Raw genomic sequence first — 115,343 nt, 5'->3', positions numbered from 1 at the left:
GCGGCTCGTTCCTCAACCACCAATACCTGATTTCAGCCACCGCGCCGATTTACCCCAACGCTGCCGAGTCTCCGGCCAAATCCCAGATCGCAACCCTGCAGAGCTTCAACCCACAGGACCCGCGCCTCAAGCCACTGGACAAGTCGCCTGGCAGCGCAATGGAGGGGCCACCGCAGTTCGGCCCCAGCGCCATTACCCCGGACAACTACGCCGTCAACACCATGGCCCCGCCCTACTGGCCAACCTGGCTGCGCGACCCGCATAACCCTGATTACTCGAAACCGGATCTGCCCAACGTGCTGGTTCCGCAAAGCCACGAACACATCGGCGACAAACTGTCGAAAAGAAATGTCGACTGGGCATGGTACGCTGGGGCCTGGCAAGTGACGCTGGACGAGTTCAAGGACTCCACGGGAATCCCGAAAATCCCTAACTTTCAATACCATCACCAGCCGTTCAACTACTTCAAGCAACAGGGTCCGCAAAACCCTGAAGAACGCAAAAAACGTTTGCGTGACGGCGGCCTGGGTGACGAGTCGAGCACCAACCGCTTCCTCGCCGATGCCGAAGCCGGCAAGTTGCCCGCGGTAACCTTCTACAAGCCCCAGGGCAACCTGAACATGCACGCCGGTTATGCCGACGTGGCTGCGGGTGACCGGCACATAGACCGGGTGATCAAGGTGCTGCGCAAGAGCCCGCAATGGGACAACATGGTGATCGTCGTGACTGTGGACGAGAACGGCGGATGGTGGGACCACGTCGCACCGCCCAAAGGCGACCGCTTCGGCCCTGGCACGCGTATTCCCGCGCTGGTCATTTCACCCTTCGCCCGCAAAGGCAAGGTGGACCACACGGTATACGACACGGCCTCGATTCTGCGCCTGATTACCCGTGTTCACGGCCTGGAAAAGCTCGACGGGCTGAAGCGCCGCGACGACGCCATGATCGCGCGCGGCCAGGCTCCCATGGGCGACCTGACCAACGCATTGCACTTTCCTGCCTGAGTCCGTCGCTATAGAGCTCAGATACTCGCGTCGGCTGCCTCCAGTGCAGTCGGACGCGACGTCTTGACCGGTGGCAGGGACGCCACATACACCGTGCGGGACGGGAACGCGAAACGCACATCCAGTTCGGCTAAGGCTTCCATGATGTCCAGATTGATCGCCTGCTGCACATCCATATAAACGTTGTAGCTGGGGTCGAGAACTATAAAGACGGTCTCGAACTCCAGTGACGTTTCGCCAAAACCACGGAAATGCGAGCGGTCGAAACGGGCGAGTTTCTGCGCGTTGATGATCGTTTCTACTTTCTTTGGCACTTCCCGTATCTGATCGACAGAGCAGTCATACGTGAGCCTGAATTCGAAGACAATGCGCCGCTCCTGCAAGCGTTTGTAGTTCTGAATGGTGTTGTTGATCATGTCGGCGTTGGCCATCACGATCTGCTCGCCGCCTAGGCTACGGATGCGCGTGGTCTTCAGACCGACATGTTCGACCGTACCGGACAGCGCGCCAACCACAATGAAATCGCCGACTTCGAAAGGCTTGTCCACTGCGATGGAAAGTGAGGCAAACACATCACCCAGAATGTTCTGCACCGCCAGCGCAACCGCAATACCGCCCACCCCGAGGCTGGCGACAAACGCGGTGATGTTGACCCCGACGTTCGACAACATCGCCATGACCACCGTGGCCCACAGCAACACTTTCGCGCCCCACAGGCTCAACGTTGCCAGCGCACTGCCCTGATAGGTGCCGCCAGCGTTGTGACGTACAAAGTAGCGCTGCAGCGCGAGCGCAATTGCCCGGTTCGCCCACAACCCGACCTGCAATGCAGCAACCACGAACCACAGACTGCTGACCCGCCCAAGCCAGCGCTCCGGCAGATCGAGCATGCCCACCCCGATCAGAATCGAAGCCAGCAGTAACAGTGTATTGCTGGTGCCCGACAGCACCTGCACCACGATGTAGCGCATATGCGTGCTGGGCGAATCAGGCCGCGAGCGCATCTTTCGGAGCACAAAACCGATAACCCCCCTGACCAGAATAAAACTCATGGTCGAGGCGAACACAGCGAGTATCCAGTTGGCGAGCGAGATGCCCAAAAATTGCGAGTCTGTGAAAAATCTGATGATGTCCTGTTCCATCCGGCCCCCGGCTCCACTGCTACGAGACGCCTGACCGAAAAGCCCGTGACACCCGCAGCAACTTGAATTGCCCCTTGCCGTAAAACGGTTTCAAGCGACGCGTAAGGGGTTAGGGGGTGTGTAGGAGTGAGGGTTCAGTTTGATTTGGCTGCTGGTAGAGCACTGGAAATCACACCACGCCCTCTCCTGATTGCCCAGTTGGCCAGCATGGAACCATTCTTCTACTCATCGCCAATCATCCCCCGCCGTGGAGGAGGTAGACCAAATGGCCACAAGGCTAGCCATGGCTAAAGATCACATCAACTCAGAGGAAAATACCCATGACCTTTAGCATCAGTGGGGGAGCTGGCCCATCGACGTATTACACCCAGCCACAGCCCTTTGATGAGTTGAAGCTGGAGCCAGAGAAAATTCAGCAAAAAACTGCAAAGCTCAAAGAGGAAGGGTATTTCAGCGTTCGCATGTCGGAGCACACTAAAAGCTATTTGCTCGAGCAAAGCCGTCTCAGTAACCCTGCATGGCGAAACGAAACCGTCGGTAAAGTCGTTGACCTGCGGGCGACCGAGCATGAGCGCTCGGTAACGACAGTAGAAAAAGACATCGCCGCCTCGCTCACGGGAAGAAAACAACAATTACGCCCCTACGAATTTCAACTACGGCGCGCGGACAATCCGCGCTCAGAGCAATGGCATCAAGACAGAGCACCGCTAAAAGTCATTTGCATCTCAGCGATTGAAGGCCGCGGCACAGAGTTCGTTACGTCGCCGGAGTCAAAAGCCGTGTTTACGAACGGGGAATATGCAGAAATGAACTCCCTGAGCGTCGAGGTGGTCGCACAAAAGACCAAAGAAGCCAAGCGAGACCGCTTCTATTTCTTTGCTGGCAAAGGCATTACCGAAGAAAGCGTTCCTAAACTGGTACATCGCTCACCAAGTGAGACCGGCAGGTCCATATTCATGGCGCGATGGAAGTAAGACAGGCCACGCAGGATTAACCGCCGGATTGAAAACATCCGGCGGTTATCTCCGTGCCGGGCAAACTGTTTTTACAGACGCACGAAGTTCTCGCCAGCGCAGGGCGCAGTCGAAACAGGAATAGGCTTTCATTTTTACGGGTAGGCCCCTTTCAGAAAAGGACCTTGAGATAGGTGGTGCCCCCACCAGCCACACCCCGGCACACAATGTTCCCGCTGTGGCTGCTTACTTCCGGATCTGACCAAGTGGCATGCAAGCATGCTCGGTAATCGTTGCCGGCCTTACGGGGTAAGGGTTACGGACTGATGAGGGTGCAACATATCTGCCGTGCGAACACTCAGCACGGGCGGTTAAAACTCCGGGGTGTAGCCAGCATGGCTTCCTCCATAGTCTCATGCCAGTTACCTTCAGCTCGCCTCATAACGCCCCTTCTTAACTGTTATCGTCCATGTATGATTCCTTGAGGTTACCCTGCAGACAAGCGGCAGAGAATGCTAGCTTTCCGATAGTGACCACCACCGCTCAAATAGGGAAACCACTACAGAAGATCAAAACTTAAATACCCTAGGCCCCCTTGGCGTGCTCTAAATTGGTAACCAAGTTATCCATTGTCGATCTCATCACCCGCACCTGCTCAAGAGCCTCCCGGAATGATCTTACCTCAGTCCCTGCCAGAACCCCCACAACACCGGGGATGGCCATTGTCTGGTTATAGCGGCGACCTTCGACATCTCTAAATGAATCAGCAGCTTCCATAATCAAATTCATGGTCGCAGTCTGGACAGACTCGCCTGCGGTAGACATCAAGGACGCAACCTGCGAAGTGATGAAGTCGTAGACCAACTCCCCATACTGGATCGCCTCTTCGGTCGAAGGAATATACCCCTTATGAACGACGCTGTTTCGAAAGGCTTTCCAATCCTTTGTTTTGCCAGTCGCCCCTGCGGGCTTCACCTTCTCAGGCTTCGGCGATACGGACGTCCCATAATGAAGAAGGTGAAGCATGAGGTAGGCGCCATATTGCCGCTCTGATGAATTAACTAAGTCCTGCCATGTCTGCTTCATCGCAGCCTGTGCAATCTGGTTCCTCTGGGCGACTACTCGAATAAAAAACTCAAAAAAACGCTCCTGTGAGGAAGCGAAACGAGTAATTGCCTCGCCGGGATAGCCATCTAATAATGCCCGAGCGCCAAGCTCGAACAGGATCTCGAACTTATGTTGCTGTACTACAGACACCGTCTTATGGCCTCTCGGGCACTCCGTCAGATAGGCTCCTCGGTCATTGACCTCGTGCCAAGCTGTGTGGCAATTCAACGGATGACCGTCCTCCTGAAAACATCCCGCACACATGACCAAGACCTTCATTGACAGCTCTCCCTGTAGTGTTAATTCATCTTGGCTGCTGGATAGAGGCCAATCAACCACAAAAAAAGCACTGCAGGATTTGGCAGGATTTCGCGAATCGTTCAGCTTCCCTGCTGCTGAGCCTAATCGTAAAACTTTGGCCCACGGCGGTAGCGTGAAACAGAAAGGTTTGGATGCAAGGACTTAAGCCGATAGCATATGCAGCACAGCGCACCACTTGATGTACCCAAACGTTATCAAACTTTGAGATTTTTTACTGAGAAGTACTTTTAGAATCAAGGACTTAGAGATAGGTGGTGCCCCCACCAGCCACACCCCGGCACACAATGTTCCCGCTGTGGCTGCTTCCTTCCGGATCTGACCAGGTTCACGGGTAATCGTTGCGGGGGGACCGATGGGGTCACCATAACGACACTCACCAGTTGGCGAGCCGCGCTATTGTACCGGTCTGGCGTGAGTTTACAACCGTTGGTTCGGATAAAAATTTCGAGGGGGCTCAAGCACTTGTGTGCAGGGGCTGAAACGCAAAGCTGCATCGGCCGTTGATGTCACAAATCCTCGAAACACCCTTATTCGATCCTGTACCCTGCCCGCCTCAACAATAATCAGCCAGCAGGTTGCTCATGCAGACTCGATTGGTCGACTACCACGACCTCAACGCCTCTCAACGTCAACAGCTCGGACACCTTGAGGTGACGCAGGAGCAGACACAGTTCTCCGGTGATATTTACACCGCGCTCAATACTCTGCTGGTCAACCCCAGCCCCAATGTTTGCGGCTTTGTGCTGCTGGGCGACGACAAGCCGGTGGGTTTTTTCCTGCTCAAGCGTGGCGACTGTCTGCCGCACTGGGCTCAGGAGGAGCTGGCTGCGACGCTGCATGCGTTGCAAATAGATCATCACGAACAGGGCAAGGGGCTAGGCAAAGCGTGCTTGCAGGCGTTGCCTGCGGCGCTACGCCTGAAGTGGCCAGACATCACGCATTTGATGCTCTCGGTAGATGCAGATAATAGCGCTGCTATCGGGCTTTATTCAGGTCAGGGCTGGGTGGACACCGGAGAGGCTTACCGCGGAAGGATCGGTTTTGAGCGCAGGCTGGTGCTGACACTTTGATACGAAGTTTGAGCACGCGCCTGACATCCAACGATGTCAGGCGCTGTCTGGGTTACTGAGCCTGCAACACCTCGTCGGCCTTGCCACCCGCGTCCTGAATCACCAAGTGGATGAAATGCAGCTTGGCGATTACCGCAGGAGGCAGCACGAACGGATAGAAGTCCGGCTGACCCATACTGCGTGACAGCTCGTTGAGCATGCTGGCCAGTTCGATCCAGGCGTTGACGAACGACAGGAACGCCGGGCCGCCTGGGTGCTGTGGATCATAGAGCACTTCCAGCGGGAATGGCTGGTAGTCCAGCTCCATGTCGCGGGCGCTCATGCCAAAACCCAGGGCGGTGTCGACCGCGTCCATCATATGCAGGTAGTGAGCCCAGGTTTCGGCCCAGTCTTCCCACGGGTGCATGGTGGCGTAAGCACTGACAAAGCTTTCCTGCCAGTTGTCGGGCGCGCCGTTTTTATAGTGGTGATCAAGCGCATCGGCGTAGCTGGCGCGCTCATCGCCGAACAGATTGCGGCAACCGTCCTGCCAGTGGGTATTGGCGATCAGTCGATCCCAGTAATAATGGCCAACTTCATGGCGGAAATGGCCGAGCAAGGTGCGGTAGGGTTCGTGCATCTGCACGCGCATCGCTTCGCGGTGAGCGTCGTCGGCTTCTTCGATGTTAAGGGTAATCAGGCCATTGGCGTGGCCAGTGGTCGGCAGCTTGCCTTCCAGATCGACACCGACAAAGTCAAAGGCCAGGCCGGCTTCTTCATCGACGCTCTTGGGGATGACCTGCAGCCCCAGGGAAATCAGCTGCGCAACCAGACGACGCTTGGCGGTCTCGACCTTGCGCCAGCGCTCACCGTTTTCGGCGATGGACAGGTCGGGAATGGTGCAATTGAGGCTGCACGCAACGCAGAACTCACCGGCGTTGTGCTCCGGAAACAGCCAGTTACAGGCTGCCGGGGTATCGAGGTTGGCGCAACGTCGATACAGACCAGCACCCGGCTCGTCGCTCAGGCGCCAGGTAGGCTCAGGCCCCGCTTCAAGCGTAGCCACGCGCCCCTGCTCCGGCAGGTAACCCAGCGCAGCCGAACAGGCCAGGCATTGGGAATTGGGGAAAAACACCGACTGGCCGCATGTGCACTGCCAGACCTTGCTGTTACGTTTGGATTCGCCGACAAATGGGGCGGTAATGCGTGAACTCAATTGCTCGAAAAAGCGATACATGGCGATCTCCCGTTGGCCTTGCATGGACTAGATCATGCCTAAGCTTCAGGGGTTCAAAATATTATCGAACGGTGGGGACGGATAGCGTCGACGGCGTTTGCGTGGGCGAAAACGGTGCATCGCACGGTAGCTAAGATTATCGTTCCGCACGCTCCAGCGTGGGAATGCAGTGCGTGACGCTCCGCGTCACAGATCTACGCCACGCCATCAAACTCAAGACCGGACGCAGAGTGTCCAGAACGGCATGCGACGCGGAGCGTCGCACGATAATCAAGACATGCCTAAGCAGAGCATCGCACGGTAGTTGAGATTATCGTTCCGCACGCTCCAGCGTGGGAATGCCGTGCGTGACGCTCTGCGTCAAAGATCTACGCCGCACCATCGCACTCAAGACCGGACGCAGAGCGTCCAGAACGGCATGCGAGGCGGAGCGCACGATAATCAAGTGGAGCGTCGGCCTGCCTCAGTCAACCGTCACGCCCAGTTCGGTCAGGCGTTTGAGCAGCGCATCTTCGTCCAGTACGGTCAGCCCCAGCTCGTTGGCCTTGGTCAGTTTCGAGCCTGCACCGGGGCCTGCAACCACGGTGTGGGTCTTGGCCGAGACCGAGCCGGAGACTTTGGCACCAAGGCTTTCGAGTTTTTCCTTGGCGACGTCGCGACTCATGCGTTCCAGCGACCCCGTCAGTACCCAGGTCTGCCCGGCCAGCGGCAAGCCTTCGACGGTTTTTTTCTCGCTGCGCCAGTGCATGCCGAAGTCTTTGAGCTGGGCTTCTATGGCGCGTGCACGCTCGGCATGTGCGCTGTCGTCGAAGAAATCACGGACCGATTTGGCCTGCTTCTCCGGCAGCGTCTGGCGCATGTCCAGCCAATCGGCGCTGATGATGGCCTCCAGCGTGCCGAATCTGTCAGCCAGTTTTTGTGCAGCGCCCGGCCCTACCGACGGGATATGTAATTTGTCGATCAGCCCTTCAAGCGTAGTGCTGGCCGCAAACTCGGCACCCAACTCGCCCTGGTCCTGCAATTTCAGTCCACATTCGCCCAACAGCGCATCAATGACGTTACGGTTGTGCTCGTCTTCGAAGAAGCTGTGAATTTCGTAGGCGACTTCCAGACCGACGTCCGGCAGGTACGTCAGGACTTCCGGCAATGCCTGTTTGACGCGGTCCAGAGACGCCAGCGAACGCGCCAGCACCTTGGCCGTCTCCTCGCCCACATCGGGAATGCCCAGGGCATAGATGAAGCGCGCCAGGGTCGGCTGTCGGCTGTCGGCAATCGCCTTGAACAGCTTGTTGCTGGAAATTTCGGCAAAGCCTTCCAGGTCGATGATTTGTTCGTATTTCAGCTTGTACAGGTCGGCAGGCGAGCCAATGAGTTTTTCATCGACCAGTTGCTCGATGGTCTTGTCTCCCAACCCTTCAATGTCCATCGCACGACGTGACACATAGTGGATGATCGCCTGTTTGAGTTGCGCACCGCAGGCCAGACGCCCGACGCAGCGATACACCGCACCTTCGGTGACGGTTTCCTTGCCCTTGCTGCGCTTGATCAACTGCGTGCGCTCGACATGCGAGCCGCATACCGGACAGGTCTGTGGTACCTGGACCGGCCTTGCGCTTTCAGGACGGCGCTCGACGACAACCTGCACCACCTGCGGAATCACGTCACCGGCACGACGGATGATCACCGTGTCGCCAATCATCAAGCCGAGCCGCGCCACTTCATCCATGTTGTGCAGCGTGGCGTTGGCGACCATGACACCAGCCACCTTGACCGGCTTGAGGCGCGCGACCGGCGTTACCGCACCGGTACGGCCTACCTGAAACTCGACATCCAGCAACTCGGTCAGCTCTTCCATGGCCGGGAATTTATGGGCGATCGCCCAGCGTGGCTCGCGGGCGCGAAAGCCCAGTTCGCGCTGCGCAGCCAGGTTGTTGACCTTGAACACCACACCGTCGATCTCGTAGCTCAGCGTCAGGCGCCGCTCACCGATATCGCGGTAATAGTCCAGACACTCCTCGACGCCATTCGCCAGCTTCAGCTCGCGACTGACCGGCATCCCCCATTTTTTCAACGTTTCAAGCACGCCGATGTGAGTGTCGGCGATTTCCGCCGAAGTCTGCCCCAGGCCATAGCAACAGAATTCCAGCGGACGATTGGCAGTTATTTTCGAGTCCAGTTGGCGCAGGCTGCCCGCCGCTGCATTGCGAGGGTTGGCGAAGGTTTTGCCGCCGATTTCCAGCTGGCTGGCGTTGAGCCGCTCGAAACCTGCCTTGGACATGAACACTTCGCCGCGCACTTCCAGCACATCCGGCCAGCCTTTGCCTTTCAGCTTGAGCGGGATGTTGCGCACGGTGCGTACATTGACGCTGATGTCCTCGCCGGTGGTCCCGTCCCCACGCGTCGCACCGCGTACCAGCGCACCATCGCGATACAGCAGGCTGACTGCCAGACCGTCCAGCTTGGGCTCGCAGCTGTACTGCACCTTGCTGCCCGCACCAAACAGGTCCCCGGCAGGCAAGTCCAGCCCTTCGGTTACCCGCCGGTCAAACTCGAGCATGTCGTTTTCTTCGAAAGCGTTGCCCAGGCTGAGCATCGGCATTTCGTGCCGCACCTGGGTGAACGCCGACAAAGCGGCACTGCCGACCCGTTGCGTCGGCGAATCCGGCGTGACCAGATGCGGGTTTTCTGCCTCAAGGGCCTTGAGTTCGTGAAACAGGCGGTCGTACTCGACATCCGGGATGCTGGGCTCATCCAGCACGTGATAGCGGTAATTGTGCTCATCCAGCTCTGCACGCAGTTCCAGGATTCGGGTTTCGACGGCCTTCATACGGTGTTCTCTCAAAAAGCAAAAGAGCAGCCGAGGCTGCTCAATCTGTTGGCTCTGTTCTGTTCAAGCCCAATCCCCGAAAAAGCGCGCCGGAGCATGCTCTTGATCGGGAAGTGGACAAGGATTCGCTTAACCGCGACGCTGGGTCAACGCACGGCGCTCGAATTCAACGATGCGCTGACGGTAATGCTCGATGGTTTGCGCGGTCATGACGCTGCGCTGATCATCTTTCAGCTCGCCATCCAGTTCGTGGGCCAGCTTGCGGGCTGCGGCAACCATGACGTCGAAGGCCTGCTTGGGATGACGCGGGCCTGGCAAACCAAGGAAGAAGCTCACGGCACGGGTGCTGAAATGGTCGATATCGTCCAGATCGAACACGCCGGGCTTGACCGCATTGGCCATCGAGAACAGCACTTCGCCGTTGCCTGCCATGCTTTCGTGACGGTGGAAAATATCCATCTCGCCAAAACGCAGACCGCTTTCCAGAATGTTCTGCAACAACGCAGGGCCCTTGAAGCCGCCGTCACTGCGCGAAATCACGCTGATGACCAGCACTTCCTCAACCGGAGGCAGGTCCTTGTCCTCAGTGATGCGCTGGGCAGGCTTGTCGTCCGGGAAGTCATCGTCACGCCCGGTGAACAGGCTCGGGCCGTCCAGATCCAGATTCAGGTCACCCTGCTGCGGTTCGTCCTTGCGCTTCTTATCGCTGTTGCCACGCTTGTCACTGTTGCTGCGCTTGCCCTCACGCGGGCTGGCGCTCATCGACGGCAAATCATGCTCATCGAGCTGCGGCTCCTTGTGGGTGTCCAGCACACGGGGCGGCCCGAGCACTTCGGCCGACGTGGTTTCCTCCTCGTCCGGAAGATTGGAGAAGCTTCGATCCAGCCTGAATTTCAATTTACCTTTGCTGCCGCGCATACGGCGCCAGCCATCAAAGAGAATACCGGCAATGACTATTATGCCGATGACGATCAGCCACTCGCGCAGACCGATTTCCATGTAATCCAGTGCCTCTAATGAAGAAATCTGAAAATAAGGGCCTAAACCCCTTTAATACGTGGTGCCAAGTCTATGTTCTGACTGGCAATTTGCCCACGCGAAAATAAAAAGTGGTCACTAAACTAGCACGACCAAAGGCAACTTTACACCGTCTGTTACGCCTCTTCGCCGCCCAAAGTGCCATCTATCACACAACCGTCACATTTTCAGGCGCTTACGCAGCCATTTCGCCGCTGAATCAGGCCCGAACTCAGGCGTCCACCAGCGCCATCGCTTGCTCTACATCCACCGCTACCAGCCGCGAACAGCCTGGTTCATGCATCGTCACACCCATCAATTGGTCAGCCATTTCCATGGCGATCTTGTTGTGGGTGATGTAGATGAACTGAACAGTTTGTGACATTTCTTTCACTAACCGCGCATAGCGACCCACGTTGGCGTCATCCAGCGGCGCATCCACCTCATCAAGCATGCAAAACGGCGCAGGATTGAGTTTGAAAATGGCAAAAACCAGCGCCAGTGCAGTCAAGGCTTTTTCCCCACCCGACAGCAGATGAATGGTGCTGTTCTTCTTGCCGGGAGGGCGCGCCATGATTGTCACCCCTGTATCGAGTAAATCTTCGCCCGTCAGTTCCAAATAAGCGGAGCCACCACCGAAAACTTTTGGGAAAAGTGCCTGAATTCCGCTATTTATCTGATCGAAGGTATCTTTGAAGCGGTTTCGGGTTTCTTTATCGATCTTGCGGATGACGTTTTCCAGCGTGTCGAGTGCTTCCACCAGATCAGCATCCTGCGCATCCAGATAACGCTTGCGTTCGGATTGCTGCTGGTACTCGTCAATGGCGGCGAGGTTGATCGCCCCCAGACGCTGAATACGCCCGGCGATGCTCTCCAGTTGCTGCTCGGCCGCCTGCTCGCTGGCATCAGGGGTCAACGTGGCGAGCACGCCGTGCAGGTCGTAGCCGTCCTCGTGCAATTGGTCCTGCAACGCCGTGCGGCGCACCGTCAGCGACTGCCATTCCAGACGTTGCTGCTCAAGCTGGCCGCGCAGCAGTTGCGACTGCTGTTCGGCCTGGGTCCGGCGCTTTTCGGCTTCACGCAATTCGCGGTCAGCGTCTTCGAGGGCGTTCTTGGCGATGCGCATTTCATCATCGACCACCATGCGCCGCTCCAGCAGCTCTTCAAGCTTGAGGCGCAGCTCTTCAAGCGGTGCCTCGCCCTCCTCCAGATTCAGACTCAGTTGCTCGCGTTTTTCGGTCAGCCTTTCGGACTGCATGCGCAGGCGCTCCAGCGCCTGACGCGTCGAATCGTACTGCGCCTTGAGCGAGCCCAGACGCACCGCCAGTTGATGACTGTGATCCTTGTGCTGCCGAGCATCCTGGCGAATCCTATCCAGACGCTCACGCAGCGCATCACGCTGCGCCTGAAGCACTTCGCGCTGTTCGGTATCCTGCGCCATGCTGTCCAGTGCATCCTGCAATTGCAGGCGCGATTCGCCGAGGTGCTCGTGCTCGACAGCGCGTTGCTCGCCCAGCTCGGCCAGCTCTTCGTCCAGACGAGTACGACGCAGGGTCAACTGCTCGACCTTGACCCTGACCGCCGACAGTTGCGCCTTCAACTCGCTTTGCTGACGGGTTTCGTCCTGCACGCGGCGGCGCAGCTGCTCGCGGGCTTCTTCCTGCTGCGATTGTTGCTCGCGCAGCACCAGCAATTGCTCTTCAAGCGTAGCCAGCGTCGCTTCGCGCTCATCACGCTCCAGGCCCAGGCTTTGTAACTCCTGCCCCCGCGCCAGCACGCCACTCTGCGCCTCGCTGGCACGTCGCACACGTAAAAAGTGCCGCCCGACCCAATAGCCGTCACGGCTGATCAGGCTTTGTCCGGCGCTGAGTTGCGCACGTCGCACCAGCGCTTCGTCCAGATCCTCGACCGGAATCACCTGGCCCAGCCAGGCGGACAGATCAACCGTACTGTCCACTTTCTCCAGCAGGCTGCCAGGCACCCGCACTGTATCGGCACCGGCGCTGAGCAAGCGCAGATCACCCTGCTGGAAGTTCGCCAGATCAAGCGCGTCGAAGTCATCCACCAGCACAGCCTGCAAATCCGCGCCGAGCACGGTCTCCACGGCCAGCTCCCAGCCTGCTTCAACGCTCAGCCCTTCGGCCAGACGCGGGCGCTCGGCCAGTTGCTGATCGCGCAGCCATTCGGCGGTGCCGGTGTCCGGGTCAAGTGCCGCCTGTTGCAGCGCTTCCAGGGAAGCCAAACGCCCGTTGAGACGTTGCAGCTCGCCCTGCGCCTGCTGTTGCGCCTGACTGGCCTGCTGCAGAGCTTCACGCAATTGCTCAACACGCTCGACCGCCTGCTCTTCACCTGCGTGCAGTTCTTCAAGGGTCATGTCACGGGTGGCGAGGTCTTCGCTCAATTCCAGAATGGCCGCATCTTCAGGATCGGCGGCCAGCAACTGACGCTCTTCGGCCAGACGCCGCTGGCGTTCGGCCAGGCGTTCGATGCTTTGTTCAAGTTGCTGAATGCGCGACTGCTGGACCTGCGCCTGGCGCTGTGGCTCGGCGGATTGCTGATTGAAGACGTCCCACTTCTCCTGCCAGCCCTGCATGGCCGCTTCGGCGTCTTCCAGGGCAATGGCCGACTCTTCGGCGGCCGCGCTGGTCATTTCCTGCTCGGGCTCAAGCATCTCCAGCTCTTCGCCCAGGGTGGCAAGCAAGGTGGTGTCGTGGCCGAGATGGGATTCGGTTTCCTGGCGGGCGCGCTCTGCTTCGCGCAGGTCGTCCTGCAATTGACGCAGCCGCTGCTGACCGTGCTGGATGCTCTGCTCGACGCGGGCGATGTCGCCACCGACCGAATAAAAACGGCCCTGCACCAGGTTGAAGCGTTCGGACAGATCATGATGGCCGTCGCGCAGCCTTTCGATGCTGGCATCGGCGCTGCGCTGATCAGCCACCAGCGCTTCAAAACCGATCTCCTGATTGCCGATCACTGCCTCGCGCTGCCCCACCAGATCATTCAGCGCCTGCCAGCGCAGGGCCGACAGTTGCGCCTTCAACTGGCGTTCTTCGGCCTTGTATTCCTGATACTTCTCGGCGGCCTGGGCCTGCCGATGCAGACGCTCCAACTGACGCTCGAGTTCTTCCCGAAGGTCAGTCAGGCGCGCCAGGTTCTCGTGGGTGCGGCGAATACGGTTTTCGGTTTCCCGACGGCGCTCCTTGTATTTGGAGATCCCGGCGGCTTCTTCGATAAAGTTGCGCAGGTCTTCCGGCTTGGCTTCGATCAGCTTGGAGATCATGCCCTGCTCGATGATCGAATAGCTGCGCGGCCCCAGACCGGTGCCAAGGAAGATGTCGGTAATGTCGCGACGGCGGCATTTGGTGCCGTTGAGGTAGTAGCTGTTCTGGCTGTCGCGCGTCACTTTGCGGCGAATGGAGATTTCCGCATACGCCGCGTACTCGCCAACCAGCGTGCCGTCGGAGTTATCGAACACCAGCTCGATGCTGGCCTGGCTGACCGGTTTACGGCTGGTGGAGCCGTTGAAGATGACGTCGGTCATCGACTCGCCGCGCAGGTTCTTGGCCGAGCTTTCGCCCATGACCCAGCGCACGGCGTCGATGATGTTGGATTTGCCACAGCCATTGGGGCCGACAACGGCCGCCATGTTACTGGGGAAGTTCACCGTGGTGGGATCGACGAACGACTTGAACCCTGCCAGCTTGATGCACTTCAGGCGCATGGCGTCAGTCCGCTGCCAGGGCGGCCAGCACCAGCTGGCAGCTGCGCTGACAATAGGCGATCAGCACAGCACGAATTTTCGGCAAATCCCGCGCGATCACCGCGCCAAGCAACTCGTCGAACAGCGCCAGATAGTCGCCCATATCGGCCTTGCGTTGCTCGAGCGCGAGGAAATAGCTGCGGCTCATGGACGGCTGCAGGTTCTCGACCGTTTCTTCGAGGTACGGGTTGCTGGCGAACGGATAGGCCGCGCGCATGACATTGAAGCTCTCTTCGACAAATGCCTTGACGTCCTGCTGCTCGAAGCTGACCTGCAGACGCTGCTGTATCTGCACGAACGGCGCAAGATCATCCTCGGTGCGCCAGCGCTCGACCACTGCATTGGCCAGCAGAATGTACAGCTCGCTCATCAGGCCACACAGGCTGGTCACGTTATGCGCGTTGAGCACAGTGACCTGTGCCCCCCGACGCGGCAGGATCACCACCAAATGGCGGCGCTCCAGAATCAATAATGCTTCGCGCACAGAACCACGGCTGACGTTCAACGCCTGCGTGACTTTCTGTTCCTGAATACGCTCTCCAGGCTTGAGCTCACCGCGAATGATCCGCTCGGCAAGATGATGAGCAATTTGCTCAGCGAGGCTGTCCGGGGCCTTGAACGTCATGACTATCCTTCAAAAAAACCAGTTCTGCATGCAAGCCGCGAAGTGTAGCGCAACCGGTACGGATGGCGCAGGGCCATAGACGCGGAAACTGGCACGAAATACGCAAAACCTTGAATACAACCCAATGGGCGACTCAAGAACCAGTGTGCCTCTGATCGGCAGATTGCTGAAAAACTCAATTTCCTGACTCTTAAGTCAGAAACAAATTGACCCAATAAGCAGAGCTGATAGATTCATCGACATGTCTGATGACAATAAATGTGAGGGCTTTGCGCCGTGATTCAGTTCCTTTTGAACCAAGAGCTAAAAACCGAGCGCAGCCTGAATCCGAACATGACCGTGCTGACCTACCTGCGTGAGCAGGCACACAAGCCCGGTACCAAGGAAGGTTGTGCCAGCGGAGACTGCGGTGCCTGCACCGTCGTGGTTGGCGAGTTGCACAGTGACGCCGATGGCAAGCAAACGTTGCGTTATCGCAGCCTCAATTCGTGCCTGACGTTCATGGCGTCGCTGCACGGCAAGCAATTGATCAGCGTCGAAGACCTCAAGCACCAGGGTCAGTTGCACAGCGTGCAACAGGCCATGGTCGAGTGTCACGGCTCGCAATGCGGCTTCTGTACCCCAGGCTTTGTGATGTCGCTGTTTGCCCTGCAAAAGAACAGCACCGACGCCAACGCGCATCAGGCTCACGAAGCGTTGGCAGGCAATTTGTGCCGCTGCACCGGTTATCGCCCTATTCTGGCCGCCGCAGAGCAGTCTTGCAGCCAGCGCCAGCCGGATCAGTTCGATCAGCGCCAGGCTGAGACGGTCGAGCGCCTGCGGGCAATCACCCCGGCCCAGACCGAAGCACTGAGCGACGGCGAAAAAAACTGCTTCATTCCGCTGACCGTGGCAGACCTGGCCGACCTTTATGGCAGCCATCCGCAGGCCCGTCTGCTGGCGGGCGGCACTGATCTGGCGCTGGAAGTCACCCAATTTCACAAACAGTTGCCGGTGATGATTTACGTCGGACACATCGACGAGATGAAAGGCGTGAAGCGTTTCGACGACCGTCTGGAGATCGGCGCGGCCACTCCGCTGACCGATTGTTATGCAGCACTAAAGGCCGAATACCCGGACTTTGGCGAGTTACTACAACGCTTCGCCTCGTTGCAGATCCGCAATCAGGGCACGCTGGGTGGCAATATCGGCAATGCCTCGCCGATTGGCGACTCCCCGCCCCTGCTGATCGCCCTTGGCGCGCAGATCGTGCTGCGCAAAGGCAACGGCCAACGCACGCTGGCGCTGGAGGATTACTTCATCGACTACAAGGTCACGGCTCGCCAGGAGAGTGAGTTCATCGAAAAGATCATCGTGCCGACCGCCAATCCACTGCAGACCTTTCGTGCCTATAAAGTCTCCAAACGTCTGGATGACGACATCTCGGCAGTCTGTGCGGCGTTCCGCCTGACTATAGAAGACGGCGTGATCCGCGAGGCACGTGTGGCGTATGGCGGCATGGCGGCGATTCCGAAGCGCGCAGCGGCCTGCGAGCGAGCCCTGGTCGGTCAGCTCTGGAGCAGTGAAACCGTTGAGCAGGCCTGCGCCGCACTGAGCGAAGATTTCACGCCGCTGTCGGACTTCCGTGCCAGCAAGGAATATCGCCTGTTGAGCGCGCAGAACCTGCTGCGCAAGTATTTCATCGAAGTGCAGACGCCTGCCGTCGCAACGCGGGTGACTGACTATGTCTGAGCATTCTCCATCCATTACCCAGGCCGAAATGCTCGCCGTGTTTCAGCAGGGCTTGAGCACTGGCGTCGGTCGCAGCGTCAAGCATGACAGCGCCGACAAACATGTGTCCGGCGAAGCGGTGTATATTGATGATCGCCTAGAGTTTCCCAATCAGTTGCATGTGTATGCACGTCTTTCCGACCGTGCCCACGCGCGAATCATCAGCATCGACACCTCGCCCTGCTACGCCTTCGACGGAGTACGCATCGCGATTACCCATCAGGATATTCCGGGGCTGAAGGATATCGGGCCGTTGCTGCCCGGCGATCCGCTGCTGGCCATCGACACGGTGGAGTTTGTCGGTCAACCGGTGCTTGCCGTTGCTGCTCGCGATCTGGACATTGCCCGGCAGGCGGCAATGGCGGCGATTATCGAATATGAGGACCTGGAGCCGGTGCTGGATGTGGTTCAGGCGCTGCGTCAGAAACACTTTGTGCTCGACAGCCACACGCACAAACGTGGCGACTCGGCCGCAGCGCTGGCAGGCGCAACCCACCGTTTGCAGGGCAACCTGCACATTGGCGGCCAGGAACATTTTTACCTGGAAACCCAGATATCCTCGGTGATGCCGACCGAAGACGGCGGCATGATCGTCTATTGCTCGACCCAGAACCCCACGGAAATCCAGAAGCTGGTGGCCGAGGTACTGGGCGTGTCGATGAACCGCATCGTGGTCGACATGCGGCGCATGGGCGGTGGCTTTGGCGGCAAGGAAACCCAAGCGGCCAGCCCGGCCTGCCTGTGCGCCGTGATTGCCCGGCTGACCGGCCAGCCCACCAAGATGCGCCTGCAACGCTTTGAAGACATGCAGATGACCGGCAAGCGCCATCCGTTCTATATCGAGTACGACGTGGGCTTCGACGACGAGGGTCGTTTGCAGGGTATCGAGCTGGATCTGGCAGGCAACTGCGGCTACTCGCCGGACCTGTCTGCGTCGATTGTCGACCGCGCCATGTTTCACGCCGACAACGCCTACTATCTGGGCGAAGCCACGGTCAACGGCCATCGCTGCAAGACTCACACCGCATCCAACACGGCCTACCGTGGCTTTGGCGGCCCGCAAGGTATGGTCGCCATCGAAGAAGTCATGGACTGCATCGCGCGCTTCCTCGGCAAGGACCCGCTGGCGGTGCGCAAGGCCAACTATTACGGCAAGACCGAGCGTAACGTCACGCACTATTACCAGACGGTCGAGCACAACCTGCTGGAAGAGATGACCGCCGACCTCGAGTAGAGCAGCCAGTATGCCGAGCGCCGCGAAGCGATTCGTGCGTTCAATGCCGGCAGCCCGATCCTGAAAAAAGGGCTGGCGCTGACGCCGGTCAAATTCGGCATTTCCTTTACCGCCAGCTTCCTCAATCAGGCAGGCGCGCTGATTCACATCTACACCGACGGCAGCATCCACCTGAACCATGGCGGCACCGAGATGGGCCAGGGTTTGAACACCAAAGTCGCGCAGGTCGTGGCTGAAGTGTTTCAAGTGGACATCGACCGTATTCAGATCACCGCCACCAACACCGACAAGGTGCCGAACACCTCGCCCACCGCCGCCTCAAGCGGCACCGACCTGAACGGCAAGGCCGCGCAGAATGCCGCTGAAACCCTCAAGCAGCGGCTGGTGGAGTTCGCCGCCCGGCGCTATCAGGTGGCAGAAACAGAAGTCGAGTTTCGCAACGGCCATGTGCGGATCGGCGATATTTTCCTGCCCTTCGCCGAGCTGGCGCAATTGGCCTGGATGGGCCAGGTTTCGTTGTCCAGCACCGGCTATTACAAGACGCCGAAGATTTTCTATGACCGCAGCCAGGCGCGTGGCCGACCGTTCTATTACTACGCGTTTGGTGCGGCCTGCGTCGAGGTCATCGTCGACACGCTGACCGGCGAATACAAGATGTTGCGCACCGACATTCTGCACGACGTCGGCGCCTCGCTGAACCCGGCCATCGATATCGGCCAGGTCGAAGGCGGCTACATTCAAGGCGCAGGCTGGCTGACCACCGAGGAACTGGTGTGGAACGACAAGGGCAAGCTGATGACCAGCGGCCCGGCGTCCTACAAGATCCCGGCAGTGGCGGACATGCCGCTCGATCTGCGCATCAAGCTGGTAGAGAACCGCAAGAACCCGGAAGACACGGTGTTTCATTCCAAGGCCGTTGGCGAACCGCCGTTCATGCTCGGCATCGCCGACTGGTGCGCGATCAAAGACGCCGTGGCGAGTCTGGGCGACTACCGCCATCAACCAAACATCGACGCCCCGGCGACGCTGGAAAAAGTGTTGTGGGGCTGTGAGCAGATGCGCCACAAAAGCACTGCGCGTCGCGCATCCGGCGAAGGCGCCGAGCCGATTGCTTCCGCCCCTTCGCGGGTAAGTGAAGCTTCGCCAGGCTCGCCTTCACCTGTTCAGGATGCCCCCGTGGGAGCGAGCTTGCTCGAGAAGGCGCCTGGCCTGGATCACTCTGTCCTGAAGCAGGAGTGTCCGGAACGGCATGCGACGCAGAGCGTCGCACGATAGTCAAAGCTTCAGCACGGAGTTGAGGTTATCGTTCCCTACGCTCCGCGTGGGAATGCAGGTCTCGACGCTCTGCGTCGCAAGAGGACGCGGAGCTTCCAGAACGGCATGCGACGCGGAGCGTCGCACAATAATTGTTCATCCACATAGCCTTAACGCCCGGTCTTTTTCTGACCCATGACGTGCGAGAACACTGCATGCAAATCGTCCGAGGCACTGTCCTGGTCGAGGTTGAGCTTGCCGTCGATGTGGTCCATGTGATGCATCATCAACTCGACGGCGAGCGGCGCATCGCGCGCTTCGATAGCGTCGATCAGCTGAGCGTGTTCGTCATAGGAACAATGTGTGCGGTTGCCGGTTTCGTACTGGGCAATGATCAATGAAGTCTGCGATACCAGGCTGCGCTGGAAGCTGATCAGCGGCGCGTTTCTGGCGGCTACGGCCAGTTGCAGATGGAATTCGCCGGAGAGACGGATGCCTGCACCTCGATCACCACGGGCAAAGCTGTCGCGCTCGTCGCTGACCATCTGACGCAGTTCGGCCAGTTGCTCGGCAGTGGCGTGCGCGACTGCCAGTTCAGTGATTGCCTTCTCGACCATGCGCCGGGCAAAAAATACCTGGCGCGCCTCTTCGACGCTGGGGCTGGCGACCACCGCGCCACGATTGGGGCGTAACAGCACCACACCTTCGTGCCCCAACCGCGATAGAGCGCGACGAATGATGGTGCGGCTGACACCAAAGATCTCGCCCAGCGCCTCTTCACTCAATTTGGTGCCCGGCGCCAGCCGCTGCTCCAGAATGGCATCGAAAATATGCTCGTAAACGACATCGTCCTGAGTAACGCTGCGGCTGGCGCTGGTCGTGCCGCGCGGCTGTTTCTTGAGAGGCAGGGACTGGTCGTTCATGGGCACTCGTGCGCAGATGGATTACGGCGTTGGGACTGGCGCATTGTACACAGGGCAAAACCGGAAACGCGCGCAAAAAAAGGCCCGCAGTGTGGGGCGGGCAAGAGGCACTCAGCTGCCCCGATACGTCGAGTAGCTGTACGGCGAGATTAACAGCGGTACATGAAAGTGTTCCTGACCTGCATCAATGCCAAAGCGCAGCACCACTTCATCGAGAAAGGCCGGTTCATTCAATACCACGTCTCGCGCACGGTAATAATCGCCAGCCTGAAAGTGCAGTTGATAAACCCCGGACTGATAAGTGTCTCCCTGCAACAGGGGCGCATCGCAACGTCCGTCGCTGTTGGTGACAGCGCTGACAACGTGCAGAAGCTGCTGGCCTTCGACCCGATACAATTCAATGCGGATTGCATTGCCTGGGCAACCGTGGGCAGCGTCCAGCACGTGTGTGGTCAATTTCCCCAAAACTTCACTCCTCACATCCGGCGATGGTGAAACAGTGCACCAATGAAGTGCTCTGCATGGTGCGATTGCGACCGATTAAGACACTTTCGCAAAAACCTGTACACAATAAAATCTTCAGTGGATTGCAGCTGACGCCTGTGCTGCTCGCCAATCGTCGAATTACCTGAAAAGAAAGGAAGCAAAGGAAAAATATCAGATTTTTTTCGATTAGCTGACCACTCAGGCAGGTTTCTTGCTTGCTTTATTTGAACCGGCACAAATCGGTAACGAAACCTACAGGGTTACAAGCCGAAAATAAAATTGTATACAATCTGCGCGTTGCAGTGCCTTGTCTGCCATTCGCACCGCACCTGGCTTAACGCACATAACGCACAAAAGGAAGCTTGCAGTGAGCGCTGACTACCCACGCGACCTGATCGGTTACAGCAACAACCCGCCTCATCCACGCTGGCCGGGCAACGCGCGCATTGCCTTGTCATTCGTGCTGAATTACGAGGAAGGTGGCGAGCGCAATATTCTGCATGGCGACAAGGAATCAGAAGCCTTTCTGTCCGAGATGGTTGCCGCGCAGCCACTCCAGGGCCAGCGCAACATGAGCATGGAGTCGCTGTACGAGTACGGCAGCCGCGCAGGTGTCTGGCGCATTCTCAGGCTGTTCAAGCAGTTCGATATTCCCCTGACCATCTTCGCCGTGGCCATGGCTGCGCAGCGTCACCCCGAGGTGATCCGCGCCATGGTCGCCGACGGTCACGAAATCTGCAGCCACGGTTATCGCTGGATCGACTATCAGAACATGGAAGAAGCCGACGAGCGTGAACACATGCGCCAGGCGATTCAGATCCTCACCGAGATCAGTGGCGAACGGCCGCTGGGCTGGTACACCGGGCGCACCGGGCCCAATACGCGGCGACTGGTGATGGAGGAAGGCGGTTTTCTCTATGATTGCGACACCTACGACGACGACCTGCCGTACTGGGAGCCGAACAATCCCACCGGCAAGCCGCATCTGGTCATCCCCTACACGCTGGACACCAACGACATGCGCTTCACCCAGGTGCAGGGCTTCAACAATGGCGAACAATTCTTTCAATACCTCAAGGACGCGTTCGACGTGCTGTATGCCGAAGGCGAAGACGCACCGAAGATGCTTTCCATCGGTCTGCATTGCCGCCTGATCGGTCGCCCTGCCCGGCTGGCCGCGCTCAAGCGTTTCATTGAGTACGTCAAAGGCCATGAGCAGGTGTGGTTCACCCGACGTGTCGATATCGCCAGGCACTGGCACACTGAACATCCGTTTACCGGCAAGGCCGAGCAATGAGCACGTTTAAAACACTGACACCTTCAAGCCTGGGCCGGGACGCATTCATCGCAGCCTTTGCCGATATCTACGAACACTCACCGTGGATCGCGCAGCAGGCCTTCGACGAGGACGCTGGCCCCGAGCTGGATCAGGTCGAGGCCCTGCATGCGCGCATGAGCAAACTATTGCTCGGTGCCACTCACGCGCAACAGCTGGCGCTGATCAATGCCCACCCGGACTTGGCCGGCAAGGCGGCTATCCAGGGTGAGCTGACTCAGGCCAGTACCGATGAGCAGGCAGGCGCCGGTATCCACCACTGCACGCCTGAGGAGTTCCAGCGCTTTACCGAGCTGAACGAGGCTTACAAGGCCCGCTTCGGCTTTCCGTTCATCATGGCGGTCAAGGGCAGCGACAGACACAAAATTCTGGCGGCGTTCGAGCAACGCATCCATCACTCGCCCGAGGCCGAGTTCACTTGCGCCCTGGCCGAGATCAACAAAATCGCACTGTTTCGTCTACAGGCGCTTTGAGCGTCGCCGTTATCAACCTGTTCAGAAGGCAGACAAGAAGCATGAAAGTTTACGCCGCACCGTTCGAGAAGTTCGTGAACCTGGCCGACGCGCGCCTGGGCACCAAAATCCTTTCGGTCACCGATGACTGGTTCGCAGATGCCAACCGGTTGTTCCAGCCGACCCCGGCGGTCTGGAAAGAAGGCGTGTTCGACGACAACGGCAAGTGGATGGACGGCTGGGAGTCGCGCCGCAAGCGTTTCGAAGGATACGACAGCGCAGTGATCCGCCTCGGTGTAGCTGGCACCATCAAGGGTGTAGACATTGATACCTCGTTTTTCACCGGCAACTTTCCGCCTTCCGCTTCGCTGGAAGCGTGCTTTCTGGCCTCTGGCGAACCCGATGAAAACACCGCCTGGACCGAAGTGCTGCCGTCTGTGGAGCTGCAAGGCAACAGCCATCATTACCACGAGATCAGCAACGATCAGGCGTTCAGCCACCTGCGCTTCAATATCTACCCGGACGGCGGCGTAGCGCGCCTGCGGGTCTACGGCGTGCCGCATCGCGACTGGTCGAAAGTCAGCGAGGACGAGCAGATCGATCTGGTGGCGGCACTCAACGGTGGCCGGTCGATTGCATGCTCGGACGAGCACTACGGCAGCATGAGCAACATCCTCAACCCCGGCCGTGGCGTGAACATGGGCGACGGCTGGGAAACCGCCCGCCGTCGCACACCGGGCAACGACTGGGTGATTGTGGCGCTGGGGCACAAGGGCGAAGTCGAGAAAGTCATTGTCGATACCCTGCACTTCAAGGGCAACTACCCGGACAGCTGCTCGATTCAGGGTGCTTTCGTCAAGGGCGATACCGACAGCCAGATCGAAACCCAGAGCCTGTTCTGGCGCGAACTGCTGCCAAGCCAGAAGCTGACCATGCACGCCGAACACGAGTTCGCCGAGCAGATCAACGCCATCGGCCCGATCACCCATATCCGCCTGAACGTATTCCCTGACGGTGGTGTGAGCCGCCTGCGAGTGCTGGGCAAGGTGTTCGGGTAACAACGTGTGAACTCTCGTTCCCACGCTCCGCATCATACACAGGCCTGATTTGGATTCTGGCCGAAGGCTGTAGGAGCGAACTTGTTCGCGAAGGCGTTGTTCCAAACGGTACATCTTCAGGGGATGTACCGGCCCTTTCGCGAACAAGTTCGCTCCCACGCCCTTCGGGCAGAAGCAGGCGAGAACCGTATTCCAGGCGCGCCAAGTGCGATAAACCCTGAAGCCATTGAAGAAGAATCCGCATGCGCAAACTGATAATCGAGCCACTGACCAAGGAAGCTTTTGCGCCATTCGGTGATGTGATCGAAACCGATGGCAGCGATCATTTCATGATCAATAACGGCTCGACCATGCGCTTTCATCGTCTGGCTGAAGTACAGACCGCGCAACCGGATGACAAGGCGATCATCAGCATATTCCGCGCCGAAGCGCTGCCGATGCCGTTGACCATTGGCATGCTGGAGCGTCACCCGCAGGGCAGCCAGGCCTTCATCCCGCTGCTCGGCAACCCCTTTCTGATCGTGGTCGCGCCGGTTGGCGATGTGCCTGAATCAGAGCTGACCCGCGCCTTCGTGTCGAACGGCAGGCAGGGTGTCAATTACCATCGCGGCGTCTGGCACCATCCGGTGCTGACGATCGAAAAGCGGGATGACTTCCTGGTGGTTGATCGCAGTGGCGAAGGCAACAACTGCGACGAGCATTACTTTGCCGAGAGCCAGTTGCTGGTTCTCGATCCCAACCCACTGGAAGGGTAAAAACCGTGCTGGCACATATGATGGAATGGCTGAATCTGGGCGTACGCTGGATTCACATGATTGTGGGCGTGGCCTGGATCGGCGCATCGTTCTACTTTGTCTGGCTGGAGAACAACCTCAACCGCAGCAACCCGCGTGAAGGGTTGTCCGGTGATTTATGGGCGATCCACGGCGGTGGCATTTATCACCTGGAGAAGTACAAGCTCGCGCCGCCGACCATGCCGGAGAATCTGCACTGGTTCAAATGGGAAGCGTATTCAACCTGGCTGTCGGGCGTGGCCCTGTTGTGCGTGGTGTTCTACGCCAATCCGACGTTGTACCTGTTGGCGCCGGGCAGCAGCCTCAGTGGTGCCGAAGGCGTGCACATCGGCCTGGGTTCGTTGTTCGTCGGCTGGTTCATCTACAGTTTTCTGTGCGACTCGCCACTGGGCAAGCGCCCTGCACTGCTGGGCCTGATTCTGTTCCTGCTGCTGGTGGCCGCGGCGTACGGGTTCAGCAAAGTGTTCAGCGGTCGCGGTGCCTATCTGCATGTGGGCGCGATCATGGGCACCATCATGGTCGGCAACGTGTTCCGCATCATCATGCCGGCCCAGCGCGCCTTGGTGGCGGCAATTGCCGAGAACCGCACGCCTGACCCAAGCCTGCCCGCCAAGGGCCTGCTGCGCTCGCGTCACAATAACTACTTCACCCTGCCCGTGCTGTTCATCATGATCAGCAACCACTTTCCGAGCACATACGGCAGTGAGTACAACTGGCTGATTCTGGCGGGCATCGCACTGCTGGCGGTCCTGGTGCGCCACTATTTCAATAAAAGACATGACAGCCATCGATTCGCCTGGACCCTGCCGGTCGCTGCGCTGGGCATGCTCTGCCTGGCGTACGTCACCGGCCCTGCGCAACCTCCCGCGAAAATCGTCTATCAACCGCTGCCCGGCACCGCAGTCGGCGGTCATCGGGCCGACGAGAAACCTCCGGAGCCGGTCACCGCGCCGGTCGAGGCCAAGCCTGCCAGTACCGGCGCGGACTTCGCCAAAGTGCATGAAGTGATTCAGCATCGTTGCACGGTGTGCCATTCGGCCACGCCTACCAGTCAGTTGTTCAGCGTTGCGCCTGCGGGAGTGATGTTCGATACGCCAGAACAGATTCAGCAGCAGGCCCCGCGCATCAAGGCGCAGGCCGTCACCTCGCCGATCATGCCATTGGGCAACATCACCCAGATGACTCAGCAGGAACGCGAACTGGTCGGTGCCTGGGTCGATCAAGGCGCACACACTAACTGAGCCCCTCGCTAACCAAGCGCTCCTGACACGGGGCGCACTCGCCCCACTTTCGCTCCAGACGCCCTGCGCTGGAGCACTTGAGCCAGACGACGCAAGTCAGTATTCTCCGCCGCCGCTGCAAAACCGGACAACCGCTCCTTGTACGCTGACTTTGACCGAACAGCCAACTAGCTGACTGTACGGTCAGGACTCTGTCGACCCGGAAAAATGACTTGAAACCGACACGTTGATGCCGGTTTGGGGATTACTTCAACTTTTTTTCACTGTTTGGCGCAGCTCTTGCTAACAACACAAAGCTGACCAGACAGACAAATTACTGCAACCACAGACAAGGCGTCATTTAGAGAACGCCAGTCTGAAAAAATCACGATCTACTTCAAGGGACTCACCGCATGAACCGTACGTTTTCCAGCGTGTTACTGGCCAGCAGTCTGCTGGCCGCTGCGCCAGCCATGGCCGGGGATATCTTCCAGTGGCAGAGCAATAGCCTGACCTATCTCAATGGACGAGACTTTGCCGTCAACCCGGCAAACCAGCAGACGTTCACCTTTGAACATGCTGACAGCTGGAAGTACGGCGACAACTTCTTCTTCGTCGACAAGATTTTCTACAACGGTAAGGGAGACGCAACGGCTGGCGATAACACCTATTACGGTGAATTCTCGCCCCGCCTGTCGCTGGGCAAGATATTTGGCCAGAAGTTTGAGTTCGGCCCGATCAGCGATGTGCTGATTGCGGCAACTTACGAATTTGGCGAAGGCGATAACGAGTCTTACCTGATCGGCCCGGCGTTCGATTTGAAGATCCCGGGTTTCGACTACTTCCAGCTGAACTTCTACCAGCGCCAGACCGAAGGCAACCGTCCGGGCGATGGCGTATGGCAGATTACCCCGGTGTGGTCCTACACCATCCCCATGGGCAAATCGGATGTGCTGATCGACGGTTTCATGGACTGGGTAGTGGACAACGACAAGACGTCGCGTGGTACTTACCACTCCAACCTGCACTTCAACCCGCAGATCAAATATGACCTGGGCAAGGCACTGAATTACCCTGAGCGTCAGCTGTACGTCGGTATCGAATACGATTACTGGACCAACAAATACGGCATCAAGGACAGCCGCTCGTTCGACACCGACCAGAACACCGCGAGTTTGCTGGTGAAGGTGTTCTTCTAAGCACGATCCGGTTGTGACGCTCGTTCCCGCGCTCAGCGCGGGAACGCATTTCTGAAGCCTCTGCGCCCAACCTTGAGAGGGTGTTGCTGCGCAGATCTGTGACGCGGAGCGTCACGGGATGCATGCCAACGCGGAGCATTGGCACGATATTCAACTCCTGCGCGGCGCCCGCCTCCACTCACTCCCTAGCCGCTTTCCAGACCTTGCCAATCAGCGTCACGACCAACACCAGCACCGCGCCAGCGATAACCCCGGCGACCGCATCGATCAGCGTCGGGACGACCATCGACAGCCCGCCCACCGCACCGGCTGCAGCTTCGGTCACGCCTTCGACCCAATGGTGAGCAAATGGCAGACCGTGAACCAGAATCCCGCCGCCGACCATGAACATGGCCGCAGTACCGACAATCGACAGTACCTTCATCAATACCGGCGCAAGCCAGAGCAAAGCACCACCGATTTTCTGCGCCGCAGAGCTTGCAGTCTTTTTCAGGTACAGGCCCAGGTCGTCAAGTTTGACGATACCTGCCACAAGTCCATAGACACCCACGGTAATCAGCACAGCGACAATAACCAGTACACCGACCTGATCCATGAACGGTCGGGCCGACACTACGCCCAGCGCCAGCACGATGATTTCTGCCGAAAGAATGAAGTCGGTGCGAATCGCGCCTTTGATACGGTCCTTTTCGAACGCCACCATGTCCACTGAAGCATCCGTGGCCGCCTGCTTGCGCTGATCATGCTCTTCGCCGGTTTCGGGATGCAGCCATTTATGGGCGATTTTCTCGAAACCTTCAAAGCATAGGAACGCGCCGCCGATCATTAACAAGGGAAGAATCGCCCAGGGCGCGAAGGCGCTGATCAACAGTGCCGCTGGAACCAGGATTGCCTTGTTGAGCAACGAGCCCTTGGCCACGGCCCAGACAACGGGCAGTTCGCGATCGGCTGAAACTCCGGTGACCTGCTGGGCATTGAGCGCCAGATCATCCCCCAGCACACCCGCGGTTTTCTTGGTGGCCAGTGCCACGTCATCCAGCAGGGTCGCAATATCGTCGAGCAGGGTAAGCAAGCTTCCAGCAGCCAAAATAAAAATCCTTGAGCAAGTAAAAAAAGGAAATAGCACTGATTGAATCATGCGCCAGGGTCAATCGTGTGGCAGTCAACAACTCTGACCTTCATCAGACGTGAACGTTTGACGCTGCGTAGTACAAGCAGGCCACGTCGAGCAACCGGTTAAATGGGTAATTGCGTGGTCGACACCACCTGACGCAGTCCCATGAACGAGCGGATCTGTCTGACACCGGGCAAGTACAGCAGCTGTTCGGCATGCAGGCGGTTGAAACTCTGACTGTCTTTGGTGCGCAGCAGCATGAAGTAATCGAACTCGCCGGTGACCACATGAAACTCCATGCAGCCGGACACCTTCTGCGCGGCTTGTTCAAATTGGGCAAATGAATCCGGGGTCGAGCGGTCGAGCACCACACCGATCAGCACCACCATGCCCGCGTCCAGAACGTCACCATTGAGCAACGCCACCACGCCCTTGATAACGCCCGCCTCCTTCAACCGCTCGACGCGCCGCAAACAAGCAGGCGGACTCAGCTTGACCTTCTCGGCGAGTGCCACGTTGGAAATCGAGGCGTCACGTTGCAGGGTCTTGAGAATGGCGCGGTCAATCCTGTCCATCAGCGGTGCTACATCGCCAGCGAACTTTTTAGTGCGTTCATTTATTGCTTTCATGATGAATTTCACAAAATAAAAGTTTGCATTAGTGGCATGACACTAACGCTGATTTTGCAAATAGACAATTCTTTGCAACCACGATTATTCAGCTATTTCCTATGATAGGAACCACTTCAGGCACACCGTTCAAACGTCGAACTCATTCCTTGCAGGCCTGAATCAACTTATCAACGGAGCCCCTATATGAACCTGAGCAAGTTCAAGCGCTACCCTCTGACCTTCGGCCCCTCGCCCATCACCCCTCTAAAACGCTTGAGCGAGCATCTGGGTGGCAAGGTCGAGTTGTATGCCAAGCGCGAGGATTGCAACAGCGGTCTGGCCTTTGGCGGTAACAAGACCCGCAAACTGGAATACCTGGTGCCGGAAGCCATCGACGGCGGCTACGACACACTGGTGTCGATCGGCGGCATCCAGTCCAACCAGACCCGTCAGGTGGCAGCCGTCGCGGCGCATCTGGGTATGAAATGCGTGCTGGTTCAGGAAAACTGGGTCAACTATTCAGACGCCCTGTACGACCGAGTGGGCAATATCGAGATGTCACGCATCATGGGGGCCGATGTGCGCCTGGACTCGGCAGGCTTCGATATCGGCATTCGGCCGAGCTGGGAAAAGGCCATGTCCGACGTCGAGGAAAGCGGTGGCAAGCCGTTCCCGATTCCTGCGGGCTGCTCGGAACACCCTTATGGCGGCCTGGGATTCGTGCGTTTTGCCGATGAGGTACGCCAGCAGGAAGAAGAACTCGGCTTCAAATTCGACTACATCGTGGTCTGCTCGGTGACCGGCAGCACTCACGCAGGCATGCTCGTCGGCTTCGCGGCCGATGGCCGGGCACAGCGTGTGATCGGTATTGATGCGTCGGCCAAACCGGAAAAGACCCGCGCACAAGTCCTGCGCATCGCTCAGAACACCGCAAAACTGGTGGAACTGGGCCGCGAAATCACCGCCGAAGACGTGGTGCTCGACACCCGCTACGCCTACCCCGAATACGGCCTGCCGAACGAGGGCACCCTTGAAGCCATTCGCCTTTGCGCGCGCCTTGAAGGCGTATTGACCGACCCGGTCTACGAAGGCAAATCCATGCACGGCATGATCGACATGCTGCGCAATGGCGAATTCCCCGAGGGCTCAAAAGTGCTCTACGCACATTTGGGCGGCGTACCGGCGTTGAATGCCTACAGCTTTTTGTTCAAGGACGGTTAAGCCATCCCGAAAGTTGCCTGAATGGCCCGCGAATTCGCGGGCCATTTTGCACCTGCTCAAAAAGCCGACAGACCTGAAACGGAAACTGCATCCACAGGTGTATTCACATGTATTACACTGCACCCTTATGCAATACAAATAACTACGTGTGAGGTGTATATGTCCACAATGTCTCTACGTCTGCCGGACGAAATGGCGGATACCCTTGCACACCTTGCAAAGGCGACCGGGCGCAGCAAGTCATTTTTGGCCCTCGACGCGCTCCGCGAATACCTGACTCGCGAGGCATGGCAGATTGCCGAAATTCAGCGCGCGATTGAAGAAGCCGACGCTGGCGAGTTCGCCAGTACAGAGGACGTAAAAGCTGTCATGGACAAATGGTCTGGCAATGCAGGTTGAGTGGCTTAAAACGGCGCTAAAGAATCTGGATGAGGAGGCAGCGTATATCGCACAGGACAATCCAGCTGCTGCCGCAGTTTTCGTGAAAGCAATTCAATCAAGCGTGACGCAGCTCGCGAGCTTTCCCGCCATGGGCCGGGAAGGACGGATTGCCGGAACCAGAGAATGGCCTCTGCCAGACCTGCCTTACCTGATTCCATATCGCATCCGTAGCGGCCGGCTACAGGTTCTAAGGATTTTCCACACCAGAAGACAATCGCCCCCCGTGTGGTGAACCGCAGACACGTTTACTGTGCACACAGCTTCACTATCAAAGCCGAAAATACTTCTGCAGCGCCTGCGCCAGCAGGCTCACCGCCTCGTCGTTCTGTGACGACGGCGAGCGCAGGAAGACGATTTCGTGCTCGGGAATTTCAGGCAGGTCATCGAGAATCTGCATGGCTTCCGTGACTCCGCTCCGATCAATAAGGCTGATCGCCAGGCCCGCTTCCACACAGGCTTTGATCGCCTGATTGGACGGGCTTTCGAGAACTACACGGATTTTGCGGCCGTTGTCTTTGAGCGACGCCATCATGGCTTCACGATAAGGACATTGCGCTGCGTGAATGGCCAGCGGCAACGGGTCCGCAGATCCCAGTGCGACGCTGGCCGGCCCGACCCAGACCGGCTTGGTAGATACCAGAAACTGCGTATCAGCACTTGGCTGCCCTTTGGGTTGCGCGATCACTGCTGTCTGCAACTTGCCGCGCGCAACCTGCTCGCGCAGGGTGTAGCTGGGTGCGGTTTTCAATTCCAGCACCACATTGGGCCAGGCCGCAGCGAACACCGGCAGGATGTCGCGGATGACATGAACGGCGTACTCATCCGGAACACCCAGCGTGATGCGCCCAGCCAGATGAGTCCCTTGCAGGTCAGCCAGCACGCGGTCATGGGTGGACAGCAATTCCGTCGTCGAGACCAGCAAACGCTTGCCCAGCGCAGTGAGAGACACCGCCTGGTTGTCCCGATTGAGCAAACGCCCGCCCGCTACCGCCTCAAGCCGCTGGATATGCACACTGACTGCCGCGGGGCTTTTGTGAAGTTGCTCGGCAGCCGCAGAAAACTTCCCTATTCGCGCCACGGCATGAAAAGTACGTATCAGTTCGATATCGAGAATTGCGCTCATGATTCATAAATCCCGAACAACTACTGCACTTAATTTTGATTTATTAGATTACGCTGACTTCGTAACCTGTGTCCATGAATCAGCACCTATCGATTTCTCCGAGCGTAACGCGGCCTGCCTGGCATCAGGCCATTCCCCTTATCTTGCTGGAAGCAGCCCTTGTCCTGACCTGAAGCTCGGGTTTCATCGGCGCGCGGTTTTCGCTTGATTACGCACCACCATTGCTGGTGGTGTTCTGGCGTTGTGTGGTGGTCACGTTGATCCTGATGCCTTTCGTCGCCAGGCAACTGAGATCGATACCGCTTGCCACGCTGTTGAAAAATGCGGGCATCGGTCTGCTGGCCATGGCGGGCTACGTGGCAGGCGTTACGCAGGGCATCGCGCTGGGCGTACCTGCGGGACTCGCGGCGCTGTTTGCCGACTTGTTGCCGATGGGCATGGCACTGCTGGCTGCCGCCGTGCTCGGGCAGCGGCTTGTCTGGCAAATCTGGGCGGGGCTGGTGGTCGGTCTGGTCGGCGTGGTGCTGGTCACGTACAGCGCGCTGGCGGTGGGAGATGCGCCATTGTGGGCCTACGGCCTGCCACTGCTGGGCATGTTGTCGCTGGCCATTGCGACGCTGTGGCAGAAGCGTTCGACCCACATGCAGCCCATGGACCTGCTTCCCAACCTGTGGCTGCAATGTTTTATATCGAGCTTCGCGTTCGCCATCATCCAGGGAACACAGGGCAGCCTGGCCCCCATTCCCAGTACCGGGTTTGCGTTGAGCGTGATCTGGACGGTGGGGCTGGCGACGCTTGGCGGCTACGGACTTTACTGGGTGTGTCTGCGCCGCGCATCAGCCACCCGCGTTGCCAGCGTGCTGTACCTCAGCCCACCGGTGACAATGCTCTGGGCCTGGGTGATGTTCAACGAGCCGCTGTCTTGGCAGATGGCGTCAGGCATGGCGGTGTCGGGTGTCGGTGTGTGGATGGTCGTACGGGCGGAAGCGCGGCAGGTCGCCTCGTGACCGAGTCACAAGGCGCCTGATGCAGGGAAGTTAAATCTTGAAACGCGCCACCATGCTCTGCAAATCGCTGCCCAAACGGGCCAGTTCTACAGTCGATGCGGCGCTTTGCTCGGTTGCCGAAGCCGATTGATCAGCAATGTCGCGCACGCTGAGCACGCTGCGGTTGATTTCGTCGGTCACGGCGCTCTGCTGCTCGGCCGCGGCAGAAATCTGCTGGCTCATCTGCTCGATCGTACCGATGGACTGATTGATCTCAACCAGTGCCTGTTCGGCCTGACGAGCCAGCACTACTGTGCCTTCGGTGCGTTGCAGGCTGGCATCCATCAGACCCGATGCGGCACCTGTACCTTTTTGCAACGCCTGAATCAGCGCTTCGATTTCCGTGGTGGAGTTCTGGGTACGCTGAGCCAGCGAACGTACTTCGTCAGCCACCACCGCAAAACCACGGCCCTGCTCACCCGCACGTGCAGCCTCGATGGCCGCGTTGAGCGCCAGCAGGTTGGTTTGTTCGGCAACGGCCTTGATCACGTCAATCACGCTACCGATCTTGCCACTGTCTTCGGTGAGGCGCTGCATGGCTTCGCCCAGCTGTTTCACTTCACCGGCCAATTGGCCGATTTCGCGAGTGGCGTGCTGCACCACACTGCTACCGTGAGCGGCACGTTCGCTGGCCTGTTTGGCCGCCAGCGAAGCGTCTTCGGTATTGCGTGCTACTTCCTGCACGGTCGACGCCATTTCGTTCATGGCGGTGGCAACCTGGTCGACTTCGTTTTTTTGCAACGTAACGCCGGCACTGGTCTGTTCGCTGACAGCAGACAACTGTTCGGCCGCCGTGGCGATCTGCGTCACACCGTTACCGATGCCACCGATCAGGCCGCGCAGAGAAACCGTCATGTGCTGCATGGTGTTCTGCAACAGGCCCAGTTCGTCCTGGCGGGTGGTGCTGCTGTCATGGGTCAGATCGCCGTCGGCAATCCGGCGCGCCGCAATTACGGTGCTGTTCAACGGCACGGTAATCTGACGCGTGATCAGGAACGCAGCAAAGATGCCGACCAGCAGCACGACCAGCGCTACGCTCAGCAATTGCACCACAGCGGTTTGTTGTTCCTTCTTGGCACTGATGACCTGCAACGCCGCCAGATCATCGGCACGGGCAGCGGTCGCTATGGATTGCTGTTGCAGATCGGTACGGACTTGCTCGGTCTGCTGCAGCATGTCCGAAATCGACGACATCAGGACCTTGTATTGTTTCAACGCCACCAACGCGGCATCCACTGCAGCATTTGCCTCGACAGGCAATTGGCTGCGAGCGGCGTCCACTTGTGCGATCAGGGCGTCGGCGGCCTTATAGGTGGCCTGACGGTTGTCGGCATTCGGAACGCTCAGGTAGCGGCGAAACACCAGACGGAAATTGGTCATGCCGTTACGCAGGTCGCCAGCGATCTTGACCTGCCTGATGCCGGTTTCATTCGGCGAACGCAAGGTGTCGTCAATGGTCTTGTTCAGCAAATTCTCAAAGGTCGCGCTGACGTCATCGGAAACCTTGATGATCGGTTTCAACGCCTCGTCGACTTTCTGATTGATGCCGACCAATTGGTCGAACGTCTGCTTCAGACCGCCCACCTGCTCCTTGATCTCGCGCAGCTTGGCCAGGTTGCTCGATATCACGAACACTTGCAGGCCCTGATCGACACTGCGGCTCAAGGTATCCAGCGCGCTGGCGTAATTCTGCACACCTGCGGCGGTAGGGCCGGTCGCATAGGCTTGCGCAGCAATCCGGGCATTCAGAACGTCAGCCTTGATCTCCGCGACCTTGCTGCTTTTACCCATGCGCTCGATCAGCAGGTTGGTGCTGGAGTAGCCGATGACGGTGACGGTCAGTACTCCGAGCAAAATAGCGGCAAAGCCCAGTCCGAGCTTCTTGCTGACTTTCAGATTGTCCAACCATTTTGCGCTCATTACGTGTGTGCCTTTGATTTTTCGGGATGCACGTGAATCGGCGCTGAAAGATTTAACTTGATAGTTAACGTTATCGGAATCACGCACGCGCCAATCGAAGGCACCCTGAAGCCCAAGAATTACGTGGCCGGAGCGCGATGATGAATATTTATTTAAATCGCCTGAGCAGAATTTTTCCGATGATTGGCACCGCGCGAAACCGGAAGATCACGCAATGAAACTGCCTTGATCTTCGCCTGTACGGAGCCATCGGAGATTGGCAACAGCGTCAGACGTTGCGGTCGGTGAAATGAACATCCAGCCGGATGTTTTCCGGCTCGTTGATCGCTGCCAGGTACTCGTCTACGGTGATTTCTCCGACGCAGGCCCGTGCGCCCGGTTGTGGGCGATAGCCACCGGCCATTTTGCCGCTCAGCGCGACGGCAGCACTGCCGGGGATCTCTGGGCCCTTGTCGTTCAGTGCAGTCAATTGCGCACGCATGTGCAGCGGCTGGCCGGTAAGGTCGACGCCATCGACATCGATGTACATCGCGCTCTTTCGATCACCCCAGTGTTCAAAGCGCGCGCCCCAACGGTACAGGCGCTCGGCCCACGACGCAGGATCGCGCAGCAGCCCACAGCGAATCGCCAGCGCCAGCAGCCAGGTCGCGATGCCGCCGGCCTTGAGCGCGGAGCCGGCCTTGAAGCTCAGATGCTGCGCGGCATAACGTGTCGCGAATACATCCAGGTCCGGGACGTCGACATTGGCCACCAGCCGTGTGCCCATGCCGGGCATCCGGCGCAGGGTCAGGTCCATCCAGCCATGGACTTCGTGGACCTTGCCGTTGCGCAGTTGCCTGATCGGCCGCCCGGCATTGGCCAGCACGCCACGCACGGTCGACAGACCGGGCATTTTCGCTGCCGAGGAGATGCCATGCTCTATCGAATCGATGCGCAGAAAACGCTGGCGATGCTGATCGATGATGGCCGCCGAAAGCGTCGGCACCGAGCTGCAACCGCTCAGCACACAGACGCCCGCCTCACGCGCTAAGGCATCCAGAGTGGCGATACCGGAGACGAAGGTCCGGCAATCCGACAGGTCGCAATAATTCACACCCGCCGCGATGCAATGCCGGGCCACGGCATACGACTGCCCCTGAAAAGGCCCCGCCGTGTGGATAAGCAGATCAATGCCCAATTCACCCAGCTCACTGCCCGCGCCGTCCTGCATGATGTCCACGCACCAGCTCTCGCAGAATCTGCCAGCCAGCGTTTGCAGTGCGGCAACCTTTTCCGCCAGCTTGCGCGGGTCGCGACCGGAGATGACCAGTTCGATGTCCGGCATCATCGCCAGATGATTGCAGATAAGGCTGCCGAAGTTGCCGTAGCCGCCGATGACCAATACGCGAAATGCCATTGACTCGTCCCTGAAATGCTGAAGGGTATGACCATGCCTTGCTACTCAGCGATTGCCGCGAGCGATGGCGATGAAATGCGCGTGCATTATTGATCATTGGCCGAATGCCGAGTACAAAACCCTGTGCCTTTTTGATCGTGCAAGGAGCAACGGATGCTGAAACTACACACCGAACGACTTTATCTGCGGACCCTGCTCGCCAGTGACTGGCCGTTGTTTCTGAGGCTGCACTCCGAGCCTCAGACCATGCAGTACGTCTTCGGGGAAATCGAAGAAGCACAAGTTCGCAAAGGCTTTGAGCATCGCCTTCCGGTGTGGACGCCAGAGTCCGATCACTTGCTGTGCCTGGTGGTCGTCGACAAGCAGAGCGGCGTGGAGCTGGGGGTCAGCGGCTTTCGCATCATGTCGCCAGGGCATGCCGAAGTAGGCTGTCTGTTGCTGCCGGAACATCAAGGCAAGGGCTTCGGCACCGAATCCCGCCGGGCAATCATCGACTACGCTGCCGCCATCGGCCTCGATTCACTGGAATCGACCGTGACCGATGGCAACATTGCCTCCTGCAAGGTGCTGGAGAAATGCGGTTTCTCTTTCGAACGCCGCGTCCCGCATGCCTATCAGATCGGCGATCAGTGGTTCGATGACCTGAAATATCACCTGCGACTGAGGTGACAAGCCCGCAGCCAAGCGTTAGCCAGGCTGCGGCAAGCGGCTCAGGCTTTGGGCCGCCCTCCCAGAATCGTCACTCGCTCGCCATAGCGCGAGTGCGGGAAGTAATCCCACACCGCGTGATGCTGGGTGCAGCGGTTATCCCAGAACACCAGCGTGTTGGGCTCCCAGCGCACGCGGCAACTGAGAGAGGGTTCACGGGCGATCAGGTCGAACAGCATGTTCAGCAGCGTGCGGCTCTCTCCTGCGGACAGTTGCACGATATGCGAGGTGAAACCGGAATTGACGAACAGGCTGCGGCGTCCGGTTTCAGGGTGGCGAACCACCACAGGGTGCTCGCTTTTGGGAAGGTTGGCAGGCGGCTGATAGCCCTTCCACGGAATCTCGCCATCGTGAATGGCCGTCAGTTCGCCAAGAAACGCCTGCATCGCAGGCGAGAGCATTTCTATGGCCAGGTGCATGTTGGCAAACAGCGTGTCGCCACCGGTTCCAATGGCGGGCGTCTCTTTGACATACAGCATCGAGCCCATCGACGGCTCCAGGTCAGCGGTGCCATCGGTGTGCCACAGCTCGCCAGCAGCGAAGCGTGACTGGGCGTTGGCGCGCACCACGACCAGCTCCGGGTCATCGCCATCAATGCTTTCTACCGGCAAGGCACGTAACGGTCCAAACAGCCGGCCAAAGGCTTTGTGCTGCTCGACCGTCAGGTGCTGATCACGAAACACCAGCACGTGGTTTTCCAGAAAAGCGCGGCGAATTTCCTTCAGTTGCTCCGCACTGAGTGGCTGCGACAGGTCGACCCCGCCGACTTCGGCACCGATGATGGGTGTCAGGCGGTTGACCGTGATGCTGTGATACGGCGCGCGAGGCGCCCCCGCGATGCCTTCGATGGCCTTGAGTGCCATTTGATCCATGATCCCTCACCCTTGAATGGTTGGCATGGCCGATCACCATGTCCGTGGTTCGTCTACGGGAACGTCAGCCCCGCCTGAAAAACGTGCCGCTAACGCGCTCAGCCCTCCCCTGCTGGCAGGTCTGCGTTGATCATCTCGGCAATCAATTGCGCCCACGGCGCTGCGACAATGCCGTAATGATCAGTGTCCAGAGGCTGCCAGCTCAGCAGGTGCGGCAACAGGTCTTGCCAGGCACGCTGCAGGTCTGCCATTTGCCAGGCGCTGCCCATGCCATATGGATTGGGACGCGTAGCAATGAACAGTCGTGCCTTGGTATCAGGCAGTTGCGCGGGCCGATGATCAGCCATGCTCGCCATGTTGTTCTGGCAGCAGACGATCAGGCTTTGCAGGTAACGTGACGCGTCTTCGCTGGCCTTGCTGGCGGCAGTGTTGGGGGGCCGCCGTGCGGAAAACTCGCGCTGGAAGACTTGCTGAATATGCTCTTCGTCGATCCGCGCCAGCTCGGTCCCGGCATCCGGCGTAGGCGGATCGATCAGGTAAAGCAACGGCTGCTCGCAATCGTCTGCCAGCAGGCTGCACATCGCCTGCGCCACCCACGCGCCGAACGACCAGCCGGCCAGCCGCCATGCTGTGCCGTCGGGGTGATGGGCCTGCAACGCGTCGAGATACAGCTGCGCCCGTTCGGCCAGGCTGATATTCGGCAGCTCGGGCAGGCGCAAGGTCGGGTCGGCAATTACCCACACACCCAGATCAGGGTGCAGCGCCGAGGCCAGCTCGCGATACGCCTGAACATCGCCGCCCACCGGATGGATCAGGTACAGGCGCTCGCGGTCAACCCCCGCATGCCATTGGTCAATCCTAACCGCGTCGGTCCATTGGTCTTCGACTGCAGCCGCACCGCCCTGCGCTGACTGCACCAGCGCCAGTACCTCGCGCAGGCTGACCTTGTGGCTGAACTGTGACAACTGGAATACCACACCCGTCGCGGCCTGCAATTCGTCGATCAGGTCCAGCAAGGTCAGGGAATCAGCCCCCAGCTCGTACAGCGAGTCATCCGGATCCAGAGCGCTTACGCCAAGCCATTTGCACAGGCAGCCATGCAGACGCTCCGGCAGACCGGTTTCTGCCGCAACGGCTGGCGCAGTGTCGACCAGCGTCAAGCCAGCACCGCTATGACGAGCCGGGTAAAACTGGCGTGCGGTGTTCAGATCGGTCGTCGAAATCAACAATTGCGGCAGTTGTGCAGTCATGGCGGCGTCGAATACCTGGCAGCCCTCTTGCGCCGACATGCCGACCGCGAGATGCCGCTGATGCGCTTCATCACCGATGCCGCTGGCAGCGGCCATACCGGTTTCCCTCCAGATATCCCAGTTGATACCCAGGCGCACGCAGCCATTTTCGCCATTCGGGCGGTAATGGGCGAAGCCGTCGAGCACCGCACTGGCGGCGGCGTAATCCAGATGTCCGGCACCGCCGAACAGTGCCGACATCGATGAGCAGTACAGCACAAACCCTGGCGTCATCTGTTCGATCAACGCTTCGACCGCCAGCATGCCGCGGGTCTTGCTCGCCATCGCTTCAGACAACAGGTGAGCATCGCGCTGACGAATCAGGCTGCCCGCTCCGGTCCCGGCAGCATGGATTACCCCGTCGAAGTGTCCATAACGCTCGCGCAGTTGCTCAAGCACCTTGGGCCAGCGTGCCAAATCGGCGATATCCGCCTGAACGCTATCGATACGCGCGGCATAATCGCCCAGCTCCTGCGGACATTCCCCACGGCGCGACAGCAGCACTACCCGCCGCTGGCTTGATTGCAGCAAGTGTTCGCACAACGTACGGCCGATACCGCCTGTACCGCCGAGTACCAGAAACGTGCCGTTTACCGGCAACAGATTCGAAACGACCGTTGGCAGCGCGAGCGAGCTCGGCTGCAACTGTGGCTGCCACAGATAACCGTCACGAATGGCCATGCGCCGTGGCAGCGACGTCGGTTCGGCGAGCAGCGTCGCCAGTTGCCGAGCCTGTGTGCCCCATTGCGCAGTGGGCAGATCCAGCCAGTGACAGCGTATCGGGTACTCCTGCGGGGCCACTTCGGTAATACCTGCCAGCGCCGCCAGCTCCGGACGCATGACCTGACCATTTACCGGGCACGCCTGCCAGGACAGCAGCCAGAGTCGCAAAGCGGTCTTCTGTGCGCGTTGCCCCCAGGCCTGCAAAAACGCGCTGACCGTGTCCAGACACGCCCATTGCGCGGCGGCAAGGCTTTGCTCGTTGACCACCCCGCCAACCGAGAGTGGCAAGGCATGCAGCCAGTCGAGTTCGGTCGCCGCCTGCCCACTCTGATCAAGCTCGGCGATCAGTCGGCTAAACGCTAACGGGTCCAGTGGATCAAGCTCATAAAGGTTCGGGCCAAGCTGCTGATAACCATTACCGGCCTGCACCTCGATGACGTGTCGATAAACGCCCTGCAGGCAGCCAAGCAGTGCGGCATCAACGCGCTCGTGACTGCACACCACCAGCCTGTCGCGACGTTCGCCAATCGGTTGTGTGCCCAGACGACGCACACGCTGCCACTGGCGTTGATAAAACCAGTCCGCCATCAGCTCGCGCTCAGCGGTTTGCGGCGGCTGCTCGACATCGGCAGATGGCTTGAAGCGGAAGGTCTGCAGGTCGAATTTGGCCACCGGCTGACTGCTTTGCAGCACGCTCACGTCAAGCCCGGACAACGTCAGATCCGAATCCTGATGCTGCTCCCAGGCGAACAGCACCTGAAAGACCGGGCTGTAAGCCAGGCTGCGCGGCGGGTTGAGCACTTCCACCACCTGATCGAACGGCAAGTCCTGATGTTCCTGAGCTGCAAGCGCGACCTGGCGCGCCTGTTGCAGCCAGCTTGCCACTGTCGGGCTTGCGGAGCGGGTCATGCGCAAGGCCAGGGTGTTGACGAAGAAACCGATCAAGCCCTCCAGCTCTTGCTGGCTGCGGTTCGCCGAAGGCACACCGATAACCACATCGTCCTGCCCCGACAGGCGCATCAACAACAGCGACCAGGCGGCCAGCAGGTTCATGAACAGCGTGGTGCCTTGTTGCGTTGCCAACGCGCGCAGCCGTGCGGTCAGCGCGCGGTCAAACATCAGCGGCACGAAGCCGCCACGGTAATTCTGGACCGCTGGACGTTTGTGATCGGTAGGCAACTCCAGCAGTACCGGTGCACCGCTCAACGTTTCACGCCAGTAACGTCGCTGCGCTTCCAGCACTTCTCCAGACAACCACTGGCGTTGCCAGACTGCGTAATCCACGTACTGAATCGACAGGGGCGGCAATGGGTCGGCCTGTTTGTGGAGGGCTGCTTCGTACAACACCCCCAGCTCACGCGTCAGCACGCCCATCGACCAACCATCCGAAATGATGTGGTGCTGGGTCAGCAGGAGCACGTGATCGTCTTCGGCCAGCTTCACCAGGCTGACGCGCATCAGCGGCCCGACCGCCAGGTCGAACGGCCTGCTGCCCTCCTCGCCCATCAGCTCAAGCAGACGCGCCTGGGCATCAGGCTCGCCATGCAGGTCGATGATCGGCAATGCAGCAATCCTCTCCGTCGCAGCAACCCGCTGCCGCCCCTAACCCTCGACGGCGATGAACGTGGTACGCAACGCCTCATGGCGGGCCACCAGCCGGTTGAAACTGCTTTGCAGTGCAGCCACCTGCAACGGTCCGCGCAGGCGCAGATTCAACGGCATGTGATAGGCCGCATTGCCACCCTCCATCTGCGCCAGAAACCACAGCCGCTGTTGAGCAGACGACAACGCGTGTGCGCCGCAACGCTCTATGACTGTGATGGGCGGACGAGCGCGACCTGAAGCGCTGCTCAGTTGCTCAGCAAACTGTTGCAGCACGGGGGCGGCAAACAGCGCAGACGGCGACACATCCAGACGCAATGTCTGCCGAACCTTGGCCAGCACGCGCATCACCAGCAGCGAGTGGCCGCCAAGCGCAAAAAAGTGATCCTGACGACCGACCCGCTCCACGCCCAGCACCTCGGCCCAGATCGCCGCGAGTGTCGTTTCCAGCGGGCCCTGAGCCGCCTCGAACGCGTGTTGATCGAACGCATCGGCACCCGGTTCCGGCAATGCACTACGGTCCAGCTTGCCGTTGGCGGTCAGCGGCAGCGCGTCCATGCGCACGAACGCTGCGGGGATCATGTAGTCTGGCAGGCTGAGTTGCAGGTGCTGGCGAAGGCTTTTCGGCGTCAGCCCTGCATCAGCCTGTTCGTGAAAATAGGCAACCAGCCTGGGCACACCGACGCTGTCCTCACGCAGCACCACCAGGTTGTCACGCACGCCGGTAACTTCGGCCAGACGCGCCTCGATTTCACCCAGCTCCAGACGCAGACCACGCAGCTTGGCCTGCGAGTCATTACGCCCAAGAAATTCCAGGTTGCCGTCTGCGCGATAACGCGCCAGGTCGCCGGTGCGGTACAAGCGCTCACCGGCCACGAACGGGCTGTCGACAAAGCGTTCAAGGGTCAATTGCGGCAAGTTCAGATAGCCGCGTGCGACACCTGCGCCGCCGATATACAGCTCCCCCGTAACACCTGGAGCAACCTGTTCGGCAAACGCATCGAGCAGGTAAATCCGCGTATTGGCCAACGCCCGCCCGATGGGCAGCACCGCATCAACGTGGCTGTTGCTATCGAACTCAAAACAGGTGCTGTCGATGCTTGCTTCAGTGACCCCATAGGCCTGAACAATCTGCACGCGCTCGCCACACAGCCTGCGCAGTTGCCGCGCGCTATGGGCAGTCCAGATGTCCGACCCGCAGACCACCGTTCTCATGAAAGACAGGTCGTGCCCCGTCTCCTGGGCCCAGACCAGCAACGGGTTGAGCACCGCAGGCACGAAGTCCGCAAAATCGATGCGCGCCTCGCTCAACAAGCGATACAGCGCGGGCGGGTCCATCAGCGTGTCGCGCGGGCACAGAACAAGCGTGCCGCCAAAGCCCAGTGCGCGAATCAGATCGGCGCTGAACACATCGAAGGAAAACCCGGCCATTTGCAGGTGATTGAGGGGTTTGTGCAGTGCGTATAGCCGCTCCCATGCAGCGCTCACCGCCATCAGCCCGCGATGCTCGACCATCACGCCCTTGGGTGTGCCGGTCGAGCCCGAGGTGTAGATCACATAAGCCAGATGACGCGACGTGAGCCCGACCGCATGCGGGTCCGGATTGTCTACCGGTTGCGCTGCCCACAGCCGGGTATCGGCCAGATCAAGCAGCGGCGCTGATGCTGCACCACCCTCAAGCGCTGCCAACAACGCCGGACGCGCCGCTGCATGGCTCAGTAGCACGCGCGGTGCACTGTCCGCCAGCATGTGTGCCAGACGCGCTTTTGGGTAAGCGGGGTCGAGCGGTACATAAGCGCCGCCCGCCTTGAGTATCGCAAGCACGCCGACCAGCATGTCCAGCGAGCGCTCCAGGCACACACCGACGCGCACATCCGGTCCGACGCCGAGGCTGCGCAGGTAATGGGCCAGACAGTTGGCCTGGGTATTGAGCGTCGCGTAGTCAAGCGCGCCCTGTTCGAAGCGCGCGGCTATGGCGTCGGGATTGCGCCGCACCTGAGCCTCGAACAGGCCGTGTACACACCGGTTTTCGGCAAAGGGTTGCTCTGTATCGGGATGAGCGAAGCCCGTCCCGCGCGAGGAAGATTTGTCGACCATCAGGAACCACCGTCCGTGAGCAGATTATTTTTATGAACGGACAGAGGCACAGAGCGTCCCGCCCGTCAGGCACGGCATAGGAAATGCCGGATGTACCTTGAGACTCAGGGAGAAGGTGCGGCGCGTGCTCTTGCGCTCACGTCATGACCAGACATAGAAGCGCTTGGGGGGATCGCAGAGAAATGACGGGCGAACGCGTCAAGGCGCGACTCGCATACAGAAAGGGGGGTGGCTGGCTCGTTGACGAGACTGATCGCTCTGCCCTTGGAACTGACGTTTGCATACCGCGTGACCAATTGAAACCTCATCTTCCGTTTGAGGGTCAACGACGGGGAACGGCCTGCGCCGGGTGTCAGCGCCAGGGTGGACCCGATCGGCTGCGACTGCGGGGTTGTAGACCCATAGCAATCATTGACGCTGGGGTTTTGGCCCTGAGCGCCCGGGATAATAACCATGATTTTTGGCAGTGAGGCAAACAAAAAGTTACAAACCCCCAAAGTGTCCGTCAAACGGCACTGCTGCGCGAACCAGACATCTGTTTAAAACCCAGCGTGCTGGTTAAGACTTTTCCCGCCTCCGGGTGCAATACTCAACGCTTGAATCAGACGAATCCTGCTTTCATGACCCTTACTTACCGACGACTGACCCCGACCGATGCAGTGGCTTATCGCGCGTTGATGCTTGAGGCATATGATCGCCACCCGGACGCCTTTACCTCTGATGTGAAAGAACGTGAAACGCTGCCTGGCGAATGGTGGGAAAACAGGCTGGATAACAGCAATGCGTCAACCGAAGCAGTGTTTGCCGCCGTCGAAGACAACAAACTGCTGGGCGTAGCCGGGTTGTCCGTTGAAACCCGAAACAAGGCCCGGCACAAGTCAACCTTGTTCGGGATGTACGTGCCTCAGGCTCACAGAAACAGAGGCATTGGCTACCAATTGATGTGCAGCGTGCTCAACCATGCCAGATCCCGTCCTGAGCTTCTGGTCGTACAGCTCACCGTCACGCAGGGTAATGCCGCAGCACAGGAGCTTTATGAGCGCATGGGCTTTGTGACCTTTGGCGTTGAACCACTTGCAGTTGCCGTAGGCAGCCGGTTCGTCTCCAAGGTGCATATGTGGAAGGATTTACGGGAGTAAGTTATCCCCTAGCCATTATCTGCGTTCAGCATCCGAGCGCCTCGGCTGCGTCGGTCAGAGAGTCGACAATAACGTCCCAGTCCTGTTCGGCAGTAAGGTCAGACGTCTGGCCTGGCCCGTGCTCGGACGGGCGTCGGACGAATACCGTCTTGAAGCCATTCGCACGGGCCGCCGCCAGGTCGGAGTTATGCGCAGCCACCATGGCGACTGCTTGCGGGGCCAGGCCCACGGCGTCTGCCGATTTCAGGTAGGTCTGCGGCATTGGTTTGTAAGAACCCGCTATTTGCGCGCCGACAATCACGTCCCACGGCAAGCCAGCGAACTTTGCCAGGTTGAGCATGCCGGCAATATGCCCGTTGGAAAGCGTGCCAATCGAGAACCTGCGTTTGAGCCGCGTGAGGCCGGCGACGGAATCGGGCCATGGATCCAGCCGTTCCCAGGCCTTGTTGAGCTCAATCAGTTCGGTATCCGGAATGCTGCCGAAATCCACCTCGTGCCGTGCCAGCACGGTTTCCAGACTCTCCCGGTTGAGCACGTCAAGTGTCACGAAAGGACGCTCACCCGAGCGAACGCGCTGCATGGAAGGCTGGTAGAGCCCGCGCCATTGATCGGCAAAATCGAGGGGGTCGACGTTCACGCCATGACGCAGCAGAAAGGGCGCGGCGGCGCGTGCCACACCACCTCGCCAATCCACAACAGTGCCGAATACGTCGAACCCGAGAAAACCCACCTGTTCAAATCTGGCCATATTATCGCTCCGGTAATGTGTATCGTCGCTTATAGTTCTACACAAGCAGTCGCTCGGAGGACAGTCGTTTCCGGGCAGACATTGCCCTCGTTGAAGAGGTAATGAGTGATATCGAAACCGGTCGGCGACTGGCCAATCAACGATGGATGGAGAATTCATGAACTACGTGAAGCTTGGAAACACAGGGCTGGATATTTCCAGACTGTGCCTTGGGTGCATGACCTTCGGCGAACCTGATGCCGGAACGCATCCCTGGACACTGGGCGAAGAAGCAAGCAGACCGATCATCAAGCACGCCGTCGAGCAAGGCATCAACTTTTTTGACACCGCCAACAGCTACTCGGCAGGCACCTCGGAAACCATCGTCGGAAAGTTGCTGAAAGAGTTCACGCGCCGCGACGAAACCGTGATCGCCACCAAGGTGTTCTTCCCGGCAAACATGTGGGAAGGCTCGACAAGGCCCAACGAGAAAGGGCTCTCGCGCAAAGCCATCATGTCCAGTATCGATGCGAGCCTGACGCGGCTCGGCACTGATTATGTCGACCTGTACCAGATTCACCGCTGGGACTATGACACGCCCATCGAGGAAACCATGGAAGCCCTGCACGATGTGGTCAAGGCAGGCAAAGCCCGATACATCGGCGCCTCGTCCATGTATGCGTGGCAGTTCGCCAAGGCCCAGCAGGTCGCGGTCGCGCACGGGTGGATCAAGTTTGTGTCCATGCAGAATTATCTGAATCTGGTGTATCGCGAAGAAGAACGCGAGATGATCCCGCTGTGTATCGATCAGGGTGTCGGCCTGATGCCCTAGAGCCCGATGGCGCGTGGCAGGCTGACCCGGCCCCATGGGCAGCAGACCGAGCGGACCAGGACCGACATTTCCGGTCAGTCGTTTTACCAGGCGACGGAAAAGGAAGACGGTCGGGTGATCGACGTTGTGGAACGGGTCGCAGCAGAACGGGGTGTGCCGATGGCGCAGGTCGCACTGGCCTGGGTATTGGCCAAACGGGGGGTTTCAGCGCCGATTGTCGGCGCGTCCAAAGCGTCCCAACTGGACGATGCCATCGCCGCACTGGAGCTGGTGCTCAGCGACGAAGAGATCCAACGCCTTGAGGCACCTTATGTACCGCATCTGGTGACCGGATTCGTCTGATCCGCACAGCAGAAACCCGACGCCGGCGAACGTTACAGCGTCGCCGGTAACCTGATGGACCGCAGTCATCCGATAGAACGGTGACCAGCAACGCTTATATTACGAAGACAACATCACAGCACTCGTAACCGTCACACATTTCTGAAATAACACCTGCCTATCTCGCCGCACGCAAATATCTATTGGGCGACCGACCGGCTGCACGGTATTGTCTGACTATTCGCAATGAATGGCCGTTTGCCAGCGCTTGATTCGACTTTATCCACTTCCCCAGTTCGAGTTCCTTCCATGAAAAATCCGGTTTCTCTGGCTACCCGCATCGGCTTGGGGTTTGCCGCGGTCGTTTCACTGCTCATATTGATCACCGCTGTCGGCATTCAGCGGGTTGGCTTCATCGACAGCACCCTGGAAGACGTTGGAGACAATGCCGCAAAGGTGCAACGCTATGCGATCAACTTTCGTGGCAGCGTGCATAACCGGGCGATCGCCCTGCGCGATGCGGCGCTGGTCAACAATGATCAGGACCTCGCGCTCCATCTGGAAGAGATGACCCGGCTGGAAAAGGACTACATCGATTCGGCTGCACCGATGGATCAACTGTTCTCCAGTCCGACCGTAAGTGCCGAAGAGCGGCAACTGCTGCGTGGCATCAAGGAAATCGAACAGCAGACGCTGGGCTCTACCAAAAGCGTCATTGCATTGCGCCGTACCGGTGACATCGCCGGTGCCCAGGCCCTTTTGCTGAGCCAGACATCGGGCGACTACAGCGAATGGCTGAAGCGCATCAACGCGCTCATCGACCATGAGGAAGCCTCGATCAGGGTTCAGCTGGATAATGTGCAGGCGACCGCCAGCCAGTTCCGTGGCCTGATGCTGCTGGCAACGGCTTTCGCCGTGCTGCTGAGTATCGTGCTGTCGGTTTTCATCATTCGCTTTGTGAAAAAGACGCTTGGCGCGGAGCCTGTAGAGGTTGCGCAGGCCATTCGAAGATTGGCGGCCGGCGATCTGCAGCAAACCATCACCACCGCGCATCCCGACAGCGTCATGGGCGTACTGAAAACCGCGTTGACTCGTCTCTCGGAAACCATCACAGAGGTGAGGACGGCTGCCCAAGAGGTCAGCCAATCATCCACCGTGCTGTCGGCGGCTTCATCTGCCAACAATACCCAGATAATGGTGCAGACCCGTGAAGCCGAACAGGTGGCGACCGCCATCAGCCAGATGGCCGCCACGGTCAATGAAGTCTCGGGCTATGCAGCACAGGCAGCGGACGCTGCACGTTTGGCAGACAGCGAAGTGGCGACCGGTAACCGCCTTGTCGAAGGCACTACCACTGCCATCGAGCAACTGGCGGCCACGCTGACTGAAACAACAAATACTGTGGAGCAGGTGTCCAGGCACAGCGAGCAGATCGAAACGGTGATCGAGGTGATCAACTCGATTGCCTCGCAAACCAACCTGCTGGCGCTCAACGCAGCCATTGAGGCCGCCCGCGCGGGCGAGCATGGCAGAGGTTTTGCGGTCGTGGCCGATGAGGTTCGTTCGCTGGCCAATCGCACCCAGCTGTCGACCCAGGAGATTCAAAACATGATCAGCACGCTGCAGGGTGGTACTGAAACCGCGGCACAAAACATGCGCGACAGCTGTGAACTGGTCAATCGCGCCGTGGAGCAGACACGCAATGCCCAAAGCGCCCTGTCGAGAATCAATCAGGAAGTGAGTGCGATCAATCACATGAACGCGCAGATCGCCAGCGCTTCGGTTCAACAGAGTTCAGTGGCAGAAGACGTTGCGATGAACATCACCAGCATCCACGACTCGACACTCAAATCCGCCAATGGATCGCAGCAGGTGGCTACCGCCAGCGAGGAGCTGGCACAGCTTGCGGATCGCCTGACCCGCAAGGTCGCGTTTTTCAAGGCAGGCTGACGGTGTGAGCAGGTATTCGGCGATGGATGCTGCATCGCCGCATACCTCATTAGCGGCAAATCAGTCTGTGCAAACTGGAGCTACGTATCGCCAGCGCAACGGTGAACATGGACAGCGCGGCACATACCGCACCGATGACGATGGCGGCGGTAAAGCCGGCCCGACCGGACACCACGCCGCCGATGAACGCCCCACCGCCAATCGACAGATTCACCACACAGACCAGTAACGCCTGAACACCCTCCACGCGGTCATTGGAGGCCTCGAAACACCAGATCTGCGTGGTGATGGGGATCATCCCGAAAGCGAACCCCCAGACCAGAATCACCGGCCAGAGCAGCCACGGGTTGCCGACAAACATCAGCAATGCGGTCAACGATCCCAGCATCAGCAGGGTCATGATCAGCACCGAGGACGGCGCGCTTCTGGCTGCCAGGGCTCCCCCGGCCAGATTCCCTGCCACCGCTGCCAGACCGAAGGTGAAGAGCAATGCTCCCAGGGCCTGCCCCTGGATATGCGCGAACTCCTGCACGAAGGGCGCGAGGTAGGTGTAAGCCGCGAAGTGCCCGACGTAGATCAACAGTGCGGCGGCGAACATACGACGAATGCGTTGCTCGCCAGCCAGCGACAGCATCTGACTGATGCCGGCCGAGCGCTCGCCCGGTAACGCCGGTAAAAACGCTGCGATCAACAGCCCTACCGCAACCGTGACCACTGCCGCTGTTTCAAATGCCGCCCGCCAGCCGAAGGCTTCACCGATCAACGTGCCAGCCGGAATACCGGCAACAGTGCCGATCGAGACGCCCGCCAGCACATACGCGGTGGCCTTTACGCCCTCCTTGCCGGGCCTCAAGCGAGGCCCGAGCGAACCGGCAATCGTCCAGAAACCTCCCAGTGCGAAGCCAAGCAGGACCCGGCCGGCAAGCGTCAGCCAGAAGTGCGTCGACAGCGCCACGATCAGGTTGGACGCCAGCAATATCGACAGCAGCCCCAGCAGCAGGCGCTTGCGATCAACATGACTGAACAGGGCAATACAGGAAGGTGCTGAAATGGCCGCGAGGATGCCGGGGACAGCCATCATCAAGCCCGCTTGGCTGATGCTGGTTCCCAGGTCACGAGCAATATCGGGCAGCAGCCCGACAGGGAGAAATTCAGTAGTGACGGTAGCGAATGACCCAAGGGATACACTGCCTACAGCCCACCATGAAGCGGGTTTTATTACGAGGTTTCCAGCAGTTTCAAAACGACTCACAGCGGTTCCAGAATTCGGGGATGTCAGCAGCTGACCCGTCGGGCCAGCGCGTGGATGCGCGTAACCCTAACGTGTAAAGCCTTGACGAAGCCACCTTGCGAGAGAAATTCTGTGTCAACGACCCGCGATAATTTCTGCGAAAACTGGCTATCCGGCCGATGCTCTGCGTCGAGGTTTCGTGGGTGACGCAGAGCGTCACGAAAGGCGTTCCCATGCAGAGCATGGGAACGCTCACACAGGCAGTCGTGACCTACTTGTTGCGGGTCACTCTCCAGACGGTGTTGGCCAGGTCGTCGGCGATGATGAGCGCGCCCTTCGGATCAACCGTCACGCCTACCGGCCGCCCGCGAGTCTTGCCATCAGCACCACGGAAACCCGTTGCGAAGTCCACCGGTTCACCCGCAGGACGTCCATTGCTGAACGGCACAAAGATGACCTTGTAGCCAACCGGATTATCGCGGTTCCAGCTGCCGTGCTCGCCAACGAAGACACCGTCAGCGAACTTGTCACCCATGGCCGGGATGGAGAAATCCACACCCAGAGCGGCAACGTGCGAACCAAGGCTGTAATCCGGCTTGATCACCGCAGCGACCTTGGCCGGATTCTGTGGCTGGGCACGCGTGTCTACGTTCTGGCCCCAATAGCTATACGGCCAGCCATAGAACGCGCCCTCCTTCACCGAGGTCAGGTAATCGGGAACCAGGTCCGGGCCCAACTCGTCACGCTCATTGACCACCGTCCACAACTGCCCGGTACCCGGCTGAATCGTCAACGCGGTCGGGTTACGCAGACCGGTCGCATAAGGCTTGTGGGCACCGGTTGCGGCGTCGATCTGCCAGACCATCGCGCGATCGATTTCGACTTCCATGCCACGCTCGGTCACGTTGCTGTTCGAGCCGATGCCAACGTACAGGGAGCGACCATCAGGGCTGACAGTCAGTGCCTTGGTCCAGTGGTGGTTGATCGCGGAAGGCAGATCGGTAACCTTGACCGGCTCACCGCTGGCCTTGGTCTGACCGTCCTGATAATCGAAGCGAACGAGCGCGTCCTGATTGGCCACGTACAGCTTGCCATCGGCAAACGCCAAGCCATAAGGAGCATTGAGGTTTTCGGCAAAGACTGTCTTCAGCTCGTACTTGCCGTCACCGTCCGCGTCGCGCAGCAAGGTCAGGCGATTGCCGCCTTTGACCTTGGTATTGCCCTGGGCTTTGATGACGCTGGCAATCACATCCTTGGGCTTGAGCTTGGCAGCACTGCCGCCGCGACCTTCGGCGATGAGGATGTCGCCGTTCGGCAACACGAGGGACTGGCGCGGAATGCTCAAGTCGGTGGCAATCGCAGTGATGCTGAACCCCTCGGGTAGGGTCGGCTTTTGATCGCCCCATGCAACGGGCTCGGCAATCTTCATGCTGGGCAACAGGCCACGTTGCGGTTCCGGTAGTTTCGGGTCCGGCCCGCGTGCCTGGGTACTGTCCGCTTCGCCACCACAGGCGCTCAGCAGCAGCGCCATGCTCAATACTGTCAGTGCGTGAGAGTGCTTCATTCTGCACCTCCCGAACGCAGGCTGGTCAGCCCTGTCCATGTCGCAACACCGGCCAGTACGGTCACGATAACCGACAGGATCAAGCCAGACGGCATGACCGCCCAAGCGTCTTTAGCATGCTCGAAAGCATTGACCAGACCCAGCACCCAGGTGACCAGCAACAACAGAAAGTACACCACGGGGCGACCGGCCTTGTGATCCGCACGCACTAGATTGACCAGCGCGAACAGCAACGCCAGCCCGCAGAACAGCAAGCCTCCGGCAATCAGCCAGGCGGCAAAGTTGCTCCACTGAATCTGAAAGGTCTGGTAGTAGGCGATATCGCTCAGCAATCCGCCAAGAAACAGAGGAACGGTTCCTGCAAGCAAGGTCGCGTGTAGCGGGCCTGGCGTATATCGGTAGACGGGATGGGTGGTTACGGTCATGACGGCTCCTTTTCGTTCGGCGACCCTGGATCAATGCTCAGTGCGAATGCACTCGCCTGTCGGGGTCGCGCTGAATGCGCATAGAAAAGGATCATGCTGGCGAAGCGATAGTTCAGCACTTTTCATTTCGAAATATTTTGAAAACGTTACTGGCTTGCAGTGCGCTTGTTTCGCCGGCAACGCTCAGAGCAATAAAGCACCTCATCCCAGCAGCGCGCCCACTTCTTGCGCCAGGTAAACGGCAGCCCGCAGACCACACAGGTTTTGACCGGCAGTTCACTCTTTTTCAAAGTGCCTCTCCGGCATCGAGCCTGGCCAGCAATGCCTCGCCTCGCTCCCACAGCGCCTGCTGTTTGGGTTCAGCCATGCGATCAAGGTTCTTGTAAATAATGCCCATACGCTGGTTGCGCCGCAAAATATCGCCATGGCGCATCAGAAAATGCCAGTAGAGCGCATTGAACGGGCAGGCATCGTCAGTCGTGCTTTCAGCGACCTTGTAAGCGCAGCCACGGCAATAATCAGACATGCGCTTGATGTACTGGCCGCTGGCGCAGTAGGGCTTGGAGCCCAGATAGCCGCCATCGGCGTGCATGACCATGCCCAGCGTATTGGGCAGCTCGACCCAGTCGAAAGCGTCCATGTAAATCGCCAGATACCACTCGCAGATCTGGCTCGGCACGATACCGGCAAGCAGCGCAAAGTTGCCGGTCACCATCAGGCGCTGAATATGATGGGCATAGGCATGCTTGAGGCTCTGGCCGATCGCCTGACTCATGCAGTTCATCTTCGTTTCGCCGGTCCAGTAAAACTCCGGCAGCGGCCTGCTGTTACCGAACAGGTTGCCATCGGCATACTCGGGCATTTTCAGCCAGTAAACGCCACGCACATATTCCCGCCAGCCGATCAATTGGCGAATGAAACCTTCGGCGGCATTCAGCGCCACCCTGCCCGACCAGTACGCGGACTCAACGTCACTGCAGATCTGGCGCAGATCCAGCAGGCCGATGTTCAGCGCAGCGCTGATCCGCGCGTGAAACAGAAACGGCTCATCAGTGGCCATTGCGTCCTGATAATCGCCGAAACCGGCCAGCCCGAAATCGAGAAAGTAGTCCCACAGCGCCTGAGCATCGACATGCGTCACCGGGTAATCGAAATCATCCAGCGAACCGTAATGACTGGCAAAACGTTCAGCTACCAGTGTCAGCACGTCGCGAGTGATCCCGTCTGCCGAGAAGCGCATCGGGTAAGGCGCAGCGACGCCCTTGGGCAGCGCCTTGCGGTTTTCCGCATCAAAATTCCAGGCACCGCCCACCGGTGTGCCATCGCCGTTCAACAGCAACCGGCTCTTGCGCCGCATCTCCCGGTAGAAGAACTCCATGCGCAACTGCTTTTTACCCTGCGCCCACGACAAAAACTCTTCGCGGGAACAGAGAAAGCGCGTATCGGCATACCATTGAATCGGCAACCCGCTGTCCTTGATCGACTGCTCCAGCCGCCAGTCACCGCACTCGGTGACGTGCAACTCATCGGCTTGCAGCAAGGCCTGCCAGCGCCGCAACTCACCCGGCACTGAGCCTGTGTTCTGCGGATCGTCGAGCGTGACGTACTGCACCCGAACGCCGCGCTCACGCAGCGCCTCGGCAAAATGACGCATGGCGCTGAAGATCAGCACGATTTTCTGCGGATGATGCGGCACATGGCTCGCCTCCTCCATCACCTCGACCAGCAGGACCGTATCGCGCTCAAGGTTCAGGTCTTTCAGGGACGCCAGGTCGAAAGACAGTTGATCACCAAGGACGAGGTGGAGATGGGGGGATTCGGTCAATGGAAAAAGCTCCGCATGGCGTCTGCAAGGATCTGAAAAGCTGTGGCGACAGACGATTGGCCTGTACCTCAGGGCCAGCTATCCAATACTCCGAAGCCGCAAAACTTGTACCAATGTAATTTCATGTACAAGATTTTCATAGCGTTTTTCGATGAGTTACCTGTGATGGTTGTCGCAGGTACAGCTGCGGTGGCCGAGTGGTGTCCTGCCAACTGGCAGGCACCTATACGATCAATGCCAGGCCACCGGCCCGAATCAAACCGACTGGTAACCCGCCAGCCCCGCCACCCGTTCAACCCACCGCAAAACACTCGGATACGCCCCCAGCTCCACACCGCCTTCCGGTGCCAGCACCACATACGGATAAACCGCACACTCGGCAATCGTAGGCCGCCCCATTGCCAGCCAGTCATGCTGTTCAAGGTGTTTGTCGAGTAGCCCCAACACAACAGACGATTTCTGCAGGGCCTCGGCCTTGTTCAGCGCAGCGCCGAATTTCTGCACCAGTCGCGCCGCGCAAAGGCTGTGCTGGATCTCGTTGCCGGCGAACGACAGCCATTGGGCGATTTCGGCCTGGCCTTGAGGGTGAGCGGGCCACCACGCCAGGCCGCCATATTCGCCAGCGAGGTAAATCAGAATGGCCTGCGAGTCGCGTAGGACGACCGGGCCATCTTGTAGAACAGGTAATTCGCCCAGAGGATTGAGGTCAGACAGTGGTGGCTTTTTATGCTCGCCGTTCAGAAAGTCCACCGCGACCACTTCAAGCTCGATATGGGCCAGGGCAGCGAACAGGCGGACTTTGTAGCAGTTGCCGGAGGCTTGCAGATCGTACAGTTTCATTGTGTGTCTCCATCGACGAGTTGATTGAATTCCAGAACGTTGCCATCGGGGTCGCGGATGAACAGTGCAATTCGTCGCGGGCCGATGGGGTGCGGCCCTTCAGTGACGACAATCCCCTGCGCGTCGAGCCAGCGCTCGAGCGCCTGCAAGTCATCGACGATAAACGCCGGGTGCGTCATGCCGGGCAGTTTCAGCGGGGCATCCAGCAACACGTTGTGAGCACGGGGCACGCGAACGCCATTGAAGATCAGGTTGATGCGCACGCCGTCCGGGCTGAGCATCTCGTTGGCTTCGTAACGTGGAAAACGCGCACTCTCGACAAAACCAAGCGTCTGATAGAAGGCCAGTGCGCGGTTTTGGTCGCTGACGCGAATACCGATGTGGTCGTATGCGAGAATCCGGGCGGGGTTGGGTTGCAGACTCATGAGGTTGAAACTCCGGTTGGAAGCAGTTTCGCAAGTGTCGGCCACGGCAGCGGTTTCACCTATGCTGCGGACCTGACAAGACCTATGCACTAATCGCACAAATCAGAAGGTGGCAATGGACAGGCTCAAGGCAATGGCCAATTTCGTGCGGATCGTCGACAGCGGCAGTCTGAGTTCGGCGGCGGATGTCACCGGGCAATCGGTTGCGTCGCTGGTCCGCTCGCTGGCCGCTCTGGAAAGTCATCTGGGCGTACGCCTGTTGAACCGCAGCACGCGGCGCATGGCTCTGACCGATGAGGGCGAGGAGTATTTGCGCTGGACCCGGCGCATGCTCGCGGACTTCGATGATATGGAACAGCGCCTTGATGGCCGCGACGGAATCGTACGCGGCCTTCTTCGGGTGACGGCACCTGTCGAGTTCGGACAGCGTTATATCGCCCCGTTGGTAAACGCCTTTCTCAGCGAGCATCAGGACATCAACGTCGAGCTGAACCTCAATGACCAGATCGTGCCTCTGCTCGACGAGCGCCTTGATCTGGCGTTGCGCATCGGCCATCTCCCGGACTCGGCGATGGTCGCGCGCAGGATCGGGGCGACCCGGCTGGTGAGCTGCGCAAGCCCGGGCTACCTGCGCACCGCCCCGCTGCTGGACACCCCGAAATCCCTGCCTGAGCACGCGTGCATTACGCTGGCTTCGCACGGCCGGCAGTGGTACTTCCGGCATCAGGGCAAAGAGTTGATACAGGACATTATCCCCAGACTGGTCTGTAATCAGGTCCGCGCCGCCAGCCTGGCCTGCGTACAGGGTCTGGGCGTGACCCGGCTGATGCATTATCAGGTTGCAGATGAACTGGCTGACGGTCGTCTGATCAGGGTACTCGACAACTTCGAAACGGCAGATCTGCCGATTCAACTGGTTTATCCGCACGCCTTGCAGCTCTCACCCCGGGTCAAGGCATTCGTCGAATGGGCGATGCCACAGCTGGAAAAATGTCTGCCTGATCCCTCTCTTCAAAATCGATAGCGCTGCCAAAAACTCACCTGATGCGCGCGTAGACGCGCACCTGAGCTCGCCGTGCAAATGTGAAAATTTTGTTAACTATTTGTTCGCAGTGTCTTTTTCTGACAGAAACAACCTGCCACAATAATGCGAACAGTTATCAACATTATTATCATCCAGCCACGGACGGCTTCAGGGAGTGTCGGGTTCATGCCGGGCCAGCAATCACAAAGCCGTTTTCTTTTTACCCCTGCCCTGCTGACAATGGGCATCTGGGTTGCAACTTCTCAGGCTGCCTATGGCGCTGAAACGCAAGCCACCGAAGCGTCATCGACGACGACAATGGAGCTGGGCGCGACGCAAATCAGCAGCGACCAACTTGGCTCTACTACCGAAGACAGTCAGTCCTACACCACGGGCCCGATGCAGACAGCGACCAAATTGCCGCTGACCATTCGCGAAACCCCGCAGGCGGTGACCGTCGTCACTCGTCAGCGCATGGACGACCAGGCCATGACCAGCATCAACGACGTGGTGAAATACACCCCAGGTCTGTTTTTGGACCAATCCAGCGGACCGGGCCGGCAAACCTACACCTCTCGCGGTTTCGACATCGACAACATCATGTACGACGGCCTGCCCGCCTCGTACTCGGGCTATACGGCAGGCGTTCAACCCAACCTGGCCATGTTCGATCATGTCGAGGTGATCAGAGGCGCTACAGGCCTGGCGACAGGGTCTGGCAACCCTTCAGCGGCGATCAATATGGTGCGCAAACGTCCTACCGCCGTTCCACAAGTCACCCTCACCGGCACGGTCGGGAGCTGGGACGACTACCGCGGCGTATTCGATGCCTCCGGACCACTGAACGATAGCCGCACGGTACGCGGCCGAATAGTCGGTCCTACCAGGATGCCAACAGTTTCCGCGACAAGGAAAAAAGCGATCACGGCGTTTTCTACGGGGTTGTCGAGGCCGATCTGAACGATGCCACGACCGCCACTCTGGGCTTGTCTCGTCAGGAAGATCAGACCAATTACTTCTGGGGCGGTCTGCCCCTCGGCACTGACGGCCATCACCTGAACCTGCCGCGTTCGACCTATTCCGGCTCGGATTGGGAAAACAAGAAAATCCGCATAGACACCGTGTTCGGTGAGCTGGAGCACCGTTTCGACAACGACTGGAAACTACGCGTAGCAGGCTCGAGCTCGTCGCTGGACGGTCTGTTTTCAGGCACTTACCTGTCGCGCTACAACGGCCCGCTGGAAACGACGGCCTATCAGTCCAAGCCTGAGGAGCAGCAGACTGCGTTCGATGTCTACGCCAGCGGACCGGTCGAAGCGTTTGGGCGCACCCATGAAGTGGTGGTCGGCACCAGCAGGCGCGTGTACGACAAGACCAGCAAGGAATACAGCCCCTACGACACAGGACTGCCGATTGGCGCGCCGAAGCCGGACTTCGTCCGCGATGGCAAGACGCATAGCATCGCCACTCAGGACGCGATTTACCTCACTACACGTCTGAGCCTGGCCGACCCGCTGACCCTGATCCTCGGCGGCCGTCTGGACTGGTACGACTACGACGATCGCTCTGGCGATGAAGACTACAAGGTCACCCGCAATCTGACCCGCTACGCGGGGCTGATCTACAAGCTGGATGAACATCATTCCCTGTACACCAGCTACACCGATGTCTTCCAGCCACAGAGCGCGCAAAGCTTGTCTGGCAAGGTGCTAGACCCCGTCGTGGGCGAAAACTATGAAGTCGGCATCAAGGGCGAATATTTCAACGGCGCCCTCAATGCCAGCCTGGCAGTGTTCCGGATCGACCAGAAAAACCTCAAGACCGAGTCACCGACCCAGGCAGGCTGCGCGGTCCTGACCTGCTACGACGCAGCCGGTCTGGTACGCAGTCAGGGCATCGAGATGGAACTGCAAGGCGCGCTGACCGAGAACTGGCAAGTCGGCGCAGGCTACACCTATGCCCGCACCCACTACCTCAAGGACACCGATCCGGCGAACAAGAACCAGCAATTCAACACCGACACACCTGAGCACCTGTTCAAGGTATCGACCGTCTACCGCCTGCAAGGCGCACTGGAAAAGATGCGCGTCGGCGGCAACGTCTACTGGCAGAGCCGCATGTACAACGACATCGCGCTCACCGATGGAAGCTATCGCCTGGAACAAGGCAGCTACGCCGTTGCTGATCTGATGGCGGGGTATCAAGTGAGCAAGAACCTCGACTTGCAACTGAACGCCAACAACATCTTTGACCGCACCTACTACACGGCGATTGGCGCAAGCTCGGTATGGGGCTCCACCGACGTCTACGGCAACCCGCGCAGCTATGCGTTGACGGCCAAGTACAGCTTCTGAGCCTGAGCCACGCTGCTACCAGGCATGCTCGGTAGCAGCGTGTTTACGCCTCACACACCAAACGCCTTCGCCATACCGCCCACCCCTTTCGCCGTCAGCTTCAGTGCTCTGGAGTCCAGATGGCGGCTTACCCAGCCGCGCGTGAGCATCAGCTCCAGCAGCGCCGCCCCCAGAGCGCCACCAATGTGCGGGGCGCGTTCGCTCCAGTCCAGGCAGGCGTAGGCCAGACGTCTGCGTTGCTGACGTACTGCGTCTACGTCGATGCCCAGCGCATTCAGTGATTCGACACCCCGCTCACTGATCACATAGTCCTTGCCCTGCTCATTTAACCAGCCGGCCTTCAGCAAGGCGTCGTGTAACTTGACGGCGACTTCACCGGCGCAATGGTCGTAACAGGTTCGAGCCAGTCGCAAGGCCGAAGGCGTGTTGGGTTTGAAGGGCACGGCGCTGTGTTGGGTCAGTAACAGCAAGGCTTCCAGCGCTTGCGCCACCTGCGTATTGGTCAGTCGATAGTAACGATGCCGGCCCTGTACGAGCATTTCCACCAGCCCCTGCTCACGCAAACGCGCGAAATGGCCGCTGGCACTCGATGCGCCTATATCGGCCAGCGCCGCCAGCTCGGTCGCGGTTCGTGCGCGCCCGTCCAGTAGCGCGCAAAGCATTCGGGATCGTGCTGGGTCAGCAATGGCACCCGCCACTGCCGCCAGCGAGAGGTCTGCTGCTTCAACATCCATAGTTCAGCCATCCCTGAAGTGTTCTCGTAGGCGGTCATCATACTGCTGCCAAACCACTTGAAGGGATTCACCTATGCATCAATCGAGTTTTTTTGGCAGAAAAGTCGTCGCTGCTACATTTCTGATGGCTGTGTTTGGCTGGGGCATCGGCTTTTACGGTCCGCCGATATTCATGTATGCCGTCATTCAGAGAACCGGCTGGTCGACCGCGCTGTGCTCGGCTGCGGTCACGGTGCATTTTCTGGCAGGTACGTTGGTCGTGGTCAACCTGCCTGCGTTGTACAAAAGGTATGGCCTCCCGTGGATTACGGTTTCAGGGGCGGCAACCCTTGCTGTCGGTGTGTACGGCTGGTCGATCGCCAATCAGCCCTGGCAATTGTTCATCGCCGCGGCGCTGAGCGGATTCGGTTGGGTAACCATGGGCGCGGCAGCGGTCAACGCTACCATCTCGCCATGGTTTGTCAGCAAGCGCCCTGGCGCATTGGCGATGGCCTATAACGGCGCGAGCATCGGCGGTGTAGTCTTTTCATCGGGCTGGGTGTACCTGATCGACCGGTTCGGGTTCAGTCTTGCTGCGGTCGTGGTGGGTGTGCTTTCAACAGGTGTGATCGCGCTCCTCGCTTTCGGTGTGTTCCGCTTCAGGCCTGAACATCTGGGTCAGCACCCCGACGACATTCTCCAGATAACCACTGACCTGCCTCCATTCCTGGACACTGCGCCCTTAACGTTACGGAGTAACCGACCATTCCTCACGCTGGCGGCGGCCATGTCGCTCGGGCTGTTTGCGCAGATCGGCCTGATCAGCCAATTATTCCTGCTGCTGATTGATCACGTCACACAGCAGACCGCAGGTATGGCCATGGGTGTCGCTACCTGCAGCGCTATCTTCGGCAGGTTTCTGTCCAGCAGGCTGTTAGCGCCAGGCACCTGTCGACGCCACGTTGCCTGCCTGAGTTACGCCTGCCAGTGCCTGGGCTGTGTGGTGCTGATGTTTATAGGCACAAGCCCTGCCCTGTTATGTGCCGGCATGATTCTTTTCGGTGTGGGTATCGGCAATGCGACATCACTGCCTCCGCTAATTGCCCAAGCGGAATTTCCCAGGCATCAGGTTGCGCGCGTGGTGACGTTGATCGTCGCCATCGCTCAAGGCTGCTACGCCTTTGCGCCAGCACTCTTCGGTGGTGTCCGGACTTTATTCAACGGGCCTGACAGCGACCTGATAGCGCTGGCACTTGCTGCCAGTATTCAGGCGGCAGCGATACTTGTCCTCATCAGCACGCGGCCACATGGAAAACCGTAGCCAATGCCAAAAACAGAGTGTTCACTCTGCTTTTAAAAAAGAATATTAATTTCCATAAAATAACAAAAAACACTAATTTATTGCCGTAAATATGAATTTTATGGGATTAAATCAAATATAAATCCGTATAGTTGATACCTGAATTTACATACCATCAAATATATAAAATTGCATTCGTGTATTTTACCGCTCAGCAATTTTCTGCTTGTCACGCACGTTTTGAAGAACCTGTCGGCCGCCCCGAGCTGCCGACTTGCCTGTCTGCCTGTTTCATATTTCTATTTGGAGACTCTCCCGATGGCCAGCCCCCTGCTGCCTGTTGTTGCCACTTTACTGATGTCCCTTGCCGCCCTGCCGGTGTCTGCCGCTGACAGGCAGAACCCGCTGCCATCCACGTCGAGCGAGCGCCGCGCAGAGGTCGACGCTCAGCGTGAGCAGATCACCGGTGCCGACGCGGCCGTACAGAAGACGCCCAATGGCGCGCAAACGGTGGTGGATGCGCCGATCGACACTGCTGACGCCCCTGCCGGCAATGAAGACCACTGAGTGACCCACTGACTGCAACCGATCAACCTATGAATGACGTAAGGAATAACTCCGTGTCCATGATCAAACAAGGCCTGGGCCTGAGCCTGTTGGCGCTCGGTATCGCCCAGGCAGGCGGCGTGTTCGCTGTGACGCCGATGACAGGCAATGAAGTCGAAGCGCGCGTAGGCGCAATGCTCGACACCATGACGCAATCGGAAAAAATCAATTTCTCGCGCGTTGACGACGGCCGGATGATTCCGAAGCTGGACAAGTTCAACCTGCAGGGTACGGTCGCCTATGATTCGGCGATGGGCGTGCTGGTCGGCGGCAAGACGTTCGGTGCGCAGTACCCTTCCCCGTCAGCACTCGCAGCCACCTGGAGCATCAACCGGGCCAAGGAATTCGGTCTGGCCATCGGCTACGAAACCCGCATCGCGGGTGGGCAGCAGATGCTGTCACCAGCCATCAACCTGTACCGCACGCCGTTCAACGGCCGGGCGGCTGAGTACATGAGCGGGGAAGATCCGTTTCTCGGCGCAGTACTGGCACCGGCAGTCACCAACGGTATCCAGGTTCAAGGCATCCAGGCGGCCGCCAAGCATTACCTGATGAACGAGCAGGAAGCGAACCGTCATTATCTGGATGTGAAGATTGACGAGCGAGCGATGCAGGAGCTGTATCTGCCTGGCTTCGAGTCACTGGTCAAGAACGCCAATATCGCCTCGATCATGTGCGGCTACAACAAGATCAACGGCGAATATGCGTGTGAAAACCACCACCTCATCACCGACATCCTGAAAGGCCAATGGGGCTTTCAAGGTAACGTCATGAGCGATTTCAACTCGGTTCAGGACGCCTTCAAAGGCGCCTGGGCGGGTACCGATATCGACATGCCCAGCGGGCTCCAGTTTACTGAAGCCAAACTGCTGCCTTACATCTGGAATGGTCAACTGCATCAGAACGTGATCGATGACAAGGTGCGCAGGAACCTGAGAGCGCTGGTCAGCTACGGTTTTGACAAGGGAATCAACAAGGCGCAACCGCTGGAGCATCGTGAGTACGGGCAACTGGCGGCCTTGAACGTGGCCAGAGAGTCGATAGTCCTGCTGCGCAACCAGCCGGTAGACGGAAACAAGCCTCTGCTGCCACTGTCCAGAAACGCAAAGATAGCGGTCATCGGTGATCTGGCCATGCAGCCGCCGACCGCGCCGTTCGGTACGGCTTATTCGGCGCCCGCAAGCTATGTCACTGAACTGAGCGGGCTCAAGCAACTGGCGTCTAACACATCCAACGTGGAATACCTTTCACAGATGAGCCTGAACCCGAGGTCGTCGGTCTGGTATCAGCCCGCTAAAGACCAACAGGCCATCAGCAATACCGGTGTAAAAGCCGAGTATTACGCCAATACCTCGCTGTCCGGCGACCCGGTTGCAACCCGCGTCGAACCCGGCATCAATCTGGACTGGATTACCAACACCAACCAGACCGATAACGGCACCAGCACAGTCAACGGCTATACCCCGTCAGCAGGCTCGTTCTCGGCGCGTTTCACCGGCAAGATCAAACCGACGATCAGCGGCCCTCAGGTGTTCAAGGTACGGGCGGACGGTGCCTATAAACTCTGGATCAATGACGAGCTGGTGCTTGAGGATGAGGGCTCGCAAGTCTCGTTCGACCTGATTCCAGTGGTTCCGCGGACGGTTAAAACCGTGAACCTCAAGGCTGGCAGCGAATACAACGTGCGCCTCGAATACCGCCGGCTCAAGGGCAACTTCACCCCGGTACTGGGCGGCATGAACGGCGTGCAGATGAGCTGGGCAGCGTTGCGTCCACCGAAGAACCTGGGGGATTACGACGCTGTCGTGGTAGCCGCCGGCAATAACTTCGAATACGAGGGTGAGTCGCTTGATCGGCCGTTCGAACTGCCGCAATTCCAGTCCGAGTTGATCAGCTTCATTCAGAAAGCCAACCCCAAAACCATCGTCGTACTGCACGGTGGCGGTGGTATGGATATGCAGCCCTGGGCTGACAAGGTAGCTGCGTCTCTGCACGCATGGTATCCGGGGCAACAGGGTGGTCAGGCACTGGCCGAAATTCTGTATGGCAAGGTCAACCCGTCGGGCAAGCTTCCGATCACCCTGGACAAGAAGGCGCAGGACAACCCCAGCTATGCTTCCTACTCGAACCCGGTGCCGTACTATTTCAGCAGCGCCAACCCTCCAGTTGAAATGACCTACAGCGAAGGCCTGTACCTGGGCTATCGCGGTTACGACAAGAAGCACACCAAACCGCTCTATCCATTCGGTTTCGGGCTTTCCTATACCACGTACGAGTACAGTGATCTGAAACTGTCGAGCAACGTATTGGCTCCGGGCGCGACCATTCAGGCCTCTTTCAAGGTCACCAATACTGGCGACAAGGCAGGGTTTGAAGTGGCTCAGCTTTATGTGCAGCCATCCAGGCCTCAGGTTGATCGCCCGGAGAAAGAGTTGAAGGGCTTTACCAAGGTTTACCTGAAGCCAGGCGAAAGCAAAACCGTCACGATTGCACTGGACTCGCGTTCTTTCGCTTATTACTCACCCGATTCGGTGAGCTGGAACGTCGACCCTGGCAAGTTCAAGGTCCTGGTGGGCAAGGACTCGGAAAACCTGGCACTCGACCGCACGGTAGTAGCGCTTTATCCGGAGCAACTGACCACACGAGATTCAAACCCCCTTCCAGTCCCCCTGCGCAAGGCAGTACAAGTCAAGGCAGAGCAGGCTTACTAAGCAACAGCCATTCTGAGTAGCGTTAATCGGTGGTCGATGCGACCACCGATTACTCTCATGCGATTGATCGTTGATCAGCGCCCTGCCAGTTCCTGCGCCAGTCGTTCGAGAAACCTGGCAAATGCGCTGTCTATCTGCACGTCTGCTGGCGATCGAAGCCACTGAATCTGCATGCCATCCATCATCGCAACTATCTCAAGGCTGATTTGCCTGACATCAATGTCCTGGCGAATTTCACCTGCCTGAGCCAGCACATTCAGATGCGTCTGAAGATGACTGTGCACAATCTGGAAACGCTCACTGAACCAGCGGTGTGCAGGGTGCGTGACCGACAGACTTTCAGTGTTGATGATCATCAGCGCCTGGCTGACGGAGGCGTCTTCGATGCTGAAACTCATGACCTGCTTCAGAAAGGCCATGAACCCCTCCAGCGAAGCGACTTGCCCGGCGTCCTGCAACCTGGCAGCAACGTACTGATCCCGATGTTCAAGAACAGCTTGCAACAACACCAGTTTGGTCGGGAAATGATGCAGCAATCCGACCTGAGAGAGACCTGCAACCTTGGCAATGTTAGACAACGAGGCCCCCGCATAGCCATCCCGGGCGAAGATGGTCATGGCTGCCTGAATGATCTCTGCCTTGCGCACCTCCCCTTTGGGAAGACGTCGCTTCACCGCAGGTTGCTTGACTGTGGCGGGTGTATCAGAACTGTTTGAATTCACGGACATACGAAGGGCACTGTTCGCACAACGAAAGGATAAATCGTAGCATGCGACCGAAAGAAACCCGGAAAAAAGGCCTGAGCACCGATATTGACGCCCTTTAAAGAAACCCGCACGCATGCCGATGCATACCGAAGCCCGACTGAATGTCGATAGCCATAGAGAGACATACCCAAAGTACGGCACCTGACACCCGGACGCTAGGGGCGCTGGCAAGCGTCGACCTCGACAGTGAGATTGCAGTGCGAAAAGCAGCCACGGGCAGATGCCCGACCATGCAGACAATTAACATGTGAGCCGGAGGCGCTCTGAAATACCTGACAAGAGAAGAGCTGGAAGCACAGGTCGTGCACCTGCGCGCAGCACTTGAAGAAGCCGGTATCGACGCCGGGCCGGAAAACGGCGCAGCAGCACTGCCCAGCCGGGAGGCGCGCAAGCGTGCGGCTTTTGACAGCGCGCTGGACTTTGCCATGATCCTCACGGATCCAGACGGCATCATTACCGACTGGAATCCGGGTGCAGAACAGGTGTTAGGCTGGTCCGCTGCACAAATGGTCGGGCAGGATGCGGAGTGTTTCTTCACGCCGGAGGACCGCGCCTGCGGCCGGATCGAACATGAAATGCAACTCGCTCTGAGCGTCGGCCGAGCGTCGGACGAACGCTGGCACCTGCGCAGGGATGGTCAGCTGTTCTGGGCGTCTGGCGAAATGATGCCGCTGTAGGACGAGGAAAATACTCACCTTGGCTTCGTCAAGATCCTGCGCGACCGCACCCGGGAGCATCTGGTGGCACGCGCAACCGAAGAAGCCCAGGAACGTTACCGGTTGGCCGCCAAGGCTACCAATGACGCAATATGGGATTGGGATTTTACCGCCAACCACGTGCTCTGGAATGACGCGCTGGAACAGGCATACGGCCACCCCCTGGCGACACTGGACACCTCCGGTAACTGGTGGATAGCCCAGATCCATCCCGATGACCAGACACGCATTTACCACTCTATCCATGCATTGATTGACGGCAGCGGCACTGCCTGGACCGATGAATACCGTTTTCGCCGATTCGATGGTACTTATGCCAATGTTCTGGACCGTGGTCATGTGATACGCAACAACGAGGGCAAAGCCGTACGCATGATCGGCGCGATGCTCGACATGTCACAGATGCAACAGGCAGAAAACGCGCTGCGCCAGAGCGAAGAGCGCTCCAGAGCCATGCTGGAGACCATCGAAGCAGCGTTCGCCATCATTCAGGTCAAGTTCGATGCAGACGACAGCCCGGTAGACTACCGGTTCATCGAGGTCAATCCTGCCTTTGAACGTCAGGCCGGTGTCGATTTGCGTGGCAAGTGGGTGACCGAGTTTGCTCCAGACCTGGAGCGTTTCTGGTTTGAGGCTTATGGCCATGTCGCCAAAACCGGCGAACCTGCCAATTTCGAGAATTACGCCAAGGCGTTCGAGCGCTGGTTTGAAGTCAGAGCGGTGCGTGTCGGTGAACCGGCTGATCGACAGATTGCAGTCATCTTCAGTGACGTGACGGAAAGACGCAACGCCGAGGAGCGATTGCGCACCAGCGAAGCCGTCGCACGCGCGAACGTCGACCGCGTTCAGCTCGCCCTCGCCGCGGGTGCGATTATCGGTACCTGGCATTGGGACTTGACGGCCGACCGCTTTACCGTCGACGAAGCCTTCGCCAAGGCGTTTGGTCTTGACCCCGCTCTGGGCTTCGATGGTTTGAGTCTGGAACAGGTCATTGCCACTGTTCATCCCGAAGACAAACAAGGCTTGATCGATGCGATCAACGCGGTCATCACCAGTGGGCGTGTTTATGCCCACCAGTATCGGGTCCGCCGTGCCGACGGCCTCTACTACTGGATCGAGGCGAACGGTCGTGTCGACCGTGCCGATGACGGCACTCCACTGAGCTTCCCTGGCGTGCTCATCAACGTCGATGAACGACGTGCTGTGGCGGCCGAGCGCGACCGGGCCACTGCAGCGCTGCGCTCGCTCAACGACACGCTTGAACAGCGCGTGGCAGCACGCACTGCGGAACTGATGCAAGCTGAAGAAAAGCTGCGTCAGTCGCAGAAAATGGAAGCTGTGGGGCAACTGACTGGCGGTCTCGCCCATGATTTCAACAACCTGCTGGCGGGCATTTCCGGTGCTCTGGAATTGATGAACACCCGTATTGCACAAGGGCGCTGGAACGATGTAGACAAATACATCGTCACCGCACAGGGCGCTGCCAAGCGCGCCGCGGCCTTGACGCACAGGCTTCTGGCCTTCTCCCGACGCCAGACACTGGACCCACAGCCGACCGACGTGAACAGGCTGATGAAAGGTATGACAGACCTTATCCAGCGCACGGTCGGCCCCAGCATCGTGGTCGAAACCATTGGCACCATAGGTCTATGGCCAACGCTGGTCGATGCAAGCCAGCTGGAGAACGCGCTGCTGAATCTGTGTATCAACGCCCGCGACGCGATGCCGGACGGCGGGCGCATCACGATCGAGGCCAACAACCAATGGATAGAAGGTGATGTGGCGCGGATGCACGATATGCCTGAGGGTCACTATCTGTCGCTGTGCGTGACCGATACCGGCACAGGCATGACGCCCGATGTCATCGCCAAGGCATTCGACCCCTTCTTCACCACCAAGCCCATTGGTCAGGGCACCGGTCTTGGTCTGTCGATGATTTACGGGTTCGCCAATCAGTCCGGCGGTCGGGTGCGCATTCAGTCGCAGGTGGGCAAAGGAACCTCGATATCCCTGTATCTGCCACGTTACGACGGTACAGCGACCAGAGACGAGAGCGATGTGCACCAGGCGCCGTTCGAGTTTACCCAGTCTGGAGAGACCATTCTGATCGTGGACGACGAACCGACGGTACGCATGCTGCTCACCGACGCGCTCGGGGATCTGGGTTATACCCTGATCGAGGCGGCCGACAGCCTGGCCGGCCTCAAACTGCTGCGCTCGGACGTGCATATCGATCTGCTCATCACCGACGTGGGCTTGCCCGGTGGCATGAACGGGCGACAGATGGCCGACGCGGGACGCGAAGTACGTCCGCATCTGAAAACCCTGTTCATCACCGGTTATGCAGAAAACGCTGCCATTGGTGACGAGCAGCTCGGGCCAGGCATGCGGGTACTGACCAAGCCGTTTGCGATTGATGCTCTGGCTGCCCGAGTCCAGGAATTGATGAGCGCCTGATGCAACCGGCTCGTTGCGATCCTGCTTCGGGCCTTCGACATTGAGCGCTGCGCGAACCCGGTGCTAACATGCGCGACCGCCATGCAGGCAAGGGAATAACCGGGTCATGAGCAGTATCCGCGAGCGCAACAAAGAACTCATCCTGCGCGCTGCCAGCGAAGAATTCGCCGACAAGGGCTTCGCCGCCAGCAAGACCAGCGATATCGCGGCCAAGGCCGGTGTCCCCAAGCCCAACGTCTATTACTACTTCAAATCCAAGGAAAACCTCTATCGCGAGGTGCTGGAAAGCATCATCGAGCCCATCCTGCAAGCGTCGACGCCGTTCAATCCTCAAGGTGTACCGGCCGACGTGCTGAGCAGCTACATCCGTTCGAAGATCCAGATTTCCCGTGACCTGCCCTTCGCCTCAAAAGTGTTCGCCAGCGAGATCATGCACGGCGCCCCGCACCTTACGTCAGAGCAGATCGAACAGCTCAACGGGCAGGCGCGGCACAATATCGAATGCATTCAAGCCTGGATCGACAGCGGGCAGATCGCCCCGCTCGATCCCCATCACCTGATGTTCACCATCTGGGCCGCGACCCAGACCTATGCAGATTTCGACTGGCAGATCGCAACCGTCACCGGCAAGGCGAAACTGGAGGACGCTGATTACGAGGCCGCGACCCGGACCATTCTCAGGCTGGTGCTCAAGGGTTGCGAGCCGGACCGCTGAACCCCACCCCGCTTTGCTGCAGACGCAAAAAACCCGCCGAAGCGGGTGGTTTTGCAACATGACCATTCCGACATCCTGTCAGTAGCCTCCTGGCAATGGTCGATCTTCCCTGATCGCTGCGGCGTTCCTTCGCTGCAGCTGTTGAATTGGATCCTACATTCACTGAGGGTCCGTCGATAGAGCCAATCGCGTCTGTTGCTGTAAGCCTTTCGCCATAGCGATGTACGCCGTTAAAAAGTGTGATCGGCCGCTCATGTTTGGTCAGGATGCGCCGAGATGCTTAAAAGGCTCTGAATCGCGCGTTGCGCGGATCGGAGTCATCAGAAGAAAAAAAATAATGCATGGGATGCCAATCATGAGTATGCGCAGTTTGTCCATCAGTCGCCGTCTGTGGCTGATTCTTGTCGTTTCAGTGCTGATGCTCTTCGTCCTGTCGGCGACGCTGCTCAGGCAGCTGCATAACGACCTGTATCAGGCCAAGGCCGAGAAAACCATGCATGTGGTGCAGACTGCCAGCGGCATCCTCTCGTTTTATCAGGGGCTTGAAGCTGCAGGCGGCATGACACGCGAGGCTGCGCAACAGCAGGCCTTGAAAGAGATAAAGAGCCTGCGTTACAGCCAGAGCGACTACTTCTGGATCAACGACCTGCGCCCGGTGATGATCATGCACCCCACCAACCCCAAACTTGAAGGCCAGGACATATCGACCATCAAGGACCCGGACGGCTTTGCGGTGTTCAACGAAATGGTCACGCTGGTCAAAGCCCAGGGTGCCGGGATGGTGAATTACCGCTGGCCCAAGCCCGGTGCCAGCGAGCCGGTGAAAAAAACTTCTTACGTGCAGCTTTTTCAGCCCTGGGGCTGGATTCTGGGGTCGGGCGTATACGTCGATGACGTAGCGGCAGAGTTCAAGGCACAGCTATGGAACGCCGGCATCTTCATCGCAGGCATCGTGCTGGTCATGGTCCTGCTACTGGTCATGATTGTGCGCAGTATCGTGCGACCGCTGAGAGCGGCGGTCGGTGCAATGGCCAGCATCGCCAGTGGCGAAAGTGACCTGACCCGTACGCTGGAAACCCACGGCAAGGATGAAATCACCGAGCTGGGCGTTCACTTCAACGCCTTTGTCGCCAAGCTGCGCAATGTCGTCGGCCAGTTGCAGAATTCGGCAGTAGCGCTGGGCCAGGCCTCAACGGATCTGGGCAGCAATGCCGGGCAGGCGCAGAAACGCAGCGAGCAGCAGTCCCAACAAATGGACCTGGTTGCCACCGCGATCAACGAAGTGACCTATGGCGTACAAGACGTGGCCAAGAACGCCGAGCAGGCCGCCAACGAAATGCGTGATGCCGAGTCACAGGCGCAGCAGGGTCAGGTCAACATCGATAACAGCCTGCGTCAGATCGGGCACCTGTCCGCCACCATCGGCCAAGCCGTTGAAGTGATGCAGAGTCTGGCCAGCGAGAGCACGCAGATCGGCAGCGTACTGGAAGTCATCAGTTCGATTGCTGAGCAGACCAACCTGCTGGCACTGAACGCCGCCATCGAAGCGGCACGCGCAGGTGAACAGGGTCGTGGCTTTGCCGTAGTGGCTGACGAAGTACGTCTGCTGGCCCAGCGCACCCAGAAGTCGACTGCAGAAATCCAGGCCATGATCGAACGCCTGCAAAAGCATTCCGACGCGGCGGTCAAGGTAATCGGCGACAGCAGCCGTTCCTCGCAACTGACTATCGAGCAGGCCAACCAGGCAGGCCAGAGCCTGACGTCCATCAGTCAGGCGCTACGCAACCTCAATAGCCTGAACACCTCCATTGCCAGCGCTACTCTGCAACAGACGCATGTGGTAGACGACATCAACCAGAACGTGACCCAGGCCGCGCAACTGTCCCAAAGCACTGCACTCGCCGCTGAACAATCGACTTCGGCCAGCCTGCACCTGCGCGACTTGAGCGAAGAACTGAACGGGCTGCTGAAGCAGTTCCGGGTTTAAATCTGCATTGCGATGGGGTGCACGGAACCTAGTGCGCCTCTTGTTGCCTGACACCTGCTTACTAAACCGCTCATTTAGCTGCTTATTTATTGCAGGGGGTCACATGCGCACACTGGAATTGGCAGGCAGAACTGTACCAGTGCTGGGTCAGGGCACCTGGCACATGGGTGAAAAAGGGCACCTGCGCTCGGCAGAAATTGCTGGCCTCTGCCTGGGTATCGAACAGGGCCTGACCCTGATCGACACCGCCGAGATGTACGCCGACGGCGCTGCCGAAGAGATCGTCGGGCAAGCCATCGCCGGGCAACGCGACAAGGTATTCGTGGTCAGCAAGGTCTACCCGCACAATGCCAGCCGCAGCGGTATCCCGGCCGCGTGCGAAGCAAGCCTGCGAAGGATGAACACCGACTACATCGACCTTTATCTGTTGCACTGGCCGGGCCAGTACCCACTGACCGAAACCGTCGAAGCCTTCGAACGCTTGCAGGAAGCGGGTAAAATCGGCGCCTGGGGTGTTTCCAACTTTGACGTCCCGGACATGATCGAGCTGAACAACCCGCGTTGCGCGACCAATCAGGTGCTGTACAACCCGGAACAACGCGGCATCGAGTTCGACCTGATGCTGTGGAGCGCTGATCGCCACCTGCCATTGATGGCGTACTGCCCGATTGGCCAGGCAGGCGATCTGCTCTATCACCCTGCCCTGCACGAAATCGCCAAACGCCACGATGCAACACCGGCGCAGATTTCCCTGGCATGGGTGCTGCGTCAGGACAACATGATCGCCATTCCCAAGGCGACCAACCCGGAGCATATTCGTCTGAACATCGCTGCCGAGCAGATTCGCCTCACCGAGCGCGACCTGGCCGACATTGACCTGGCCTGGCCAGCGCCGACTCGCAAAGTACCGCTGGCAATGGTCTGACCGGTGTCGATGCAGTCGCAGCTGTCGATTGACTGAACGGCCGCCAATGCGGCCGTCTCTTCATGTGACAGATGACACACCTCGCAACAAGCTGTCACAAATATGAAATAACGCCTTGTCATCATGCGGCCTTCGCCTCCCTGCCCGGGCTAGGCCGCACGTGGACAGCCATGAACCACAGTATTGCTCACCATCATCAGGACTCCGACCTTTTCGGTCTGCTCTACGGCTTCCGTTTTCGCCACGCTGAAAGTGGCCAGGAAATCGGCTCAACCTCCGCGCTGGATTACCTGCAAAACCCTCCCGAAGAGAACGACTTCATCTGGCTGCACCTGAACCTGTCGCACGCAGCCTGCGAGCGCTGGATGAAAACCCATCTGGACCTTCCGGAAGAGTTTTTCGAGGCCCTGCACGAAGGTTCGCGCTCTACCCGAATCGAGCACGTCGACGCCACGTTGCTGGCGGTAGTCAACGATGTGGTGTTCGATTTCAACAGGCTCTCGACCGACATCTCGACCTTGTGGGTCTGCGCCCGCCAGCGCTTGCTGATTACCGCCCGGCTGCAGCCACTGCGCTCGGTAGACAAGTTGCGCTCAGCGGTCAAGCGCGGCGAACAGTTCGATTCACCGCTGGAACTGCTCGCTCACCTGCTCAGTGACCAAGGCGAAGTGCTGACCCAGTTTCTGCGCAAGACCAGCGTCAACGTCGACCGCATTGAGGACCAGTTGCTTTCACAGCGACTGAGCAACAATCGCTCCGAACTCGGTGCCATGCGCCGTGTGCTGGTGCGACTGCAACGCCTGCTGGCGCTGGAACCGGGCTCTTTGATGCGCCTGTTGCACAAGCCTCCGCAATGGCTGCGCGAGCAGGATGTCCAGGCGCTGCGCCAGTCCATTGAAGAGTCCTCGCTGGTGATCAACGACCTCACGGCACTGGGCGAGCGCATCAAACTGTTGCAGGAAGAGATTGCCGCCAACCTCAATGAACAGAGCAGCAGAACCCTGTTTACCCTGACCGTGGTAACGGTTCTGGCATTGCCGATCAACATTGTCGCGGGCTTTTTCGGCATGAACGTGGGGGGTGTACCATTGGCGTCCGACCCTGAAGGCTTCTGGATTCTGGTGGCACTGGTCGCGACGTTTACGCTGGTCGCGGGACGCTGGGCATTTCGCAAACGTGGCGATTATTGACCCGGCCTGCCGGTTGTCAGAAATCTGGCGCAAAAGGCCACTGATTACTCGCATGTCGCATCTCTGTCACATTTTGCAATGACCATGTCAATATTCTTTCAATCAGGATTGCGAACATGGCTATAAACGCACTTTCTCCCGATGCGACGGGCCGGGCGGGCCTGTCGGCAACTCACTTCGGGCGCAAACCGGGTCGACTGACCATGGTCATTTTCTTCGCGATACTCATCGCTGGCCTGCTATTTACTGGCTACAGCCTCAAGCAGGATGTCGATGACATGGGCACGTTGGTTACCACCTGGACCCCGTTCGTGCTGCTGGGCGTGGCGTTGCTGATTGCGCTGGGGTTCGAATTCGTCAACGGTTTCCATGACACCGCCAACGCAGTCGCAACCGTAATCTATACCCATTCCCTGCCACCGGGCTTCGCGGTGGTCTGGTCGGGGTTCTTCAACTTTCTCGGTGTGATGCTCTCCAGCGGTGCAGTAGCGTTCGGCATCATCGCACTGCTGCCGGTGGAGCTGATTCTGCAAACCGGCTCATCGGCAGGCTTCGCCATGATCTTCGCCCTGCTGATCGCGGCGATCATCTGGAACCTGGGCACCTGGTGGCTGGGCTTGCCAGCGTCCTCGTCGCATACGCTGATCGGCTCGATCATCGGTGTCGGCATCGCCAACGCCTTGATGCACGGACGGGACGGCACCAGCGGCGTGGACTGGTCTCAGGCGACCAAAATAGGCTACTCGCTGCTGCTGTCTCCATTGGTGGGTTTCGGCTGTGCCGCCTTGCTGTTACTGGCCATGCGCATGTTCATCAAGAACCGCGCGCTGTACAAGGCACCAGAAGGCAATGCACCGCCACCGCTGTGGATTCGCGCCATGCTGATCGTGACCTGCACCGGCGTATCATTTGCTCATGGCTCCAATGACGGGCAGAAAGGCATGGGGCTGATCATGCTGATTCTGGTCGGTACCCTGCCGATGGCCTATGCGCTCAACCGCACCATGCCGGCCGATCAGGCCACTCAGTTCGGTGCGGTGGCAGAAGTCACCCAGCAGGCACTGATGCGCAGTGCTCCCCTGCCTGCCCCGGCTGACTCGCGCCAGACCCTGTCGGATTATCTGGTCAGCAAACAGGCAGGCCCCGACCTGATCCCTGCGCTGGCGGTCATGACCGGCAAGATCGGCAATCAGGTCGCCAGTTACGGCTCGCTCTCGAAGGTGCCTGCGGAAGCGGTAACCAACGTTCGAAACGACATGTACCTGACCTCGGAAACCATTCGGGTGATGGATAAGAACAAGGTAGGCAATTTCGACGCCGATACCCAGACCAAGCTCGATGCGTTCAAAGGGCAGATCGACAGCGCGACGCGTTTTATTCCGACCTGGGTCAAGATTGTGGTCGCTATCGCCTTGGGGCTGGGCACAATGGTCGGCTGGAAACGCATCGTCGTGACGGTAGGTGAGCGCATAGGCAAGACGCACATGACCTACGCACAAGGCGCGTCGGCAGAAGTCGTGGCGATGTTCACCATCGGCGCGGCGGACGTGTACGGGCTGCCAGTATCAACCACCCACGTTCTGTCATCCGGGGTAGCGGGGTCGATGGTCGCCAACGGTTCAGGCCTGCAATTGCGCACCTTACGCAACCTGGCCACCGCCTGGGTGTTGACCCTGCCGGCTGCCATCCTGCTTTCGGGTTCGCTGTACTGGGTGTTCAGCAAACTGTTTTGAGGTCTTCGGCGAGCGGTGCCTGCTGCCATCAAGTCTTGATGCAGGTCGCAAAGAGGACGCGGAGCGTCCAGAAAGGCATGCGACGCGGAGCGCCGCACGATAGTTGCGATCATCGTTCCTCACGCTCCAGCTTAGGAATGCAGGTCGCGACGCGGAGCGTCGCACGATAGTTGCGATGATCGTTCCGCACGCTCCAGCGTGGGAATGCAGGTCGCGACGCGGTGCGCCGCACGATAGTTGCGATGATCGTTCCGCACGCTCCAGCGTAGGAATGCAGGTCGCGACGCGGTGCGCCGCACGATAGTTGCGATGATCGTTCCGCACGCTCCAGCGTGGAAATGCAGGTCGCGACGCGGAGCGCCGTACGATAGTTGCGATGATCGTTCCGCACGCTCCAGCGTAGAAATGCAGGTCTCGACGCGGAGCGTCGCACGATAGTTGCGATTATCGTTCCGCACGCTCCGGCGTGGGAATGCAGGTCGCGACGCGGTGCGCCGCACGATAGTTGCGATGATCGTTCCGCACGCTCCAGCGTGGGAATGCAGGTCGCGACGCTCTGCGTCGCACGATAGGGGTGGCGAGATTATCGTGCCTCGGGACCCGGTGGTTCATCACCCTCTACGCTGGTATCGATACTCACCACCACCGACATGCCCGGCCGTAAATGCTCGAGCATTGGCTGATCGGCATCGACCACGATGCGCACCGGGATGCGCTGGGAAATCTTCACAAAGTTGCCGGTCGCGTTATCGGCAGGCAGCAGGCTGAATTCAGAACCTGCGGCAGGCGAAATTCGTTGTACGTGGCCGTGCATCTCGTGACCGTCGAGCGCATCGACGGTAAAGCTTACCGGCTGGCCAAGGCGCACATGGGCCATCTGGGTTTCTTTCATGTTGGCAACGATCCAGCGCTGCTCGGGTACCAGCGCCATCAATTGTGCACCCGAGTTGACGTAGGCACCCAGGCGCACGCCGATCTGCCCCAACTGCCCGTCACGCGGGGCGACAATGCGGGTGTTGTCCAGGTCGATGCGCGCCAGTTCGATGGCCGCCTGAGCATTGGCCACTGAAGCTTCCAGTGAGCCACGGTTGACGATCACCGTTTGCAGATCCTCGCGGGCGATCTGCAATACCGCCCTGGCTTCAGCGACCGCGGCATTTGCCTGCGCATCGGCAGCACGGGTCACATCAAGCTCGCTTTTCGATACCGAGCCATCGGTCACCAGTGCCTGATTGCGGCGCAGATCGGCAGCACTCTTGCGGCTCTGGGCGATGCTGTTCTGCAGTTCAGCCTGGCGCTGGCCGATGGTCGCTTCGGCACTGCGTCGCTGTTGCAGGTTATTGGCCAGCGAGGCTTTCTGTACCGCCAGTTGCGCAATGGCCTGATCCAGGCGCTGGCGATAAATACGATCATCCAGACGCACCAGCAAGTCGCCGGCCTTGACGAACTGGAAGTCCTGAACCGGCACTTCGTAAACATACCCGCTCAACTGCGGCCCGATCAGCGTGGTCTGGCCCTTTACCTGGGCGTTCTCGGTGCTCTCGATCGGACTTGCGAACGGTGGCAGTTGCCAAGCATATAGCACAACCAGCACCCCGACCAGCGCGACGGCAGCGAAAATCACCGAAGACACGACTCGCTTGCGGGTCGAGCGCGGCTTGCTGGTCACCGGCGACGTCAACGGTGCAGGTGGCGGCGCGCTGCGGGTTGCTTCTGTATCTGAGGTCGTGGATTCGTTCATGAAGATTTAACGCCGGAATTGGATACGGAAGGCGAAGCGGCAGGTGCTACAGGTGCCAACGCCAAAGGTTGAGTGGTCATTTTCAGCCACAGGACCCGGGCTGAAATCCAGATCATGGTCAGTACGGCAATCAGGGCGATCAGCATGAACACATCGTTGTAGGCCAGCACATTGGCTTCTCGGGTCGCAGCCGTAGCCATCGCGCGCATGCCTTGAGTGTTGCGCAGCGACGGGTCGGCAATCACTGAACTGTAACTGGCGCTGTAGCTCTGCAATCGCGCCTGAACCAGCGGGTCGATAAGGGTCAAGTGCTCAACGATGTGACTGGAGTGAAACTTCTCGCGCACGATCTGAAAAGTGCCCAGTGCAGCAGACCCGATCAGGCCGCCAATGTTTTGTGTGATCCCGAACAACACCGAAAAACTCACCATGTTGCGCGGGTTGGCCAGTACACCACTGATCCCCAGCACCAGCGTTGGACCGAGAAAAAACGTACCGCCGAATGCCAGCAGGAACTGACTGAGGTACATGTTCGACTGACGGGTCAGATTGGTCGAATGACTGTCCATCCAGGCACCGACTGCCATCATCGCCAGAGAAATCAGCAATGGCTTGATCAGGTGCGCAGGGTTGATGGTCAGCGCACTGACCGCCAACCCGGCCACACTGCCCAGCAACATCACCATGTAAAGCGTGTGCAGTTGCTGACTGCCCATGTTCAGCGCCTGAAGAAAGCCTACGGCGCCCACTGACTGCTCGGACAGCACCACGCGAAACAGGATAACGGCCAGCCCTAGACGCAGAATCGCCCCGCTGCCGAGCCAGCGCGTGATCAGCAACGGATTGCTTCGGTTATGCTCGATGGCCAGTCCGGCGCAGATCAGCACAATGGAGGCCGCCGACGCCAGACCTATCCACTGCGCTTCCAGCCACCATTCAATGCGCCCCAGCGAGAGAACGGCACAGAGCAGCGCAAAACCGCCAGCCAACAGGCCGAAGGTCAGGAAATCCAGCTTTTCGAACGCCTTGAAACGATCACCCGGTGGCAGCTTGAGCAGCAGTACGCAACCCAGCGAGAGTAGCGCCATACCCAGTTCAAACAGGTACAAACCGCGCCACTGGGCAATCTGCAACAAGTCTTCTGACACCAGCCGGGCCAGCGGCGTCGCCAGCTGGGCAGTGCCAAGCCCGAGCACCAGCGCCTTGAGCCGCCATTTCTGCGGAAACGCCTGAATCATGTAATACAGCCCAAGGGTACTGAGCGCAGCGCCAACCATGCCGTGCGCCGCACGCACGGCGATTGCCGAGTCAATATCGTTGACGAACAGGTGCGCCAGCGTCACCAGTGCATAAAGCACCAGAAACAGTTCGGTGAACGCGCGCAAACCGAACTGCTGACGAAACTTCACCAGCAGCAGGTTCATCGACACATTGGTCATGATGTACGCAGCCGGCAGCCAAGCGATGTCCTGCGACGTAGCACCCAGAGCCCCCTGCAAATAGGGCAGGTTGGCAACCACCAGCGCGTTGCCGAGCCCGCCAGTCAGCGCGACGATCACCCCCACCAGCGCAAATGCCCAGCGCCGCGCATCGGAATGCAGAGGCGTCGAAGGCGAGCCGGGCATGGTTGGACGCTCATGGGCGGCCCACTCGCGCGGGGCATATTTATCAGTCATAGAGAACGGTCATGGAGACTTTCATGGGTGCACCCGAGGAATTCCCTTTTGTGACACTAATGACAGTCATAATACTCATCAGCCAGGCAATGATTCACCCCGGTCAGCCCGGCGCATTAAACTCAGTCTCGCCGCAAACGCTCTAAGGAAGGTCTGAAGTAGCCGGATGTTTTCCGGCTACCGAGTCCTCAGCACTTTTCAAAAAACGATGCATGTCGAAATTTGCTCAATTATCTTCGCTTTTTAGCTCTTTCGGCCGCTGCAAAGCCTTTTGCGGTAACCATTTCCTGCATTACACGCGCACCTCTCCTGCGCTCGCCAACAAATGTCGGCGGGCCATCCACAGGTTTGACAGGGCGAACAACGTCACCATCTGCGCGGTGTTCTTGGCCAAGCCCCGAAAGCGCACTTTTTCATAGCCAAACTGGCGTTTGATGACCCGAAACGGATGCTCGACCTTGGCGCGAACCTGGGCCTTGGCCTTCTCGATTTTGCGGATCGCCTTGTACAAAATACTGCGTTTTCCATGCTTTTTGTAAGTGCTGCGGCGGGCGGCAATCTGCCAAATGACCTTGCGCCCAGCGTGTTCTTCGCGCTTCTCGACCCCGGTGTAACCTGCGTCGGCGCAGACTACGTTTTCCTCGCCGTGCAGCAGTTTGGCAACCTGCGTGACGTCTGCCACATTGGCCGCTGTTACTACCACGCTGTGCACCAGGCCTGACTCGTCGTCGGCGCCGATGTGAGCCTTGGCGCCGAAATAGTACTGGTTACCTTTCTTGGTTTGATGCATCTCAGGATCGCGTTTGCCATCCTTGTTCTTGGTCGAACTGGGCGCGTGAATCAGCGTGGCATCGACGATGGTGCCTTGACGCAACGACAAGCCACGGTCGCCCAGATAACCATTAATTACGCCGAGAATCCCGGTCGCCAACTCGTGCTTTTCCAGCAGACGACGGAAGTTGAGAATGGTGGTTTCGTCTGGAATTCGCTCCAGGCTCAGGCCTGAAAACTGACGCAGGATGGTCGTCTCATACAGCGCTTCTTCCATCGCCGGATCGCTGTAGCCGAACCAGTTCTGCATCAGATGAACACGCAGCATCGCCATCAGTGGGTAGGCGGGCCGGCCACCTTCTCCTTTTGGATAATAGGGCTCAATCAGGGCAATCAAACCTTTCCAGGGCACCACCTGATCCATCTCGATCAGGAACAATTCCTTACGGGTCTGCTTGCGCTTGCCGGCATACTCGGCGTCGGCGAAGGTCATCTGTTTCATCATCGAAAAGCTCGGCGACTGGTGTCCGGAGATTTTGCCAAATTAGGAAGTCTTTTTCAGAGTTTCCCTAAATAGTGGCTTTGTAAAACTTCAGGCTATGCTTAAACGCAGTTTTGCTTTGCACATTTGCGCTGCTAGGATCTTCTGCGACGCTCCAACAAGACTTGAACAAGAAGAAAGCGCAACCGAACAAGGAGTTCAGAATGAGTTCACAGGTTTCATCGGCCCGCCCGGTTCGGCAACCCTCCAGCCGGGATTCGATCGTTGTCGAGGTGCGTAACCACATGGGTCACCTGACCCTCAATCGCCCGGAAGGCCTGAACGCAATCGATCTGGATATGGTCCGCACACTTCGCCAGCAGCTTGACCTCTGGGCTGACGACCCGTCTGTTCATGCAGTGGTTCTGCGCGGCGCAGGTAGCAAAGCATTCTGCGCTGGCGGCGATATCCGTTCACTGTACGAAAGCCATCAGAACGGCCAGGACCTGCACTACACATTCTTTGCCGAAGAGTATGAGCTGGACCTGACCATTCACCGTTACCGCAAACCGATACTGGCCTTGATGGACGGTCTGGTGCTGGGCGGCGGCATGGGCCTTGTCCAGGGCGCTGACCTGCGCGTGGTAACCGAACGCAGCCGGCTAGGCATGCCGGAAGTCGCCATTGGCTACTTTCCGGATGTCGGTGGCAGTTATTTCCTGTCGCGTCTTCCAGGCGAGCTGGGCACCTGGCTGGGCGTGACCGGGTCCCAGATCGGCGCTGCCGATGCCTTGTACTGCGGGCTTGCCAATTGGTCGATGAACAGCGAAATGCTGCCGCGCCTCGACCATATGCTCGACCACCTGAAATGGAAATCGACGCCGCTCAAGGACCTGCAGGGTGCCCTCGCCAAGCTGGCGACCCAGCGCCTGCCCTACCCGCCTCTGGAAACCCTGCGCCCGGCGATTGATCATTTTTTCGGCTTGCCGGATATCCCCAGCATACTCGAGCAGTTGCAAGAGGTGGTCATCGGCGACACCCGCGAGTGGGCGCTGGACACCGTCGGCCGCATGAAGCGTCACTCGCCGCTGGCGATGGCCGTGACCCTGGAAATGCTCCGTCGTGGCCGTCACTTGCCACTACAGGATTGCTTTGCCATGGAACTGCACCTGGACCGCCAATGGTTCGAGCGCGGCGACCTGATTGAGGGCATACGCGCCCTGATAATCGATAAAGACAAGAAGCCGCAATGGAAACACGCCAGCGCGCAGGACGTCAGCAGCGCGCACGTGCAGAGTTTCTTCAGCGGTCTGGAGAATTAAGTCGTGCACGACCTTGAATTGACCGAAGAACAGGTAATGATTCGCGACATGGCGCGCGACTTTGCCCGCAACGAAATCGCCCCGCACGCCCAGGCCTGGGAAAAGGCCGGCTGGATCGATGATGCGCTGGTCGCCAAACTTGGCGAGCTGGGCCTTTTAGGCATGGTGGTGCCGGAGCAATGGGGCGGCACCTACATCGACTACGTCGCCTATGCGCTGGCGGTTGAAGAGATCTCCGCTGCCGACGCAGCTACCGGCACGCTAATGAGCGTACACAGCTCAGTCGGCTGCGGGCCGGTGCTCAATTACGGGACTGATGAGCAGAAACACACCTGGCTGGAAAAGCTCGCCACCGGTCGGGCTATAGGTTGCTTTTGCCTGACCGAACCGCATGCGGGCTCCGAAGCACATAACCTGCGCACTCGTGCCGAGTTGCAAGGTGATGAGTGGGTCATCAACGGTGCCAAACAGTTCGTCAGCAACGGCAAACGCGCACAACTGGCCATTGTGTTTGCCGTGACCGACCCGCAGCTTGGTAAAAAGGGCCTGTCAGCGTTTCTGGTACCCACCGAAAACCCGGGGTTCGTGGTTGACCGCAGCGAACACAAGATGGGCATCAGGGCGTCCGACACCTGCGCCGTCACCTTGAACAACTGCCGAATCCCGGCGGCCAACCTGCTGGGCGAGCGCGGCAAGGGGCTGTCCATTGCCCTCTCCAATCTGGAAGGTGGCCGTATCGGCATCGCGGCGCAGGCCCTGGGCATCGCCCGCGCCGCGTTTGAGGCCGCGCTGGCCTATGCGCGTGAGCGCGTGCAGTTCGACAAGCCGATCATCGAGCACCAGAGCATCGCCAACCTGTTGGCCGATATGCACACCCGCATCAATGCCTCGCGGCTGTTGATTCTGCATGCCGCGCGCCTGCGCAGCGCCGGACAGCCCTGCCTGTCCGAAGCCTCGCAAGCCAAGCTGTTCGCTTCGGAAATGGCCGAGTGGGTGTGTTCCAAAGCAATCCAGATTCATGGCGGCTACGGCTACCTGGAAGACTACCCTGTCGAAAGGTACTACCGCGACGCGCGCATCACCCAGATCTACGAAGGCTCCAGTGAGATCCAGCGTCTGCTGATTGCCCGCGAACTGCGTCACTACCTGGTCTGATAAACGCGACTGCCCCGGCGATGCCTGTCGCCGGGGCATGCTGTCAGCGCGTCATGAATCGCTCCCGCCCAAGCAGTGTCACCAGCAACGCGACCGAGTCGGCGTTTTTAAGCGTGATGTCGATACGCTTGCGAACATCGTCGTAAAACACGTCTCGAGCCTCATCAAGGGTCTTCTTACCCGCTATCCGCAGAATCGTCTGCTTACCATTACCGTCCGTTCGCCTCAAGTCGCGCCACGCGTCTTCATCCAGCTGCCTGAACAGTTTGTCGCGGTCAGTGTGGTAGGACAGGGTCTTCTGCTGTTGATAGGTCAGCTCGTTTCTGATGCGCAGTCGATACTCCGATGCGTCATCCAGCAAATCAACAAACGGTGCCTGAGATTCGAGATAGGCAATGTCGTCAGTCTTGAGCACCAGGTGAGATAACTCATGAATCAGGATCGTGGCGCGATAATGCGGACCATGCTTGAATTCACCCGAGCGAATGACGTTGAGCTTGAAACGGTAGGTAGGCAAACGAAAGAACTGCTCAGTCAGAAAAACCCGCCTTAATGGGTCAGCTTCGAAGATAAACGCACTGGCGGACTCGTTGCCCACCCGGTTAATGCCGACCACGTAACGCTTGGAGTCGATAGGCGACATCGAAGGGCTCATCAACTCCTCGTAAATCTTGGTAACGGCCTTTTTGGTGACTTTATACACATGCTCATCCGGGACCTTCTGAGCAAAAAAATCAGCCAGTATCTTTTCCGTCCGTGGATCTGGCTTTCCGTCCGGCAATCGCCTGGTCAGGTTGGCCAGGCAGTTTTCCAGATAATGCTGAGCCTGAACATATGCATCTTCGATGGCCTGGGCCATTTCTCGATAGGAATGTCGAATCTCGGACATACCTCGAGCATTGATGACTATCAGGTCGTCAACCAGATCATCAATGACGCTGCCTTCAATACGGGTAAGCGCACCACCGCCACCTTTTAGTCCGCCCTGAATATCGAGTTTCCATTGCTGATCGGCATCAAGACTGACCGAGGGGCCAATCTTCTTGCCCGCAATAATGAACCAACCGTCCTCATCGGACTGCAATTCATAGGTCTTACCACCAATGGCTGCATACTTTCTATCGGTGGCCGGATCGCGGTAGACACTTAACAGCTCATCCCTTTGCAGCGTGTCCAAGGCGATCTCATGAGCTTCGAATTCGCGCAGGCGGTCTCTTATCTGCTGCGTCAGTGAGCTCTTGCTCCAGGAAAACCCGGACTCATTGGGCTCATCTTCCAGTTGCAAAAGCGTGTCGGACAGAGCAGCGTCGTCCGGTAACGTGCTGGTCTCGTCAACCGTACGTGATGTGAATGCCGAAGAGTTCTGCCCGGAAGAGATCATTACGCTCAAGGCAGCCATGAACTCCGACAGGGCCTTGCCCCAGTGCTTCCCCCCGGCCGAGATGACCGACAGATTCAATAGCGCCTGCCCCTGGATGATACCAACCAATGCACCCAGACGCCCCGGCATCAGTGCCATGACTTGCTCGGCCCCCAGAGTGAACAGGTACCGGGAAGCAGCGCGGCGCTGTTCGGCATTAGTGACGCTGTGCTGTTGCACTTGTAACTTCAGGGTATCCAGAGCGCCCTCGAACATCAGCAGCAGACAGTTACCGTTATAGGGATCGATTTGCACGGTCACCGGTGCAGGAGTATCAAAGGGCACGTCAAAAGAGGATTCTGCACTGAAAGGTAGATGCGGCTCCACGAAGCCACCTTTGTCATAGACTTTGCGCAAATGGGGATCAACACGATCCAGAATGTACGCTTGAAGATAGGTAGAGGTATGGATGTCCCTCAACAGCGCAGCCTGGTCCGGGTACTCCTTGAAAACAAATTCGTCGTGCAGTGGCGCGTAAAGCACCCACGGTCCCGATTGGCTTTCATGCGGCCCCATCAGATACGTATTGAGTACGAGGGTCGGCTCCCAGCCTTCCTTGGCAGGGAGCAACTGCAGGGGGCTGAATACCATCTTGCAGCCGTTGACGGGAAGGCGTGCAATGGCATCAGGCATATCAAGAACGTTTTCGATAACCGTATAAGCTTGCTCGGACAACTCATTCTTGAGCCTGAGCGCAAACGCTCGCAGTATATCCAGCGAAGGGATCTGATCGACGAACAGTTTGCGTCGCTTGAGGTAATCAGGAGCAGTCGCGGCAAGGATCGGCTCGAGCATGCTCCGGTAACCCGCAGCGATGTCCAGCGACCTCACCAGATCACGAACGTAAGCCGGAGTGAGCGACGCGTTCAGTGGCTTATCGTCCGCTGATGAGAGAAGGATGACCCCGTCCTGCCTGGACAGGAAACGGTCGATAGCATATTCCACAAGGGTTTCGCTGACTGATTGTGTGGCCGCCGGTATCGACTGGGGTGTCTGCCCCGGTGCGACCGGGACGGGAATGTAATGCGCCATTGTCACCCGGACGCTTTCAGGGTCAGGGCGAGGCTCGGTGAAATCGGTGTTGAACCTGCTTTTCAGTCGCTCGCAGGAGTAGTCATAGAGACTGGGTATATCAAACAAAAAATCTTTCTGGCCGACACAGGTCACATAGAACCGCTGCAGGGCATTCACCAGCGTAATCTGATCAGTCCCCGACGCTTCGCTGACCCATGAAGGGACGATGGCTTTGTAGATGATGAACTGGATGGCAACGCCCAGATAGCCAAGAGCCTGGCGATTTCGGTCATCGCGCTCTCCTGCACTCAGCAGGTTGACGAAAAGTTCTGACGGTACCCGCCAGGTCACGGCCTGCTGATAAAGATACGCCACGGTGCTTCGCTGACGTTCAACCTCGCCACGTTGTAACGTTTCGATGAAATGCTCTTCAATGCGTTGCAGTTTTACCTTGAGATCCAGCGTGCCAGTCCGGGTACGATGATCAAGCAGCCTCTGCCTGTCCGGCTCGGCAAGAACCCCCGACAAGTGCGAAACCAGTTCGAAACCTGTCAACCGCGCAGCAACATAGTCTTTCAGTGCCTGCAGGGTTTCGAAACATACAAGTCCCTTGCTCAGTACCCACAGAGCGGGCGAGCTGTGAGCAAGCCTGTTATTGATCACGAACGCGTTGGGCACCTGGATTGCAGGTGATTCAGGATCGAACTGAACAGAAACGGTGAACGCATCGACCTGTGACTCACCCAGCGCCTCCCTGAGACCAGGCAGTGGCCGGTCCAGTAATTGCTGAACGCTCTCGATGACCGACTCGGGAAGCAAACCTGTACGCTTTTCAACAAGCAATTCCAGGCGCAGTGCATACTCGCGGACCAGGCCGGATATCACACCGGGGCGCTCGCTGCTATCCAGCTGACGAACCGTACGTGAATAGAATTGGCTGATTTGCTCTTCGAAGCGGCGAGGAAACTCCTCCTGTACACAGACCAGTATGTGTTCGAGCAATGCCAACGGCAGGCGTTGCAACGGCCGATTCAGAACCGGAGTTATCAGCCCTGCCACCACCACGCTGTCTGACAGGGGGTCCTGCGTGTAGCCGCAAACGCGGTCAAGCGCCAACGAAAGCAGCCTCACAGGCACCGCATCCATGGCAGCCGGCAAGATCCAAAGGGCCCGGGCATCCAGAGGTGGTCCTCCAATTACAGCCAGGTAACGGTTCAGCGCGTGACGCATGCAGCCCTCTACACCGGCATGCAGAACATCAACGCGCTCAAGCAACACATCAAGCTTCTTCAGTTTGCCAATCCAGTTGTAAGAAGGCTCGGAAACAAGCTTCGGATGCTCCCCCACGCCCGCCTGGATCGAGGCTCCCCAGGTTTGGCCAAAGGGCAGCACTTCCGGACGCCAGCGCCCTGAGTCGTGGAGGTTTGATAGCCGGCCATCCAGGAGTCCGCGAATATCCAGTGCATCATCAACCCGAACCGGATTTTTTTCATATTGGATCGGTGGCAGGCCCAGGACATAACGCAGATTGCGCTTTTGCAGAGCGATCACAGAGTCAGCGAATTCACTGAAAAACACGTTGGCGAACGCATCCTGATACGACTCGACCTTACCCTTCTCTTTAATGGCAAGGTGATCGTTCAAGGATGAATAAAACAGCAGCTCGGCACGTGAGGGGTCGCTCAGTACGTGCGCTATTGCACGAGCCGGATCATCAAAGCGCAAGAAGCCCGACAGCGAGAAGTAGAGAAACGCACTCGACGGCTGTTCGGCGGGAAAATCAATCAGGAACACGCCCACCAGCTTGACAGGCTCCTGTCCCGCAACGGTGACTGACAACCGTTGAACGCGTATCGACTGTACATTCCCAGGTTGCGAGGGTAACAGGCTGAGCAAACAGCGATACTCTGCCTCAGTCATCGTGCCATGTGCCCGGCTCGATAAAAGATGCTGAAGAAAACACGCAGCGAGCGCATGACCAATAAAGTCTCTTACTGTACGGCCGTCCTGTCGTTTTGACATCCAGTAGTCAGACAGCAATTGCTCGTATGCATCGCGAACTCCCGAAACCACGTCAGCCAGCGCCAGCTCGAAAAGCTCGCTCTGCGCTTGCGGCAAGACAAGGCCCCGCGCATCCAGAAATTGCCGTATCAGACCCGTCGGAAGAACGTTCAGGGAAAATGCCTGCACAGCAGCATCAGCCAGATACTGAGTGCCCACTACCGATGACACCACCGGATTGGCTCCGGGGTCAGTGCCCAGAATCTGCACCACCTGACTGAAAACGTCGACGCTGTCTGCGACGCCTCTCTGCACTAACGCCGTCTGCAAGGCCTTGCCTGCCGCAGCTCGCAGGTCCGGCAGCTCCTGCAACTGGACCAACAGGCGTTCCAGATGCCCGGCCTGCTGGCGCATGATCGCCAGCGTACGCGCTTCGAAGAGCGAGCCCTCGACACGCTCTGCCTCGATAGTCGATATATCGCTGACGTCGCCAAACCGCTGCTGCAAGGCAATTAGCAGCGAAGTGCGGCTCTCGAATCGCTCAACCCCGAAGGTCAGGGTACTCAAAAAGACTGGCGCGACACCTGGCGTGGGGTCGCTGATTAACAAGGCACCCGCAAGTTCGGCGTTATCGGGCGAATTGTCGCCTATTATCAGCCGATCAGCTCTTGGACGGGGTGCATCGCTGTTGGGCTCGACACTTACTCCGACCAATAATTGCAGCCACTTGCCATCTTCACTGCTGATGCGTGAGCTGCCGACTGCGTCATGAATGTCCTGTGTGAATCGGCTGCGCAGAGAGTCGCTGAAAAAATAGGGAAGTACTGTTGGCATGTGCTGTTTCCTTTGAATAGCCCTCATCGCTCACTGCGCCGGGGCACGTGGCAGAGGAAAAGGAAACAGCTTATTGAGGTAGCACGACGCGCCTGCGTTACATAAAGCAATGGGTCCGCAGGCGCACGTCGCTCACATCAATTAACGGAAGGCTGGACGTTCTTTTCAACCCATGCAGCGAAGGCGTTGATGAACTTCTCCAGAAATGGCCGTGTCTTGTCGGACAGTGCGCCCGCTTCATCGAAAAAGCTTCCAGCGCCACCCAGGTATGCCTCAGGCTGCTGAAGGCACAGCACGTCCAGAAATACCAGAGACTGGCGCAGGTGATGGTTGGCACCAAAGCCACCGACAGCACCCGGAGAAGCGCTTATGACCGCGCCGGGTTTGCCGCTGAAAGCGCTTTTGCCGTAAGGACGCGAGCCCACATCAATGGCATTTTTCAGGGCACCCGGCACCGAACGGTTGTATTCCGGTGTTACAAAAAGCACGCCGTCGGCAGCGCCCAACTGGTCGCGAAATGCACTGTAGGCTGGCGGCGGAGAAGCGCCATCAATGTCTTCGTTATACAGAGGCAAATCGCCAATTTCGACGATATTAAGTTTAAGGCTGGCAGGTGCCAGCTCCGCGAGGGCAAGCGCAATTTTTCGGTTGATGGAGTCTTTTCGCAGACTGCCGACCAATACGGCAATGGTATGAACCTGGCTCATGAAAATATCCGTCATCTGATTAATAGGGAAGATCAGGTATACAACAACAGCCGCCTTTAGACGACCATTGCCCTGGTCAATTCCCCGACGCCCCACAACCGCCCGGATTATTTTTTTCCCGTCGGCAAACTCACCTATAGATCAGTGGTCTACTAGCCTTGATGGATTCGTAAACCAGCAGTTATATTCAGTTTCAGAGGTTACAGAGCAAATGGCTTCAGTTCTCGTCGGACAATTTCATGCCAGAGACGCCGAAGGTCGCGTCTACCCGGTCCATGAATTCCAGGAATCGCAGCCGGGTGAGGTGCAGGGCGGGCAGCCGGTAATCACTTACAGACTGGCAATTGGTGACCGGGTCAAGCATCTGGGCGGTGAAGACTTTCAACTGGTGCAATCGGGCGTTAAAATCACCCGTACAACGCCGTAATACAAACAGAATTCCCGCTCGAGCTACCGCTGCCAGCGGGAAGTTGCTAGTCAGAAAAGATCAGATACCAGAAAATCGCCGTTTCACGTGTGTTGGGATCTATGCCTCGATAGCGCATATGATCCACCCCGCCTACCACGTATCCACAACGCTCATACAACCTGCAGGCACCCAGGTTATTGTTCTGGGTTTCCAGAACGATGCCGGGCAGATTGCGCTTGCGGCTCCAGAATTGAGCGACATCGAGCAATGAGCGCGCGACCCCATGACGACGCGCCGACTCGTCTACCGCCAATTCATCGATGTAGGCGAACCCGCTCCAGTGAGTGCTCATCACGATATGGCCAACCGGGCGGTCATCCAGCCAGGCCACCATCACCGAACTCGTGGCGGCATCGCGATGATCGGCAAACTCCTGAGAATCGATACCATAATTCTTGCTGTACGGCTCGACCAGCTCAACCTGCCATGAATCAACGCTTTCGCCGATACGCGGTTGGGCATAGCCAAGCACTGTAAACGTGAATTCGCTATTGAGAATGTAGTCCTCGAAGCATTCGTCTGCGATCCGAATGCTCAAGGCAGGGTTTGCCACGTTCATGTCACCACTCGCTGGTTGCTGTCAGGAGGACGTCTGCGCTGCGGCTTCCAGCATTTGTACCCACAAAGCAGGTGCACCGGATGCCTTGGCAATGGTGCTCATACGGACTTCATGCTCGGCCAGTTCACTTTCCGAAGCACGAATGATGCGGCAAGGTTTGCGATCGGCAGGCAAACGGCGGATTTCGCTGCCTCGGTTGCCAGAGCCTTCACCGGAGCCGTTGCCGTCAGAGGCATTACCAGCCAGCGACAGGCTGGTCTGCCCGCCGGTCATCGCCAGGTAGACGTCGGCCAGAATTTCAGAGTCGAGCAGTGCGCCGTGCAGCTCGCGGCCCGAGTTGTCGACGCCGTAGCGCTTGCACAGGGCATCCAGACTGTTGCGCTGCCCCGGATGGCGCTCGCGGGCCATCATCAGGGTGTCGAGGATCGAACAGTGCAGGGTGATATCAGCCCTGTCCTGCGAACCCATCAAGGCAAATTCGTTGTTGATGAAGCCAACATCGAACGCTGCGTTGTGAATGATCAGTTGCGCGCCTTTGATGAATTCGAAAAATTCATCGGCGACTTCGGCAAACCGGGGCTTGCCGACCAGAAATTCGTTGGTGATACCGTGAACACCAATCGCGCCTTCGTCACTTTCGCGATCAGGTTGCAGGTACACGTGAAAATGCCGACCGGTCAGGCGCCGGCCAATCAACTCGACACAACCGATCTCGATGATCCGGTGACCATCTGTCACCGGCATACCGGTGGTTTCGGTATCGAGAACGATCGATCTGTTATCCAGGTTTTGCAATGCCATTGACTGTCGCCTCATCTACAGGCCGCGATTCTAACACGCCATGGAAGCTGCGAGCCTGTCGGATCCATCCGCAATTGAAAGGGATAAACGTCAGCAGGCGCTGAAGGGATACAACGGATTCGGCGATTTTACCCGGAACTCGCACGCCTCCCGAGTTGCACCATGAGTTGCGATAAAGGCAACAGAGTTCCGAGTTTACGATGATTGCTGACGCGTCTGCCGCGTGTCCATACTCGACCCATCGGCAACAGGAGATCGATATGAGCCCTCTCTGGCAGCGCCTTCGCGATCAAGCCCGGCAACTGACCGAGCGCAACCCGGTACTCGGCGATTATGCGACAAGCCACCTGCTGGCCTATTCGACTTTCGAGGATGCGCTCGCTGCGAACCTTGCCCGACAGATGCAGGCCCAAGCGAGTAACGTGGCGCTGGAAGACTGGTTCAAGGCGATCATAAAGGCCAGGCCGTCCATCGCTCAGGCAGCAGCTGCCGATATCAACCATCTGGAAACAGTCAATCCTGCCTGCCCGGATCACCTCACGGCCTTTCTGACCTTCCGGGGCATACAGGCCGTTCAGGCATACCGCATCGCCCATACACTATGGGCTGAAGGCGATGTGCAAAGCGCCGTGCTTGTGCAGAACTGGGCGGCCAACACCTGGAGCATCGACATTCACCCGGCGGCGCGGCTCGGAAAATCCCTGTTTGTCGACCATGGCATCGGCTTTGTTATCGGGGAAACCGCTGTAGTCGAAGATCAAGTGAGCCTCTGGCACGGTGTCACGCTGGGCAGCACCCTCAACGAAGCAGGCGACCGACACCCGAAAATCCGCAGAGGCGCACTTATTTGCGCCGGAGCAACCGTTCTGGGAAACATCGAAGTAGGAGCCAATGCCATTGTGGCGGCCAACTCGGTCGTACTCAAAGCAGTGGCGGCTGAAACGGTCGTCGCTGGCACACCGGCAAAGGTGGTGGGTAATGCCCCTGCTTTTCTGGCGACCTTTACGACAAAATCCAAAGGCTAATCAGGAGCTATTACCATGACAGCCGTCGCTCAATTTGCGCAGGGTATCGATCATCCTCTTGTCACCGTGCGTAATCATGCCGAGGCTCTGGAGCTGTATCGCAGAATGGGCTTCGCGCCGTCTCCGGTCAGCTACCACCCTTGGGGAACCGTCACCTCGTTGATGATGTTTCCCAGTAACTTTATCGAATTGATCGGCGTCGAAGATGCTTCGAAATTCGGCACCCACTCGGTAAACGGTTTCTGCTTCGGACGTCAGCTGGGTCAATTCCTCGACCGCGGCGAAGAAGGCGTTTCGCTGGTGGCGCTGCACAGTAAAGATGCCGACGATGACCACGCGCGTATGGCGGCTGCAGGGCTTGAAAGCCAGGGCCGTATTGATTTTCGCCGAAAAATGACGCTTCCCGATGGTCGCGACGATGAAGCCGTTGTTTCGCTGGCGCTCTTCATCGACCCGGAACTCCCGGACGCCTCCAACTTTATCTGCCATCAGCATCGTCCTGAACTGATCTGGGTGCGCGGCTGGCAGAACCACCCCAATGGTGCAGACGGGATTCTGGCGATCACCTATCTGGCAGACCCCGAACGGCTTGAACCCCGCTGGCGAGCTATCTACGGCGATGCAGTGAAATACAACGGTACTGTGCTGGAAGCTGATACCCGATGCGGCTTATTGCGAGCGATTGACGCCGCTACAGCTGCCCTGGAATTTCCGGGCGTCGAACTACCTGCAATTACCAGGGAGCGCCCCCATGCGATTTCCATCCGGCTGCGCACCACGAGCCTCAACGACCTGCGCGCAATACTGGCGCGTAATGACGTGGCTCATCATGAAATACGGGGTCATGAAATACCGGACCGCGTCCTCGTGGCGCCGCACGCGGCAGGCAATGTCATCCTCGATTTCGTACCGAGTGTTTGACTGAACGTCGACTGACGAATATCACTTTTTTATGCCACGCACTTCGTCAACACCACGGTTGGCGAGCTGGTCGGCACGCTCGTTGCCGGGATGGCCGATATGGCCTCGTACCCACTGCCATTTCACGTTATGCCGGCTGACCTGTTCATCGAGCAACTGCCACAGATCGGCATTTTTGACCGGTTCCTTGGCCGCGGTTTTCCAGCCGCGTTTCTTCCAGTTGACCATCCACTCGGTAATGCCTTTCATCACGTACTGAGAGTCGGTCACCAGCGTCACTTCGCAGGGACGCTTGAGCTCTTCGAGCCCGCGAATGGCACCCGTCAGCTCCATGCGGTTGTTGGTGGTGTTGGCCTCGCCACCCCACAGCTCTTTTTCGACACCCTTGCACACCAGCAGGGCACCCCACCCGCCCGGGCCAGGATTGCCCTTGCAGGCACCGTCGGTGAAGAGTTCAACGCTATCGCTCATTACGACCTTTCCAGAATGATGGGCTTCATGTGCAGCAGGGCATTGCTCAGGAATGATCCTGAGTGTTGCGACTGACCTTGGCCATCGGCATGGGAATCAGCTTGCCGATAGGGTCGCGGCGTACCTGACGTACAGGCCTCAGGCCTACCACCAGTTTACGCGCCACCAGAAGGTAGAAGCCGCCACCGGGGCTCTGACGTCCTTCGCCGAGGCTTTCGAGCCCAGCAAGGCGTGACTGCCATGCCGCTGAAGCAAGGGGCGGACGATAGCATCCGAAGCGCCGTTTCTCCAGCGCGAAGCCCAGCAGGTTCAGCCAGTCGGCGACCCGCGAGGATGAGATGCAGCGCGCCTTGCGCAGCGCATCCCGAGCGAACACGTGACGCATGCCCCAGGCGCTCCAGGGGTTGATGCCGATAATCAGCAAGTGCCCGCCCGGCCGAACACTGCTGGCTGCTTCACGAAGTAGCCCGTGGGGCGACAGGCAGAAATCCAGGCCGTGTTGCAGTACCACGACATCCGCCGCGTGTTCGCTCAATGGCCAGGCCTGCTCTTCGCAGACAATCTCGACGCCCGGCAATGGTGCTCCGAGCCGCACATTGCGTTGCACCTGCGGGGCAACCGGCGGCGCTTGCGCCGACGGGCCGTAATGCACCAGATAGCCGCCGAAATACCGCCCCAGCTCTTCGTCGAGAATGCGCCGTTCCTCTTCGAGCAGAAGCTGCCCCAGCGGCCCGGAAAGCCATTCACGGGCAGCGCGGATCAATGCAAGCCACTCAGGATCAGCCTGAGCGAACGCTTCATCGGTCATGAGTTCTCCTCCAGAGGTGCTCGCGTACAGCGGCAACAGACTCTAAGATGCACCATTGTCCGCCGCTATGCGAACTGCGCCATGATACAGATCCACGCCCTTCCTGCTTTCAATGACAACTACATATGGTTGTTACAAGACCTTTCGAGCCAGCAATGCGCTGTGGTCGATCCTGGCGACGCGAAACCGGTGCTGGGCTGGCTGGCGGAACATCCTGACTACCAGCTGACCGATATCCTCATCACCCACCACCACAATGATCATGTCGGTGGCGTGGCGGAACTCAAGCAGGCGACCCGGGCACGCGTACTCGGACCTGCGGCAGAGACTATTCCGGCACGCGATATCGCACTGGTCGACCATGACCTACTGACAGTGCTCGGCCTCGAGTTTGTGGTGCATGCAGTTCCCGGCCACACGCTCGGTCATATCGCCTTCTACCATGAAGGCGCTACAACGCCCTTGCTGTTCAGCGGCGACACGCTGTTCGCAGCAGGCTGTGGACGTCTGTTCGAGGGTACGCCAAAGCAGATGCATGACTCCCTCGAGCGTCTGGCCAAACTGCCGGACAGCACGCTGATTTATTGCGCCCACGAATACACGCTAAATAATCTGCGCTTCGCCCAGGCCGTCGAGCCCGATAATCAGGATATTGCCCAACGCCTCGCCGAAGTCACCCGCTGGCGTAATGAAAATCGCATCAGCCTTCCTTCAAACCTGGCTCTGGAAAAACGCACCAACCCGTTCCTGCGAACCCGGGAAACATCTGTTAAAGAAAAAGCGGACGAACGGAGCGGCGGGCAAAACACCTCGCAGAGTGCGGTCTTTGCCAGCTTGAGGGCATGGAAAGATAAGTTCTGACCCGACCATAAAACCGCAATAAAATTCTGAAAGGTTGACCGACGGCAGGCTGCTTCCTAGAATCGCCCGACATTTTCGTCTGGATGTACCCCCCGAACAATGTCGTCATCTATCAGCAAGCCTTCACATTCGGACGCATTGACTCGGTTGGCTCAGGCCATGGCTGTCACCGCGAGTGCGCTTCTGGCCGGTTGCCAGAGCACTGCCAGCGTCGACCCGGTCAGCAGCCATCGCACGCCTAATCTGGCCGCCGGCATCAAGCAAAAACCGATTTTCCTGTCTCACAAGCCCGTCACTCCCCTCGCCCCGCCACAAGATGTGTGGGAGCGCATGCGTCAGGGCTTTCAACTGCAACAAGGCAACGATCAAAACCCCCGTATCGACCAGCAGCGCCTGTGGTTCGCCAACAACCCTTCCTTTCTGGAAAACGCTGGCGAGCGTGGCAGCCTGTATATGCATTACATCGTCGAGCGCCTTGAAGAACGCAACATGCCGCTGGAGCTGGCTCTGCTGCCGGTCATCGAAAGCGCCTACAACCCGATGGCCGTTTCACGCAGCCAGGCTGTAGGTCTATGGCAGTTCATCCCCTCGACCGGGCGTTATTTCAATCTGCGTCAGACCAGCTTTTACGACGGACGTCGTGATATCCAGGCCTCGACTGTTGCCGCACTGGATTACCTGACCCGCCTCCATGACATGTTCAACGGCGACTGGTTGCTGGCCCTGGCGGCCTACAACGCGGGCGAAGGCACAGTGAGCCGTGCCATCGAGCGCAATGACAAGCTCAACCTGCCGACCGACTACTGGAACCTGCCACTTCCGCAGGAAACACGGGACTATGTGCCCAAGCTGCTGGCCTTGTCCCAGGTAGTACTGTCGCCGGAAGCCTATGGCGTCAACCTCAATCCGATCGCCAACCAGCCCTATTTCGAAGTTGTCGAACTCAACAAGCGCGTCGATCTGTCCAAAGTGGCCAGCGCTGCCGATATTGACGAAGATGAGCTTATCCAGCTCAACCCTGCCTACAAGAAGCGCCTGACCGTCGATGGGCCTCAGCATCTGCTGGTGCCAACGTCCAAGGCGCAACTGCTGACGGCCAGCCTTCTGACCATGAAACAGGAAGAGCTGGTCGCCTGGCAGCCTTACCGCGTACGCAAGGGCGATACTCTGGAAAGCCTGGCGAGTCGCTATCAGGTCACGGTCAGCTCGCTCAAGGGCAATAACAAGCTGTCCGGCAACCGCCTGAAGGTCGGTCAATCACTGAGCATACCGGTCAAGCCGGGCATGCAGAATTCACAGCCCGTGTTCGAAGCGTTGGCCAGCAACGACAAGCCGTCACGTACCCGAAGTTACAAGGTGCGCAGCGGTGACAACCTGACCACCATCGCGCAAGCCAACAAGGTGGATGTCGAAGACCTGCAACGCTGGAACAAGCTGACCGGCAAGAAGCTCAAGGTCGGCCAGACGCTGGTCATGCAGGACACCAGCAAATCCAGCAGTAAAACGGTCGCCAGCGCCAAAGACGGCGAAAAGAAATCCATGCAGTACAAGATCCAGAAAGGCGACTCGATGTACCTGGTCGCCAAGCGCTTTAACGTCGAGATGCAACATCTCAAGCGCTGGAATCCACGTAGCGGGCAGGCCCTCAAACCCGGTCAGACCCTGACCGTTTACCTGCCGCACTGATGACCGCGGCTACTTGCCCTTCGATAACCTTGGGGCGGGTGGCCGATGCAGCCCCGGCGGCGCAGTCACCTGCAGTCTTTTTCCAGCTGGAACAAGCTGTTACTGTTAGCGACCCGAAAGCCCAAGTCGCCTGGATCGTGATACGTCCCTTCCTGCTAACCATCAGCCTGGCCTTGAGCTTCTGCGCCAACGCAGCCATCACAGAAAGTCATGGCTATGCGCAGTTTGGTATTCTCAAGTACCCGGCCAGCTTTACTCATTTCGACTGGGTCAATCCCGAGGCGCCGAAAGGTGGCACCTTGAGAATGATGGCGTTTGGTACGTTCGACACGCTCAATCCTTACACATTCAAGGGCAGCAGCCCGGTCTCGACCGGAAACTTCCTGCAATACGGCGTCAATGAACTGAACGAGCCGTTGATGGTGGGCACAGGGCAGTACGACCCGTCCGGCGATGAACCGACCTCCAGTTACGGGCTGATCGCCCAGTCCGTTGAATACAGCGAGGACCGCAGCTGGGTGGTGTTCAACCTGCGCCCGCAGGCGCGCTTTCACGATGGCAAGCCCATCACCGCCTACGACGTCGCGTTTTCCTACCGAACGCTGCTCAAGGACGGTCATCCTCAATACCGCACCGCCTTGCAGGAAGTGCAGCGCGTCGACATCCTCAATCGTCATCGCATCCGGTTTGTCTTCAAGCGCTCTGGCAATCCGTTGCTGATTCTGCGTCTTGGGGAACTGCCAGTGCTGCCCCAGCATTACTGGAAGAACAGAGACTTCAAGGCGACTACCTTCGAACCGCCGCTGGGCAGTGGCCCCTACCGCATCACCCGCGTGCAGCCCGGACGTCAGCTGGTGTTCGAGCGGGTCAAGGATTACTGGGGCAAGGACCTGCCGGTCAACCGCGGCAAATACAATTTCGACCGGGTGGAAGTCGAGTTCTACCGCGACAGCGATGTGGCGTTCGAAGCATTCAAGGCGGGCGAATTCGATATCTACATCGAGCATCAGGCCAAGAACTGGGCCAATGGCTATAACTTCCCGGCAGTCGCAAACGGTCAGGTAATCAAGGCGCAGATTCCGCACCGCATCCCAACCCAGACCCAAGGCCTGTTCATGAACACCCGGCGCGCGGCCTTCGCCGATATCCGCGTACGCGAAGCACTGGGGCTGTTGTTCAATTTCGAATGGACCAACCGCACACTGTTCAGCGACGCTTATGAGCGTTCGACCAGCTATTACCCCAACAGCGAGTTTTCCGCGACGGGCCTGCCGAGCGGGGCTGAATGGTTATTGCTGGCGCCTTATCGCGATCAGTTGCCCGCCAGTCTGTTTACCCAGCCATTTGCCCCATCGAAAACCGATGGCGGCGGCATCCCGCGCGATACTCTGCGCAAGGCCTTGAAACTGCTTGCCGATGCTGGCTGGACGCTGTCGGACAAGGGCTTGCTCAACGCCGACAAGCAACCGCTGCGCTTCGAGATCCTGCTGGTCAACCCCAACCTCGAACGCATTCTGCAGCCCTACATTGAAGACCTGCGACGCCTGGGTATCGATGCAGGGCTGCGCACCGTCGATCGCGCCCAGTACAAACAACGCCTGGACCGTTTCGACTTCGACATGATTCTCATGACCCTGCAACAGACGCTGAGCCCTGGTCTTGAGCAGTGGCAATATTTTCATTCAAGCCAGGCCGCGATCAACGGCAGCAAGAACTACGCCGGCATTGCCAACCCCGCGGTCGACGCCCTGCTGAACAAACTGCTCGGCGCGCAAACCCGCGATGAACAGGTCGCGGCTGCGCGAGCGCTGGACCGCGTGCTGCTGGCTCAGCACCACAGCATTCCCAACTGGTATCTGAACAATCATCGGCTTGCCTATCGCAACCGATTCGCCATGGTCACCAGCCCGCCCTACACCCTAGGGCTGCGTGCGTGGTGGCTCAAGACTCTGGAGAAGCCCCGATGAACCCATTGCATTCCCTGCGCGCGCAAGCGGCCGGCCTGCTGTTGGCCAGCCTCGCCTGCACGGTACAGGCTGCGCCTCAGCATGGCGTGACGCTGTACGACGAGCCGCCCAAGTACCCGGCCGACTTCAAGCACTTCGACTACGTGAACCCGGATGCGCCCAAGGGTGGCACGTTCCGCCAGGCAGGCTTCGGCGGTTTCGACAGCCTCAACCCGTTCATCAACAAGGGCGTGCCGGCAGATGACATCGGCCTGATCTACGACACCCTGGCCCGTGCAAGCCTGGATGAACCGTTCAGTGAGTACGGGCTGGTTGCCGGTAAAATCGAGAAAGCCCCGGACAACAGCTGGGTACGCTTCTACCTGCGCCCGGAAGCGCGCTTTCATGACGGCCACCCGATGCGTGCAGAAGACGTGGAGTTCAGCTTCAAGACACTGATGGAGCACGGGTCGCCCATGTACAAGGGTTACTACGCCGACGTCGATCAGGTGGTCGTCGAAGACCCGCTGCGCGTGCTGTTCAAATTCAAGCACAAGGGCAATCGGGAGATGCCGCTGATTCTTGGCCAGTTACCCGTGCTGCCCAAACATTTCTGGGCAGATCGCGACTTCAGCAAGGGCAACCTGGACTTCCCGCTGGGCAGCGGGCCGTACAAGGTCGCCGATGTAAAAGCCGGGCGCTCGGTGCGCTATGAACGGGTCAAGGATTACTGGGCCAAGGACCTGCCGATCAATAAGGGCTTCTACAACTTCGATGTGCTGACCACCGACTACTATCGCGACAACACCGTCGCGCTGGAAGCGGGCAAAGCCGGGCAGTTCGATTATTGGGTGGAAACCAGCGCCAAGAACTGGGCAACTGCATATGACACGCCAGCAGTCCGGGATGGCAGGCTGATCAAGGAAGAGCTGCCCAATGGCAATCCGACGGGCATGCAGGGTTTTGTCTTCAACCTGCGCAAGCCGGTGTTTCAAGACGTCAGGGTCCGTGAGGCGCTGACTCTGCTGCTGGACTTCGAGTGGACCAACAAACAGCTGTTCAACGGCTCGTACAGCCGCACCAAAAGCTATTTCGACAACTCGGAAATGGCCGCCAGCGGCCTGCCGTCCGCCGAAGAACTGAAAATTCTTGAACCGTTGCGCGGCAAGATCCCGGATCGAGTGTTCACCGAACCCTTCACGCTGCCGGTAACCGATGGCAGTGGCATGATTCGTCCACAGCAACGCCGGGCCTTCCAGCTGTTGCAGGAAGCGGGCTGGAAGATCGTCGACGACAAGATGGTCGATGCACAGGGCAACCCGGTGAAGCTGGAGTTTCTGATCGCCCAGACCGAGTTCGAGCGCATTCTGTTGCCTTACAAACGTAACCTGAGTGATCTGGGCATCGAGCTGGTGATTCGCCGCGCCGACGTGTCGCAATACATCAACCGCCTGCGCTCGCGGGACTACGACATGATCGTCACTGGCTATCCGCAGTCCAGCTCACCCGGTAACGAGCAGCGCGTGTATTTCGACTCATCCAGCGCCGACAACCCGGGCAGCCGTAACTTCATGGGCCTCAAGGACCCAGCGGTAGACACGCTGGTCAACGGGCTGATCAACGCCGACTCCCGGGAAAGCCTGATCACCCATACCAAAGCGCTGGACCGCGTATTACTGTGGGGTTTTTACGTTGTACCCAACTGGCACATCAAAACCTGGCGGGTGGCTTACTGGAATCACATCGACCATCCCAAGGCCAAGGCGCTTTCCGATATCGGCCTGATGACATGGTGGGCGAAGCCGAATGTCAAACCCGCCACCGCGACCCCGTCAGCCACTGATCAGGCCAAGCCTGCGAACGCGGAGCAATAACATGCTGGCTTATATTCTGCGACGGCTACTGCTGATCATCCCTACCCTGCTCGGCATTCTGATCATCAACTTCGTCATCATTCAGGCCGCACCCGGTGGACCGGTCGAGCAGATGATCGCCAAGATCGAAGGCTTCGATGGCGCTACCAGCCGAATTGCGGGTGGCGGTGCCGAGGTATCGGTGGCGGGCTCCAACTACCGTGGCGCGCAGGGCCTGGACCCGGCACTGATCAAAGAAATCGAACGCATGTACGGTTTCGATAAATCGGCACCGGAACGCCTGTGGATCATGATCAAGAACTACGCCACGCTGGATTTCGGCGACAGCTTCTTTCGCGATGCCAAGGTGATCGACCTGATCGTCGAGAAGATGCCGGTCTCCATCTCTCTGGGGTTATGGAGCACGCTGATCATGTACCTGGTGTCGATTCCGCTGGGGATCGCCAAAGCCACTCGCCACGGCAGTCAGTTCGACGTGTGGACCAGCTCGGCGATCATCGTCGGCTACGCCATCCCGGCGTTTCTGTTCGCGATTCTGCTGATCGTGGTGTTTGCCGGTGGCAGCTACTTCAACTGGTTCCCGCTGCGCGGGCTGACTTCGAACAACTATGACGAACTGAGCACCCTGGGCAAGATCTTCGACTACTTCTGGCATCTGGTGCTGCCGGTCACCGCGCTGGTGATCGGCAACTTCGCCACCATGACCCTGCTGACCAAGAACAGCTTTCTCGATGAAATCAGCAAGCAATATGTCACCACCGCCAAAGCCAAGGGCCTGAGCAACCACAAGGTGCTCTACGGCCATGTGTTTCGCAACGCGATGCTGTTGGTGATTGCCGGCTTCCCGTCGGCGTTCATCGGCATTTTCTTTACCGGATCACTGCTGGTGGAAGTGATCTTCTCGCTGGACGGCCTGGGCCTGATGAGCTTTGAAGCCGCTATCAACCGCGACTACCCGGTGGTGTTCGGCACCCTGTTCATCTTCACCCTGCTGGGGTTGGTGGTGAAGCTGATCGGCGACATCACCTACACCCTGGTAGACCCGCGCATCGACTTCGAAAGCAGGAAGCATTGATATGAAGCTGTCTCCTCTCAATCGCCGTCGCCTCGAACGCTTCAAAGCCAACCGACGCGGCTGGTGGTCACTGTGGCTGTTCCTCATCCTGTTCGGCCTGAGCCTGGGCGCCGAACTGATCGCCAACGATAAACCGCTCGCCGTGCGCTACGACGGTCACTGGTACTTCCCGGTGCTGGAGCGTTACCCGGAAACCACCTTCGGCGGCGAATTCCCGCTGGAAGCCAATTACAAGAGCCCGTACATCAAGGAATTGCTCGCGGCGAAGGATGGCTGGACCCTGTGGGCGCCCATCCCGTTCAGTTACCAGAGCATCAACTACGACCTGAAAGTCCCCGCCCCTGCGCCACCGTCCCGGGAAAACCTGCTGGGCACCGACGATCAGGGCCGTGATGTATTGGCACGAGTGATCTACGGCTTCAGAATTTCCGTGCTGTTCGCCCTGACCCTGACCATCCTCAGCTCGATCATCGGCGTCATCGCCGGTGCCCTGCAGGGTTTCTATGGCGGCTGGGTCGACCTGCTGGGCCAGCGTTTTCTGGAAGTGTGGTCGGGCCTGCCCGTGCTGTATCTGTTGATCATTCTCGCCAGCTTCGTGCAACCCAACTTCTGGTGGCTGCTGGGCATCATGCTGCTGTTCTCCTGGATGAATCTGGTAGACGTGGTGCGTGCCGAGTTCCTGCGTGGCCGGAATCTGGAATATGTAAGAGCCGCGCGAGCGCTGGGCATGGAGAACGGCGCGATCATGTTCCGCCATATCCTGCCCAACGCCATGGTATCGACCATGACCTTCATGCCGTTCATCCTCACCGGGGCCATCGGCACCTTGACTGCACTGGACTTCCTGGGCTTCGGCCTGCCCGCCGGATCACCTTCGCTGGGCGAACTGGTAGCGCAGGGCAAATCCAACCTGCAGGCACCCTGGCTGGGCATCAGCGCGTTCGCTGTGCTGGCCATTATGCTGAGCCTGCTGGTGTTCATCGGCGAATCCGCCCGCGATGCTTTCGACCCAAGGAAATAAGATGAGCAATGACAATCTGATCGAAATCCGCGATCTGGCGGTCGAGTTCGTGACGGGCGACTCACGGCAACGGGTGGTCGAGAACATCAGTTTTGACATCCGTCGGGGTGAAACCCTCGCACTGGTCGGCGAAAGCGGCTCGGGCAAATCAGTTACAGCGCATTCGATCCTGCGCCTGCTGCCCTACCCCATTGCCAGTCATCCGAGCGGCACTGTCCGCTACGGCGGTGAAGACCTGCTGAAAGTGGAAGAGAAAAAGCTGCGCTCGATCCGTGGCAACCGTATCGCCATGATCTTCCAGGAACCGATGACCTCGCTGAACCCGCTGCACTCGGTCGAAAAACAAATCAACGAGGTACTGGGCCTGCACAAGGGCCTGACCGGCAAGGACGCCACCAAACGCACGCTGGAGCTTCTTGAGCTGGTAGGCATCCCAGAGCCACACAAACGGCTCAAAGCCTTGCCACACGAGCTGTCAGGCGGCCAACGCCAGCGTGTAATGATAGCGATGGCACTGGCCAACGAGCCGGAGCTGCTGATTGCCGACGAACCGACTACTGCACTGGACGTCACGGTACAGCTGAAAATTCTTGAATTGCTCAAGCAACTGCAGGCTCGTCTGGGCATGGCATTGCTGCTTATCAGCCACGATTTGAACGTGGTAAGGCAAATAGCCAACCGAGTATGTGTCATGCAGCGCGGTTGCATCGTCGAACAGGCATCGTGCGAAGAATTGTTCCGTTCGCCGCAACACCCTTACACCAAAGTGTTGCTCAGCGCAGAGCCCAGCGGCGGTCCTTCGACCAACCCGGCCGGCGCCCCGCTGCTTGAAGTCGAGGACCTGAAAGTCTGGTTCCCGATCAAAAAGGGCCTGCTCAAGCGCACGGTCGACCACGTCAAGGCGGTGGACGGCATACGCTTCAGCCTGCCGCAAGGGCAAACACTGGGCATCGTGGGTGAAAGCGGGTCGGGCAAATCGACGCTGGGGCTGGCGATTCTTCGGCTGATCGGCAGCCAGGGCACCATACGTTTCAAGGGCAACGCGCTAGAATCTCTGTCGCAACAGCAGATCCGTCCGCTGCGCAGGCAGATGCAGGTGGTGTTCCAGGACCCGTTTGGTAGTTTGAGCCCGCGTATGTCAGTGGGTGAAATCGTTGGCGAAGGCTTGCGAATCCATGGCATGGGCACGGCCGCCGAGCAACAGACGGCGATCATCGAAGCACTCAGGGAGGTTGGCCTGGATCCGGATACCCGGCACCGCTACCCTCACGAGTTCTCCGGTGGCCAACGGCAGAGGATCGCCATTGCACGTGCGCTGGTATTGAAACCGGCGCTTATCTTGCTGGACGAGCCGACGTCAGCCCTCGACCGGACCGTACAGCGTCAGGTCGTCGAGCTGCTTCGCTCGCTGCAAGCCAAGTACAATCTGACGTATTTGTTCATCAGCCATGACCTGGCTGTCGTCAAAGCGCTAAGCCACCAGCTGATGGTGGTCAAGCAAGGCCAAGTGGTCGAACAGGGTGCAGCGCAGGACATCTTCGCCGCACCGCAACATCCTTATACACAGCAGCTGCTGGAAGCCGCCTTTTTGGCGCCGGTAGCTGTCGATTAACCTGAAGAGGAACAACACATGGGTTTTCTCGCCGGTAAGCGCGTCCTGATCGTCGGTGTCGCCAGTAAACTGTCCATCGCATCCGGCATTGCTGCCGCCATGCATCGTGAAGGTGCAGAGCTTGCTTTCACCTACCAGAACGACAAGCTCAAGGGCCGTGTCGAAGAGTTCGCCGCAGGCTGGGGCTCAGGTCCTGAGCTGTGCTTCCCTTGCGATGTAGCCAGCGACGAAGAGATCACCAAGGTCTTTGAAGAGCTGAGCAAGAAGTGGGACGGCCTGGACGTGATCGTTCACTCGGTCGGCTTTGCTCCGGGTGACCAGCTCGACGGCGACTTCACCGACGCTACCACTCGCGAAGGTTTCCGCATCGCTCATGACATCAGCGCCTACAGCTTCGTGGCCCTGGCCAAGGCTGGTCGCGAAATGATGAAGGGCCGCAATGGCAGCCTGCTGACCCTGTCTTACCTGGGCGCAGAGCGCACCATGCCCAACTACAACGTCATGGGCATGGCCAAGGCCAGCCTGGAAGCCGGCGTTCGTTACCTGGCCGGCAGCCTCGGCCCGGAAGGTACTCGCGTCAATGCTGTATCGGCCGGCCCGATCCGCACACTGGCGGCTTCGGGTATCAAGAACTTCCGCAAAATGCTGGCTGCCAACGAGGCGCAGACTCCTTTGCGCCGCAACGTGACCATCGACGAAGTCGGCAATGCCGGTGCGTTCCTGTGCTCTGACCTGGCGTCGGGCATCAGTGGTGAGATCATGTACGTCGACGGCGGTTTCAACACCACCGCGATGGGCAGCATGGAAGAGTAAGACGGCAAGCGCCGCTCCTCGCGAGCGGCATTTTTCCGGCAGGCAACTTTCCTGCACTCAAAAAGAAGGCCGCTCAGTGAGCGGCCTTCTTTTTTGTGCGGGTTTCGAGCTTAGAACTTCTCGATCTTCGCCTTGCTTTCCAGCTGTGCACGGTACGCAGCGAAATCCTGCTGACCCGCACGCGACGCGAGGAAGCGACGGTATTGCGCCTTTTCCGCGTCAGTCGGCGCAGCAGCCTGATTCACGCCATTGAGGCGCACAATCACGAAGCTGCCATCGGCTGCAGTAATGCTGGCGAATTCCGGCTTGCCCTTGCCATCAGGCTTGGGCATGCGGAACAGCGTCTGCAGTACTTGAGGATCAACGCCTTCCTGACTGCGAGTGACTGCTTCCATCGATTTCCAGTCACGTCCATCCTGCTTCGCAGCCAGCGGGATCTTGCCATCACGCAGCCCGGCCAGCAGAGCCTCGCCCTTGGCCTTGGCAGCGGCCGTGGCGTGCTCCTTGACCAGTTGAGTGCGAATCGAGCTGGCAACGCTCTCAAGCGGCAACTGCTGAGGTTGCAGATGCTCTTTGGAGCGCACCACCACGACGGTCTCCGGATCCAGCTCCAGCGTGTTGCTGTTGGAGCCTTCTTCCAGCACTTCCGGGCTGAAGGCAGCCTGGATAACCGCACGGTTGGCTGTAATACCCTCACCGCCTTCACGACCGAATGGCGCAGTGGTCTGAACCTTCAGGCCCAGGTCCTGTGCCGGTTGAGACAGATCGGACGATTCAAACGCAGAATCTTCCAGCTGCTTGGTCACTTCGACAAATTTCTGCTCGACCAGCTGCGATTTCAAATCCGTGGTCAGTTTGTCTTTCAGACTGGCGAAGGTCGGCACCGATGGAGCCTCGACGCCCAGCAACTTGATCAGGTGCCAGCCGAAGTCGGTACGCACAGGCTGCGATACCTGATCCTTGTTCAAGGCATACAATGTGTCTTCGAACGCAGGGTCATAGACACCCTTGCCTGCGTAACCAAGATCACCGCCCTTGCTGGACGAACCAGGGTCCTGCGAATATTCCTTGGCCAGCGCCGCAAAATCTTCACCCTTGGCCAGACGCTGTTGAATTTCTTCAATCTTCGCCTTGGCCTGCTCGTCGTTCAGTTTGTCGTTCACCTCGATCAGGATGTGCGCAGCACGACGCTGTTCGGACAGATTGGCGATTTCCTTCTGATAAGCCGCCTGCAAGTCCTCATCCTTGACCTGCACCTTGTCGAAGAAAGACGACTTCTTCAATTCGATGTAATCAAGCACAACCTGCTCAGGGCTCATGAACTCCTTGGCATGCTGGTCGTAGTGAGCCTTGACTTCGTCGTCCGTCACTTTGACCGCCGTGGTATCGGCGGGCAGGGTCAGCGACGCGAAATCACGGGTCTGCTTTTCCAGACGGGCAAAAGCGTCAACCTGTGCATCGGTTACGAAAGCACTGCCGGCAACCCCCGCACGCACCTGACCGATGAGCATTTCCTGGCCAAGCATCTGGCGGAACTGCAGACGGCTGTAACCCAGCTGGCGAATGACCTGATCGAAACGGTCAGCACTGAACTTGCCATCGACCTGAAACTCAGGCGTCTGCAAAAGCTGCTGATCCAGTGCCGCGTCGGAAAACGAGAATTTCGCATCCGTTGCACCTTGCAGCAGCAGCTTGCGGTCGATCAGGCCTTTGAGGGCTGATTCACGCAACAGCTTTTCATCCAGCATCGCAGGATCGAAATCCTTGCCCAACTGCTGCGCGAGCTGCTGAGCCAACTGACGCCGCTGCATGTCGACGGCCTGGCTCAACTCATTCTGAGAGATGTCCTCGCCGTTCACTTCAGCCGCGTTCTGCTTATTGCTGGTAGCGGTAAACAACGCCTCGATGCCGGTGAAGGCCATCAAAGCGATGATGATTCCGATAATTGTCTTGGCAATCCAGCCTTGTGAATTGTCCCTGATGTTCTGCAGCATTGCGTCCCCCAAAACGGTTGAACTGACTAACCAACCGCGGAGCGTGGGTAGAAAGCGGATAGAAGAAAGGCGCATCCGAGGATGCGCCTTCTCGTAACTGACGGAGCGATAGGGCTCGAACCCCTCGGTGTTGCAACCGAATGCACCACCGCTCCGCTACTGGATCAGGACAGACCCGACCCAGCGGGCAAAGGCATCGAGACGCTTAGTTGACAGCTTCTTTGAGGGCTTTACCAGCTTTGAAACCTGGTTTTTTAGCAGCAGCGATTTCCAGCGTCTTACCAGTCTGAGGGTTGCGACCGATGCGAGCAGGACGATCAGTCACGGAGAACGTACCAAAGCCAACCAAAACAACCGAGTCGCCAGCCTTCAGAGCGCCAGTGACGGATTCGATCACTGCGTCCAGCGCACGGCCAGCAGCAGCTTTCGGGATATCAGCAGATGCAGCGATAGCATCAATCAGTTCCGACTTGTTCACTCTAAGTCCCCTTATCTCTATATTGAGTATGTTTCTAAGTTTTAGGTGTTAAGCAAAACGAGCGCTGGAAGGCTTGCTGGTGCTTGCTTTAAAGAGCCGCTTTATAACAAGGGCTCTAAAAAGCTGTCAAGGAAGCCTACCCAGTCTTAATGCGTGCTAATTCTGTCCTTAGAGTCAGACTCGCGTTTTTCTTCCTTTGCGACCAGATCTGTAGCCACGTCCGGCAACGGCTCCGGCGCGTATTGCAGCGCAATTTGCAGGACTTCGTCAATCCATTTAACGGGCTTGATTTGCAGATCCTGCTTGATATTGTCAGGAATCTCCTTCAAATCACGCACGTTTTCTTCCGGAATGATCACCGTCTTGATTCCGCCGCGATGCGCAGCCAGAAGTTTTTCCTTCAGACCACCAATCGCCAGCACCTGCCCGCGCAAGGTAATCTCGCCCGTCATTGCCACATCGGCACGTACCGGGATCTGTGTAAGCGCTGATACCAGAGCAGTACACATGCCTACGCCAGCGCTTGGTCCATCCTTGGGCGTCGCGCCTTCCGGCATGTGGATATGCGTGTCGTGTTTCTCGTGGAAATCGGCTGGAATGCCCAGACTACGGGCACGACTGCGCACCACGGTCTGCGCGGCTGTAATGGATTCGACCATGACATCACCCAGCGAACCGGTCTTGATCAACTGGCCCTTGCCCGATACAACCGCAGCCTCGATGGTCAGCAATTCACCGCCCACCTGAGTCCACGCCAGGCCTGTGACCTGACCGATCTGATCCTGCTGCTCGGCCAGTCCGTAGCGGAATTTGCGCACACCCAGGAAGTGTTCGAGCATCTCGGCAGTAACCTGCACGGAGAAGCGTTTTTCCATGGCGTGTTCTTTGACCGCCTTGCGGCAAACCTTGGCAATCTGGCGCTCTAGACCGCGTACGCCCGCTTCACGGGTGTAGTAGCGAATGATGTCGCGGATTGCTTCCTCGTCGAACTGGATCTCGCCTTTCTTCAAGCCATTGGCCTGAATCTGCTTGGGCGAGAGGTATTTGACGGCGATGTTGATCTTTTCGTCTTCGGTGTAACCCGGCAGGCGAATGACTTCCATCCGGTCCAGCAAGGCTGGCGGTATATTCATCGAGTTCGACGTGCACAGGAACATTACGTCGGAAAGATCGTAGTCGACTTCGAGGTAGTGATCATTGAAGTTATGGTTCTGCTCGGGGTCCAGAACCTCAAGCAATGCCGACGCCGGATCGCCGCGCATGTCACTGCCCATCTTGTCGATTTCATCAAGCAGGAACAGCGGGTTGCGGACGCCCACCTTTGTCATCTTTTGTATCAATCTTCCTGGCATCGAACCGATATACGTCCGGCGATGACCACGAATTTCAGCCTCGTCACGCACCCCGCCCAGCGCCATTCGCACAAACTTGCGATTGGTTGCATTGGCGATAGATTCTGCAAGGGAAGTTTTACCCACACCTGGAGGCCCTACCAGACACAGCACAGGGCCACGAATCTTCTTCACGCGCTTTTGCACGGCGAGGTATTCGAGAATGCGTTCCTTGACCTCATCCAGACCATAATGGTCTGCATCCAGGATCGCTTCGGCGCGCGCAAGGTCCAGACGCACCTTGCTCTGAGCCTTCCACGGCACCTGAACCAGCCAGTCGATGTAGGAGCGCACCACAGTCGCCTCGGCCGACATCGGCGACATCTGCTTGAGCTTGTTCAGCTCGGCAGTCGCCTTTGTCAGAGCGTCCTTGGGCAGCCCGGCAGCGTCGATGCGCTTTTTCAGCTCTTCAATTTCGTTATGGCCTTCGTCGCCATCGCCCAGTTCTTTCTGAATGGCCTTCATCTGCTCATTCAGGTAGTACTCGCGCTGGCTGCGCTCCATTTGTTTTTTCACACGACCGCGAATGCGCTTTTCAACCTGCAGCAGGTCGATTTCGGCATCCAGCAAGGCCAGCACGTGCTCGACACGGGCCGACAGGTCGATAATCTCGAGAATTTCCTGCTTCTGCTCGATCTTGAGCGCCATGTGCGCTGCCATGGTGTCAACCAGGCGACCGGGCTCATCGATGCTGTTGAGCGACGAGAGGACTTCTGCGGGGACTTTCTTGCCAAGCTGCACATACTGCTCGAACTGAGCCAGCAGGCTGCGCACAAATACTTCGGACTCGCGATCCGGCGCATCGACTTCGTCGATCAACGCGACGTCGGCGCGGTAATGGCCATCGACTTCGATGAAACGCTCTACCGAACCACGCTGCTCACCTTCGACCAGCACCTTGACGGTGCCATCAGGCAGCTTGAGCAACTGCAATACGGTGGCAATAGTGCCGACGTTGTACAACGCCTTTTCATCAGGATCGTCGTCAGCCGGGTTTCTTTGCGCCAGCAGCAGAATCTGCTTGTCGCCCGTCATTGCCACTTCAAGGGCTTCGATAGACTTCTCGCGCCCCACGAACAGCGGGATAACCATGTGCGGATAAACCACGACATCACGCAATGGCAAGAGAGGCAATTCAATAGTGGTCTTCATGATTTCGCCTCTACGGCGGCCAATTGGCCGGGACAGATGGAATTAGCTTGAAGCCAAGATGGGGGTAGCGTCCAAAAAAAACAAGCTCTAGAGCCACGACCCGCCAAGATCAATTTCTTCATACAAAACGAATGAACGGCTGAAAAATGCAAAAGGGGGCCAAAAAGGCCCCCTTCCGTATTACTTCACACGCCCATACACCTGCGTGTGTTACGCGTCAGGGGCAACCTTGGCAGGCGGCTCACTGTTTTCGTAGATCAGCAGCGGCTTGGACGTACCATCGATAACGCTCTCATCGATCACCACCTTGCTCACGTCACTTTGCGACGGAATTTCGTACATGGTGTCGAGCAGCACGCCTTCGAGGATGGAACGCAAGCCACGGGCACCGGTCTTGCGCTCCAGCGCGCGACGGGCAACCGACTTCAACGCGTCGGTGCGGAACTCGAGGTCCACGCCTTCCATCTCGAACAGCTTGGCATACTGCTTGGTCAGCGCATTCTTCGGCTCGGTGAGGATCTGTATCAAAGCAGCCTCATCCAGCTCGTCCAGCGTTGCAAGCACTGGCAGACGGCCCACGAACTCGGGGATCAGACCGAACTTGACCAGATCGTCAGGCTCGACTTCACGCAGGGACTCGCCAACCTTCTTGCCCTCCTCCTTACTGCGAACCTCGGCGTTGAAGCCGATGCCGCCACGGGTGGAACGGTTCTGAATGACCTTTTCCAGGCCCGAGAAGGCACCACCGCAGATAAAGAGGATGTTGCGTGTGTCCACTTGCAGGAATTCCTGCTGCGGATGCTTGCGACCACCTTGCGGAGGAACGGAAGCCAGGGTGCCCTCGATCAGCTTCAGCAAAGCTTGCTGCACGCCTTCGCCGGAAACGTCACGAGTGATCGAAGGGTTGTCGGATTTGCGCGAAATCTTGTCGATTTCATCGATGTAGACAATGCCCATCTGGGCCTTCTCGACATCGTAATCACATTTCTGCAACAGCTTCTGGATAATGTTTTCAACGTCCTCACCCACATAACCGGCTTCGGTCAGGGTGGTGGCGTCAGCGATGGTGAACGGCACATTGAGCAGACGGGCCAGTGTTTCGGCCAGCAGCGTCTTGCCGGAGCCCGTAGGGCCGATCAGCAGGATGTTGCTCTTGCCCAGTTCGACGTCGTCATTCTTCTTGTCGCGCTGGTTCAGACGCTTGTAGTGGTTGTACACCGCTACTGCGAGGACCTTTTTGGCACGTTCCTGACCGATGACATACTGGTCAAGGATGCCGCTGATTTCTTTAGGCGAAGGCAATTTATGCGCGCTGCTTTCGGCCTGTGCTTCCTGCACCTCCTCGCGGATGATGTCGTTGCACAGGTCGACGCACTCGTCGCAGATAAAGACCGAGGGGCCGGCAATCAATTTGCGCACTTCATGCTGGCTTTTGCCACAGAAGGAGCAATAGAGCAATTTGCCGTTGTCCTCGCCGTTGCGGGTGTCAGTCATTCGATCGATCCAATCCGGTAGGCTTGCAACACAAGATGAAGGCTATTGCGGGCTTTTTCAAGTCCGCAGGCGGTCGGTTGTGCCGACCCCCTACATTTTGAGCCGCTTAGGCAGGCATTTGACGCTTGTTGATCACGGAGTCGATCAGGCCGTATTCAGCCGCACGCTCTGCGCTCATGAAGTTGTCACGCTCGGTGTCGCGCTCGATGGTTTCGAGGCTCTGGCCGGTGTGATGCGCCAGTAGCGAGTTGAGACGATGACGAATGTGCAGGATTTCCTTGGCATGGATGTCGATATCCGACGCCTGACCCTGGAAACCGCCCAGCGGCTGGTGAATCATCATCCGCGAGTTGGGCAGGCAATGACGCTTGCCTTCTGCACCACCGGCCAGCAGGAATGCACCCATGCTGCAAGCCTGACCGATACAGATAGTCGAAACGTCCGGCTTGATGAACTGCATGGTGTCGTAGATCGACATGCCTGCTGTCACCGAACCGCCCGGCGAGTTGATGTAGAGATGGATATCCTTGTCCGGGTTTTCCGCTTCAAGGAAGAGCAGTTGTGCCGCGATAAGGTTGGCCATGTAGTCCTCTACCGGACCAACCATAAAGATGACTCGCTCCTTGAGAAGGCGCGAATAGATGTCATAGGCGCGTTCGCCACGGGCGGACTGCTCGATAACCATCGGGACCAGGCCGCCAGCGGCCTGGATGTCAGAGTTCTGCTGAATATAAGAATTGCGGGACATGTCCTGCATTCACTCCCAAATAGTCGAGTCTTGAATACGCACAAGCCAGCGCGAAGGCTGGCTTGTGGGTGTTTTCGCACGAAAAGAGAAATCAGTCGGCTTTTGGAGCTTCCACCGGCTTGACAGCTTCTTCGTAGGAGACCGATTTGTCGGTCACGCTAGCTTTCTGCAAAACAGTATCTACAACTTGCTCTTCAAGCACAACAGAACGTACCTCGTTCATTTGCTGCTCGTTCTTGTAGTACCAGGCAACAACCTGCTCAGGCTCCTGATAGGCGGATGCCATTTCCTGAATCATTTCACGTACGCGAGCATCATCAGGCTTGAGGTCGAACTGCTTGACGACCTCGGCAACGATCAGACCCAGCTCGACGCGACGCTTGGCCTGCTCTTCGAACAGCTCAGCCGGCAACTGGTCTGGCTTGATGTTGCCGCCGAACTGTTGAACAGCCTGGACGCGCAGACGGTTGACTTCGTTTTCCAGCAGCGCTTTAGGCACTTCGATCGGGTTGGCAGCCAGCAGACCGTCCATGACCTGATTCTTGACCTTGGACTTGATCGCCTGACGCAGCTCACGCTCCATGTTCTTGCGAACCTCGGTGCGGAAGCCTTCAATACCGGTTTCCTTGATACCGAACTGCTTGAAGAACTCTTCGTTCAGCTCAGGCAGCTTTGGCTCGGAAACGGTATTGACGGTCACGGTGAACTCGGCAGCCTTGCCGGCCAGCTCAAGGTTCTGATAGTCCTCGGGGAAGGTCACGTTCAGAACGCGCTCTTCGCCAGCCTTGGCGCCAACCAGACCGTCTTCGAAACCAGGAATCATGCGACCGGAACCCAGCACCAGCTGGGTAGCCGTAGCAGAACCGCCAGCGAACACTTCGCCGTCGACCTTGCCCACAAAATCGATGTTCAGCTGGTCTTCGTTCTGGGCAGCACGGTCGGCCACTTCAAAACGAACGTTCTGCTTTCGCAGCACTTCCAGCATGTTGTCCAGATCGCTGTCCGCCACGTCGGCAGACAGGCGCTCTACGGCGATGGTGTCGAAACCGGCAACGGTGAATTCTGGGAATACTTCGAAAGTAGCCACGTATTCCAGGTCTTTGCCTTTTTCGAAAGATTTCGGCTCTACAGCAGGAGCACCGGCCGGGTTCAGCTTCTGCTCAACCACAGCTTCGTAGAAAGTAGCCTGAATCAGATCGCCCAGTGCTTCCTGACGTGCGCCGTCTTCATAACGCTGACGGATCACGCTCATAGGCACCTTGCCTGGGCGGAAGCCCGGGATCTTGGCTTTGCGTGCGGTCTGCTGCAGACGCTTGTTGACTTCAGTCTCGATGCGTTCGGCAGGCACGCCAATGGTCATGCGGCGCTCAAGAGCGGAAGTATTTTCAACAGAAACTTGCATGGATATTCCTCGTTGCACAGACGTTAGCCGGCCGTTTCCGACCCCAGAATCAAGGGCATGCATTCTAGTGGGTCAAACTCAAGAAGTCACCCTACTGAAAAAGGGCGGGTTAACAAGAAGGAATCGGACTACGGCCGGAGGAGAAAGGAAAACACCTCGCATCACTCGCGACGTGTCTGGCACGGCCCCTATATAAGGAAACCTCTGCGCCGGACGATGACCGAATCCATCTACATAGCACGCCCCACTCGACCGGCGGCAATAGGGCCGCCGGACCCGCGAGGCGATGGAACGAATACGCCAAAACAAAAAAAGCCGCACTAGGCGGCTTTCTTTTTGTAGCTTTTGCAACCGAAGCGTTACCACTCGACTACAGTTATCCTGGTGCGGACGGAGAGACTCGAACTCTCACACCTTGCGGCGCTGGAACCTAAATCCAGTGTGTCTACCAATTCCACCACATCCGCATTTCAGACTTTTAAAGCAAAGGCGCCAGACTATGAATCTGGCGCCCTTCTTAATATGGGGTGGACGATGGGGTTCGAACCCACGACCGCAGGAGTCACAATCCTGTGCTCTACCAACTGAGCTACGCCCACCATATTGCGCGTGACGATAAAACTTACTTGCTGTGCCAAAGCTGCCTTGAATGGCGCACCCGGCAGGACTCGAACCTGCGACCATCCGCTTAGAAGGCGGATGCTCTATCCAGCTGAGCTACGGGCACTTATATAATTTGTATTCTTGCTATAACAAACTAAAAGGCTTTCAATCACACCGAGCTGATTTGCAACTCTGCCTGACCTAATCAACCAGTGCTAGCTTAACCAGTGCTGGGCTCTGCCCGGCAAGTGCGACGAATCTTATAGACGGCCCCTGGGGTCGTCAACCTTTTTTTGAAAAAAATTCAGCTAGATAAAGGAGTTAGCGGAATATCCAATGCATGCGCCTTTGCCCTCGCGCCATGTCATGCGAGAATGCGCGCTCATTTTATTTCCTCTCGATGGTTAATCACGCGTCATGACTGCAAAACTAATCGACGGCAAGGCGATCGCCGCCAGCCTGCGCCAGCAGATCGCCAAACGTGTCGCCGAACGTAGCCAGCAAGGTCTGCGTACGCCGGGCCTCGCGGTGATTCTGGTCGGCAGCGACCCTGCCTCTCAGGTCTATGTCTCTCACAAGCGCAAGGACTGCGAGGAAGTCGGCTTTATCTCCCAGGCCTACGACTTGCCCGCTGATACCACTCAGGTTGCGCTGACCGATCTGATCGACCGCCTCAATGAAGACGCCGCTGTCGACGGCATTCTGCTGCAATTGCCTTTGCCAGCCCATCTGGACGCATCGCTGCTGCTGGAACGCATTCGCCCTGACAAGGACGTGGACGGTTTCCATCCTTATAACGTCGGCCGTCTGGCTCAGCGCATCCCGCTGCTGCGACCGTGCACACCCAAAGGGATCATTACCCTGCTGGAAAGCACCGGAGTCGATCTGTACGGTCTGGATGCTGTGGTGGTTGGCGCGTCGAACATTGTCGGCCGCCCCATGGCCATGGAATTGCTGCTGGCGGGCTGCACCGTCACCGTGACCCACCGTTTCACCAAGGATCTGGCAGGCCATGTAAGCCGTGCCGATCTGGTGGTGGTTGCCGCTGGCAAGCCCGGCCTGGTCAAGGGCGAATGGATCAAGCCCGGCGCGATTGTCATCGACGTCGGCATCAACCGTCAGGACGATGGCAAGCTGGTTGGCGACGTGGTTTACGAGACTGCCCTGCCCCGCGCCGGCTGGATCACTCCGGTTCCGGGCGGCGTTGGCCCCATGACCCGCGCCTGCCTGCTGGAAAACACGCTGTACGCCGCAGAAACCCTGCACGACTGATCAGCCTGCAGCAATAAAAAACGGCACCTTCAAGGTGCCGTTTTTTTTACCTCGACAAAACCTTACTTCTTGCCAGCCTCCCAGCTTTTCAGCAGGTCAGCAGGTCAGCAGGTCAGCAGGTCAGCAGGTCAGCAGGTCAGCGTAGGCGATGGTTTCACCCTTGGGTTTCTCGTTGGCCAGTTTGCGCTGTGGCGCGAGGAACTTGCCGTTACTCTCTTCGGCGTTCTTGTACCAGGCTTCCGCAGTGGTTTCCGGATTCATCTTCGGCGCACACTTGCTGGCTTCCTGAACCTTGGAACGTTCGATGCGCGTCATGATTGCATCCTGGTCCTTGGCCAGACCGTCGAGGGCCTCCTGCGCACTCTTCTCGCCCGTGACCGCCTCGGCCACATGGCTCCACCACAGCTGTGCCAGCTTCGGATAGTCAGGCACGTTGGTGCCGGTAGGCGACCATTGAACGCGGGCCGGGCTGCGATAGAACTCCACCAGACCTCCCAGCTTGGGTGCCAGCGCGGTCATCTCCTTGGAATTGATGTCCGACTCGCGAATCGGCGTCAGACCGACAATGGTTTTCTTCAGCGAAACACTTTTCGAGGTCACGAACTGCGCATACAGCCAGGCCGCCAGGCGCTTCTTCTCGTCGGAAGACTTCAGGAAGGTCCATGAGCCCACGTCCTGATAACCGAGCTTCATGCCTTCTTTCCAGTACGGCCCTTTGGGTGACAGGGCCATGCGCCATTTCGGCGTGCCATCGGCGTTCATGACTGGCAGGCCCGGCTTGGTCATGTCGGCAGTAAAGGCGGTGTACCAGAAGATCTGTTGCGCGACGTTACCCTGCGACGGAACCGGACCGGACTCCGAAAAGGTCATACCCGCAGCTTCAGGCGGTGCGTAGGCTTTCAGCCAGTCGATGTATTTCTGAGTCGCGAATACCGCTGCCGGTCCGTTGGTGTCGCCACCGCGGGTAATGCTGGAGCCGACCGGGTGGCAATCCTCGACGCGGATGCCCCACTCGTCCACAGGCAGACCGTTAGGCAAGCCCTTGTCGCCGCTGCCAGCCATGGAGAACCAGGCATCGGTGAAGCGCCAGCCCAGCGACGGGTCCTTCTTGCCGTAATCCATGTGCCCGAAGACTTTCTTGCCGTCGATCTCCTTGACGTCTTCGCTGAAGAATTTGGCGATGTCTTCGTAGGCCGACCAGTTGACCGGGACGCCCAGCTCATAGCCGTACTTGTCTTTGAACTTCTTTTTCAGGTCGGGACGTTCGAACCAGTCGGCACGGAACCAGTACAGGTTGGCGAATTGCTGATCAGGCAGCTGGTAAAGCTTGCCGTCCGGCGCGGTGGTGAACGAGGTGCCGATGAAGTCTTTCAGGTCCAGAGTCGGCGAGGTGACCTTGCTGCCTTCCGGACTGGCCATCAGGTCGGTCAGCGACAGTGCCTTGCCGTAGCGGAAGTGTGTCCCGATCAGGTCCGAGTCGTTGACCCAGCCGTCGTAGATACTTTTGTCCGACTGCATGGCGGTCTGCAGTTTTTCGATCACATCACCCTCTTGCAGCAGGTCATGGGTGACTTTGATACCAGTGATTTCAGTGAAGGCCTTGGCCAGGGTTTTTGATTCGTACTCGTGGGTGGTCAGGGTTTCCGACACCACCTTGATGTCCATGCCACGGAACGGCTCGGCGGCCTTGATGAACCACTCCAGCTCTTTCAACTGTTCTGCATCGGAAAGCGTACTCGGCTTGAATTCACTGGCCGCCCACTTCTTCGCCGCATCTTCGTACTGATCTGCCCACGCCGAAACACTCAACCCGCTGAGCATCATCATGGTCGCCAGCGTCACGCTATGTTGCAGCTTGTTTTTCTTATTGAACATAGTCATCTCCAATGTTGCTTTTATGTAGTCCCGCTTTTCGAATATCGCCGACCGGATCACCCCGGCAATCGCGCCCGGCCGCCCTCTAACCCCAACGCATCACCACCAACAGCCACACCAGGGAGGCCCCTGAAGCGATCCAGACACTCCAGTCGGTCGCGCCTATCACCAGCAAATGCAGGTAAGCGCTACCCAGAAGCCCAATGAACAAACGGTCGCCACGCGTGGTGGCAATCGGCAGAAAACCACGGCGCTCGATACTTGCCGAGCGCAACTCCCATACGGTCATCCCCGCCAGAAGCAATGCGATGCTGATGAAAAAGGCCGCAGTGGGCAGTGTCCAGGACATCCACTCCATTTTTTCGACTCCTCAGACACGACCAAGAGCAAAGCCCTTGACCACATGGTTGCGAACGAACCAGATCACCAGCATACCCGGCAGGATAGTCAACACCCCCGCCG

Annotated in this window: 83 protein-coding genes, 3 tRNA genes, 1 other RNA gene and 6 pseudogenes (2 of these 93 only partly in view); 44 read left to right on the top strand and 49 right to left on the bottom strand. The window is 58.4% G+C overall.

Going from position 1 to position 115,343, the window contains the following annotated elements; translation table 11 throughout:
- On the top strand, positions 1-1,004 hold the 3' portion of the coding sequence (locus LJU29_RS09655) for an acid phosphatase (protein WP_054995606.1). Its footprint begins 682 nt before the window's first position; 1,004 of the gene's 1,686 nt are visible here — the last part of the coding sequence; its start codon lies off the left edge, out of view; the stop codon is at positions 1,002-1,004.
- Positions 1,005-1,021: 17 nt separating this feature from the next.
- On the opposite strand, the gene LJU29_RS09650 is transcribed toward LJU29_RS09655, so the two are convergent.
- A complete protein-coding gene (locus LJU29_RS09650) occupies positions 1,022-2,146 on the bottom strand; it encodes a mechanosensitive ion channel family protein (protein WP_257112155.1) in 1,125 nt (374 codons plus the stop codon).
- A 320-nt stretch (positions 2,147-2,466) separates the two neighbouring features.
- On the opposite strand from LJU29_RS09650, the gene LJU29_RS09645 reads away from it, so the two are divergent.
- The gene (locus LJU29_RS09645; protein ID WP_257112154.1) at positions 2,467-3,120 is read left to right on the top strand and encodes a DUF1826 domain-containing protein; all 654 of its coding nucleotides are present in this window, start codon (positions 2,467-2,469) and stop codon (positions 3,118-3,120) included.
- A 564-nt stretch (positions 3,121-3,684) separates the two neighbouring features.
- On the opposite strand, the gene LJU29_RS09640 is transcribed toward LJU29_RS09645, so the two are convergent.
- Positions 3,685-4,485 (bottom strand): hypothetical protein, encoded by an 801-nt coding sequence (locus LJU29_RS09640; RefSeq protein WP_257112152.1) that lies wholly within the window; start codon positions 4,483-4,485, stop codon positions 3,685-3,687.
- Between the two features lie 300 nt (positions 4,486-4,785).
- Positions 4,786-4,882, bottom strand: an RNA gene (ffs, locus tag LJU29_RS09635) — signal recognition particle sRNA small type.
- 226 nt (positions 4,883-5,108) lie between these two features.
- Here ffs and LJU29_RS09630 point away from each other — a divergent pair.
- Entirely contained in the window at positions 5,109-5,597 is a 489-nt protein-coding gene (locus LJU29_RS09630; RefSeq protein WP_005755937.1) for a GNAT family N-acetyltransferase, read from the top strand.
- Between the two features lie 52 nt (positions 5,598-5,649).
- Here LJU29_RS09630 and LJU29_RS09625 read toward each other — a convergent pair whose 3' ends face one another.
- The 5 genes from LJU29_RS09625 to LJU29_RS09605 form a co-directional block, all read right to left on the bottom strand.
- Entirely contained in the window at positions 5,650-6,813 is a 1,164-nt protein-coding gene (locus LJU29_RS09625) for a zinc-binding metallopeptidase family protein (RefSeq protein ID WP_257112707.1), read from the bottom strand.
- Positions 6,814-7,276: 463 nt separating this feature from the next.
- Positions 7,277-9,640 carry an NAD-dependent DNA ligase LigA gene (gene ligA / locus LJU29_RS09620; protein WP_005755938.1) on the bottom strand — a complete coding sequence of 788 codons (2,364 nt, stop codon included), beginning with the start codon at positions 9,638-9,640 and terminating at the stop codon, positions 7,277-7,279.
- Between the two features lie 129 nt (positions 9,641-9,769).
- Entirely contained in the window at positions 9,770-10,639 is an 870-nt protein-coding gene (gene zipA, locus LJU29_RS09615) for a cell division protein ZipA (RefSeq protein ID WP_005755940.1), read from the bottom strand.
- A 250-nt stretch (positions 10,640-10,889) separates the two neighbouring features.
- Complete coding sequence (gene smc / locus LJU29_RS09610) at positions 10,890-14,378, bottom strand: chromosome segregation protein SMC (protein WP_122321001.1); 3,489 nt, start codon at positions 14,376-14,378, stop codon at positions 10,890-10,892.
- Between the two features lie 4 nt (positions 14,379-14,382).
- On the bottom strand, positions 14,383-15,042 hold the full coding sequence (locus LJU29_RS09605; RefSeq protein ID WP_002552808.1) for a GntR family transcriptional regulator: 660 nt from the start codon (positions 15,040-15,042) through the stop codon (positions 14,383-14,385).
- A 276-nt stretch (positions 15,043-15,318) separates the two neighbouring features.
- Here LJU29_RS09605 and xdhA point away from each other — a divergent pair, with 276 nt between their 5' ends.
- Positions 15,319-16,773, top strand: a complete 1,455-nt coding sequence (gene xdhA / locus LJU29_RS09600; protein WP_057453575.1) for a xanthine dehydrogenase small subunit — start codon at positions 15,319-15,321, stop codon at positions 16,771-16,773.
- Positions 16,766-19,321: pseudogene (xdhB, locus tag LJU29_RS09595) on the top strand (xanthine dehydrogenase molybdopterin binding subunit). The gene xdhA and the pseudogene xdhB overlap by 8 nt, the downstream one beginning before the upstream one ends.
- 149 nt (positions 19,322-19,470) lie before the next feature.
- On the opposite strand, the gene LJU29_RS09590 reads toward xdhB, so the two are convergent.
- Positions 19,471-20,223: a GntR family transcriptional regulator gene (locus tag LJU29_RS09590; RefSeq protein ID WP_257112151.1), complete on the bottom strand. Its 753-nt coding sequence runs from the start codon at positions 20,221-20,223 to the stop codon at positions 19,471-19,473.
- Between the two features lie 111 nt (positions 20,224-20,334).
- Positions 20,335-20,688 carry a hydroxyisourate hydrolase gene (gene uraH / locus LJU29_RS09585; RefSeq protein ID WP_005755958.1) on the bottom strand — a complete coding sequence of 118 codons (354 nt, stop codon included), beginning with the start codon at positions 20,686-20,688 and terminating at the stop codon, positions 20,335-20,337.
- Between the two features lie 388 nt (positions 20,689-21,076).
- On the opposite strand from uraH, the gene puuE reads away from it, so the two are divergent.
- The 6 genes from puuE to LJU29_RS09555 all read left to right on the top strand — a co-directional run bounded on the left by puuE (position 21,077) and on the right by LJU29_RS09555 (position 26,768).
- On the top strand, positions 21,077-22,006 hold the full coding sequence (gene puuE, locus LJU29_RS09580; RefSeq protein WP_005755962.1) for an allantoinase PuuE: 930 nt from the start codon (positions 21,077-21,079) through the stop codon (positions 22,004-22,006).
- Positions 22,003-22,518 carry a 2-oxo-4-hydroxy-4-carboxy-5-ureidoimidazoline decarboxylase gene (gene uraD / locus LJU29_RS09575; RefSeq protein ID WP_057423582.1) on the top strand — a complete coding sequence of 172 codons (516 nt, stop codon included), beginning with the start codon at positions 22,003-22,005 and terminating at the stop codon, positions 22,516-22,518. The genes puuE and uraD overlap by 4 nt, the downstream gene beginning before the upstream one ends.
- A 41-nt stretch (positions 22,519-22,559) precedes the next feature.
- Complete coding sequence (gene alc, locus LJU29_RS09570; protein WP_257112147.1) at positions 22,560-23,555, top strand: allantoicase; 996 nt, start codon at positions 22,560-22,562, stop codon at positions 23,553-23,555.
- 242 nt (positions 23,556-23,797) lie between these two features.
- The gene (locus tag LJU29_RS09565; RefSeq protein ID WP_002552798.1) at positions 23,798-24,310 is read left to right on the top strand and encodes an ureidoglycolate lyase; all 513 of its coding nucleotides are present in this window, start codon (positions 23,798-23,800) and stop codon (positions 24,308-24,310) included.
- Between the two features lie 5 nt (positions 24,311-24,315).
- Positions 24,316-25,590, top strand: coding sequence for a urate hydroxylase PuuD (locus LJU29_RS09560; RefSeq protein WP_257112145.1), 1,275 nt, complete (start codon positions 24,316-24,318; stop codon positions 25,588-25,590).
- A 392-nt stretch (positions 25,591-25,982) separates the two neighbouring features.
- Positions 25,983-26,768 (top strand): outer membrane protein OmpK, encoded by a 786-nt coding sequence (locus tag LJU29_RS09555; protein ID WP_002552796.1) that lies wholly within the window; start codon positions 25,983-25,985, stop codon positions 26,766-26,768.
- A gap of 178 nt (positions 26,769-26,946) precedes the next feature.
- Here LJU29_RS09555 and LJU29_RS09550 read toward each other — a convergent pair whose 3' ends face one another.
- Both LJU29_RS09550 and LJU29_RS09545 read right to left on the bottom strand, forming a co-directional pair.
- Entirely contained in the window at positions 26,947-27,855 is a 909-nt protein-coding gene (locus tag LJU29_RS09550; protein WP_005744311.1) for a DUF808 domain-containing protein, read from the bottom strand.
- A 149-nt stretch (positions 27,856-28,004) separates the two neighbouring features.
- On the bottom strand, positions 28,005-28,511 hold the full coding sequence (locus tag LJU29_RS09545) for an Lrp/AsnC family transcriptional regulator (protein WP_257112144.1): 507 nt from the start codon (positions 28,509-28,511) through the stop codon (positions 28,005-28,007).
- 186 nt (positions 28,512-28,697) lie between these two features.
- Here LJU29_RS09545 and LJU29_RS09540 point away from each other — a divergent pair, with 186 nt between their 5' ends.
- The 3 genes from LJU29_RS09540 to LJU29_RS09530 all read left to right on the top strand — a co-directional run bounded on the left by LJU29_RS09540 (position 28,698) and on the right by LJU29_RS09530 (position 30,387).
- The gene (locus LJU29_RS09540) at positions 28,698-29,714 is read left to right on the top strand and encodes a 1-aminocyclopropane-1-carboxylate deaminase (protein WP_257112143.1); all 1,017 of its coding nucleotides are present in this window, start codon (positions 28,698-28,700) and stop codon (positions 29,712-29,714) included.
- A gap of 159 nt (positions 29,715-29,873) precedes the next feature.
- Complete coding sequence (gene relB / locus LJU29_RS09535; protein WP_011168200.1) at positions 29,874-30,113, top strand: type II toxin-antitoxin system RelB family antitoxin; 240 nt, start codon at positions 29,874-29,876, stop codon at positions 30,111-30,113.
- Positions 30,103-30,387, top strand: coding sequence for a type II toxin-antitoxin system RelE/ParE family toxin (locus tag LJU29_RS09530; RefSeq protein WP_005755973.1), 285 nt, complete (start codon positions 30,103-30,105; stop codon positions 30,385-30,387). The genes relB and LJU29_RS09530 overlap by 11 nt, the downstream gene beginning before the upstream one ends.
- A 36-nt stretch (positions 30,388-30,423) precedes the next feature.
- Here LJU29_RS09530 and LJU29_RS09525 read toward each other — a convergent pair whose 3' ends face one another.
- Positions 30,424-31,278 carry a LysR family transcriptional regulator gene (locus LJU29_RS09525; protein WP_054996354.1) on the bottom strand — a complete coding sequence of 285 codons (855 nt, stop codon included), beginning with the start codon at positions 31,276-31,278 and terminating at the stop codon, positions 30,424-30,426.
- A gap of 185 nt (positions 31,279-31,463) precedes the next feature.
- On the opposite strand from LJU29_RS09525, the gene LJU29_RS09520 reads away from it, so the two are divergent.
- Positions 31,464-32,285: a DMT family transporter gene (locus LJU29_RS09520; protein ID WP_257112706.1), complete on the top strand. Its 822-nt coding sequence runs from the start codon at positions 31,464-31,466 to the stop codon at positions 32,283-32,285.
- A 30-nt stretch (positions 32,286-32,315) separates the two neighbouring features.
- Here the strand turns inward: LJU29_RS09520 and LJU29_RS29565 are convergent, their stop codons facing one another.
- The 3 genes and pseudogenes from LJU29_RS29565 to LJU29_RS09510 all read right to left on the bottom strand — a co-directional run bounded on the left by LJU29_RS29565 (position 32,316) and on the right by LJU29_RS09510 (position 35,640).
- Complete coding sequence (locus LJU29_RS29565; RefSeq protein WP_371217786.1) at positions 32,316-33,020, bottom strand: methyl-accepting chemotaxis protein; 705 nt, start codon at positions 33,018-33,020, stop codon at positions 32,316-32,318.
- A 201-nt stretch (positions 33,021-33,221) separates the two neighbouring features.
- Positions 33,222-34,115 (bottom strand): annotated as a pseudogene (locus LJU29_RS29560) (methyl-accepting chemotaxis protein); the annotation flags it as partial.
- Positions 34,116-34,512: 397 nt separating this feature from the next.
- A complete protein-coding gene (locus LJU29_RS09510) occupies positions 34,513-35,640 on the bottom strand; it encodes a saccharopine dehydrogenase family protein (RefSeq protein WP_016982384.1) in 1,128 nt (375 codons plus the stop codon).
- A 153-nt stretch (positions 35,641-35,793) separates the two neighbouring features.
- Here LJU29_RS09510 and LJU29_RS09505 point away from each other — a divergent pair, with 153 nt between their 5' ends.
- Positions 35,794-36,309: a GNAT family N-acetyltransferase gene (locus LJU29_RS09505; RefSeq protein WP_257112140.1), complete on the top strand. Its 516-nt coding sequence runs from the start codon at positions 35,794-35,796 to the stop codon at positions 36,307-36,309.
- A 41-nt stretch (positions 36,310-36,350) separates the two neighbouring features.
- Here the strand turns inward: LJU29_RS09505 and LJU29_RS09500 are convergent, their stop codons facing one another.
- Together LJU29_RS09500 and LJU29_RS29555 are read right to left on the bottom strand one after the other, a co-directional pair.
- Entirely contained in the window at positions 36,351-37,220 is an 870-nt protein-coding gene (locus LJU29_RS09500; RefSeq protein WP_005783121.1) for a TauD/TfdA dioxygenase family protein, read from the bottom strand.
- Between the two features lie 98 nt (positions 37,221-37,318).
- Positions 37,319-42,931, bottom strand: a pseudogene (locus LJU29_RS29555) (amino acid adenylation domain-containing protein).
- A 620-nt stretch (positions 42,932-43,551) separates the two neighbouring features.
- Here LJU29_RS29555 and LJU29_RS09485 point away from each other — a divergent pair.
- Positions 43,552-44,070 carry a GNAT family N-acetyltransferase gene (locus LJU29_RS09485; RefSeq protein ID WP_005755986.1) on the top strand — a complete coding sequence of 173 codons (519 nt, stop codon included), beginning with the start codon at positions 43,552-43,554 and terminating at the stop codon, positions 44,068-44,070.
- A gap of 25 nt (positions 44,071-44,095) precedes the next feature.
- Here LJU29_RS09485 and LJU29_RS09480 read toward each other — a convergent pair whose 3' ends face one another.
- Positions 44,096-44,818, bottom strand: coding sequence for a haloacid dehalogenase type II (locus LJU29_RS09480; protein WP_005755987.1), 723 nt, complete (start codon positions 44,816-44,818; stop codon positions 44,096-44,098).
- 157 nt (positions 44,819-44,975) lie between these two features.
- Here LJU29_RS09480 and LJU29_RS09475 point away from each other — a divergent pair.
- Positions 44,976-45,971 (top strand): annotated as a pseudogene (locus tag LJU29_RS09475) (aldo/keto reductase).
- 225 nt (positions 45,972-46,196) lie between these two features.
- The gene (locus tag LJU29_RS09470; protein ID WP_442628776.1) at positions 46,197-47,900 is read left to right on the top strand and encodes a methyl-accepting chemotaxis protein; all 1,704 of its coding nucleotides are present in this window, start codon (positions 46,197-46,199) and stop codon (positions 47,898-47,900) included.
- A 49-nt stretch (positions 47,901-47,949) separates the two neighbouring features.
- On the opposite strand, the gene LJU29_RS09465 is transcribed toward LJU29_RS09470, so the two are convergent.
- The 7 genes from LJU29_RS09465 to LJU29_RS09435 all read right to left on the bottom strand — a co-directional run bounded on the left by LJU29_RS09465 (position 47,950) and on the right by LJU29_RS09435 (position 54,210).
- Complete coding sequence (locus tag LJU29_RS09465) at positions 47,950-49,152, bottom strand: MFS transporter (protein ID WP_057453088.1); 1,203 nt, start codon at positions 49,150-49,152, stop codon at positions 47,950-47,952.
- A 250-nt stretch (positions 49,153-49,402) separates the two neighbouring features.
- Complete coding sequence (locus LJU29_RS09460; protein ID WP_257112137.1) at positions 49,403-50,695, bottom strand: PQQ-dependent sugar dehydrogenase; 1,293 nt, start codon at positions 50,693-50,695, stop codon at positions 49,403-49,405.
- Positions 50,692-51,120: a DUF2231 domain-containing protein gene (locus LJU29_RS09455; protein ID WP_002552775.1), complete on the bottom strand. Its 429-nt coding sequence runs from the start codon at positions 51,118-51,120 to the stop codon at positions 50,692-50,694. The genes LJU29_RS09460 and LJU29_RS09455 overlap by 4 nt, the downstream gene beginning before the upstream one ends.
- A gap of 146 nt (positions 51,121-51,266) precedes the next feature.
- On the bottom strand, positions 51,267-51,410 hold the full coding sequence (locus LJU29_RS09450) for a DUF2256 domain-containing protein (RefSeq protein ID WP_004658371.1): 144 nt from the start codon (positions 51,408-51,410) through the stop codon (positions 51,267-51,269).
- Positions 51,407-52,945: a cryptochrome/photolyase family protein gene (locus tag LJU29_RS09445; RefSeq protein ID WP_057423611.1), complete on the bottom strand. Its 1,539-nt coding sequence runs from the start codon at positions 52,943-52,945 to the stop codon at positions 51,407-51,409. Before LJU29_RS09445 ends, LJU29_RS09450 begins: the two co-directional genes overlap by 4 nt.
- Positions 52,946-53,200: 255 nt before the next feature.
- On the bottom strand, positions 53,201-53,785 hold the full coding sequence (locus LJU29_RS09440) for a glutathione S-transferase family protein (RefSeq protein ID WP_002552773.1): 585 nt from the start codon (positions 53,783-53,785) through the stop codon (positions 53,201-53,203).
- Positions 53,782-54,210, bottom strand: coding sequence for a VOC family protein (locus LJU29_RS09435; protein ID WP_005755995.1), 429 nt, complete (start codon positions 54,208-54,210; stop codon positions 53,782-53,784). The genes LJU29_RS09440 and LJU29_RS09435 overlap by 4 nt, the downstream gene beginning before the upstream one ends.
- A gap of 115 nt (positions 54,211-54,325) precedes the next feature.
- Between LJU29_RS09435 and LJU29_RS09430 the strand changes: the two genes are divergently transcribed.
- Together LJU29_RS09430 and LJU29_RS09425 are read left to right on the top strand one after the other, a co-directional pair.
- A complete protein-coding gene (locus LJU29_RS09430) occupies positions 54,326-55,234 on the top strand; it encodes a LysR family transcriptional regulator (RefSeq protein ID WP_005755996.1) in 909 nt (302 codons plus the stop codon).
- Positions 55,235-55,420: 186 nt separating this feature from the next.
- Positions 55,421-57,588 (top strand): annotated as a pseudogene (locus LJU29_RS09425) (TonB-dependent siderophore receptor).
- Positions 57,589-57,638: 50 nt separating this feature from the next.
- Here the strand turns inward: LJU29_RS09425 and LJU29_RS09420 are convergent.
- Positions 57,639-58,322 carry an ArsR/SmtB family transcription factor gene (locus tag LJU29_RS09420; RefSeq protein ID WP_057453092.1) on the bottom strand — a complete coding sequence of 228 codons (684 nt, stop codon included), beginning with the start codon at positions 58,320-58,322 and terminating at the stop codon, positions 57,639-57,641.
- Between the two features lie 73 nt (positions 58,323-58,395).
- Between LJU29_RS09420 and LJU29_RS09415 the strand changes: the two genes are divergently transcribed.
- The 3 genes from LJU29_RS09415 to LJU29_RS09405 all read left to right on the top strand — a co-directional run bounded on the left by LJU29_RS09415 (position 58,396) and on the right by LJU29_RS09405 (position 62,918).
- On the top strand, positions 58,396-59,622 hold the full coding sequence (locus tag LJU29_RS09415; protein ID WP_257112136.1) for an MFS transporter: 1,227 nt from the start codon (positions 58,396-58,398) through the stop codon (positions 59,620-59,622).
- A gap of 297 nt (positions 59,623-59,919) precedes the next feature.
- Entirely contained in the window at positions 59,920-60,168 is a 249-nt protein-coding gene (locus tag LJU29_RS09410; protein ID WP_002552767.1) for a hypothetical protein, read from the top strand.
- Positions 60,169-60,227: 59 nt separating this feature from the next.
- Positions 60,228-62,918 carry a beta-glucosidase gene (locus tag LJU29_RS09405; RefSeq protein WP_183137990.1) on the top strand — a complete coding sequence of 897 codons (2,691 nt, stop codon included), beginning with the start codon at positions 60,228-60,230 and terminating at the stop codon, positions 62,916-62,918.
- A 74-nt stretch (positions 62,919-62,992) separates the two neighbouring features.
- On the opposite strand, the gene LJU29_RS09400 is transcribed toward LJU29_RS09405, so the two are convergent.
- Positions 62,993-63,646, bottom strand: a complete 654-nt coding sequence (locus tag LJU29_RS09400) for a TetR/AcrR family transcriptional regulator (protein ID WP_031599266.1) — start codon at positions 63,644-63,646, stop codon at positions 62,993-62,995.
- Between the two features lie 341 nt (positions 63,647-63,987).
- Here LJU29_RS09400 and LJU29_RS09395 point away from each other — a divergent pair.
- The 6 genes and pseudogenes from LJU29_RS09395 to LJU29_RS09370 all read left to right on the top strand — a co-directional run bounded on the left by LJU29_RS09395 (position 63,988) and on the right by LJU29_RS09370 (position 73,408).
- Positions 63,988-66,858 (top strand): annotated as a pseudogene (locus LJU29_RS09395) (PAS domain-containing hybrid sensor histidine kinase/response regulator).
- A 106-nt stretch (positions 66,859-66,964) separates the two neighbouring features.
- Positions 66,965-67,573, top strand: a complete 609-nt coding sequence (locus LJU29_RS09390; protein ID WP_004660707.1) for a TetR/AcrR family transcriptional regulator — start codon at positions 66,965-66,967, stop codon at positions 67,571-67,573.
- A gap of 355 nt (positions 67,574-67,928) precedes the next feature.
- Positions 67,929-69,560 (top strand): methyl-accepting chemotaxis protein, encoded by a 1,632-nt coding sequence (locus LJU29_RS09385; protein WP_080953453.1) that lies wholly within the window; start codon positions 67,929-67,931, stop codon positions 69,558-69,560.
- 103 nt (positions 69,561-69,663) lie between these two features.
- Positions 69,664-70,485, top strand: a complete 822-nt coding sequence (locus tag LJU29_RS09380) for an aldo/keto reductase (protein ID WP_004660705.1) — start codon at positions 69,664-69,666, stop codon at positions 70,483-70,485.
- A 170-nt stretch (positions 70,486-70,655) separates the two neighbouring features.
- Complete coding sequence (locus LJU29_RS09375) at positions 70,656-71,675, top strand: transporter (protein ID WP_257112135.1); 1,020 nt, start codon at positions 70,656-70,658, stop codon at positions 71,673-71,675.
- A 116-nt stretch (positions 71,676-71,791) separates the two neighbouring features.
- Positions 71,792-73,408 (top strand): inorganic phosphate transporter, encoded by a 1,617-nt coding sequence (locus tag LJU29_RS09370; RefSeq protein WP_257112134.1) that lies wholly within the window; start codon positions 71,792-71,794, stop codon positions 73,406-73,408.
- 583 nt (positions 73,409-73,991) lie between these two features.
- On the opposite strand, the gene LJU29_RS09365 is transcribed toward LJU29_RS09370, so the two are convergent.
- The 3 genes from LJU29_RS09365 to LJU29_RS09355 all read right to left on the bottom strand — a co-directional run bounded on the left by LJU29_RS09365 (position 73,992) and on the right by LJU29_RS09355 (position 78,098).
- Entirely contained in the window at positions 73,992-75,149 is a 1,158-nt protein-coding gene (locus LJU29_RS09365; RefSeq protein WP_054996511.1) for an HlyD family secretion protein, read from the bottom strand.
- Positions 75,146-76,825: an MFS transporter gene (locus LJU29_RS09360; RefSeq protein ID WP_002552759.1), complete on the bottom strand. Its 1,680-nt coding sequence runs from the start codon at positions 76,823-76,825 to the stop codon at positions 75,146-75,148. The genes LJU29_RS09365 and LJU29_RS09360 overlap by 4 nt, the downstream gene beginning before the upstream one ends.
- A gap of 292 nt (positions 76,826-77,117) precedes the next feature.
- Entirely contained in the window at positions 77,118-78,098 is a 981-nt protein-coding gene (locus tag LJU29_RS09355) for an IS5-like element ISPsy2 family transposase (RefSeq protein ID WP_054078085.1), read from the bottom strand.
- A gap of 203 nt (positions 78,099-78,301) precedes the next feature.
- On the opposite strand from LJU29_RS09355, the gene LJU29_RS09350 reads away from it, so the two are divergent.
- The gene (locus LJU29_RS09350) at positions 78,302-79,399 is read left to right on the top strand and encodes an enoyl-CoA hydratase/isomerase family protein (RefSeq protein ID WP_005756023.1); all 1,098 of its coding nucleotides are present in this window, start codon (positions 78,302-78,304) and stop codon (positions 79,397-79,399) included.
- Positions 79,400-79,402: 3 nt separating this feature from the next.
- The gene (locus LJU29_RS09345; RefSeq protein WP_004664374.1) at positions 79,403-80,554 is read left to right on the top strand and encodes an acyl-CoA dehydrogenase family protein; all 1,152 of its coding nucleotides are present in this window, start codon (positions 79,403-79,405) and stop codon (positions 80,552-80,554) included.
- 43 nt (positions 80,555-80,597) lie between these two features.
- Here LJU29_RS09345 and LJU29_RS09340 read toward each other — a convergent pair whose 3' ends face one another.
- Both LJU29_RS09340 and LJU29_RS09330 read right to left on the bottom strand, forming a co-directional pair.
- Entirely contained in the window at positions 80,598-85,823 is a 5,226-nt protein-coding gene (locus LJU29_RS09340) for a dermonecrotic toxin domain-containing protein (protein ID WP_371321900.1), read from the bottom strand.
- Between the two features lie 137 nt (positions 85,824-85,960).
- Positions 85,961-86,530: an NADPH-dependent FMN reductase gene (locus LJU29_RS09330; RefSeq protein ID WP_004660698.1), complete on the bottom strand. Its 570-nt coding sequence runs from the start codon at positions 86,528-86,530 to the stop codon at positions 85,961-85,963.
- A 211-nt stretch (positions 86,531-86,741) separates the two neighbouring features.
- Here LJU29_RS09330 and LJU29_RS09325 point away from each other — a divergent pair, with 211 nt between their 5' ends.
- Entirely contained in the window at positions 86,742-86,957 is a 216-nt protein-coding gene (locus LJU29_RS09325; RefSeq protein ID WP_002552753.1) for a hypothetical protein, read from the top strand.
- A gap of 46 nt (positions 86,958-87,003) precedes the next feature.
- Here the strand turns inward: LJU29_RS09325 and LJU29_RS09320 are convergent, their stop codons facing one another.
- Entirely contained in the window at positions 87,004-87,558 is a 555-nt protein-coding gene (locus LJU29_RS09320) for a GNAT family N-acetyltransferase (RefSeq protein ID WP_004664371.1), read from the bottom strand.
- 21 nt (positions 87,559-87,579) lie between these two features.
- Entirely contained in the window at positions 87,580-88,359 is a 780-nt protein-coding gene (gene dnaQ / locus LJU29_RS09315) for a DNA polymerase III subunit epsilon (RefSeq protein WP_005756029.1), read from the bottom strand.
- A 260-nt stretch (positions 88,360-88,619) separates the two neighbouring features.
- Between dnaQ and epsC the strand changes: the two genes are divergently transcribed.
- The gene (gene epsC / locus LJU29_RS09310) at positions 88,620-89,384 is read left to right on the top strand and encodes a serine O-acetyltransferase EpsC (RefSeq protein ID WP_257112130.1); all 765 of its coding nucleotides are present in this window, start codon (positions 88,620-88,622) and stop codon (positions 89,382-89,384) included.
- A gap of 15 nt (positions 89,385-89,399) precedes the next feature.
- Complete coding sequence (locus tag LJU29_RS09305; protein ID WP_005756032.1) at positions 89,400-90,305, top strand: VOC family protein; 906 nt, start codon at positions 89,400-89,402, stop codon at positions 90,303-90,305.
- A gap of 21 nt (positions 90,306-90,326) precedes the next feature.
- Here LJU29_RS09305 and rnhA read toward each other — a convergent pair whose 3' ends face one another.
- Together rnhA and LJU29_RS09295 are read right to left on the bottom strand one after the other, a co-directional pair.
- Positions 90,327-90,776, bottom strand: a complete 450-nt coding sequence (gene rnhA, locus LJU29_RS09300; RefSeq protein WP_257112129.1) for a ribonuclease HI — start codon at positions 90,774-90,776, stop codon at positions 90,327-90,329.
- 46 nt (positions 90,777-90,822) lie between these two features.
- Positions 90,823-91,584, bottom strand: a complete 762-nt coding sequence (locus LJU29_RS09295; protein WP_005733148.1) for a methyltransferase domain-containing protein — start codon at positions 91,582-91,584, stop codon at positions 90,823-90,825.
- A gap of 81 nt (positions 91,585-91,665) precedes the next feature.
- On the opposite strand from LJU29_RS09295, the gene gloB reads away from it, so the two are divergent.
- The 8 genes from gloB to fabI all read left to right on the top strand — a co-directional run bounded on the left by gloB (position 91,666) and on the right by fabI (position 102,472).
- Positions 91,666-92,445, top strand: coding sequence for a hydroxyacylglutathione hydrolase (gloB, locus tag LJU29_RS09290; protein ID WP_005756036.1), 780 nt, complete (start codon positions 91,666-91,668; stop codon positions 92,443-92,445).
- Between the two features lie 99 nt (positions 92,446-92,544).
- Entirely contained in the window at positions 92,545-94,131 is a 1,587-nt protein-coding gene (locus LJU29_RS09285; RefSeq protein ID WP_002552745.1) for a lytic transglycosylase domain-containing protein, read from the top strand.
- A 137-nt stretch (positions 94,132-94,268) separates the two neighbouring features.
- Positions 94,269-96,098 carry an extracellular solute-binding protein gene (locus tag LJU29_RS09280; RefSeq protein WP_257112704.1) on the top strand — a complete coding sequence of 610 codons (1,830 nt, stop codon included), beginning with the start codon at positions 94,269-94,271 and terminating at the stop codon, positions 96,096-96,098.
- Complete coding sequence (locus LJU29_RS09275; RefSeq protein ID WP_002552743.1) at positions 96,095-97,951, top strand: extracellular solute-binding protein; 1,857 nt, start codon at positions 96,095-96,097, stop codon at positions 97,949-97,951. Before LJU29_RS09280 ends, LJU29_RS09275 begins: the two co-directional genes overlap by 4 nt.
- 1 nt (position 97,952) lies before the next feature.
- Complete coding sequence (locus LJU29_RS09270; RefSeq protein WP_005733152.1) at positions 97,953-99,026, top strand: microcin C ABC transporter permease YejB; 1,074 nt, start codon at positions 97,953-97,955, stop codon at positions 99,024-99,026.
- Between the two features lies 1 nt (position 99,027).
- Complete coding sequence (locus tag LJU29_RS09265; RefSeq protein WP_257112126.1) at positions 99,028-100,047, top strand: ABC transporter permease; 1,020 nt, start codon at positions 99,028-99,030, stop codon at positions 100,045-100,047.
- Position 100,048: 1 nt separating this feature from the next.
- Complete coding sequence (locus tag LJU29_RS09260) at positions 100,049-101,659, top strand: ABC transporter ATP-binding protein (protein WP_005743883.1); 1,611 nt, start codon at positions 100,049-100,051, stop codon at positions 101,657-101,659.
- Between the two features lie 18 nt (positions 101,660-101,677).
- Positions 101,678-102,472 (top strand): enoyl-ACP reductase FabI, encoded by a 795-nt coding sequence (fabI, locus tag LJU29_RS09255; protein ID WP_004660733.1) that lies wholly within the window; start codon positions 101,678-101,680, stop codon positions 102,470-102,472.
- A gap of 110 nt (positions 102,473-102,582) precedes the next feature.
- On the opposite strand, the gene LJU29_RS09250 is transcribed toward fabI, so the two are convergent.
- The 9 genes from LJU29_RS09250 to LJU29_RS09210 all read right to left on the bottom strand — a co-directional run bounded on the left by LJU29_RS09250 (position 102,583) and on the right by LJU29_RS09210 (position 111,858).
- Entirely contained in the window at positions 102,583-104,466 is a 1,884-nt protein-coding gene (locus tag LJU29_RS09250) for a SurA N-terminal domain-containing protein (protein WP_004667782.1), read from the bottom strand.
- Between the two features lie 205 nt (positions 104,467-104,671).
- Positions 104,672-104,944 (bottom strand): HU family DNA-binding protein, encoded by a 273-nt coding sequence (locus tag LJU29_RS09245; RefSeq protein WP_002552737.1) that lies wholly within the window; start codon positions 104,942-104,944, stop codon positions 104,672-104,674.
- A 146-nt stretch (positions 104,945-105,090) separates the two neighbouring features.
- Entirely contained in the window at positions 105,091-107,487 is a 2,397-nt protein-coding gene (lon, locus tag LJU29_RS09240) for an endopeptidase La (RefSeq protein ID WP_257112118.1), read from the bottom strand.
- A gap of 210 nt (positions 107,488-107,697) precedes the next feature.
- Positions 107,698-108,981 carry an ATP-dependent Clp protease ATP-binding subunit ClpX gene (gene clpX, locus LJU29_RS09235; protein WP_257112117.1) on the bottom strand — a complete coding sequence of 428 codons (1,284 nt, stop codon included), beginning with the start codon at positions 108,979-108,981 and terminating at the stop codon, positions 107,698-107,700.
- 106 nt (positions 108,982-109,087) lie between these two features.
- Positions 109,088-109,729: an ATP-dependent Clp endopeptidase proteolytic subunit ClpP gene (clpP, locus tag LJU29_RS09230; RefSeq protein ID WP_002552734.1), complete on the bottom strand. Its 642-nt coding sequence runs from the start codon at positions 109,727-109,729 to the stop codon at positions 109,088-109,090.
- Positions 109,730-109,820: 91 nt separating this feature from the next.
- The gene (tig, locus tag LJU29_RS09225) at positions 109,821-111,131 is read right to left on the bottom strand and encodes a trigger factor (RefSeq protein ID WP_002552733.1); all 1,311 of its coding nucleotides are present in this window, start codon (positions 111,129-111,131) and stop codon (positions 109,821-109,823) included.
- Positions 111,132-111,513: 382 nt separating this feature from the next.
- Positions 111,514-111,598 (bottom strand) — tRNA-Leu (locus LJU29_RS09220).
- A 56-nt stretch (positions 111,599-111,654) separates the two neighbouring features.
- A tRNA-His gene (locus LJU29_RS09215) sits at positions 111,655-111,730 on the bottom strand.
- Between the two features lie 51 nt (positions 111,731-111,781).
- A tRNA-Arg gene (locus LJU29_RS09210) sits at positions 111,782-111,858 on the bottom strand.
- 293 nt (positions 111,859-112,151) lie between these two features.
- On the opposite strand from LJU29_RS09210, the gene folD reads away from it, so the two are divergent.
- Positions 112,152-113,006 carry a bifunctional methylenetetrahydrofolate dehydrogenase/methenyltetrahydrofolate cyclohydrolase FolD gene (folD, locus tag LJU29_RS09205; RefSeq protein WP_044321922.1) on the top strand — a complete coding sequence of 285 codons (855 nt, stop codon included), beginning with the start codon at positions 112,152-112,154 and terminating at the stop codon, positions 113,004-113,006.
- A gap of 120 nt (positions 113,007-113,126) precedes the next feature.
- Here folD and LJU29_RS09200 read toward each other — a convergent pair whose 3' ends face one another.
- From LJU29_RS09200 to LJU29_RS09190, 3 genes are all read right to left on the bottom strand, one after another.
- Positions 113,127-114,881, bottom strand: coding sequence for an ABC transporter substrate-binding protein (locus tag LJU29_RS09200; RefSeq protein ID WP_257112116.1), 1,755 nt, complete (start codon positions 114,879-114,881; stop codon positions 113,127-113,129).
- 85 nt (positions 114,882-114,966) lie between these two features.
- On the bottom strand, positions 114,967-115,239 hold the full coding sequence (locus LJU29_RS09195; RefSeq protein WP_002552730.1) for a DUF2160 domain-containing protein: 273 nt from the start codon (positions 115,237-115,239) through the stop codon (positions 114,967-114,969).
- Between the two features lie 12 nt (positions 115,240-115,251).
- Positions 115,252-115,343, bottom strand: partial view of a carbohydrate ABC transporter permease gene (locus LJU29_RS09190; protein ID WP_003315280.1) — the end only. The gene runs 709 nt beyond the window's last position; only the last 92 of its 801 coding nucleotides appear in the window; the start codon falls outside the window, past its right edge — the gene reads right to left on this strand; it ends in the stop codon at positions 115,252-115,254.

The organism is Pseudomonas ficuserectae, assembly GCF_024584585.1.
In the GTDB taxonomy this organism is placed as follows: Bacteria; Pseudomonadota; Gammaproteobacteria; order Pseudomonadales; family Pseudomonadaceae; genus Aquipseudomonas; species Aquipseudomonas amygdali.
Note: the sequence above shows the minus strand (reverse complement) of the source record. Positions and strands in the feature narration are given on the sequence as shown.

Excerpts from the sequence above, each read along its gene's own strand:
- LJU29_RS09410 (WP_002552767.1), top strand. The coding sequence starts at position 59,920 with ATGGCCAGCCCCCTGCTGCCTGTTGTTGCCACTTTACTGATGTCCCTT.
- LJU29_RS09390 (WP_004660707.1), top strand. The coding sequence starts at position 66,965 with ATGAGCAGTATCCGCGAGCGCAACAAAGAACTCATCCTGCGCGCTGCC.
- LJU29_RS09380 (WP_004660705.1), top strand. The coding sequence starts at position 69,664 with ATGCGCACACTGGAATTGGCAGGCAGAACTGTACCAGTGCTGGGTCAG.
- LJU29_RS09650 (WP_257112155.1), bottom strand. The coding sequence starts at position 2,146 with ATGGAACAGGACATCATCAGATTTTTCACAGACTCGCAATTTTTGGGC.
- LJU29_RS09270 (WP_005733152.1), top strand. The coding sequence starts at position 97,953 with ATGCTGGCTTATATTCTGCGACGGCTACTGCTGATCATCCCTACCCTG.
- LJU29_RS29565 (WP_371217786.1), bottom strand. The coding sequence starts at position 33,020 with ATGGCGTCGACCGTGCAGGAAGTAGCACGCAATACCGAAGACGCTTCG.
- alc (WP_257112147.1), top strand. The coding sequence starts at position 22,560 with ATGAAAGTTTACGCCGCACCGTTCGAGAAGTTCGTGAACCTGGCCGAC.
- LJU29_RS09200 (WP_257112116.1), bottom strand. The coding sequence starts at position 114,881 with ATGTTCAATAAGAAAAACAAGCTGCAACATAGCGTGACGCTGGCGACC.
- LJU29_RS09565 (WP_002552798.1), top strand. The coding sequence starts at position 23,798 with ATGCGCAAACTGATAATCGAGCCACTGACCAAGGAAGCTTTTGCGCCA.
- LJU29_RS09455 (WP_002552775.1), bottom strand. The coding sequence starts at position 51,120 with ATGACCGTAACCACCCATCCCGTCTACCGATATACGCCAGGCCCGCTA.
- epsC (WP_257112130.1), top strand. The coding sequence starts at position 88,620 with ATGAGCCCTCTCTGGCAGCGCCTTCGCGATCAAGCCCGGCAACTGACC.
- LJU29_RS09195 (WP_002552730.1), bottom strand. The coding sequence starts at position 115,239 with ATGGAGTGGATGTCCTGGACACTGCCCACTGCGGCCTTTTTCATCAGC.
- LJU29_RS09645 (WP_257112154.1), top strand. The coding sequence starts at position 2,467 with ATGACCTTTAGCATCAGTGGGGGAGCTGGCCCATCGACGTATTACACC.
- LJU29_RS09330 (WP_004660698.1), bottom strand. The coding sequence starts at position 86,530 with ATGAGCCAGGTTCATACCATTGCCGTATTGGTCGGCAGTCTGCGAAAA.
- LJU29_RS09385 (WP_080953453.1), top strand. The coding sequence starts at position 67,929 with ATGAGTATGCGCAGTTTGTCCATCAGTCGCCGTCTGTGGCTGATTCTT.
- LJU29_RS09545 (WP_257112144.1), bottom strand. The coding sequence starts at position 28,511 with ATGAAAGCAATAAATGAACGCACTAAAAAGTTCGCTGGCGATGTAGCA.
- lon (WP_257112118.1), bottom strand. The coding sequence starts at position 107,487 with ATGAAGACCACTATTGAATTGCCTCTCTTGCCATTGCGTGATGTCGTG.
- LJU29_RS09355 (WP_054078085.1), bottom strand. The coding sequence starts at position 78,098 with ATGAAACAGATGACCTTCGCCGACGCCGAGTATGCCGGCAAGCGCAAG.
- LJU29_RS09500 (WP_005783121.1), bottom strand. The coding sequence starts at position 37,220 with ATGGATCAAATGGCACTCAAGGCCATCGAAGGCATCGCGGGGGCGCCT.
- LJU29_RS09510 (WP_016982384.1), bottom strand. The coding sequence starts at position 35,640 with ATGGCATTTCGCGTATTGGTCATCGGCGGCTACGGCAACTTCGGCAGC.
- LJU29_RS09470 (WP_442628776.1), top strand. The coding sequence starts at position 46,197 with ATGAATGGCCGTTTGCCAGCGCTTGATTCGACTTTATCCACTTCCCCA.
- relB (WP_011168200.1), top strand. The coding sequence starts at position 29,874 with ATGTCCACAATGTCTCTACGTCTGCCGGACGAAATGGCGGATACCCTT.
- LJU29_RS09480 (WP_005755987.1), bottom strand. The coding sequence starts at position 44,818 with ATGGCCAGATTTGAACAGGTGGGTTTTCTCGGGTTCGACGTATTCGGC.
- LJU29_RS09275 (WP_002552743.1), top strand. The coding sequence starts at position 96,095 with ATGAACCCATTGCATTCCCTGCGCGCGCAAGCGGCCGGCCTGCTGTTG.
- smc (WP_122321001.1), bottom strand. The coding sequence starts at position 14,378 with ATGCGCCTGAAGTGCATCAAGCTGGCAGGGTTCAAGTCGTTCGTCGAT.
- rnhA (WP_257112129.1), bottom strand. The coding sequence starts at position 90,776 with ATGAGCGATAGCGTTGAACTCTTCACCGACGGTGCCTGCAAGGGCAAT.
- fabI (WP_004660733.1), top strand. The coding sequence starts at position 101,678 with ATGGGTTTTCTCGCCGGTAAGCGCGTCCTGATCGTCGGTGTCGCCAGT.
- LJU29_RS09460 (WP_257112137.1), bottom strand. The coding sequence starts at position 50,695 with ATGAAGCACTCTCACGCACTGACAGTATTGAGCATGGCGCTGCTGCTG.
- clpP (WP_002552734.1), bottom strand. The coding sequence starts at position 109,729 with ATGTCCCGCAATTCTTATATTCAGCAGAACTCTGACATCCAGGCCGCT.
- LJU29_RS09435 (WP_005755995.1), bottom strand. The coding sequence starts at position 54,210 with ATGAGTCTGCAACCCAACCCCGCCCGGATTCTCGCATACGACCACATC.
- LJU29_RS09325 (WP_002552753.1), top strand. The coding sequence starts at position 86,742 with ATGGCTTCAGTTCTCGTCGGACAATTTCATGCCAGAGACGCCGAAGGT.
- LJU29_RS09250 (WP_004667782.1), bottom strand. The coding sequence starts at position 104,466 with ATGCTGCAGAACATCAGGGACAATTCACAAGGCTGGATTGCCAAGACA.
- LJU29_RS09370 (WP_257112134.1), top strand. The coding sequence starts at position 71,792 with ATGGCTATAAACGCACTTTCTCCCGATGCGACGGGCCGGGCGGGCCTG.
- LJU29_RS09305 (WP_005756032.1), top strand. The coding sequence starts at position 89,400 with ATGACAGCCGTCGCTCAATTTGCGCAGGGTATCGATCATCCTCTTGTC.
- folD (WP_044321922.1), top strand. The coding sequence starts at position 112,152 with ATGACTGCAAAACTAATCGACGGCAAGGCGATCGCCGCCAGCCTGCGC.
- LJU29_RS09540 (WP_257112143.1), top strand. The coding sequence starts at position 28,698 with ATGAACCTGAGCAAGTTCAAGCGCTACCCTCTGACCTTCGGCCCCTCG.
- LJU29_RS09630 (WP_005755937.1), top strand. The coding sequence starts at position 5,109 with ATGCAGACTCGATTGGTCGACTACCACGACCTCAACGCCTCTCAACGT.
- clpX (WP_257112117.1), bottom strand. The coding sequence starts at position 108,981 with ATGACTGACACCCGCAACGGCGAGGACAACGGCAAATTGCTCTATTGC.
- LJU29_RS09340 (WP_371321900.1), bottom strand. The coding sequence starts at position 85,823 with ATGCCAACAGTACTTCCCTATTTTTTCAGCGACTCTCTGCGCAGCCGA.
- LJU29_RS09430 (WP_005755996.1), top strand. The coding sequence starts at position 54,326 with ATGGACAGGCTCAAGGCAATGGCCAATTTCGTGCGGATCGTCGACAGC.
- LJU29_RS09350 (WP_005756023.1), top strand. The coding sequence starts at position 78,302 with ATGAGTTCACAGGTTTCATCGGCCCGCCCGGTTCGGCAACCCTCCAGC.
- LJU29_RS09365 (WP_054996511.1), bottom strand. The coding sequence starts at position 75,149 with ATGAACGAATCCACGACCTCAGATACAGAAGCAACCCGCAGCGCGCCG.
- LJU29_RS09625 (WP_257112707.1), bottom strand. The coding sequence starts at position 6,813 with ATGTATCGCTTTTTCGAGCAATTGAGTTCACGCATTACCGCCCCATTT.
- LJU29_RS09605 (WP_002552808.1), bottom strand. The coding sequence starts at position 15,042 with ATGACGTTCAAGGCCCCGGACAGCCTCGCTGAGCAAATTGCTCATCAT.
- LJU29_RS09285 (WP_002552745.1), top strand. The coding sequence starts at position 92,545 with ATGTCGTCATCTATCAGCAAGCCTTCACATTCGGACGCATTGACTCGG.
- LJU29_RS09440 (WP_002552773.1), bottom strand. The coding sequence starts at position 53,785 with ATGAAACTGTACGATCTGCAAGCCTCCGGCAACTGCTACAAAGTCCGC.
- LJU29_RS09405 (WP_183137990.1), top strand. The coding sequence starts at position 60,228 with ATGATCAAACAAGGCCTGGGCCTGAGCCTGTTGGCGCTCGGTATCGCC.
- LJU29_RS09400 (WP_031599266.1), bottom strand. The coding sequence starts at position 63,646 with ATGTCCGTGAATTCAAACAGTTCTGATACACCCGCCACAGTCAAGCAA.
- uraD (WP_057423582.1), top strand. The coding sequence starts at position 22,003 with ATGAGCACGTTTAAAACACTGACACCTTCAAGCCTGGGCCGGGACGCA.
- LJU29_RS09590 (WP_257112151.1), bottom strand. The coding sequence starts at position 20,223 with ATGAACGACCAGTCCCTGCCTCTCAAGAAACAGCCGCGCGGCACGACC.
- LJU29_RS09420 (WP_057453092.1), bottom strand. The coding sequence starts at position 58,322 with ATGGATGTTGAAGCAGCAGACCTCTCGCTGGCGGCAGTGGCGGGTGCC.
- LJU29_RS09415 (WP_257112136.1), top strand. The coding sequence starts at position 58,396 with ATGCATCAATCGAGTTTTTTTGGCAGAAAAGTCGTCGCTGCTACATTT.
- LJU29_RS09505 (WP_257112140.1), top strand. The coding sequence starts at position 35,794 with ATGCTGAAACTACACACCGAACGACTTTATCTGCGGACCCTGCTCGCC.
- zipA (WP_005755940.1), bottom strand. The coding sequence starts at position 10,639 with ATGGAAATCGGTCTGCGCGAGTGGCTGATCGTCATCGGCATAATAGTC.
- LJU29_RS09320 (WP_004664371.1), bottom strand. The coding sequence starts at position 87,558 with ATGAACGTGGCAAACCCTGCCTTGAGCATTCGGATCGCAGACGAATGC.
- LJU29_RS09525 (WP_054996354.1), bottom strand. The coding sequence starts at position 31,278 with ATGAGCGCAATTCTCGATATCGAACTGATACGTACTTTTCATGCCGTG.
- LJU29_RS09375 (WP_257112135.1), top strand. The coding sequence starts at position 70,656 with ATGAACCACAGTATTGCTCACCATCATCAGGACTCCGACCTTTTCGGT.
- LJU29_RS09260 (WP_005743883.1), top strand. The coding sequence starts at position 100,049 with ATGAGCAATGACAATCTGATCGAAATCCGCGATCTGGCGGTCGAGTTC.
- ligA (WP_005755938.1), bottom strand. The coding sequence starts at position 9,640 with ATGAAGGCCGTCGAAACCCGAATCCTGGAACTGCGTGCAGAGCTGGAT.
- LJU29_RS09265 (WP_257112126.1), top strand. The coding sequence starts at position 99,028 with ATGAAGCTGTCTCCTCTCAATCGCCGTCGCCTCGAACGCTTCAAAGCC.
- LJU29_RS09360 (WP_002552759.1), bottom strand. The coding sequence starts at position 76,825 with ATGACTGATAAATATGCCCCGCGCGAGTGGGCCGCCCATGAGCGTCCA.
- LJU29_RS09555 (WP_002552796.1), top strand. The coding sequence starts at position 25,983 with ATGAACCGTACGTTTTCCAGCGTGTTACTGGCCAGCAGTCTGCTGGCC.
- LJU29_RS09295 (WP_005733148.1), bottom strand. The coding sequence starts at position 91,584 with ATGACCGATGAAGCGTTCGCTCAGGCTGATCCTGAGTGGCTTGCATTG.
- LJU29_RS09530 (WP_005755973.1), top strand. The coding sequence starts at position 30,103 with ATGCAGGTTGAGTGGCTTAAAACGGCGCTAAAGAATCTGGATGAGGAG.
- LJU29_RS09640 (WP_257112152.1), bottom strand. The coding sequence starts at position 4,485 with ATGAAGGTCTTGGTCATGTGTGCGGGATGTTTTCAGGAGGACGGTCAT.
- gloB (WP_005756036.1), top strand. The coding sequence starts at position 91,666 with ATGATACAGATCCACGCCCTTCCTGCTTTCAATGACAACTACATATGG.
- dnaQ (WP_005756029.1), bottom strand. The coding sequence starts at position 88,359 with ATGGCATTGCAAAACCTGGATAACAGATCGATCGTTCTCGATACCGAA.
- tig (WP_002552733.1), bottom strand. The coding sequence starts at position 111,131 with ATGCAAGTTTCTGTTGAAAATACTTCCGCTCTTGAGCGCCGCATGACC.
- LJU29_RS09485 (WP_005755986.1), top strand. The coding sequence starts at position 43,552 with ATGACCCTTACTTACCGACGACTGACCCCGACCGATGCAGTGGCTTAT.